Source organism: Paracoccus sp. BR5-17 (genome assembly GCF_055693925.1).
On the sequence record NZ_JBVFUV010000003.1, the window covers coordinates 1004520 to 1113832 of the forward strand.

General features: G+C 69.2%; 116 protein-coding genes, 1 tRNA gene, 1 pseudogene and 1 riboswitch (2 of these 119 cut by a window edge). Of the genes and pseudogenes, 45 read left to right on the plus strand and 73 right to left on the minus strand.

Features of this window, described 5'->3' with window-relative positions:
* Window positions 1-275, plus strand: partial view of a 2-polyprenylphenol 6-hydroxylase gene (gene ubiB / locus ACZ1HC_RS06330; RefSeq protein ID WP_472699224.1) — the 3' portion only. It extends 1264 nt beyond the left edge of the window; only the last 275 of its 1539 coding nucleotides appear in the window; its start codon lies off the left edge, out of view; it ends in the stop codon at window positions 273-275.
* On the opposite strand, the gene ACZ1HC_RS06335 is transcribed toward ubiB, so the two are convergent.
* The 15 genes from ACZ1HC_RS06335 to pqqA all read right to left on the minus strand — a co-directional run bounded on the left by ACZ1HC_RS06335 (window position 272) and on the right by pqqA (window position 9250).
* Entirely contained in the window at window positions 272-610 is a 339-nt protein-coding gene (locus tag ACZ1HC_RS06335; protein ID WP_472699225.1) for a hypothetical protein, read from the minus strand. The two genes, ubiB and ACZ1HC_RS06335, sit on opposite strands and share 4 nt — an antisense overlap.
* Window positions 607-732 (minus strand): hypothetical protein, encoded by a 126-nt coding sequence (locus tag ACZ1HC_RS06340; RefSeq protein ID WP_472699226.1) that lies wholly within the window; start codon window positions 730-732, stop codon window positions 607-609. The genes ACZ1HC_RS06335 and ACZ1HC_RS06340 overlap by 4 nt, the downstream gene beginning before the upstream one ends.
* Window positions 711-1223 carry a hypothetical protein gene (locus tag ACZ1HC_RS06345; RefSeq protein ID WP_472699227.1) on the minus strand — a complete coding sequence of 171 codons (513 nt, stop codon included), beginning with the start codon at window positions 1221-1223 and terminating at the stop codon, window positions 711-713. The genes ACZ1HC_RS06340 and ACZ1HC_RS06345 overlap by 22 nt, the downstream gene beginning before the upstream one ends.
* Before the next feature lie 97 nt (window positions 1224-1320).
* A complete protein-coding gene (locus ACZ1HC_RS06350; protein ID WP_472699228.1) occupies window positions 1321-1668 on the minus strand; it encodes a response regulator in 348 nt (115 codons plus the stop codon).
* The gene (locus ACZ1HC_RS06355; RefSeq protein ID WP_472699229.1) at window positions 1626-2642 is read right to left on the minus strand and encodes a sensor histidine kinase; all 1017 of its coding nucleotides are present in this window, start codon (window positions 2640-2642) and stop codon (window positions 1626-1628) included. Before ACZ1HC_RS06355 ends, ACZ1HC_RS06350 begins: the two co-directional genes overlap by 43 nt.
* Window positions 2643-2646: 4 nt before the next feature.
* Complete coding sequence (locus tag ACZ1HC_RS06360) at window positions 2647-3018, minus strand: FIST C-terminal domain-containing protein (RefSeq protein ID WP_472699230.1); 372 nt, start codon at window positions 3016-3018, stop codon at window positions 2647-2649.
* A gap of 38 nt (window positions 3019-3056) precedes the next feature.
* Window positions 3057-3812, minus strand: coding sequence for an FIST signal transduction protein (locus ACZ1HC_RS06365; RefSeq protein ID WP_472699231.1), 756 nt, complete (start codon window positions 3810-3812; stop codon window positions 3057-3059).
* The gene (locus ACZ1HC_RS06370; RefSeq protein ID WP_472699232.1) at window positions 3812-4519 is read right to left on the minus strand and encodes a response regulator transcription factor; all 708 of its coding nucleotides are present in this window, start codon (window positions 4517-4519) and stop codon (window positions 3812-3814) included. The genes ACZ1HC_RS06365 and ACZ1HC_RS06370 overlap by 1 nt, the downstream gene beginning before the upstream one ends.
* Before the next feature lie 110 nt (window positions 4520-4629).
* Window positions 4630-5190: a cysteine hydrolase family protein gene (locus ACZ1HC_RS06375; protein ID WP_472699233.1), complete on the minus strand. Its 561-nt coding sequence runs from the start codon at window positions 5188-5190 to the stop codon at window positions 4630-4632.
* A gap of 13 nt (window positions 5191-5203) precedes the next feature.
* Window positions 5204-5986 carry a quinoprotein dehydrogenase-associated SoxYZ-like carrier gene (locus tag ACZ1HC_RS06380; protein WP_472699234.1) on the minus strand — a complete coding sequence of 261 codons (783 nt, stop codon included), beginning with the start codon at window positions 5984-5986 and terminating at the stop codon, window positions 5204-5206.
* Between the two features lies 1 nt (window position 5987).
* Window positions 5988-7130: a pyrroloquinoline quinone biosynthesis protein PqqE gene (pqqE, locus tag ACZ1HC_RS06385; protein WP_472699235.1), complete on the minus strand. Its 1143-nt coding sequence runs from the start codon at window positions 7128-7130 to the stop codon at window positions 5988-5990.
* Window positions 7127-7444 (minus strand): pyrroloquinoline quinone biosynthesis peptide chaperone PqqD, encoded by a 318-nt coding sequence (gene pqqD, locus ACZ1HC_RS06390; protein WP_472699236.1) that lies wholly within the window; start codon window positions 7442-7444, stop codon window positions 7127-7129. Before pqqD ends, pqqE begins: the two co-directional genes overlap by 4 nt.
* A complete protein-coding gene (pqqC, locus tag ACZ1HC_RS06395; RefSeq protein WP_472699237.1) occupies window positions 7441-8208 on the minus strand; it encodes a pyrroloquinoline-quinone synthase PqqC in 768 nt (255 codons plus the stop codon). Before pqqC ends, pqqD begins: the two co-directional genes overlap by 4 nt.
* Window positions 8205-9086 carry a pyrroloquinoline quinone biosynthesis protein PqqB gene (gene pqqB, locus ACZ1HC_RS06400; RefSeq protein WP_472699238.1) on the minus strand — a complete coding sequence of 294 codons (882 nt, stop codon included), beginning with the start codon at window positions 9084-9086 and terminating at the stop codon, window positions 8205-8207. Before pqqB ends, pqqC begins: the two co-directional genes overlap by 4 nt.
* A gap of 71 nt (window positions 9087-9157) precedes the next feature.
* On the minus strand, window positions 9158-9250 hold the full coding sequence (gene pqqA / locus ACZ1HC_RS06405) for a pyrroloquinoline quinone precursor peptide PqqA (RefSeq protein ID WP_076522366.1): 93 nt from the start codon (window positions 9248-9250) through the stop codon (window positions 9158-9160).
* A gap of 139 nt (window positions 9251-9389) precedes the next feature.
* Here pqqA and ACZ1HC_RS06410 point away from each other — a divergent pair, with 139 nt between their 5' ends.
* The 10 genes from ACZ1HC_RS06410 (at window position 9390) to argC (ending at window position 20554) form a co-directional block, all read left to right on the plus strand.
* Window positions 9390-10442: a quinoprotein relay system zinc metallohydrolase 2 gene (locus ACZ1HC_RS06410; RefSeq protein WP_472699239.1), complete on the plus strand. Its 1053-nt coding sequence runs from the start codon at window positions 9390-9392 to the stop codon at window positions 10440-10442.
* 81 nt (window positions 10443-10523) lie between these two features.
* A complete protein-coding gene (locus ACZ1HC_RS06415) occupies window positions 10524-11879 on the plus strand; it encodes an ABC transporter substrate-binding protein (protein WP_472699240.1) in 1356 nt (451 codons plus the stop codon).
* Between the two features lie 65 nt (window positions 11880-11944).
* Window positions 11945-12940, plus strand: coding sequence for a carbohydrate ABC transporter permease (locus ACZ1HC_RS06420; protein WP_472699241.1), 996 nt, complete (start codon window positions 11945-11947; stop codon window positions 12938-12940).
* Window positions 12940-14073: a carbohydrate ABC transporter permease gene (locus ACZ1HC_RS06425; RefSeq protein WP_472699242.1), complete on the plus strand. Its 1134-nt coding sequence runs from the start codon at window positions 12940-12942 to the stop codon at window positions 14071-14073. The genes ACZ1HC_RS06420 and ACZ1HC_RS06425 overlap by 1 nt, the downstream gene beginning before the upstream one ends.
* A 92-nt stretch (window positions 14074-14165) precedes the next feature.
* A complete protein-coding gene (locus ACZ1HC_RS06430; protein WP_472699243.1) occupies window positions 14166-15389 on the plus strand; it encodes an ABC transporter ATP-binding protein in 1224 nt (407 codons plus the stop codon).
* Between the two features lie 80 nt (window positions 15390-15469).
* A complete protein-coding gene (locus ACZ1HC_RS06435; protein WP_472699244.1) occupies window positions 15470-16495 on the plus strand; it encodes a GAF domain-containing protein in 1026 nt (341 codons plus the stop codon).
* A 59-nt stretch (window positions 16496-16554) separates the two neighbouring features.
* Window positions 16555-18081: an aldehyde dehydrogenase gene (adh, locus tag ACZ1HC_RS06440; RefSeq protein WP_472699245.1), complete on the plus strand. Its 1527-nt coding sequence runs from the start codon at window positions 16555-16557 to the stop codon at window positions 18079-18081.
* Between the two features lie 109 nt (window positions 18082-18190).
* Entirely contained in the window at window positions 18191-19249 is a 1059-nt protein-coding gene (locus ACZ1HC_RS06445) for a DNA topoisomerase IB (protein WP_472699246.1), read from the plus strand.
* Window positions 19246-19575, plus strand: a complete 330-nt coding sequence (locus ACZ1HC_RS06450) for a DUF779 domain-containing protein (RefSeq protein WP_472699247.1) — start codon at window positions 19246-19248, stop codon at window positions 19573-19575. The genes ACZ1HC_RS06445 and ACZ1HC_RS06450 overlap by 4 nt, the downstream gene beginning before the upstream one ends.
* A 67-nt stretch (window positions 19576-19642) precedes the next feature.
* Window positions 19643-20554: an N-acetyl-gamma-glutamyl-phosphate reductase gene (gene argC / locus ACZ1HC_RS06455; RefSeq protein WP_472699248.1), complete on the plus strand. Its 912-nt coding sequence runs from the start codon at window positions 19643-19645 to the stop codon at window positions 20552-20554.
* Window positions 20555-20563: 9 nt separating this feature from the next.
* Here the strand turns inward: argC and gcvP are convergent, their stop codons facing one another.
* The 7 genes from gcvP to ACZ1HC_RS06490 form a co-directional block, all read right to left on the minus strand.
* Window positions 20564-23401: an aminomethyl-transferring glycine dehydrogenase gene (gene gcvP, locus ACZ1HC_RS06460; RefSeq protein ID WP_472699249.1), complete on the minus strand. Its 2838-nt coding sequence runs from the start codon at window positions 23399-23401 to the stop codon at window positions 20564-20566.
* A 65-nt stretch (window positions 23402-23466) separates the two neighbouring features.
* Window positions 23467-23823, minus strand: coding sequence for a glycine cleavage system protein GcvH (gcvH, locus tag ACZ1HC_RS06465; protein ID WP_472700797.1), 357 nt, complete (start codon window positions 23821-23823; stop codon window positions 23467-23469).
* Window positions 23824-23833: 10 nt separating this feature from the next.
* On the minus strand, window positions 23834-24958 hold the full coding sequence (gcvT, locus tag ACZ1HC_RS06470) for a glycine cleavage system aminomethyltransferase GcvT (RefSeq protein WP_472699250.1): 1125 nt from the start codon (window positions 24956-24958) through the stop codon (window positions 23834-23836).
* Between the two features lie 153 nt (window positions 24959-25111).
* Window positions 25112-25200: riboswitch (glycine riboswitch) on the minus strand.
* A gap of 127 nt (window positions 25201-25327) precedes the next feature.
* Entirely contained in the window at window positions 25328-26107 is a 780-nt protein-coding gene (locus ACZ1HC_RS06475; RefSeq protein ID WP_472699251.1) for an SDR family oxidoreductase, read from the minus strand.
* Between the two features lie 53 nt (window positions 26108-26160).
* Window positions 26161-26859, minus strand: a complete 699-nt coding sequence (rpe, locus tag ACZ1HC_RS06480; protein WP_472699252.1) for a ribulose-phosphate 3-epimerase — start codon at window positions 26857-26859, stop codon at window positions 26161-26163.
* Window positions 26860-27209: 350 nt separating this feature from the next.
* The gene (locus ACZ1HC_RS06485) at window positions 27210-27881 is read right to left on the minus strand and encodes a flagellar hook capping FlgD N-terminal domain-containing protein (protein WP_472699253.1); all 672 of its coding nucleotides are present in this window, start codon (window positions 27879-27881) and stop codon (window positions 27210-27212) included.
* A 12-nt stretch (window positions 27882-27893) separates the two neighbouring features.
* Window positions 27894-29240, minus strand: a complete 1347-nt coding sequence (locus ACZ1HC_RS06490) for a flagellar hook-length control protein FliK (RefSeq protein ID WP_472699254.1) — start codon at window positions 29238-29240, stop codon at window positions 27894-27896.
* Between the two features lie 104 nt (window positions 29241-29344).
* Here ACZ1HC_RS06490 and ACZ1HC_RS06495 point away from each other — a divergent pair, with 104 nt between their 5' ends.
* The 6 genes from ACZ1HC_RS06495 to ACZ1HC_RS06520 all read left to right on the plus strand — a co-directional run bounded on the left by ACZ1HC_RS06495 (window position 29345) and on the right by ACZ1HC_RS06520 (window position 32535).
* A complete protein-coding gene (locus tag ACZ1HC_RS06495; protein WP_472699255.1) occupies window positions 29345-29584 on the plus strand; it encodes a rod-binding protein in 240 nt (79 codons plus the stop codon).
* A complete protein-coding gene (locus ACZ1HC_RS06500; RefSeq protein WP_472699256.1) occupies window positions 29581-29898 on the plus strand; it encodes a hypothetical protein in 318 nt (105 codons plus the stop codon). Before ACZ1HC_RS06495 ends, ACZ1HC_RS06500 begins: the two co-directional genes overlap by 4 nt.
* A 173-nt stretch (window positions 29899-30071) precedes the next feature.
* Window positions 30072-30914 carry a flagellin N-terminal helical domain-containing protein gene (locus ACZ1HC_RS06505; protein WP_472699257.1) on the plus strand — a complete coding sequence of 281 codons (843 nt, stop codon included), beginning with the start codon at window positions 30072-30074 and terminating at the stop codon, window positions 30912-30914.
* Window positions 30915-31032: 118 nt separating this feature from the next.
* Window positions 31033-31350, plus strand: a complete 318-nt coding sequence (gene flaF / locus ACZ1HC_RS06510; protein WP_472699258.1) for a flagellar biosynthesis regulator FlaF — start codon at window positions 31033-31035, stop codon at window positions 31348-31350.
* The gene (gene flbT / locus ACZ1HC_RS06515; RefSeq protein WP_472699259.1) at window positions 31347-31751 is read left to right on the plus strand and encodes a flagellar biosynthesis repressor FlbT; all 405 of its coding nucleotides are present in this window, start codon (window positions 31347-31349) and stop codon (window positions 31749-31751) included. Before flaF ends, flbT begins: the two co-directional genes overlap by 4 nt.
* Window positions 31752-31758: 7 nt before the next feature.
* Window positions 31759-32535 (plus strand): DUF1217 domain-containing protein, encoded by a 777-nt coding sequence (locus tag ACZ1HC_RS06520; RefSeq protein WP_472699260.1) that lies wholly within the window; start codon window positions 31759-31761, stop codon window positions 32533-32535.
* 330 nt (window positions 32536-32865) lie between these two features.
* Here ACZ1HC_RS06520 and carB read toward each other — a convergent pair whose 3' ends face one another.
* From carB to dapD, 3 genes are all read right to left on the minus strand, one after another.
* Complete coding sequence (carB, locus tag ACZ1HC_RS06525; protein ID WP_472699261.1) at window positions 32866-36204, minus strand: carbamoyl-phosphate synthase large subunit; 3339 nt, start codon at window positions 36202-36204, stop codon at window positions 32866-32868.
* Between the two features lie 145 nt (window positions 36205-36349).
* Window positions 36350-36802 carry a YaiI/YqxD family protein gene (locus ACZ1HC_RS06530; RefSeq protein WP_472699262.1) on the minus strand — a complete coding sequence of 151 codons (453 nt, stop codon included), beginning with the start codon at window positions 36800-36802 and terminating at the stop codon, window positions 36350-36352.
* A gap of 9 nt (window positions 36803-36811) precedes the next feature.
* On the minus strand, window positions 36812-37633 hold the full coding sequence (gene dapD / locus ACZ1HC_RS06535; protein WP_472699263.1) for a 2,3,4,5-tetrahydropyridine-2,6-dicarboxylate N-succinyltransferase: 822 nt from the start codon (window positions 37631-37633) through the stop codon (window positions 36812-36814).
* A gap of 85 nt (window positions 37634-37718) precedes the next feature.
* On the opposite strand from dapD, the gene ACZ1HC_RS06540 reads away from it, so the two are divergent.
* Both ACZ1HC_RS06540 and ACZ1HC_RS06545 read left to right on the plus strand, forming a co-directional pair.
* Entirely contained in the window at window positions 37719-38552 is an 834-nt protein-coding gene (locus ACZ1HC_RS06540) for an LOG family protein (RefSeq protein WP_472699264.1), read from the plus strand.
* Window positions 38552-38974 carry a GFA family protein gene (locus tag ACZ1HC_RS06545; protein WP_472699265.1) on the plus strand — a complete coding sequence of 141 codons (423 nt, stop codon included), beginning with the start codon at window positions 38552-38554 and terminating at the stop codon, window positions 38972-38974. The genes ACZ1HC_RS06540 and ACZ1HC_RS06545 overlap by 1 nt, the downstream gene beginning before the upstream one ends.
* A gap of 11 nt (window positions 38975-38985) precedes the next feature.
* On the opposite strand, the gene rlmN is transcribed toward ACZ1HC_RS06545, so the two are convergent.
* Complete coding sequence (rlmN, locus tag ACZ1HC_RS06550; RefSeq protein WP_472699266.1) at window positions 38986-40158, minus strand: dual-specificity RNA methyltransferase RlmN; 1173 nt, start codon at window positions 40156-40158, stop codon at window positions 38986-38988.
* Window positions 40159-40286: 128 nt separating this feature from the next.
* The gene (locus tag ACZ1HC_RS06555; protein WP_472699267.1) at window positions 40287-40811 is read right to left on the minus strand and encodes an invasion associated locus B family protein; all 525 of its coding nucleotides are present in this window, start codon (window positions 40809-40811) and stop codon (window positions 40287-40289) included.
* Between the two features lie 170 nt (window positions 40812-40981).
* On the opposite strand from ACZ1HC_RS06555, the gene ACZ1HC_RS06560 reads away from it, so the two are divergent.
* Entirely contained in the window at window positions 40982-41953 is a 972-nt protein-coding gene (locus ACZ1HC_RS06560) for an asparaginase (RefSeq protein WP_472700798.1), read from the plus strand.
* Here ACZ1HC_RS06560 and ACZ1HC_RS06565 read toward each other — a convergent pair.
* Window positions 41950-42708 (minus strand): TSUP family transporter, encoded by a 759-nt coding sequence (locus ACZ1HC_RS06565; protein WP_472699268.1) that lies wholly within the window; start codon window positions 42706-42708, stop codon window positions 41950-41952. The genes ACZ1HC_RS06560 and ACZ1HC_RS06565 overlap by 4 nt on opposite strands.
* A gap of 157 nt (window positions 42709-42865) precedes the next feature.
* Between ACZ1HC_RS06565 and ACZ1HC_RS06570 the strand changes: the two genes are divergently transcribed.
* Entirely contained in the window at window positions 42866-43867 is a 1002-nt protein-coding gene (locus ACZ1HC_RS06570) for an NAD(P)H-dependent flavin oxidoreductase (protein ID WP_472699269.1), read from the plus strand.
* Here ACZ1HC_RS06570 and serB read toward each other — a convergent pair.
* From serB to ACZ1HC_RS06590, 4 genes are all read right to left on the minus strand, one after another.
* On the minus strand, window positions 43857-44735 hold the full coding sequence (gene serB, locus ACZ1HC_RS06575; protein ID WP_472699270.1) for a phosphoserine phosphatase SerB: 879 nt from the start codon (window positions 44733-44735) through the stop codon (window positions 43857-43859). The genes ACZ1HC_RS06570 and serB overlap by 11 nt on opposite strands.
* Window positions 44736-44759: 24 nt before the next feature.
* Entirely contained in the window at window positions 44760-45602 is an 843-nt protein-coding gene (locus ACZ1HC_RS06580) for a C40 family peptidase (RefSeq protein ID WP_472699271.1), read from the minus strand.
* On the minus strand, window positions 45599-46969 hold the full coding sequence (locus ACZ1HC_RS06585) for a leucyl aminopeptidase family protein (RefSeq protein WP_472699272.1): 1371 nt from the start codon (window positions 46967-46969) through the stop codon (window positions 45599-45601). Before ACZ1HC_RS06585 ends, ACZ1HC_RS06580 begins: the two co-directional genes overlap by 4 nt.
* Window positions 46970-47031: 62 nt before the next feature.
* Window positions 47032-47409: a hypothetical protein gene (locus ACZ1HC_RS06590; RefSeq protein ID WP_472699273.1), complete on the minus strand. Its 378-nt coding sequence runs from the start codon at window positions 47407-47409 to the stop codon at window positions 47032-47034.
* A gap of 140 nt (window positions 47410-47549) precedes the next feature.
* Here ACZ1HC_RS06590 and ACZ1HC_RS06595 point away from each other — a divergent pair, with 140 nt between their 5' ends.
* Entirely contained in the window at window positions 47550-48197 is a 648-nt protein-coding gene (locus ACZ1HC_RS06595) for a carbonic anhydrase (protein ID WP_472699274.1), read from the plus strand.
* A gap of 31 nt (window positions 48198-48228) precedes the next feature.
* Here ACZ1HC_RS06595 and ACZ1HC_RS06600 read toward each other — a convergent pair whose 3' ends face one another.
* The 7 genes from ACZ1HC_RS06600 to ACZ1HC_RS06630 all read right to left on the minus strand — a co-directional run bounded on the left by ACZ1HC_RS06600 (window position 48229) and on the right by ACZ1HC_RS06630 (window position 54389).
* Window positions 48229-48828 carry a DedA family protein gene (locus ACZ1HC_RS06600; protein ID WP_472699275.1) on the minus strand — a complete coding sequence of 200 codons (600 nt, stop codon included), beginning with the start codon at window positions 48826-48828 and terminating at the stop codon, window positions 48229-48231.
* Window positions 48829-48831: 3 nt separating this feature from the next.
* Window positions 48832-49854 (minus strand): aspartate-semialdehyde dehydrogenase, encoded by a 1023-nt coding sequence (locus tag ACZ1HC_RS06605; protein WP_472699276.1) that lies wholly within the window; start codon window positions 49852-49854, stop codon window positions 48832-48834.
* Window positions 49855-49924: 70 nt separating this feature from the next.
* Window positions 49925-50293, minus strand: a complete 369-nt coding sequence (locus tag ACZ1HC_RS06610) for a hypothetical protein (RefSeq protein ID WP_472699277.1) — start codon at window positions 50291-50293, stop codon at window positions 49925-49927.
* A gap of 342 nt (window positions 50294-50635) precedes the next feature.
* Window positions 50636-51417 (minus strand): IS5 family transposase gene (locus ACZ1HC_RS06615; RefSeq protein WP_472698269.1). Its coding sequence is split into 2 segments (ribosomal slippage): window positions 50636-51075 and window positions 51075-51417, totalling 783 coding nucleotides; the frame shifts between segments, so codons are not numbered across the junction.
* Between the two features lie 123 nt (window positions 51418-51540).
* A complete protein-coding gene (locus ACZ1HC_RS06620; RefSeq protein ID WP_472699278.1) occupies window positions 51541-52173 on the minus strand; it encodes a glycosyltransferase family 29 protein in 633 nt (210 codons plus the stop codon).
* On the minus strand, window positions 52170-53207 hold the full coding sequence (locus tag ACZ1HC_RS06625; RefSeq protein ID WP_472699279.1) for a glycosyltransferase family 4 protein: 1038 nt from the start codon (window positions 53205-53207) through the stop codon (window positions 52170-52172). Before ACZ1HC_RS06625 ends, ACZ1HC_RS06620 begins: the two co-directional genes overlap by 4 nt.
* Window positions 53208-53249: 42 nt before the next feature.
* Window positions 53250-54389: an MFS transporter gene (locus ACZ1HC_RS06630; RefSeq protein WP_472699280.1), complete on the minus strand. Its 1140-nt coding sequence runs from the start codon at window positions 54387-54389 to the stop codon at window positions 53250-53252.
* A 159-nt stretch (window positions 54390-54548) separates the two neighbouring features.
* Here ACZ1HC_RS06630 and leuB point away from each other — a divergent pair, with 159 nt between their 5' ends.
* The 3 genes from leuB to ACZ1HC_RS06645 all read left to right on the plus strand — a co-directional run bounded on the left by leuB (window position 54549) and on the right by ACZ1HC_RS06645 (window position 56758).
* Entirely contained in the window at window positions 54549-55673 is a 1125-nt protein-coding gene (gene leuB / locus ACZ1HC_RS06635) for a 3-isopropylmalate dehydrogenase (protein WP_472699281.1), read from the plus strand.
* Between the two features lies 1 nt (window position 55674).
* Window positions 55675-56634: a DMT family transporter gene (locus ACZ1HC_RS06640; RefSeq protein ID WP_472699282.1), complete on the plus strand. Its 960-nt coding sequence runs from the start codon at window positions 55675-55677 to the stop codon at window positions 56632-56634.
* A gap of 47 nt (window positions 56635-56681) precedes the next feature.
* Window positions 56682-56758: transfer RNA gene (locus tag ACZ1HC_RS06645), tRNA-Pro, on the plus strand.
* A 102-nt stretch (window positions 56759-56860) separates the two neighbouring features.
* On the opposite strand, the gene ACZ1HC_RS06650 is transcribed toward ACZ1HC_RS06645, so the two are convergent.
* The 5 genes and pseudogenes from ACZ1HC_RS06650 to ACZ1HC_RS06670 form a co-directional block, all read right to left on the minus strand.
* A complete protein-coding gene (locus ACZ1HC_RS06650; RefSeq protein ID WP_472699283.1) occupies window positions 56861-57787 on the minus strand; it encodes an AEC family transporter in 927 nt (308 codons plus the stop codon).
* A gap of 82 nt (window positions 57788-57869) precedes the next feature.
* Window positions 57870-58079 (minus strand): annotated as a pseudogene (locus ACZ1HC_RS06655) (sulfurtransferase TusA family protein); the annotation flags it as partial.
* Window positions 58076-58597 (minus strand): DUF2478 domain-containing protein, encoded by a 522-nt coding sequence (locus tag ACZ1HC_RS06660; RefSeq protein WP_472699284.1) that lies wholly within the window; start codon window positions 58595-58597, stop codon window positions 58076-58078. The gene ACZ1HC_RS06660 and the pseudogene ACZ1HC_RS06655, both read right to left, overlap by 4 nt.
* Entirely contained in the window at window positions 58594-59217 is a 624-nt protein-coding gene (locus tag ACZ1HC_RS06665) for a response regulator (protein ID WP_472699285.1), read from the minus strand. The genes ACZ1HC_RS06660 and ACZ1HC_RS06665 overlap by 4 nt, the downstream gene beginning before the upstream one ends.
* 14 nt (window positions 59218-59231) lie before the next feature.
* Window positions 59232-60557, minus strand: coding sequence for an ATP-binding protein (locus ACZ1HC_RS06670; RefSeq protein ID WP_472699286.1), 1326 nt, complete (start codon window positions 60555-60557; stop codon window positions 59232-59234).
* An 86-nt stretch (window positions 60558-60643) separates the two neighbouring features.
* On the opposite strand from ACZ1HC_RS06670, the gene ACZ1HC_RS06675 reads away from it, so the two are divergent.
* The 4 genes from ACZ1HC_RS06675 to ACZ1HC_RS06690 are packed head-to-tail and all read left to right on the plus strand — an operon-like array spanning window position 60644 to window position 62772.
* Window positions 60644-61096, plus strand: a complete 453-nt coding sequence (locus ACZ1HC_RS06675) for a GAF domain-containing protein (protein WP_472699287.1) — start codon at window positions 60644-60646, stop codon at window positions 61094-61096.
* Complete coding sequence (locus ACZ1HC_RS06680; RefSeq protein WP_472699288.1) at window positions 61089-61502, plus strand: GFA family protein; 414 nt, start codon at window positions 61089-61091, stop codon at window positions 61500-61502. The genes ACZ1HC_RS06675 and ACZ1HC_RS06680 overlap by 8 nt, the downstream gene beginning before the upstream one ends.
* Complete coding sequence (locus ACZ1HC_RS06685; protein ID WP_472699289.1) at window positions 61499-62125, plus strand: LysE family translocator; 627 nt, start codon at window positions 61499-61501, stop codon at window positions 62123-62125. Before ACZ1HC_RS06680 ends, ACZ1HC_RS06685 begins: the two co-directional genes overlap by 4 nt.
* Window positions 62122-62772: a pseudouridine synthase gene (locus tag ACZ1HC_RS06690; RefSeq protein ID WP_472699290.1), complete on the plus strand. Its 651-nt coding sequence runs from the start codon at window positions 62122-62124 to the stop codon at window positions 62770-62772. The genes ACZ1HC_RS06685 and ACZ1HC_RS06690 overlap by 4 nt, the downstream gene beginning before the upstream one ends.
* Before the next feature lie 48 nt (window positions 62773-62820).
* On the opposite strand, the gene ACZ1HC_RS06695 is transcribed toward ACZ1HC_RS06690, so the two are convergent.
* Window positions 62821-63414, minus strand: coding sequence for a TetR/AcrR family transcriptional regulator (locus ACZ1HC_RS06695; RefSeq protein ID WP_472699291.1), 594 nt, complete (start codon window positions 63412-63414; stop codon window positions 62821-62823).
* 108 nt (window positions 63415-63522) lie between these two features.
* Between ACZ1HC_RS06695 and ACZ1HC_RS06700 the strand changes: the two genes are divergently transcribed.
* Window positions 63523-64734 (plus strand): efflux RND transporter periplasmic adaptor subunit, encoded by a 1212-nt coding sequence (locus ACZ1HC_RS06700; protein WP_472699292.1) that lies wholly within the window; start codon window positions 63523-63525, stop codon window positions 64732-64734.
* A gap of 6 nt (window positions 64735-64740) precedes the next feature.
* Window positions 64741-67851: an efflux RND transporter permease subunit gene (locus ACZ1HC_RS06705; protein WP_472699293.1), complete on the plus strand. Its 3111-nt coding sequence runs from the start codon at window positions 64741-64743 to the stop codon at window positions 67849-67851.
* Window positions 67852-67891: 40 nt separating this feature from the next.
* On the opposite strand, the gene ACZ1HC_RS06710 is transcribed toward ACZ1HC_RS06705, so the two are convergent.
* Both ACZ1HC_RS06710 and ACZ1HC_RS06715 read right to left on the minus strand, forming a co-directional pair.
* Window positions 67892-68581 (minus strand): fumarylacetoacetate hydrolase family protein, encoded by a 690-nt coding sequence (locus ACZ1HC_RS06710; protein WP_472699294.1) that lies wholly within the window; start codon window positions 68579-68581, stop codon window positions 67892-67894.
* 54 nt (window positions 68582-68635) lie between these two features.
* Window positions 68636-69463: an MBL fold metallo-hydrolase gene (locus ACZ1HC_RS06715; RefSeq protein WP_472699295.1), complete on the minus strand. Its 828-nt coding sequence runs from the start codon at window positions 69461-69463 to the stop codon at window positions 68636-68638.
* Window positions 69464-69607: 144 nt separating this feature from the next.
* Here ACZ1HC_RS06715 and hmuQ point away from each other — a divergent pair, with 144 nt between their 5' ends.
* Together hmuQ and ACZ1HC_RS06725 are read left to right on the plus strand one after the other, a co-directional pair.
* Complete coding sequence (gene hmuQ / locus ACZ1HC_RS06720; protein WP_472699296.1) at window positions 69608-69928, plus strand: heme-degrading protein HmuQ; 321 nt, start codon at window positions 69608-69610, stop codon at window positions 69926-69928.
* Between the two features lie 19 nt (window positions 69929-69947).
* Window positions 69948-71570, plus strand: a complete 1623-nt coding sequence (locus ACZ1HC_RS06725) for an acyl-CoA synthetase (protein WP_472699297.1) — start codon at window positions 69948-69950, stop codon at window positions 71568-71570.
* Here the strand turns inward: ACZ1HC_RS06725 and ACZ1HC_RS06730 are convergent.
* From ACZ1HC_RS06730 to ACZ1HC_RS06750, 5 genes are all read right to left on the minus strand, one after another.
* The gene (locus ACZ1HC_RS06730) at window positions 71546-71992 is read right to left on the minus strand and encodes a DUF1284 domain-containing protein (RefSeq protein WP_472699298.1); all 447 of its coding nucleotides are present in this window, start codon (window positions 71990-71992) and stop codon (window positions 71546-71548) included. The genes ACZ1HC_RS06725 and ACZ1HC_RS06730 overlap by 25 nt on opposite strands.
* Window positions 71989-72552, minus strand: coding sequence for a biotin transporter BioY (locus ACZ1HC_RS06735; protein ID WP_472699299.1), 564 nt, complete (start codon window positions 72550-72552; stop codon window positions 71989-71991). Before ACZ1HC_RS06735 ends, ACZ1HC_RS06730 begins: the two co-directional genes overlap by 4 nt.
* 87 nt (window positions 72553-72639) lie before the next feature.
* A complete protein-coding gene (locus ACZ1HC_RS06740; protein WP_472699300.1) occupies window positions 72640-73263 on the minus strand; it encodes a GntR family transcriptional regulator in 624 nt (207 codons plus the stop codon).
* Between the two features lie 39 nt (window positions 73264-73302).
* Entirely contained in the window at window positions 73303-73848 is a 546-nt protein-coding gene (locus ACZ1HC_RS06745; protein WP_472699301.1) for a DUF924 family protein, read from the minus strand.
* Window positions 73849-73907: 59 nt separating this feature from the next.
* Window positions 73908-74849, minus strand: a complete 942-nt coding sequence (locus ACZ1HC_RS06750; RefSeq protein ID WP_472699302.1) for a ring-cleaving dioxygenase — start codon at window positions 74847-74849, stop codon at window positions 73908-73910.
* A gap of 127 nt (window positions 74850-74976) precedes the next feature.
* On the opposite strand from ACZ1HC_RS06750, the gene ACZ1HC_RS06755 reads away from it, so the two are divergent.
* On the plus strand, window positions 74977-75876 hold the full coding sequence (locus tag ACZ1HC_RS06755) for a LysR family transcriptional regulator (RefSeq protein WP_472699303.1): 900 nt from the start codon (window positions 74977-74979) through the stop codon (window positions 75874-75876).
* A gap of 54 nt (window positions 75877-75930) precedes the next feature.
* Window positions 75931-76113, plus strand: a complete 183-nt coding sequence (locus ACZ1HC_RS06760; protein WP_472699304.1) for a hypothetical protein — start codon at window positions 75931-75933, stop codon at window positions 76111-76113.
* Between the two features lie 2 nt (window positions 76114-76115).
* On the opposite strand, the gene ACZ1HC_RS06765 is transcribed toward ACZ1HC_RS06760, so the two are convergent.
* A complete protein-coding gene (locus tag ACZ1HC_RS06765) occupies window positions 76116-77717 on the minus strand; it encodes an alpha-glucosidase (RefSeq protein WP_472699305.1) in 1602 nt (533 codons plus the stop codon).
* Between the two features lie 224 nt (window positions 77718-77941).
* On the opposite strand from ACZ1HC_RS06765, the gene glgC reads away from it, so the two are divergent.
* From glgC to ACZ1HC_RS06785, 4 genes are all read left to right on the plus strand, one after another.
* Entirely contained in the window at window positions 77942-79198 is a 1257-nt protein-coding gene (gene glgC / locus ACZ1HC_RS06770) for a glucose-1-phosphate adenylyltransferase (RefSeq protein WP_472699306.1), read from the plus strand.
* Entirely contained in the window at window positions 79195-80622 is a 1428-nt protein-coding gene (gene glgA / locus ACZ1HC_RS06775; RefSeq protein ID WP_472699307.1) for a glycogen synthase GlgA, read from the plus strand. The genes glgC and glgA overlap by 4 nt, the downstream gene beginning before the upstream one ends.
* The gene (glgX, locus tag ACZ1HC_RS06780) at window positions 80619-82694 is read left to right on the plus strand and encodes a glycogen debranching protein GlgX (RefSeq protein ID WP_472699308.1); all 2076 of its coding nucleotides are present in this window, start codon (window positions 80619-80621) and stop codon (window positions 82692-82694) included. Before glgA ends, glgX begins: the two co-directional genes overlap by 4 nt.
* A 135-nt stretch (window positions 82695-82829) precedes the next feature.
* The gene (locus ACZ1HC_RS06785) at window positions 82830-85214 is read left to right on the plus strand and encodes a glycogen/starch/alpha-glucan phosphorylase (RefSeq protein ID WP_472699309.1); all 2385 of its coding nucleotides are present in this window, start codon (window positions 82830-82832) and stop codon (window positions 85212-85214) included.
* Between the two features lie 88 nt (window positions 85215-85302).
* Here the strand turns inward: ACZ1HC_RS06785 and ACZ1HC_RS06790 are convergent, their stop codons facing one another.
* From ACZ1HC_RS06790 to ACZ1HC_RS06830, 9 genes are all read right to left on the minus strand, one after another.
* Window positions 85303-86037 (minus strand): ABC transporter permease, encoded by a 735-nt coding sequence (locus ACZ1HC_RS06790; protein ID WP_472699310.1) that lies wholly within the window; start codon window positions 86035-86037, stop codon window positions 85303-85305.
* A complete protein-coding gene (locus tag ACZ1HC_RS06795; RefSeq protein ID WP_472699311.1) occupies window positions 86034-86954 on the minus strand; it encodes an ABC transporter ATP-binding protein in 921 nt (306 codons plus the stop codon). Before ACZ1HC_RS06795 ends, ACZ1HC_RS06790 begins: the two co-directional genes overlap by 4 nt.
* Window positions 86951-88093: an ABC transporter permease gene (locus tag ACZ1HC_RS06800; RefSeq protein ID WP_472699312.1), complete on the minus strand. Its 1143-nt coding sequence runs from the start codon at window positions 88091-88093 to the stop codon at window positions 86951-86953. The genes ACZ1HC_RS06795 and ACZ1HC_RS06800 overlap by 4 nt, the downstream gene beginning before the upstream one ends.
* Before the next feature lie 7 nt (window positions 88094-88100).
* The gene (gene osmF / locus ACZ1HC_RS06805; RefSeq protein WP_472699313.1) at window positions 88101-89006 is read right to left on the minus strand and encodes a glycine betaine ABC transporter substrate-binding protein OsmF; all 906 of its coding nucleotides are present in this window, start codon (window positions 89004-89006) and stop codon (window positions 88101-88103) included.
* A 69-nt stretch (window positions 89007-89075) separates the two neighbouring features.
* Entirely contained in the window at window positions 89076-89654 is a 579-nt protein-coding gene (locus ACZ1HC_RS06810; protein WP_472699314.1) for a DUF1190 domain-containing protein, read from the minus strand.
* Window positions 89655-89666: 12 nt separating this feature from the next.
* On the minus strand, window positions 89667-90893 hold the full coding sequence (locus ACZ1HC_RS06815; protein WP_472699315.1) for a glutathionylspermidine synthase family protein: 1227 nt from the start codon (window positions 90891-90893) through the stop codon (window positions 89667-89669).
* A gap of 47 nt (window positions 90894-90940) precedes the next feature.
* Window positions 90941-91417: a DUF305 domain-containing protein gene (locus ACZ1HC_RS06820; RefSeq protein WP_472699316.1), complete on the minus strand. Its 477-nt coding sequence runs from the start codon at window positions 91415-91417 to the stop codon at window positions 90941-90943.
* Window positions 91418-91468: 51 nt separating this feature from the next.
* Window positions 91469-91942 (minus strand): Lrp/AsnC family transcriptional regulator, encoded by a 474-nt coding sequence (locus ACZ1HC_RS06825; RefSeq protein ID WP_472699317.1) that lies wholly within the window; start codon window positions 91940-91942, stop codon window positions 91469-91471.
* Window positions 91939-92394, minus strand: coding sequence for an Lrp/AsnC family transcriptional regulator (locus tag ACZ1HC_RS06830; RefSeq protein ID WP_472699318.1), 456 nt, complete (start codon window positions 92392-92394; stop codon window positions 91939-91941). Before ACZ1HC_RS06830 ends, ACZ1HC_RS06825 begins: the two co-directional genes overlap by 4 nt.
* Before the next feature lie 129 nt (window positions 92395-92523).
* On the opposite strand from ACZ1HC_RS06830, the gene ilvC reads away from it, so the two are divergent.
* Window positions 92524-93546 (plus strand): ketol-acid reductoisomerase, encoded by a 1023-nt coding sequence (gene ilvC / locus ACZ1HC_RS06835; RefSeq protein WP_472699319.1) that lies wholly within the window; start codon window positions 92524-92526, stop codon window positions 93544-93546.
* A gap of 135 nt (window positions 93547-93681) precedes the next feature.
* Here the strand turns inward: ilvC and yghU are convergent, their stop codons facing one another.
* Window positions 93682-94548: a glutathione-dependent disulfide-bond oxidoreductase gene (gene yghU, locus ACZ1HC_RS06840; protein WP_472699320.1), complete on the minus strand. Its 867-nt coding sequence runs from the start codon at window positions 94546-94548 to the stop codon at window positions 93682-93684.
* 101 nt (window positions 94549-94649) lie between these two features.
* On the opposite strand from yghU, the gene ACZ1HC_RS06845 reads away from it, so the two are divergent.
* On the plus strand, window positions 94650-95729 hold the full coding sequence (locus ACZ1HC_RS06845; RefSeq protein WP_472699321.1) for a PA0069 family radical SAM protein: 1080 nt from the start codon (window positions 94650-94652) through the stop codon (window positions 95727-95729).
* Here the strand turns inward: ACZ1HC_RS06845 and ACZ1HC_RS06850 are convergent.
* The 5 genes from ACZ1HC_RS06850 to rpsF all read right to left on the minus strand — a co-directional run bounded on the left by ACZ1HC_RS06850 (window position 95726) and on the right by rpsF (window position 98776).
* The gene (locus tag ACZ1HC_RS06850) at window positions 95726-96091 is read right to left on the minus strand and encodes a DUF983 domain-containing protein (protein WP_472700799.1); all 366 of its coding nucleotides are present in this window, start codon (window positions 96089-96091) and stop codon (window positions 95726-95728) included. The two genes, ACZ1HC_RS06845 and ACZ1HC_RS06850, sit on opposite strands and share 4 nt — an antisense overlap.
* Before the next feature lie 276 nt (window positions 96092-96367).
* The gene (gene bmt / locus ACZ1HC_RS06855) at window positions 96368-97330 is read right to left on the minus strand and encodes a betaine--homocysteine S-methyltransferase (protein WP_472699322.1); all 963 of its coding nucleotides are present in this window, start codon (window positions 97328-97330) and stop codon (window positions 96368-96370) included.
* 160 nt (window positions 97331-97490) lie between these two features.
* Window positions 97491-98075, minus strand: a complete 585-nt coding sequence (rplI, locus tag ACZ1HC_RS06860) for a 50S ribosomal protein L9 (protein ID WP_472699323.1) — start codon at window positions 98073-98075, stop codon at window positions 97491-97493.
* 12 nt (window positions 98076-98087) lie between these two features.
* Window positions 98088-98315 (minus strand): 30S ribosomal protein S18, encoded by a 228-nt coding sequence (gene rpsR / locus ACZ1HC_RS06865; protein ID WP_103173059.1) that lies wholly within the window; start codon window positions 98313-98315, stop codon window positions 98088-98090.
* Between the two features lie 2 nt (window positions 98316-98317).
* Window positions 98318-98776: a 30S ribosomal protein S6 gene (gene rpsF, locus ACZ1HC_RS06870; protein ID WP_472699324.1), complete on the minus strand. Its 459-nt coding sequence runs from the start codon at window positions 98774-98776 to the stop codon at window positions 98318-98320.
* Window positions 98777-99006: 230 nt separating this feature from the next.
* Here rpsF and speB point away from each other — a divergent pair, with 230 nt between their 5' ends.
* The 4 genes from speB (at window position 99007) to ACZ1HC_RS06890 (ending at window position 103041) form a co-directional block, all read left to right on the plus strand.
* On the plus strand, window positions 99007-99966 hold the full coding sequence (speB, locus tag ACZ1HC_RS06875) for an agmatinase (protein WP_472699325.1): 960 nt from the start codon (window positions 99007-99009) through the stop codon (window positions 99964-99966).
* Between the two features lie 105 nt (window positions 99967-100071).
* Window positions 100072-101124, plus strand: a complete 1053-nt coding sequence (gene prfA, locus ACZ1HC_RS06880; protein WP_472699326.1) for a peptide chain release factor 1 — start codon at window positions 100072-100074, stop codon at window positions 101122-101124.
* Complete coding sequence (gene prmC / locus ACZ1HC_RS06885; protein WP_472699327.1) at window positions 101121-101945, plus strand: peptide chain release factor N(5)-glutamine methyltransferase; 825 nt, start codon at window positions 101121-101123, stop codon at window positions 101943-101945. Before prfA ends, prmC begins: the two co-directional genes overlap by 4 nt.
* A gap of 259 nt (window positions 101946-102204) precedes the next feature.
* Complete coding sequence (locus ACZ1HC_RS06890; protein WP_472699328.1) at window positions 102205-103041, plus strand: DUF4167 domain-containing protein; 837 nt, start codon at window positions 102205-102207, stop codon at window positions 103039-103041.
* A 30-nt stretch (window positions 103042-103071) separates the two neighbouring features.
* Here the strand turns inward: ACZ1HC_RS06890 and rsmA are convergent, their stop codons facing one another.
* The 5 genes from rsmA to lptG all read right to left on the minus strand — a co-directional run.
* Window positions 103072-103926, minus strand: a complete 855-nt coding sequence (rsmA, locus tag ACZ1HC_RS06895) for a 16S rRNA (adenine(1518)-N(6)/adenine(1519)-N(6))-dimethyltransferase RsmA (RefSeq protein ID WP_472699329.1) — start codon at window positions 103924-103926, stop codon at window positions 103072-103074.
* A gap of 40 nt (window positions 103927-103966) precedes the next feature.
* Window positions 103967-104935 (minus strand): 4-hydroxythreonine-4-phosphate dehydrogenase PdxA, encoded by a 969-nt coding sequence (gene pdxA / locus ACZ1HC_RS06900; RefSeq protein WP_472699330.1) that lies wholly within the window; start codon window positions 104933-104935, stop codon window positions 103967-103969.
* Window positions 104932-106197 carry a peptidylprolyl isomerase gene (locus ACZ1HC_RS06905; RefSeq protein ID WP_472699331.1) on the minus strand — a complete coding sequence of 422 codons (1266 nt, stop codon included), beginning with the start codon at window positions 106195-106197 and terminating at the stop codon, window positions 104932-104934. The genes pdxA and ACZ1HC_RS06905 overlap by 4 nt, the downstream gene beginning before the upstream one ends.
* Window positions 106198-106258: 61 nt before the next feature.
* A complete protein-coding gene (locus ACZ1HC_RS06910) occupies window positions 106259-108619 on the minus strand; it encodes an LPS-assembly protein LptD (protein ID WP_472699332.1) in 2361 nt (786 codons plus the stop codon).
* A protein-coding gene (gene lptG, locus ACZ1HC_RS06915; RefSeq protein ID WP_472699333.1) for an LPS export ABC transporter permease LptG crosses the window boundary here: on the minus strand, window positions 108616-109313 show its 3' portion. 478 nt of this gene lie beyond the right edge of the window; 698 of the gene's 1176 nt are visible here — the last part of the coding sequence; its start codon lies off the right edge, out of view — the gene reads right to left on this strand; the stop codon is at window positions 108616-108618. The genes ACZ1HC_RS06910 and lptG overlap by 4 nt, the downstream gene beginning before the upstream one ends.

Consider the following 109313-nt stretch of genomic DNA (forward strand, 5'->3'; position numbering starts at 1 on the left):
ACATCTGGGACGCGGCCAAGCCCGTGGTGTCGGACTATATCCGTTCGAACATCGGGCCCAAGGCGCTTGCAGGCGACATGGCGCGCGTGGCCCAGACCGTCGGCCGCTACGGCCCCCTGCTGCCGCGCATCGTCGAACAGGCGCTGTGGGAACGCGCCCATCCCGAGGATGCCCGCCCGGTCCAGCCGGTGCTGGTGCGCCGCGGCGCGCCGGTCTGGCTGGCGGTGGTGCTGGCGCTTGGGGCGGGGGCGGCGGTGGGCATGGCGCTGGTCTAGAAGCAGAGGATCTCGGCCTCGGCCTCGGCGCGCTTGAGGTCGGCCACCATCGCGGTCATCTGCGCCATGCTCTTGAACATGCCCGACCGCTCGCCGGTGGTCTGCTGCATCCGCAAGACGGTCTCGGCCTGGACGTAGCGCTCGTAGGGCAGCACCTCGGCGATCCGGTCGATGGCGCAGGAACAGCGGTCCAGCATGTCGCGGGTCTGGCCGTTGGTGGCCATGCAGGCAAAGACATACTCGGCCCGCGCATTGGTGGGATAGTCGTTGACCGCCTGGGCATGGGCGGACGCCGCCGCCAGCAGGGCCGCGGCCGCGATCAGCGGGCCCTTCATTGCAGGGTCATCCGGTTCACATAGCCGGGGCTGGCGCCCTGGGTTTCGGCGCGGAATTCGCGGATGGGCTGGCTGGGATCGCCCAGCACGAAGGTCAGCGTCAGCGTCTCGAACCCGGCCATGCGCGCGGCGTTCGGATCCTCGGCGAAGGGCTGGAAGCTGGCCACCGACCGGCCGTCCGATTCCGAGATCCGGCCCCCCGGAACAGCGCGTCCTTGATGCGGTTGCGGATGTAGAAGGGGCTGCCGCCGGTCAGCCGCGCCATGTCGCGGGTCGTCTGTTCCAGAAAGAAGGTCAGAACCGGATCGCCGCCGGAAACCGGGAAGGGGCCGATCTGCCGGGTCCGGGTGTCGGTCTTCTGGATCAGCTGCAGGACCGGCTGCCGGTCCGAAGGGTCGATGGCCTGGGTCAGCGTCACGCTTCCGTCGCGGATCTTCAGGAAGCCGGGCGCCTCGGGCCCCTCGACATGAAGCGCCCAGCGAAGCTGGCGGTTCCCCAGCGACCAGGGGCCGCGCTCGGCGAAGACGGCGTCCCCGGCCTCTCCCGCGCAGGTCGGACCCGCCGTCACGGCCGACAAGCCCAGCCACAAGGCCGCGGCGATGGCTTTCTTCATGCTGTTCCTCCCCTATGCGGGCCCAGAGTTGCGCCGCACGAGGCAGCGGACAAGCCCGCCCGCCGCCGCCTCGGCCTTTGGTCGCAGATCACGGGGATCATGCCAGGATCTCGCCCAGCATCTCGGCCAGTTCGGCGGGGCGCACGGGCTTTTCCATCAGATGCACCTGCATCGCCTCGCAGCTTCGCGCGATCTGCGGATCACGATGGGCGGTGATCATCACCGCCGGGATGGGATGGCCCGCAGACCGGCGCAGCGCCGCGATGGCATGAACCCCGGTATCTCCGTTCTCCAGGTTGTAGTCGGCCAGGATCACGTCCGGGGGATCGTCCCCCATCGTCGCCAGGGCCTCGGCGGTGCCGCCGGTCACGCGGGCGACCATCCCCAGCCTGTCGCGCAGGATCATCTCGTAGCCGCGCCGCATCGCATGGTCGTTCTCGACCACCAGGGCGACCCGGCCGCGCAGGGGCAGGGGCAGGCTGTCGGGCCGACCCGGCCCCCGGCCTGATCGCGGCTCACCGGCGGCAGGCCCACGCGGAAGACGGTGCCGCGCATGGCCTCGGATTCCAGCCGGATCGGGTGTCCCAGCTTGGCGCAGGCGCGGCGCACGATGGACAGGCCCAGCCCCATGCCGGGGGTGGCCGCGTCGTTCGACAGCCGCTGGAATTCGTCGAAGATGCGGTTGCGGTCCACCGCCGCGATGCCCACGCCGGTGTCATAGACGCAGAGCCAGCACAATCCGCCGCTTTGGCGGGCGCCCACCGCCACGCCGCCCCTGTGGGTATACTTGATCGCGTTCGACACCAGGTTCTGCGCGATCCGCCGCAGGAACACCGGGTCGCTCTCGACCACCGCGTCGGTCGGCACGAAGGACAGCCGCAGTCCCTTGGCCTCGGCCAGGGGGGCGAATTCGATGGCCAGCCTGCGGAACAGGTCCCCCAGCGGCACGGGCTGGCGGTGGAACTCGATCCGCTGGCTGTCCAGCCGCGAGATGTCCAGAACTGCGTGCATCAACTGTTCGACCGATTCGAAGGCCCCCGAGAGGCGTCCGGTCAGTTCGGTCTGAAGCTCGTTCATCGGCGTGTCGGTCAGCATCGACAGGAACAGCCGCGCCGCCGACAGGGGTTGCAGAAGGTCATGGCTGGCCGCGCGCAGGAAGCGGGTCTTGGACCGGTTCGCCTCCTCGGCGCTGGCGCGGGCCACGGCCAGTTCGCGGTTGCGCTGCGACAGGTCGGCCAGCACCCGCTCCAGTTCCCGGGTGCGGGCCATCACCTCCTGCTCCAGGGCGACGGCGGCCTGGAACATGGACCAGGCCGAGCCGCGCGATTCCTCCAGCCGGTCGATGCGGTCGATCAGGACCCGGTTGATGCGGGTCAGCTTCTCGATGCGCCGGTCGGGGGTGTCGTCGTCGCGCAGCATGGGATCACGCGGCGCCGGGGGCCGCGGCCTCGGCGTTGTCCATGAAGGCCAGCCCCACGAAGGTCTGGTTCACGTGCATCCCGCTGTGCTGTTCGCCATAGGTGTTGAAGCCGGCGACGCGGTAGCGGGTCAGCAGGTCCGACATCTGGTCGTGCAGCCCCTCGCGTTCCAGGGCCAGCCGGCGCAGGATGCAGTCGAAGCCCAGCACCATCAGCGGCGGGCGGGGCAGGGCGGCCAGGGCCTCGGCGAAACCCTGGGTCATGTCCTCGGCCCGGCCCAGCGTCAGGACGGTGCCGGTGTCGATCGAGGACATCAGCGACAGCCCGCCGTCCGCGGTCTGGGCGCTGATGGCGCGGACGTGGTGATGGCGCCCCATCCGCAGCAGCAGGGGATGGCGCGCGAATTCGCCGGGCGTCAGGGCCTGGGGGGCACGCCGGTCAGGCGGGCGTATTCCTCGGCCGCGGGTTCGGCGTTCAGTTCCAGGATGCGGCGCTTTTCGGGAATGGCGGCGGTCACCACCATGCGCGTCTCGGTGGGGCTGAAATGGGCGAAGGTCACCTCGCGGACCGCCAGATCGGTTTCCACCAGCACGAAGACGGCCGCGTTGGTCAGGATCTGGCCGTTGGCCAGCAGCCAGGTCTGCTTGAAGGACAGCCCGTCGCCCGCCGACCCGCCCAGCGTCGGGACCGAGGGCAGGGCCGCGTCGATGGTCGCCACAAGCGCGTCCTCCTGCCCGGCCAGACCGTCCACCAGCAGCAGGCCGAACAGCGATCGCTGCGGGTCGGGGCCGAAGCCGGCCTGCAACCGGCGCAGCGCGGCCATCCAGTCCGACACCGGCAGGGCGTCCAGCCGCGGCAGCACCAGCGAGGCGGCGCGGAACTGCGCGGCCGGAAAGCCGATCGCCACCACGCTGCCGGTGGCATAGCCCCGCGGGCCGATCTCGCCGGCCGAGGAGCAGCCGGCGATCACGCAGCCGTCGGGCAACCCGGCCCGCAGGACGGCGTCAAGCGCGGCCAGTTCCGAGCCGTCCGCGCCGAAGACCAGGACCAGGCCCGGATCGGCTCCGCGCAGGCCGTCCAGCAGGATGCGGCCGCGATCGGCCTCACCGCGGTCGGCCTGCACGGCCACCGGCCCGACGGCGCCCTCCTTCGCGACCGGGCCGGTATCCATCAGCCGGCCTCGAACAGCCGGACCGTGTTGGCAAGCAGCACCGCCTGGGTGCGGCGGCGCGCGTTGATCTTGGACATGATGGCGGTGATGTGGGTCTTCACCGTCGCCTCGGCGATGGAGAGATCATAGCTGATCTCCTTGTTCGCCTTGCCCTGGCAGATCAGACGCAGGATCTTCATCTGCTGCGGGGTCAGGGTGGCGAAGCGCCGCGCCAGTTCGGCCCGGGCCTCGTCCTCGGCATCGGCCGCATCCGGGGCATAGCCCTCGGGCGTGACGCGCTCGCCCTCCCACATGCGGCGCAGGCTGTCCACCAGGGCCTCGCGGCCCAGGGACTTGCTGATATAGCCCTGCGCCCCGGCGGCCATCGCGGCGCTGATCATGGCGCTGTCCATGTCGGCAGAGATCATGGTGATCGGCACATCCGGCAACAGCCGGCGCAGGGTGACCAGCCCTTCGGCCCCGCGCGCGTCGGGCAGGTTCAGATCCAGGATCACCGCATCAGGGGCGCCCTGCGCCCTGATCCCGTCAAGCGCCGCGCCCAGGCTGCGGGCGGTTCGCACGTTCTTCAGGCCGAAGCTGATCTTCAGCGTCAGCGCAAGCGCGTCGCACATCAGCGGATGGTCGTCCACGATCAGGATTTCGCGCACCTGATCGGCGCTTTGCCGTGGCGTCTGCGGCGTTTTCGCCTGCAAGGCTGCGGCTGTCATCGGTCTCCTCCCCGGACGGTGCCGCGCCCCATTCCCCCGCGCGGCATGTTCCCCGACTTTAGGCCACTGTCCCGGCAAAGCAAGCCGCATCTGCGACCAAGGTCGTGCGCTCAGGCGGAACCCGGCCCGGCGATCCAGTCGCGCGCGTCGGTCACGGTGGCATAGGCGAAGGCCAGACCGCTCATCATCGCGGCGTGGACCTGGGCCGCGGGGACGACCGTGCCCTGGAACTCGAGGTCGCGGGTCGCGCAGGCGTCGGCGATGACCGTGGTGCTGTAACCCAGATCCGAGGCCGCCCGGGCGGCGGCGTCGATGCACATGTGGCTCATGGCGCCGACGATCACCACCTCGGTGATGCCGTTGTCCTCCAGGATGCGCCCCAGGTCGGTGTCCTTGAAGGCGTTGACCTGGTTCTTGGTGACGACGATCTCGCCGTCGCGGGGGGCGGCGACGTGATTGATGCGCGCCCCTTCGCTGCCGGGCTGGAAGAAGGGGGCCGAGGCGTCGGCGAATTCGTGACGCACATGCACCACCAGATCGCCGCGCCTGCGGGCGGCGTCCAGAACGGCGCGGGCCTTTTCGGCGGCGTCCTCCATTCCCTCCAGGGGGAACCTGCCGCCGGGGAAATAGTCGTTCTGGATGTCCACGGCGACGGTGGCGCGTTTCGTCATGATGATCGGATCCTTATCCCGTGATGGCGTCGAAAGTCCGTTCCCAGACGTTGCCCTCGGTGTCCTCGGCGCGGACATGGATGGGCTGGCCGTTGGGGGCGTAGGCAAAGCGGAACACCGGATCCTCGCTGATCGAGATCCCGGCCTGCAAGGTGAACAGCACCTCGTCGCCCTGCCGCACCTCGAGCCGGTCGATGAAATGCGCGGGGATGTTCAGCAGCGTCACCTGGTCGCGCTGCAGCCCCGAGAAGTTGGGATGGCGGATCATCAGCGTGCCGATGCTGCGGCCGTCCTGCCGGTCGCTTTTCCACCGCATCTGGCCCATGGTCGCCTCGACCTCGGCCATGTCCTTGCCGGCCGGCGCCGAACATCCGCCCGAGGCCTTGACGAAGCGTCCCGCCATGACCCGGTTGCCGTTGCCGTTGCCGGTGTCGGCGATGGCGCGCACGTCCGAATAGCTGTCGACGCGGACGCGGAATTCGAAATCCAGGGGCATCATCGCCGGGCCGAAGCTGTATTCGGCCGCCACCGGCGCGGGGTTTTCGTCGATGACCAGCGTCACCGCCCGCACCGGCGGGGCGCCCGCGGGCTGGGTCAGGCGGACCGGGACCACCGCCGCCTCGTGGGCCCGGGTGGGCGCGTCCAGATCCAGCACCGCCAGATCCAGCGGCACGTCGCCCTCGATCCCCAGGACCGAGGCGCGCAGATCCTCCCATGTCGGAGAGTTCTGCAGGGGGTTGTCCTGTGCCGCGACCGGAGTGGCCAGAAGCAGCGCGGCGAGGATGTATTCCTTCATGCTAGTCTCCCTTCCTCATGCGGCGATAGATGAACGCGGCGGTGTCCGCCGCTGCGGCGGCATCGGCTTCGGCACGGGCGACGACCTGCCCGTGCAGCGGCGACAGCGAGCAGACCGGATCGGTGGCCCGCGCATCCCCGGCAAGGGCCATCGCCTGGCAGCGGCAGCCGCCGAAATCGACGGTCTTGCGGTCGCAACTGCGGCAGGGTTCGCGCATCCAGCCGGTGCCGCGGAAGGCGTTGAAGCTGTCGGAGCCGTGCCAGATCTCGGCCAGGGGGCGGTCGCGCACGTTCTCGAAGCGCATCCAGGGGATCGACTGCGCGGCGTGGCAGGGCAGCACGGTGCCGTCCGGGGCGACGTTCAGGCCGGTGGATCCCCATCCGCCCATGCAGGCCTTGGGGAAGACCGCGTGGTGGTCTGCGGGGACATAGTCGATGACCATGCGCCCCCGCAGCCGCACCCGCGCGTCGTTGACCACCTGGCGGGCGACGGCCGCCTGGTCGCGGGTGGGCATCAGCGCGCCGCGGTTCAGGTCCGCCCAGCCGTGGAACTGCACGGTCGCCACCTCGATCCGGCGCGCTCCCAGGGCTTCGGCCAGCTCGATCATCTCGGGCAGGCGTTCCAGGTTCTGGCGATGCACGACGGCGTTGATGGTCAGGGGGAAGCCGATCTCCTTCACCCAGTCGGCGAAGGCCATCTTCTTGTCCCAGGATCCGGGATGGCCGCTGATGCGGTCCGCCATGTCGGGGCGGATCCCCTGCAGGGACAGCTGCACGTGATCGACGCCGGCGCGGTCCAGTTCCTCGAGCCGGTCGCGGGTGATGCCGATCCCCGAGGTGATGAGGTTCACATACAGTCCCGCGTCGCGCGCATGGGCCACGATCTGCGCCAGATCGCGCCGCGCGCCGGGTTCCCCGCCCGAGACATGGACCTGCAGGACGCCCAGATCCGCGGCCTGGCGGAAGACCCGGCCCCAGTCGTCGGCCGGCAGTTCCTGCGCCGCCCGGGTCAGTTCGACGGGGTTCGAGCAATAGGGGCAGGCCAGGGGACAGCGATGCGTCACCTCGGCCAGCATGGCCATGGGCGGGCCAGGGGTGACGGGGTTGCCGTCCAGGTCGCGGGGCTGGTGCTGCTGGTCCTTCATGGCTGCCTCACAAAGACCATGCGGCGTTCGATCAGCCCGGTCAGGAAATCGCGCACGTCTCCGGCGATCTGATCGGGCGGCGCGTCGTAGCGCGCGGCAAGGATCCCGACGATCGCCGCCATGCTGCGGCTGCCGTCCAGTTCGCCCAGGATCGCATCGCCGATGGCGTCCAGCTGCATCGCCCGTTCGGGGGCCTGCAGCACGCGGATGCCGCGCACCCGGTCGTCCTGCAGGCGCACCCCGCGCGGCAGATAGGGCACGTCGTCGGCGCCGATCAGCGGGGCCGGTCGGATGGCGGCGGGCTGGGCGGTCATGGCGCCATCCCCTCGCCCGGCCGCCAGGCGCCCGGGGGGATGTTGCCCTCGACATAGCCGTGCCACAGCGCGTCCAGCTGCGCCCACAGCACGTCGGTCTTGAAGGTCAGCGCCGCCGCCGCCGCGTCCTGCTTTTCCAGCGTGTCGGCATGGGTCAGCACGTAGTCCAGGCCGAAGGCCACGTCCTGCGGCGCCTCGGTCAGGCGCTTCCTGAAATAGGCCAGGCTGGTGTCGTCGGCGAAATCGTAATGCGCCAGAAGCCCCTCGATCCGCTGGGCGTGGATCTTCGGCGCGAACAGTTCGGTCAGGCTGGCCGCCACCGCATCCAGCAGCGGCATGTCGCGCACGAAGCGGACATAGGCCTCGACCGCGAAGCGCGTCGCGGGCATCACCCCGACCCCCGAGGCGACATAGTCGGGATCCAGCCCCACCGCCCGCGCCAGGGCCAGCCAGCGGCGGATGCCGCCGCCTTCGTCGATGCCGCCGTCGTGATCCTCGATCCGCTTGCGCCAGTGGCGGCGCAGGTCGGGATCCTCGACGCGCGACATGAAGGCCGCGTCCTTCATCGGGATGCGCGACTGATACATCCAGCGGTTGATGACCCAGGCACGAACCTCGTCCGGGGTGCAGTGGCCGCCATGCAGCCGTTCGTGGAAGGGGTGGCGGTCGTGATACCGCCTGGCGCCGATGGCGCGCAGCCGGGCCTCGAAGTCCTCGCGCGATTGCGGCTGGTTCCGGCCGGGTTCCGACAAGGCGTCCTTCACAGCGTGATCTCCATTCCGTCGCGGCCGATCTGCCAGCCCGCGGCCTGCGCCTGGGCGGCCTGCGGGCTGCCGGGATCGGCCAGCGGGTTCGAGTTGTTCATGTGCACGAAGACCCGCCGGCCCACGGCCGCATCCTTCAGCGCGGCAATCGTCTGCACGACGGGCATGTGGCCCATGCGGCGGCCGGTCTTCTGGCCCAGGCCCATTCGGATCATCTCGTCATCCTCCCACAGGGTGCCGTCGAACATCAGCAGGTCGGCGCCCGCGATGCGGTCCCGCAGCCAGCCGGGCAGATCGGCGCAGCCGGGGATGTACAGCGCCCGCCGCCCCCCGGCCGTCAGTTCGACCCCGACCGTCGTCTCGCCCACCAGGCCCGTCTCGATCACCTCGCCCTCCTGATAGAGCGGCACCTTGCCCGGAACCGCGAACAGCCTGGCGTCCAGGCCCGGCGCGATCCGGACCGCTTCCTCCAGGGCGAGGGGCCTGCGTTCGACCAGATCCCCCCGCAGCGCCGCCAGCATCGGGTTGTCCGACAGCGCCGCCTGGATGGCGGGCGTGGCGAACAGCGCGAAGGGCTGGCTTTCGCGCAGCGTCAGCAGCCCCGCCACATGGTCGATGTCGCCGTTCGTCACCAGCACCGAACGCAGCGGCACCGCGCGCAGCCCCGTCGGATGCAGCGCCGGCGTCGCGGCCAGTTGCACCCGGATGTCGGGCGAGGCGTTCAGGATTGCCCAGTCCACGCCGTCCGCGCTGACCGCGACAGAGCTTTGCGTCATGGCCGGGATCCGTCCGGCGCGCGCGGCGTTGCAGTTGGCGCAGCCGCAGTTCCACTGCGGCAGGCCTCCGCCCGCTGCCGCGCCCAAGACGATGATCCGCATGATCCCCCTGACGAAAAGGCCCCGCCCGATGGTGCCGGACGGGGCCGTTCATGATGCCTGAAGCGGATGCCTCAGAACAGGACCGGTTCGTCCTCGGCCGGGGCGTACATGTTGATTTCCATGCCGCAGGCGATTTCTTTCAGGGTGGGTTTCGTCCAAGCCATGCATTTCCTCCAAATCCACGGCCGCCATCACGGCGACTGCGCTCTATGTTAGAGGAGAGACAACGTCTTTCAACACGACTAAGGTCGCAAGGTAACGGAAAGTTGGCGATCTGGCGCCTGCCTTTGGGAACCTTCGGCAATGTTTCATGCCATTTTATCCGTCTGTCTTGCGGGCGATCCGCAGTCCTGCGGGCCGGTGACGCTGGTCGGCCAGCCCTTCGACGCCGCGGCCGAGTGTCAGGCCGCCGCGCCGCGAATCGGCGCCGATTGGCTGGCCGGCCAGCCGGGCTGGACCTTGGGTGACGTCCGCTGCGCGCCGGCCGCCGAGATGCCCGCGCTGCCCGTCGAGCAGGTCGCCGAAGGGGTCCATGTCCATATGGGCCGGATCGCCCAGTTCGAGGGCAGCCCCGACGGCTGGATCGCCAACCTGGCCTTCGTCATCGGCCGCGACAGCATCGCGGTCATCGATGCGGGCACCTCGCGCCGACAGGGCGAGGCGCTGCTGGCGGCGATCAGGGCCGTCAGCGACAAGCCGATCAGCCACCTGATCCTGACCCACATGCATCCCGACCACAGCCTGGGCGCCGAAGTCTTCGCCGAGGCCGGCGCCCGAATTATCGGGCATCCGCGCCTGGCCGAGTCGCTGCGGGCGCGGGGGCCGGTCTATCTGGACAACCTCACGCGGCTTTACGGGGCGGGGGAAATGGCGGGCACCCGGATCGTCCTGCCCGACACCGTCGTCGCCGACCGCCGCGAGATCGACCTGGGCGGGCGGGTCCTGACGCTGACGGCCGTGCCCGCCGCCCACAGCGACAGTGACCTGACCGTTCTCGACAGCGCGACGGGCACCTTCTTCGCGGGCGATCTGGTGTTTCGCGGCCTGACCCCGATCGTCGATGGATCGCTGCCGGGCTGGCTGGCCTGGCTGGACAGGCCGCGGGCCGAGGGCCCTGTGGTTCCCGGCCACGGCCCGGTCGCCGCCACCTGGGCCGAGGCCGTCGGGCCGCAGCAGGATTTCCTGTCCATGCTGGTCGATCAGACCCGGATGGCGATCCGCGACGGCCTGCCCATGTCCCAGGCCGTGCCGGTCATCGTCGAGGGACTGCGCCCCCTTGCGGGGCTGTGGGCCGCGTTCCCCGAATCGGCCGCCCGCGACGCCACCGCCGCCTACAAGGAACTGGAATGGGAGTAAGCATTTGACAGGATGGACCTTCCTGGGCGACCATCGGCGCAACGGCTCGCACGGAGGTTGCGGGTAGTCGAGGAGGTAAACGTGAAAGCACTGTTCTGCACGACGGCGGCCCTGGCCGCGCTGCTTGCCGGAGGCGCGCAGGCGCAGCTGGTGATCGAGAAGGGAAGCGACGAGCGCATCAACTGGCAGAGCCTCGAGGATTTCGCCGCCGCCCATGCCGACCTCGAGGGCCAGAGCGTCACCATCCTGGGGCCGTGGCTGGGGCCTGACCAGGATCTGTTCACCTCGATCGCCGCCTATTTCGAGGATGCGACGGGCGCGACGGTGAACTATTCCGGCTCGACCAGCTTCGAGCAGCAGATCGTCATCGACAGCGAGGCAGGCTCGCCCCCCGACATCGCGGTGCTGCCCCAGCCGGGCCTGGCCGCGGATCTGGCCGCCAGGGGCCATCTGCGCGACCTGGGCGAGGAGACCGCGCAATGGGTGCGCGAGAACTACGCCGCGGGGGAAAGCTGGGTGGAACTCAGCAGCTATCCGGGCCCGGACGGGACCGAAAGGTTCTTCGCCTTCCCCTACAAGGCCGACGTGAAGTCGCTGGTCTGGTATGTCCCCGAGAACTTCGAGGACGCCGGATACGAGGTCCCCGAAACCTACGAGGATCTGAAGGCGCTGACCGAACAGATCGCCGCCGACGGGGAAACCCCCTGGTGCATCGGCCTGGCGTCGGGCGGCGCGACGGGCTGGCCCGCGACCGACTGGGTCGAGGATCTGATGCTGCGCCTGAACACCCCCGAGGATTACGACGCCTGGACCACCAACGCGCTGCCCTTCAACGATCCCAAGGTCGTCGCGGCCATCGAGGAATTCGGCTGGTATGCCCGGAACGACGATTTCGTGGCGGGCGGCGCGGCCTCGGTCGCCTCGAACGACTTCCGCGAAAGCCCCGCCGGGCTGTTCGAAAGCCCGCCCGCCTGCTACATGCACCGGCAGGCCAGCTTCATCCCGTCCTTCTTCCCCGAAGGCACCGTCGAGGGCGAGGACTACGACTTCTTCTATTTCCCCGCCCCCGCCGACGGCAGCTTGGGCCAGCCGGTCCTGGGCGGCGGCACGCTGTTCGGGGTCTTCACCGACAACCCGGTGGCGATGGCCTTCATCGAGTTCCTCAAGACGCCCGCCGCGCACGAACTGTGGATGGCGCAGTCGGGCTTCGTCACGCCCTATAGCGGCGTCAACATGGACGCCTATGCCAGCGAAACGCAGCGCAACATGGGCCAGATCCTGCTGGACGCCACCACCTTCCGCTTCGACGGCTCGGATCTGATGCCCGGCGCGGTCGGGGCAGGGGCCTTCTGGACGGCGATGGTCGATTTCGTCGGCGGCGCCTCGGCGCAGGAGGTCGCGGACCGCATCCAGCAGACTTGGGCCACGCTGAACTAGGCCGTCGAACTAGGCCATCGGCGCGGCGGGCGATCCGCCGCGCCCCACCGCGGGAGGGTACCTGAATGGAACTGTTCTGGCTGGCCGTCAGCACCATCGCCGTCGGCGTGTTCGGCTGCGTGGCCTGGTTCTGGGGATCGAACTGGGTCCTGGACCGGATCTATCCGGCGCGCGGGCCGAACGCCGGCGACAACATCCGCAAGGCCGGCCAGATCCGGCCCTGGCTGTTTCTGGGACCGGCGATCCTGTTTCTGGGCGTCTATCTGGTCTATCCCATCTTCGACAGCCTGTGGCGGTCGCTGCACGATGCGGGCGGCAGCGACTTCGTCGGCCTGTCGAACTATGCCTGGCACCTCGAGGACGCGAAGTTCCGCGAATCCATGCGCAACAACCTGCTGTGGCTGCTGGTGGTGCCGGCGCTGTCCACGCTGTTCGGTCTGATCGCCGCGCAACTGACCGACCGGCTGAAATGGGGCAACATCGGCAAGTCGCTGATCTTCATGCCCATGGCCATCAGCTTCGTGGGCGCGGGCGTGATCTGGAAGTTCATCTACGAATACCGCGCCCCGGGCGAGCCGCAGATCGGGCTGCTGAACGCCATCGTGCAGGCGCTTGGCGGGGATCCGCAGCTGTGGCTGACGCTGATCCCCTGGAACAACTTCTTCCTGATGATCGTGCTGGTCTGGATCCAGACGGGCTTCGCCATGGTGATCCTGTCGGCCGCGCTGCGCGGCATCCCCGAAGAAACCATCGAGGCGGCAATCCTGGACGGCGCCTCGGCCTGGCAGGTGTTCTTCAAGATCAAGGTGCCGCAGATCATGGGCACCATCGCCGTCGTCTGGACCACCATCACCATCGTCGTGCTGAAGGTCTTCGACATCGTCTTCGTGATGACCAACGGGCAATGGGGCACGCAGGTGCTGGCGAACCTGATGTATGACTGGATGTTCCGCGGCACCCCGGACTATGGCCGGGGATCGGCCATCGCCATCATCCTGATGATCCTGGTCACCCCCATCATGATCTGGAACATCATCAACGCGCGGCGGGAGGTGCGCTGATGGACGGCATGGCCGGACAGAAATCCTCGCTGGCCTGGGCGGTCAACATCGCCGCCCTCCTGCTGGTGCTGCTGTGGACGATCCCGACGCTGGGCCTGCTGGTGTCGTCCTTCCGCGACCGCGACCAGATCCTGACCTCGGGCTGGTGGCAGTCCTTTTCCCCGCAAGAGGCGACCGGCTTCGTCAGGACCGGCACCGGCGAGGACGCGGTCGAGCAGGACGGCCGGTACGTGATCGAGGGCAGCGTGCTGGAGGAAGGCCAGACCCTGATCGCCTGGGGCACCGGCGCCCGCGAGCCGGGCGCCTACCAGCCCGGCGAGACCGCCGAGATCGGCGAGGGCTGGCAGGTGACGGTGGCCGAGGACGGCACCTACCGCATGACCTCGGACAGCCCCTTCGAGATGCGGCGGGGCGAGCGCATCTTCGTCACCACCGGCGCGCCCGCCCGTCTGACCACCGAGAACTACGGCCGCGTCCTGGCCGCCGAAGGGCTGGGCCGGGCCTTCATGAACACCCTGACGGTCACCATCCCCGCCACCGTCATCCCGATCCTGATCGCGGCCTTCGCCGCCTATGCCCTGGCCTGGATGGAGTTCCCGGGCCGGGCGCTGCTGACCGCCGCCGTGGTGGGGCTGCTGGTGGTGCCGTTGCAGGTGGCGCTGATCCCGCTGTTGCGGCTGCACAACGAACTGGGCATCGGCAAGGGGTATCTGGGGATCTGGCTGGCCCATACCGGCTTCGGCCTGCCGCTTGCCGTCTATCTTCTGCGCAACTACATGGTCGGCCTGCCGCGCGAGGTGATCGAAAGCGCCCGGGTGGACGGCGCCACCGAATTCCAGATCTTCCGCAAGATCATCCTGCCGCTGTCCTTTCCGGCCCTGGCCAGCTTCGCGATCTTCCAGTTCCTGTGGGTCTGGAACGACCTGCTGGTGGCGACGGTCTTTCTGGGCAACACGCGCGAACAGCTGGTCATGACCGGCGTGCTGCGCGAGCTGATGGGCTCGAGGGGCGGGGAATGGGAAATCCTCGCCACCTCGGCCTTCATCTCGATCGCGGTGCCGCTGATCGTGTTCTTCGCGATGCAGAAATATCTGGTCCGCGGCCTTCTGGCCGGCTCCGTGAAGGGTGGCTGAGCCTTGGCGGAAGCGTCCTGGGCAGAACGGGACCGCCGGCCGGTGCGGCGGGTCCGGATCATCGAGGGATAGGGTTCAAGAGGGGGACGCCAATGGCGGATCTGAAACTGACCGATGTCGCCAAGTCCTATGGCGAGGTGAATGTGCTGCGCAACATCAACCTCGACATCCGGTCGGGCGAGTTCGTGGTCTTCGTCGGCCCCTCGGGTTGCGGCAAGTCCACGCTGCTGCGGATGATCGCGGGGCTGGAGCGCATCAGCGGCGGCACGCTCGAGATCGACGGGCAGCGGATGAACGACATCCCGCCCAGCCAGCGGGGCATCGCCATGGTGTTCCAGTCCTACGCGCTCTATCCGCACATGACGGTGCGCGACAACATGGCCTTCGCCCTGAAGATCGCCGGCAAGTCCAGGGCCGAGGTGCAGGAGGCCACCGAGCGCGCCGGGCGGATGCTACAGCTGACGCCCTATCTGGACCGGCTGCCCAAGGCGCTGTCGGGCGGGCAGCGCCAGCGGGTCGCCATCGGCCGGGCGATCGTGCGCGACCCGAAGGTGTATCTGTTCGACGAGCCGCTGTCGAACCTGGACGCCGCCCTGCGCGTCGCCACCCGCATCGAGATCGCGCAGCTGAAGGCCTCGATGCCCGACCGCACGATGATCTACGTCACCCACGATCAGACCGAGGCGATGACGCTGGCCGACCGCATCGTGGTTCTGGCCGGCGGCGGCATTGCCCAGGTGGGCGCCCCGCTGGAGCTTTACGAGCGCCCGGTCAACGAATTCGTGGCCCAGTTCATCGGCAGCCCGGCCATGAACCTTCTACCCGGCCGCGTCACCGCCACCGGCCCCATGACCACCGTGCAGCTTGACGGCGGCGGCACGGCCCGCGTGGCCATTCCGACGCGGGCGGGCGATCGGGACATGCCCGTGAACATCGGCGTGCGCCCCGAGGACATGCGCGAGACCGAAGGAACGCCGGTCTTCGAGGGGACGGTGGACCTGACCGAGGCCCTGGGCGAGGTGACGCTGCTGTATTTCGGCACCCAGGCCGACACCGTGCCGGTCATCGCCAAGCTTCCGGGCATCCATCCCGGCCTCAAGGGCCGCCGGGTGCGGCTGACCGCGGATCCCCAGGCGCTGCACCTGTTCCACAAGGGGCAGTCGCTGCTGTATCGCGACGGCGCCGACAGCCTGCCGCCCTATCAGCCGCGCATGGCCGCGCCATCGGGCAGTCCGGGCGGCACCCCCGCCGGCCGGGACGACGGCGGCGGCCGGATCGAAGACGGGCTCATCAAGCCCGAAGGTCCGGTGCGCTGATCGGCCCCGGCCCGCCTGCGACCAAAGTCTTGAATTGCGCGGTGCCGGATCCGCGCTAGTCTTCCTTTGGGAGAGGACCGATGACACAGCGCAGCCATGCCGACCTTGTTGCCCAGCAGTCGCAGTCGCCATCCGCGACCTCTGCCCTGGCCGCGTCCTGGCGGCGCTCGCTTCTCAAGCACGGGCTGGACCCGTCTGACCGCCGCCGCCCCGACCACCTGACGGCGGACGAACTGGCCCGGCGGCGCCAGGTCATGGAACAGTTCCTGCGGGTCGCCGCGCCGCAGCTGGACCAGTTGTTCGGGCTGGTCGGGCTGTCGGGCTGCAACGTGCTGCTGACCGATGCCGAGGGCGTGGTGCTGGACCAGCGGGTGAACGAGGCCGAGGCCGAGCAGTTCCGCGACTGGGGGCTGTGGCAGGGCACCGTCTGGTCCGAGGCGGCGCAGGGCACGAACGGCATCGGCACCTGCCTGGCCGAGGGGCGGCAGGTCACCATCCACCGCGACGAACATTTCCACACCCGCAACACCGCCATGTCCTGTATGGATGCGCCGATCTGGGGCCCGGACGGGCGGCTGCTGGCCGCGCTCGATGTCAGTTCGGCCCGCGCCGACCAGACCGAACGCTATAACCGCCTGATCGGCGCGCAGGTGGCCCAGACCGCCCGCGCCATCGAGGCGGTGTTCTTCCGCGCCAGCTTTCCGCAGGCGCGCATCATCGTCGCCTCGGACGACAGCGCCGAAGCGGCGGTCCTGCTGGCGGTGGACAAGGACGACCTGGCGATCGGCGCCACCCGCGCGGCCCGCCGGGCCCTGGGGCTGGAGCGCGAGGGGGCGATCCGGCCCCGCCCGGCCGCCGACCTGCTGGGGCGCGAGGACGACCTGACCGGCTTCGACCGGGCCGAGCGCGCGGCCGTGGCGCGGGCCCTGGCGCGGGCGGGCGGCAACGTTTCGGCCGCGGCGCGCGCCTTGGGGGTTGGGCGGGCCACGCTCTATCGCCGGATGGGGCGGCTGGGGCTGGCGGAAAAAATCCCTGACTGTCTCAATCGTGAGACAGCTTCACCGCCCGTCCGGGCGCGAAGCTGTTGCAACGAATCGCGCGACTGACGACCTTGTGGCCATGCCCGGAGGAGGGAGACTCCGGGGGTTTTCCAGAGGAGGAAGCTATGCCGAACGACCAGACGCATGAATTCCGCGGCGTGGGCGTGATGCCCTTCGCCAAACGCTACGACAACTTCATCGGCGGGCAGTGGACCGCACCGAAATCCGGCAAATACTTCACCAATACCACCCCCATCACCGGCGCCGAGATCGGCGAGATCGCCCGGTCGAACGCCGACGACATCGAGGCGGCGCTTGATGCCGCCCATGCCGCCAAGGACAAGTGGGGCCGCACCTCGGCGGCCGAGCGGGCGCTGATCCTGAACCGCATCGCCGACCGCATGGAACAGAACCTGGAACTGCTGGCCACGGCGGAAACCTGGGACAACGGCAAGCCGATCCGCGAGACGATGGCCGCGGACCTGCCGCTGGGGATCGACCACTTCCGCTATTTCGCCGGCGTGCTGCGCGCCCAGGAAGGCGGTATCTCGGAAATCGACCACGACACCGTCGCCTATCACTTCCACGAGCCCTTGGGCGTGGTGGGCCAGATCATCCCCTGGAACTTCCCGCTGCTGATGGCGGTGTGGAAGCTGGCCCCCGCGCTGGCCGCCGGCAACTGCGTGGTGCTGAAGCCGGCCGAACAGACGCCCGCCAGCATCATGGTCTTCGTGGGGCTGATCGCCGATCTGCTGCCCCCGGGGGTGCTGAACGTCGTCAACGGCTTCGGTCTGGAAGCGGGCAAGCCGCTGGCCTCGAACCCGCGCATCGCCAAGATCGCCTTCACCGGGGAAACCACCACCGGGCGGCTGATCATGCAGTACGCGTCCGAGAACCTGATCCCCGTGACGCTGGAACTGGGCGGCAAGTCGCCCAACATCTTCTTCGAGGATGTCGCGCGCGAGGATGACGATTTCTTCGACAAGGCGATCGAGGGCTTCGTGATGTTCGCGCTGAACCAGGGCGAGGTCTGCACCTGCCCGTCGCGCGCGCTGATCCACGAATCGATCTATGACCGCTTCATGGACCGCGCCCTGAAGCGGGTCGAGGCGATCGTGCAGGGCGATCCGCGCGAGGCCGCGACCATGGTGGGGGCGCAGGCCAGCAGCGAGCAGAAGGAAAAGATCCTCTCCTACTTCGACATCGGCCGCAAGGAAGGTGCCGAGGTGCTGATCGGCGGCGAGGCCGCGGATCTGGGGGGCGAGCTGTCGAACGGCTATTACATCAAGCCGACCGTGTTCCGCGGCAACAACAAGATGCGCATCTTCCAGGAGGAAATCTTCGGCCCGGTGGTGTCGGTGACGACCTTCAAGGACCAGGACGAGGCGCTGTCGATCGCCAACGACACGCTTTACGGCCTAGGCGCGGGCGTCTGGTCGCGCGAGGCCAACACCTGCTACCGCTTCGGCCGGGCGATCAAGGCCGGCCGGGTCTGGACCAACTGCTATCACGCCTATCCGGCCCATGCGGCCTTCGGCGGCTACAAGCAGTCGGGCATCGGACGCGAGAACCACAAGATGATGCTGGACCACTATCAGCAGACCAAGAACATGCTGGTCAGCTACAGCCCGAAGAAGCTGGGCTTCTTCTGATCCGGCAGGGCAGGGGGCGGGGCCTGCGCGGGCCCGCCCCCTGCGCGCAACCAACGACCGCCCGTGGCGTTGATCCCCGAAGCCATCCCGCTTTCGGAAAACAGTCATCATGCCCAAGGATGCCGTCATCTCGGACCCGCGCGACGCCGCAAGGGAGGCAGGGCTGGTCTATGTCAACGACGACATGCCCGGCATCACCCGCGTCAGGTCCGGCAAGGGGTTCCGCTATCGCGGCCCGGATGGAAAGACCATCACCGACAAGGCCGAACGTCAGCGGCTGGCCTCGCTGGCGATACCGCCCGCCTATACCGATGTCTGGATCTGCCCCGATCCGCGCGGCCATATCCAGGCCACCGGGCGCGACGACAAGGGGCGCAAGCAATACCGCTACCACCCCGATTTCCGTGCCGTGCGCGACAGCGCCAAATACGACCACATGCTGGAATTCGCCCATGCGCTGCCGCAGATCCGCGCGCGCGTGGACGCCGACATGTCGCGCCGCGGAATGCCTGCCGAAAAGGTCCTGGCGACGGTCGTGCATCTGCTGGAAAACACCATGATCCGGGTGGGCAATGCCGATTACGTCAAGCAGAACAAGTCGCACGGCCTGACCACGCTGCGCGACCGGCACGTGACCTTCGACGGCAACGAGATCCGCTTCCGCTTCAAGGGCAAGTCCGGCAAGGAATGGAACCTGGGCCTGCGCGACCGCCGCGTGGCCCGCATCGTGCGCGCCGCGCAGGAAATTCCCGGCCAGCACCTGTTCCAATATCTGGACGAGGACGGCCAGCGCCAGAAGGTGACCTCGACCGAGGTGAACGCCTATCTGCGCGAGATCTCGGGCCAGAACATCACCGCCAAGGACTTCCGCACCTGGACCGGCACGGTGCTGGCCGCCCTGGCGCTTGCGGAATACGAACGCTGCGACAGCCAGGCCGCCGCCAAGCGCAACATCCGCGAGGCCATCGAGCGCGTCGCCAGCCGCCTGGGCAACACGCCCGCGATCTGCCGCAAATGCTATGTCCATCCGCAGGTCATCGACGCCTATCTGGCGGACGAGTTGAAGCTGGAACTGCGCGAGGAAATCGAGGACGATCTGCAGCAGTCCGGCCTGCGTCCCGAGGAGCGGCGGGTTCTGGAGTTCCTGAAGAAGAGGCTGAAGGCATGAGCACCGTCACCGCCACCCCTGCCGCCCTTGAACTGATCGCCGAAATCGTCGCCGAGCACGGCCCCGTCCTGTTCCACCAGTCGGGCGGCTGCTGCGACGGATCCTCGCCCATGTGCTATCCGCAGGGCGATTTCCGGGTGGGCGAGCGCGACGTGAAGCTGGGCGAGATCGGCGGCGCGCCCTTCTATATCAGCGCCAGCCAGGCCGAGGCCTGGGCGCATACCGACCTGATCATCGACGTGGTGCCGGGGCGCGGCGGCATGTTCAGCCTGGACAACGGGCGCGAGAAGCGGTTCCTGACCCGTTCGGAAATCTGCCGGATCTGACGGGCCGCCATTGGCAGCAGGGCCTCGGCCCCCTATAAGCCGCTGCACATCGGGCAGGGGACGGGACATGTCATACAGCGTTTTCATCGACGGCGAGGCGGGCACCACGGGCCTGCAGATCCGCGAGCGGCTGGATGCGCGCGACGACATCCGCCTGATCGCGGTCGATCCCGCGCGGCGCAAGGATGCCGATGCCCGGCGCGAGGCCTTCGATCAGGCCGATGTGGCGATCCTGTGCCTGCCAGACGACGCCGCGCGCGAGGCGGTGGTGCTGGCGCGCGATCTGGACACGCGGATCATCGACGCCTCTACCGCGCATCGGGTGGATCCGGACTGGACCTTCGGCTTTCCCGAACTGGATGCCGGCGCCCGCGCCCGGATCGCCGGGGCGAGGCTGGTCAGCAATCCCGGCTGCTATTCCACGGGCGCCATCGCCATCATCGCGCCGCTGGTCGCCGCGGGCCTGATCGCGCCCGACGAACCCCTGACCATCAACGCCGTCAGCGGCTATACCGGCGGCGGCAAGGCGCTGATCGCCGAATACGACAGCGGCAAGGCCCCGGCGCATTTCGTCTATGGCCTGACCCAGCGGCACAAGCACATCCCCGAGATCATGGCCCGCGCCGGCCTGTCGCGCCAGCCGATCTTCGCGCCGGCGGTGGGCAACTTCGGGCAGGGCATGGCCGTGCAGGTGCCGCTGTTCCTGGACGACCGGCGCAGCCTCGACAGCCTGCTGGCGGCCTTGTCCGACCACTATGCCGGGCAGCGCTTCATCGAGGTTGCCCGGGAAACCGGCGCGCGCATCGTGCCGACGGACCTGAACGGCACCAACCGGCTGCGCATCACCGTCCAGGGCGACGCCGAGAACGGCTGCGCGACGGTGGTGGCGGTGCTGGACAACCTTGGCAAGGGCGCCTCGGGGGCGGCGGTGCAGAACCTCAACATCATGCTGGGCGTGGATGAGGGGTCGGGCCTCTAGGCCCGGCCGCTATTCGGCCGCCTCGGCATAGCTTTCCAGCGGCGGGCAGGTGCAGACCAGGTTGCGGTCGCCATAGGCGTTGTCCACCCGCCCGACCGGCGGCCAGTACTTGTCCACCCGGAAGGCGCCCGGCGGGAAGCAGCCCTGTTCGCGCGAATAGGCGCGGTCCCAGTCGGCCACCAGATCCTCGACCGTGTGCGGCGCATGGCGCAGCGGGCTGTCGGCCGCGGCCATCCGCCCCTCGGCCACCTCGGTGATCTCGTCCCGGATCGCCAGCAGGGCGGTGATGAAGCGGTCAATCTCGGCCTTGGTTTCGCTCTCGGTCGGCTCGACCATCAGCGTGCCGGGGACCGGCCAGCTCATGGTGGGGGCGTGGAAGCCGTTGTCGATCAGGCGCTTGGCGATGTCGTCCACGGTGATGCCGTGTTCGGCGAAGGGGCGCGTGTCGATGATGCATTCATGCGCCACCCGCCCCCGGTTGCCCATGAACAGGATCGGATAGGCGCCCGCCAGCCGGCTGGCGATGTAGTTCGCGTTCAGGATCGCCACGCGCGTGGCCTGCGTCAGCCCCGCGCCCCCCATCAGCAGGCAATAGGCCCAGGAGATCAGCAGGATCGAGGCGCTGCCATAGGGCGCCGCGCTGACCGCGCCGCTGTCTTCCTCGCGCGGGTCGCCCGGCAGGAAGGGCGCCAGATGCGCCTTGACCCCGATCGGCCCCATGCCCGGACCGCCGCCGCCATGCGGAATCGCGAAGGTCTTGTGCAGGTTCAGGTGGCTGACATCGCCGCCGATCTCGCCGGGGCGAACCAGCCCGACAAGCGCGTTCATGTTGGCCCCGTCGATATAGACCTGCCCGCCATGGCTGTGGGTGATGTCGCAGACCTGGCGCACGGTGTCCTCGAAGACGCCATGCGTGCTGGGATAGGTGATCATCACCGCCGCCAGACGCGCGCCCGCCCTGGCCGCCTTGTCGGCAAAATCCTCCAGGTCGATGTCGCCGTTGGGCGCCGATTTCACCACCACCACCTTCATGCCGCACATCTGCGCCGATGCCGGGTTGGTGCCATGCGCGCTGACCGGGATCAGGCAGATGTCGCGGTCCTCGCCGCGCGCCCGGTGATAGGCGGCAATGGTCAGAAGCCCCGCATATTCCCCCTGCGCGCCGCTGTTGGGCTGCATCGAGAACGCGTCGTATCCGGTGATCCGGCACAGCTTCTCGGTCAGGTCGCCGATCGCCTCGGCATAGCCCGCCGCCTGGTCCGCCGGGGCGAAGGGATGCAGCGCGCCGAACTGCGGCCAGGTGATCGGCATCATCTCGGCCGCGGCATTCAGCTTCATGGTGCAGGACCCCAGCGGGATCATCGCCCGGTCCAGCGCCAGGTCGCGATCCGACAACCGGCGCATGTAGCGCATCATCTCGGATTCGGCGCGGTTCATGTGAAAGACCGGGTGGGTCAGGTAATCGCTTTCGCGCAGCAGTTCCTCGGGGATGGCCGGACCTTCGGCCGGGGTGGCCGCATCGGTGATGCCGAAGGCGTCCAGCAGCCGCGCGATCACGCCGGCATCGGTCGTCTCGTCCACGCTGATGCCCACGCGGTCGCGGCCCACCTTGCGCAGGTTGATGCCGCGGTGGCGGGCGGCGGCCATGATCCCCGCCTGACCGACGCCCACCTTGACGGTGATCGTGTCGAAGAAGGCCTCGGGCGCGACCTCGGCGCCGGCGGCGCGCAGCGCATCGGCGATGGTGGCGGCGTGCAGATGCACCCGCTGTGCGATGGCGCGCAGGCCCACCGGCCCGTGGAACACCGCATAGAAGGACGCCATCACCGCCAGCAGCGCCTGCGCCGTGCAGACGTTGCTGGTCGCCTTCTCGCGGCGGATATGCTGTTCGCGGGTCTGCAGCGCCAGGCGATAGGCCTTGTTGCCCTTGGCGTCGATGGAAACGCCGACGATGCGGCCGGGCATCGCGCGCTTCAGATCGTCGCGGCAGGACATGAACCCGGCATGGGGCCCGCCATAGCCCATCGGCACCCCGAAGCGCTGCGCCGACCCCACGGCGATGTCGGCGCCCATCGCCCCCGGTTCCTTCAGCAGGCACAGCGCCAGCAGGTCGGTCGCCACCACGGCCAGCGCACCGGCGGCGTGCAGGGCCGAGATCTCGGGCGTCAGGTCGCGGACATGGCCATAGGTGCCGGGATACTGGAAGATCGCCCCGAAGACCTCGTCCGCCTTCAGGTCGTCAAGCGATGCCTTGACGATGCGGATGCCCAAGGGCGCGGCGCGGGTTTCGATCACGGCGATGGTCTGGGGATGCAGGTCGTGGGCCACGAAGAAGGCGTCGGTTTTCGCCTTCGACTGCCGGCGCGCCATGGCCATCGCCTCGGCCGCCGCCGTCGCCTCGTCCAGCAGCGAGGCATTGGCCACCGGCAGCCCGGTCAGATCGGCCACCATCGTCTGGAAGTTCAGCAGCGCCTCCAGCCGCCCCTGCGCGATTTCGGGCTGATAGGGGGTATAGGCGGTGTACCAGGCCGGGTTTTCCAGGATGTTGCGCTGGATGGCCGGGGGCGTCACGGTGCCGTAATAGCCCTGCCCGATCAGGCTGGTCATCACGGTGTTCTTCGCCGCCACCTGCCGCATCCGGTCCAGCAGCGCCGCCTCCGACAGGGCGGGCCAATCCAGGCCGCCGTCCTGCCGGATCGCGGCGGGCACCGTCTGGTCGATCAGCGCCTCCAGGCTCTCGGCCCCCACGACCTTCAGCATCTCGGCCATCTCGGCGGGCGAGGGGCCGATGTGACGGCGGTTGGCGAAATCGTCGGGGTTGTAACGGGTCGGGGTCCAGCGGGTCATGCGCGCCACATCTTCTGTGTCAAAATATCCTCGGGGGTCCGGGGGCAGACAGCCCCCGGGCACGATCAGCCGATCAGCGCCCGATAGGCGGCTTCGTCCATGAAACCGTCGATCGCAGAGGCATCGGCCGGCTTGATGCGAAAGAACCAGGCGGCCGACGGATCCTCGTTCACGCGGCCCGGCGCATCGGCCAGGGCGGCGTTCACCGCCGTGATGACGCCCGCCACCGGGGCCGAGATATCCGAGGCCGCCTTCACCGATTCGATCACCACGACCTCCTCGCCGGCCTCGACCTCACGGCCTTCCTCGGGCAGCTCGATGAAGACCACATCGCCCAATTGTTCGCTGGCATGGGCGGTGATGCCGACGACGATCTCGTCACCCTCGGCGCGCAGCCATTCGTGGTCTTCGGTATATTTCAGCATGGGATCCTCAGCGTTTGTAAGAGGGGGTGACGAAAGGCAGGGCGACGACGGCCACCGGCAGCCGCTTGCCGCGCAGGTCGGCATGGACGATCGCGCCCCCGGGCAGATCGGCAGGCAGGCGCGCCATCGCGACGGGACCGCCGACCGAGGGGCCGAAGCCGCCGGACGAGACATGGCCGATCGGCTCGCCTCCGGCGGCTTCGCGATAGATCGCCACGCCCTCTCGGATCGGGGCGCGGCCTTCGGGGCGCAGCCCGCGCCGCATCACCACCGGGCCATCCGCCAGTTCCGCCAGGATCGCCTCGGCGCCGGGGAAGCCGCCGGCACGCGCGCCGCCCCGCCGCCGGACCTTGGGGATCGACCAGCCCAGAGCCGCCTGGGCGGGGGTCACGCCGTCGTCCATGTCATGCCCGTAAAGCGGCATCCCGGCCTCCAGCCGCAGGCTGTCGCGTGCGCCCAGACCGATCGGCGCGACCTCGGGCTGGTCCAGCAGCGCCTGCGCGAAATCACGCAGCCGCGCCTCGGGGACCGAGATCTCGAACCCGTCCTCGCCGGTATAGCCGGACCGCGACATCCACAGGTCCTCGCCGTCCCAAGACTGGATCCGGCTGTCCATGAAGCGCATGTCGGCCACCGCGGGCACCAGCCGGGCCAGCACCTCGGCGGCAAGCGGACCTTGCAGCGCCAGCAGCCCGCGATCCGTGACGGGCGTCACCGTCACCCCGTCCAGCTTTTGCAGATGCGCGATATCCTGTTGCGCACAGGCGGCGTTCACCACCAGCAGGAAATAATCGCCTCGGTTGGCGAACATCAGGTCGTCCAGAATCCCGCCTGTCTCGCCTGTCAGAAGCCCGTAACGCTGCCGGCCCGGCGCCAGACCCAGGACATCCGCGGGGATCAGGCTTTCCAGGGCAAGCGCGGCGGTTTCGGGGCGGCCGTCGCGCGGCGTCACCAGAATCTGGCCCATGTGGCTGACGTCGAACAGGCCTGCCTTGGCGCGCGTGTGCAGATGCTCGGCCAGGACGCCCGTGGGGTATTGCACCGGCATAGACCATCCTGCAAAGGGCACCATGCGGGCACCAAGCGCGACATGCAGATCGTAAAGCCCCGTCCGGCGCGGATCGTCGGTCATGTGACCTCCTTCGAACAGCCGGACAGCCGGCATCGGGTTGCGGGCGATGGCCCGGTCGATGCCCCCTCTGTCCCTGCCCGCCGGCCGTAACCGTCCGGGCGCCTGAGATCGTTATCCCTTCGGCGGGCCTGATCGGCCACTCTCCAGAGCTTCTGACGGAAAACGGTCCTTCTGCCTGAGAGTTCGCCGGGGCGGCTGCTCCTTCGGCACTGGCGCGGGCCAGCTTCTCCCGAGTTCCGATGCCCGAGAGCTATCCGCGCCGCAGGAACAAGGCAAGCCTTTTGTCACCGCCCCGCCCCCCGACCGCTTTCGCCCCGTTCCGCGGCGGGCTGGCGCGGTGCGGCAACCCTTGGTTGCGGGGCGCAGCGGCTAGATGGTCAGGTTCGCGGCCCCGCCGTCCAGGACGATGTTCTGGCCGACGATGAACCTGGCCTGCTGGCTGCACAGGAAGGCGCAGGCCGCGCCGAAATCCTCGGCGGTGCCATAGGTGCCGACCGGAATGGCGGCCTGCCGCCGGCGGCGCGCGTCCTCGATGCTGATGCCTTCCCTGTCCGACACGCTCTTGTCCAGGCTGTCGGCGCGGGCGGTTGCGTGGATGCCGGGCAGGAGGTTGTTCACGCAGACGCCGTGCCCCGCAACCTGCCGCGACATGCCCGCGACAAAGGCCGTAAGACCCGCACGGGCCGAATTCGACAGCCCCAGCACCGCGATGGGCGAACGGACGGATTGCGAGGTGATGTTGACCACGCGGCCCCAGCCGCGATCCATCATCCCGGGGACCAAGGCCTGCATCAGGGCCACGGCCGACAGCATGTTGGCGTCGATGGCGCGGATGAAGTCGTCGCGGGTCCAGTGGCGCCAGTCGCCCGGGGGCGGGCCGCCGGCGTTGTTCACCAGGATATCGGCCTGACCCACGGCCTCCAGCACCCGGGCCCGGCCCTCCTCGGTGGCGATGTCCGCCGCGACGGGGGTGACGCTGACGCCGTACCGGGTCGCGATGTCCTCGGCGACGCGGGTGATGTCGGCCTCGGTCCGGCTGTTGATGACCAGATCCACGCCCGCTTCCGCCAAGGCCTCGGCGCAGCCGCGCCCCAGCCCCTTCGATGCGGCGCAGACCAGCCCGCGCTTTCCCCTGATGCCCAGATCCATCCGTCGTCCCCCGCCTGTTTCCGCACGAAAGAAACGCGGCTGCGGGCGGATTGTCAAACGGCTTCGGCGGCCCGTCGCGCGGCGTCGCGGAGCGCGCGGATGTTGCTGCCATAGACCTGCGGCTGGCCGACCGAGCCGCCCTTGAAGACCGCCGATCCCGCCACCAGCACATCCGCCCCCGCCCGGACCACGGCGGGCGCGGTCTGGGGATCGACGCCGCCATCCACCTGGAGATGGATCGGCCGGTCGCCGATCGTGCCGCGCAGCCGGGCGATCTTGTCGATCTGGGCGTGGATGAACCTCTGCCCGCCGAAACCCGGGTTCACCGTCATCACCAGCACCATGTCGGCCAGATCCAGCAGGTATTCGACCGCCTCGACCGGCGTGCCGGGATTCAGGGCGATGCCGGCCTTCCGGCCGGTGGCGCGGATCGCCTGAAGGGTCCGGTGCGGATGCGGCCCGGCCTCGACATGGGCGGTGATCATGTCGGCGCCCGCCTCGGCATAGGCCTCGATGAAGGGATCCACGGGCGCGATCATTAGATGCACGTCCATGACCGTCTTCACATGCGGGCGGAAGGCCTTCACGGCCGGGGGGCCGAAGGTCAGGTTCGGGACGAAATGCCCGTCCATCACGTCCACATGAACCCAGTCTGCGCCCTGATCCTCGATGGCGCGGATCTCTCGGGCGAAATCGGCGAAATCTGCGGACAGGATCGAGGGTGCGATCTTGATGCTGCGGTCAAAGCTCATGGCGGATCCCCGGTTCGGCGGCCTGCCACATCGCCTGCCCGGTCTGGCGGGTCCCGTCAAGCCCGCCGGGCTTGAAGGATCCCGCCGGCGGTGGCCACGCCGCAAGGCGCCCGCCGAGGCTGGCTGGGTCCACCGCACACTGCCGCGCTCCTGGTCCAGAAGCGTTGGAGTTTAGTCTGGCGCCCGGCGACGCGCCAACCTGTCGCGGGACATCCCGGAGGCAAAGCGGCAACGGGGCCCGCCGCGCGGCCCAAGGTCATCAGCGGGCGCCGTCTGGCAACTCGGGTTCCGGTCGTCGCCCAGGGACGCGCCGGGGTTCCGGCCCGCTGCCGCAGCCCTCAGGTGAAGGGTCAGTCAGGCTCGCGCAGGGCCTCGATCTCGCTGGCGGGGGCCGATCCGCCGCCCTGGAAGATCAGCTCGATCCCCTGGGGGCCGACCTCGGCCTCGGCGACGCGCACATAGGCGCCTGCGGGCGCCTGGGCAATGACTTCGCCCGCGCGGCTGCTTTCGATGACGAACGAATAGCGCCCATCGGCCACCTTCTGACCCAGGTCGTCGCGCCCCAGCCAGTCGATCTGCCCCTCGCCGGGGCCGATTTCCTCTCTCAGCACCTCTCGGCCTGATTCGTTCAGGGTGACCAGCGTGACGCTGTCGGCGCGGCTGTCGGGCGCGATGTCCAGCGTCAGCGGCTCGTCGCCGAACCAGACCGGGCGGGTGGTGCGGACCTCCTTGCCGATCCAGTCCGCGATCTGGCCCAGGCTGCCGCCGGCCTGCATGACCATCGTCTCCAGGAGCTTGTTGGTCTGGGCCTGCTGCTCGACGCCCGAGAAGGTGGCAAGCTGGACGGCAAAATCGCTGCTTTCCATGGGGTTGAGGGGATCCTGGCTTTTCAGCTGCGTCGTCAGCATCTTCAGGAAGGTGTCGAAGTTGGCCGAGGCCGCAGTGGCGGCCGCCGAAGCCCCCGAGGTCGAGCCAGGTGCCGCCCCAGGCGAGGCGACCGGATTGGCGATTGCAGAAACCATGCGGTTCTCCTTTCAGATGCGGATGTCGAGCCGGGCCGGTATCGCCAGGGGCGTCCAGACCACGGGCCGGTGAACGGTGTCGGGCAGTTCGGCGCCCGGCGGGGGCGCATCGGGCAGGGCCCGCCGGTCGCCGGCGCCGTCACGGCTTCCACCATCGCCCTGGAAATCGACCGAGGCCTCGGCCATGCCGGCATCGCCCAGACATTCCTGCAGGAAGGCGGTGTTGCGGCGCAACTGGTCCAGCACCTCGGGCCGCTCGGCCCAGATCAGGACGTGCGGGCTGTGTTCGGGACCCGACATGATCATGCGGATCCGGCCCAGTTCCTCGGGCGCCAGGGTGATCTCGATGCGGTCCTCTCGCGCCGTCACGACCGCGTCGGCGATCTGGCGCGCCACCGCGGCCATCGGCACGCGGTGAAGGGGCGGGTGCGGCACGGCCGACGCCACATCGCGCGGCGCCCCCGTCAGGGGCGCGGCAAGGTCCGATGTCACGGCCCCGGCCAGTTCCCGCGCCGGATCCCCGGCCAGGGGCTGGTCGGTGCCCGCCACTTCCACCCTCAGCCGGCCGGGATCCTCGGCTTCCAGGGCGACTTCGACGCCCTCGTCCCGCCGCCCCGCCTTGGTGGTCTGGGACGTCGCTGCCAGGGGCAGGCCATGAGTCGGCGCCTCGGGCCAGGGCAACGGGAGCTCGCCCGCGGCCGAAGCGGAGGCTCTGGTTGGTTCCGCAGATGCGGCCCGGGAGGGATCTGCCTTCAATGTCCGCAGCAGGGGCTGCACCGGGGCCGGCAGCGTCGCCTGCGGCTGCCCCGGCCCATCCGATTCGGTCGTCACGGCGACCGCGGGCTGGTCTGGCCGCGGCGCCACGCCCCCCGCCTCCGTCGCCTCGGCGGCCGGTGGCGCCTCCTCCGCCAAGGGTAGCCGTGCGGGCATTGCCGGGGAAGCCTCGGGCGGGGTCGGTGCCAAGGCCGAATCGGGGGCTGCGGGCGCCTCCGCGCCAGGATCCCCAGCGAGAGTTGGCGCAGGGGCAGTCTCGACCATCGGGGCGATCGCCCTGTCGGGCAGGGCGACCCCGGCCCGCGGCGACAAGGCCGACGCCGCCTGCGCCCCATCCGCCTGCGGGGGCTGGCGCAACGCGGCGGTGATCCCCGACAACCCCTCGATCAGCATCTGCAAGGGGTCCGGTGGCATGGGCGCGTTCGCGGCAAGCCCTGGGGACGGATCCTCCTCGGGAAGGCGGGCAAGCTCCACCTCCTCGATCGTGAAGTCGCTGGGCGGGACCTCCACGCCCTCGACCACGGGATCCGCCAAGGGCGGGATCTGGGCAATAGATGCGATCGGTAACGAAAAACGCTCTGACATGGTCCGATTCCCCGAACTGACAGGACAGGAAATAGAGGAAAGACCTTACGATTTATTTACCGCAAGCGGCTAATCCTGAAAATCACCGCAATCAGGATGCTCTCATGCAGGTTAATCCCGCCTCACCAGGACTCGTATCCGTTTTCCCCCGTCCCAATCCCGCAGAACAGCTTGAACAGGCTTTTCTTGAAGAAATGCTGAAATACTGCGGACCCAAATCCCTGTCCGGCGCCTTCGGCGGCGGGATCGGCGAGGACCAGTTTTCGTCTTTCCTGATCCAGGAACAGGCCGCCGCCCTGGCGCGCCAGATGGACCTGGGGCTTGGGAAAGGGCTGGCCTCATGAATCCCAGACATCGAGAGCTTCTCGACAGCATCGGCCAGGCCGTGATCGCCGGCGACGCGGTGCTTGCGCTTGCCCGGATCGAGGCCTTGGCCCGTCGGTTCGAACGCGACGGCCTCGAGGCCGAGGCCAGGGCGCAGGTCGACCAGTCGCTGCAGCACCTGCTTCGGCTGGCGCAGGATTCGGCGCGGGGCACGCAGCGGGCCATCGACCAGATCCGCGAGATCGTGCAGAACGCCCGCAGCCTGCAAACCTACGATCAGGCAGGCCAGCGCCGCAACACCCCGACCAATGCCAGCCTGGCGCAACGGTTTTAAGTAAAATCCTCGGTGTTCGGGATTTGAGGGCGGGGCGGGAATTCACTATCCATCAATCACCGGCTGCTAGGACTGCGGTCATGCCAAAAGCGGCACAGGGATAAACGCCCAGGGTCAGAAGGCCAGATCGTCAAAACCGTGGATGCAAAGCATCCCCTATATCTGAGGATAAGATGTCCAGTATTCTGACCAACAACGGCGCCATCGTCGCGCTGCAGACCCTGAAGAACGTGAACGCCGGCCTGAACAAGGCGCAGTCCGAGATCTCGACCGGCAAATCCATCAACACGGCCAAGGATAACGCCGCCGTCTGGGCCATCTCCAAGGTCATGGAAACCGACCAGTCGGCCGCAAAGGCGATCCAGGCGAACCTGAACGTCGCCGATGCCGTTGTTGGCACTGCTCGTGCAGGCGCCGAGCAGGTTACCCAGCTCCTTAACGAAATGAAGGATCTGGCGATCGGTGGCGCCAACGACGCGGCTGATTTCGGCAAGATCCAGACTGATATTGCCAAGAAGAAAGAGCAGATCACGAGCATCATCGCAGGAACGCAGTTGAATGGCGTGAACCTGCTGAAAACCAACCCCACTGGATCGAACACTTCATTCACCGTTCTCGGGTCGCTTAATCGCACGAACGGCGTCGCGGCCACGGGTGCAGGCAATATTCAAGTGGCGTCGGTTAACTTCGAAGCCGGTTTGGACCTGACAACTGTAAATACCATCACTGATCGTGCAACTGCTGCGTCCGCGATTGGTCAGATTGAAGCTTTGATCGACGTTGCCGTTAAGGGGGCTGCCGATCTCGGTTCGGCAGGCAAGCGGATCGCTGATCAATCGAATTTCGTGGGCAAGCTGGCGGACTCGCTGAAGGCGGGGATCGGATCGCTGGTCGATGCCGACATGGAGGAAGCCTCGGCGCGCCTGCAGGCGCTGCAGACGCAGCAGCAGCTTGGCATCCAGGCGCTGTCGATCGCCAACCAGGCGCCGTCCGCGATCCTGTCGCTGTTCCGCTGATTGAAAATACCGCCGGGGCGCCCGAAAGGCGCCCCTACGTCACAGACCCTTCAGATCAGGATGATCAACCTTGAACGCGGTCCCGTCTTTTTCCAACAATGGCTACGGCAGCAGCGTTGTGCGTACCGCGCGCGATGCCGAATACGACGTCTTTTCCCGTGTCACCCGGATGCTGCGGCAGGCCGCCGCGGATGAAGCGGGCGCCGACAGGATCGCGGCGCTTCACAAGAACAACGAATTGTGGACGATCCTCGCCTCGGATCTGGCCGACGACGGGAACCGCCTGCCGGATCAGGTCCGGGCGGGGCTGCTGTCGCTGGCAGGTTTCGCCCTTCGCTATGGCCACAAGGCGCTGTCGGACAAGAGAAGCCTTGCACCCCTTATCGACATCAACATGGCGATGATGCGGGGCCTGCGGCAGGAACCCACGACATGAGCGGCCTCGTCCTGAAGCTTGCGCCCAATGAGCGCGTGCTGATCAACGGCGCGGTCATCGAAAACGGCGATCGCAGATCGAAGATCGCGATCCGCACGCCCAACGCGAATGTCCTTCGGCTCAAGGATGCGATCCATCCCGATCGCGCCAACACCCCCGTGCGCCGGGCCTGCTATATCGCCCAGCTCGTGCTCTCGGGGGATGCCGAACCGGCCGAGGGCAAGCGGCAGCTGCTTCTGGCAATCGCCCAGCTGATGCCGGTCTTCGAGGACGGCGCGAGCCAGGCGACCCTGCGGGAGGCCGCGACCAGCGTCGAGGAGGGCGGCTTCTATCCCGCGCTGCGGAGGCTGCGCGAACTGATCCCGCGCGAGGATCTCCTGCTCCAGGCGCGCCGCCAATGAGGACGCCATGAGCGGAACCATTTCGGTCGGACTGGGCGGCTTGGCAGGCTGGCGCGTCCTGCAACGAATGGAGGCGCGCCATGTCGAGGTGACGAGGTCCGATCCGGCCGTGCAGCGTGCCACCGGCTATTTCCGCGAGAATCTGACTGCCTCGACATCTGCCGAGGACCTGGTAGGCGACTACAAGATGCTTCAGGTGGCCTTGGGGGCCTTCGGGTTGGACCAGGATGCGCCCAACCGGGCCTTCATCCGCAAGGTTCTGGAATCCGATCTGGGCGATAACGCCTCGCTGGCCAACCGCTTGGGGGACAAGCGCTATCTGAAGCTGGCCAAGGCCTTCCAGACGCGCGGCACCGACGCCAAGGCGGCAGAGACGATTGCAACATCCTATGTCCAGCGCGAGTTCGAGAAGCGGGTCGGCGAAGGCAACGAGACCTATCGTCTGGCGCTGAACGCCCGAAACGAGATCAAGGAATTCGGCGCCCGCAGTTCGAGCGACCGGACGATGTGGTACGAGGTTTTGGGCAACGAGCCGCTGCGGACAGTCTTTGCGGGCGCCTTCGGGCTGAACAAGTCGGTGACAAGCCTGCCCGTTGATCGTCAACTGGAATTGTTCATGTCGGCTTCCGAACGGGTGCTGGGCAGCAGCAGCTTCTCGAAGATTGCCGCCGATGCGTCCATTGACAAGCTGGTTACCCGCTACCTGGCGCTTTCGCAGGTTCAGACCACCACCACCAGCAATCGCTATACCGCTGCCCTGACGCTGCTCTCCCGCCAGGCGTGACCAAAGGCCTGCCGGAGGGCCTGTGCAGACCCCTGGCTGCGGCGCTTCGGATGATGGATACAGGCAGTCCTGCGGGCGCGGCTCTGCCGAGCATCCAGCAGGAAGACAGGGGATCCCTGTCTCGGCCGGTGACAGGGCTCGGCTGCCGCGCTCTGGCTCAAGCGCCCTTGCCCAGAGGGCGCGCACACCGTGACCGAACGGGTTCGGCAGCCTTGGCGACATCTGGCGAATGTTTGCATCCCCAGAGCGCCGGGAACCGCCTTCGGGCCGCGGTCCGTGTCGCAGGTTGATGCCGAAGAACCCCGGCATCCCGCTGCGATCCTGACCTTCTCAGGCCTGAAGGCTGCGGACGCCGACTTCCCCTTCCTCGCGCGACTTGATGGCGGCGACGGCCGCGATGCTGCCGGCGGCCGTAGTGAAGTAGGGGATCTTGTCGTACAGCGCGACGGCACGGATTTCCCGGGAATCGGCGATGGCCTGGACGCCCTCGGTGGTGTTCAGGACCATGGCGATCTCGCCGTTCTTCAGGCGGTCTACGATGTTCGGACGACCCTCGTAGACCTTGTTCACCGGCGCGGTTTCGACCCCGGCGGCCCCCAGGAACTCTGCAGTGCCGGAGGTGGCGACCAGTTGGAAGCCCATCGCGGCCAGATCGCGGGCGGCATTGGCCAGCGCCTCGGTCTTGTCGGCGTCCTTGACGGAAATGAACACCCGCCCTTCCGCGGGCAGGTGGGTTCCTGCGCCCATCTGCGCCTTGAGAAACGCGCGCGCGAAGTTGCGGTCCCAGCCCATCACCTCGCCGGTGGAGCGCATCTCGGGCCCCAGCAGCGTGTCGACACCGGGGAAACGGGCAAAGGGCAGAACCGCCTCCTTGACCGAAAACCAGGGCGTGATCGGATCGGCCAGCGTCAGCGGATCGGCAAAGGGCAGGTCGGTCTCGGGGCCGACACCCGCCGGATAGGGGTCGCGCAGGGGAAAGTTCGACAGCGGTTCGCCCGCCATCAGCCGCGCGGCGATGCTGGCGATGGCGCTGTCGGTGGCCTTGGCCACGAAGGGCACCGTGCGCGAGGCCCGCGGGTTCACCTCGAGCACGTAGATCGCCCCGTCCTTCAGCGCGAACTGGACGTTCATCAGGCCCCTGACCTTCAGCGCCCGGGCCAGCGCGACCGTCTGGCGCTTCAACTCGCCGACGGTGTCGGCATCCAGCGTGTGGGGTGGCAGGCAGCAGGCGCTGTCGCCCGAATGGACGCCCGCTTCCTCGATATGTTCCATGATGCCCGCGACATGGACATGCTGGCCATCCGACAGCGCGTCCACATCGACCTCGATCGCGCCGGACAGATAGCTGTCCAGCAGCACCGGGTTCCTGCCCGAGACGCTGACCGCCTCGGTGATGTAGCGGCGCAGGTGGTCCATGTCGCGCACGATCTCCATCGCGCGCCCGCCCAGGACATAGGAGGGGCGGATCACCAGCGGAAAGCCGATGCGTTCGGCGATCCTGATCGCCTGGTCGTCGGACCGGGCGATGCCGTTGACCGGCTGCTTCAGCCCCAGATCGTCGAGCAGCTTCTGGAACCGCTCGCGATCCTCGGCCAGGTCGATGGCGTCGGGCGTCGTTCCCAGGATCGGGATGCCCTCGGCCTCGAGCGCCTTGGCGAGCTTCAGCGGCGTCTGCCCGCCGAACTGCACGATGACGCCGTGCAGCGTGCCCTTTTCCTGTTCGACGCGCAGGATCTCCAGCACGTGCTCCAGCGTCAGGGGCTCGAAATACAGGCGGTCCGAGGTGTCGTAGTCCGTGGACACGGTTTCGGGGTTGCAGTTGACCATGATGGTCTCGTAGCCCGCCGCGGTCAGGGCGAAGCAGGCGTGACAGCAGCAATAGTCGAACTCGATCCCCTGGCCGATCCGGTTCGGGCCGCCGCCCAGGATCACGACCTTGCGGGCCTCGCTCGGGCGGGCTTCGCATTCCACGTCGCCCATCGCCGGGGCTTCATAGGTGGAATACATGTAGGGGGTCTGCGCCTCGAATTCGGCGGCGCAGGTGTCGATGCGCTTGAAGACGGGCAGCACCCCCGCGTCGCGGCGGATCCGGCGGATCTCGGCCTCGGTCCGGCCGGTCAGATGGGCTAGCCGCGCATCGGTGAAACCCATCATCTTGACGGCGCGCAGGCCGTCGGCATCGGTCGGCAGACCCTCATGGCGCAGCCTGTGTTCGGCATCGACGATCTCGCGGATGCGGGCCAGGAACCAGGGGTCGAAGCTGGTCACGCGCTGGATTTCGTCATTGGTCAAGCCGAACCGCATGGCTTCGGCGATGACGCGGATGCGGTCGGGGGTGGCGCGGGACAGCGCGGCGATGACGGCGGGCTTGCCCTGGTCGGCCGCGCCCTCGATGGCGATCTCGTCCAGGCCGGTCAGGCCGTTCTCCATCGAACTCAGCGCCTTTTGCAGCGACTCGTGGAAGCTGCGGCCGATCGCCATGACCTCGCCCACCGATTTCATGGCGGTGGTCAGTTCGGGCTTGGCTCCGGGAAACTTCTCGAAGGCGAAACGCGGAATCTTGGTCACGACATAGTCGATGGACGGCTCGAACGAGGCGGGCGTGACCTTGGTGATGTCGTTGTCCAGTTCGTCCAGCGTATAGCCCACGGCCAGCTTCGCGGCGATCTTGGCGATGGGAAAGCCGGTCGCCTTCGAGGCAAGCGCCGAGGACCGCGACACGCGCGGGTTCATCTCGATCACGACCATGCGGCCGTCGGCCGGGTTGACGGCCCATTGCACGTTGGATCCGCCGGTCTCGACGCCGATCTCGCGCAGCACGGCGATCGAGCCGTTGCGCATGATCTGGTATTCGCGGTCGGTCAGCGTCAGGGCCGGCGCCACGGTGATGGAATCGCCGGTATGGACGCCCATCGGATCGACGTTCTCGATCGAGCAGACGATGATGGCGTTGTCGTTGCGATCGCGCACCACCTCCATCTCGTATTCCTTCCAGCCCAGCAGCGACTCGTCCACCAGCACCTGCGCCACCGGCGAGGCATCCAGGCCCGAGCGCACGATCCGTTCATAGTCGTCGCGGTTGTAGGCCACGCCGCCGCCGGTGCCGCCCAGGGTGAAGGCGGGGCGGATGATCGCCGGCAGGCCGATCTCCTCCAGCGCCTCCATCGCCTGCTGGACGCCGGCGGTGATGTCGTATTTGCCGTTCGCCAGCCGGGGCGCGGCCACGATGGTCGCCTTGGGGTTTTCCAGGCCGATCCGGTCCATCGCCTCGCGGAACAGCTTGCGGTCCTCGGCCATCTCGATGGCGGCGCGCTGTGCGCCGATCAGTTCCACGCCATAGCGGTTCAGCACGCCCATGTCCGCCAGGGCCAGGGCCGTGTTCAGCCCGGTCTGCCCGCCCATCGTCGGCAGCAGCGCATCGGGGCGTTCCTTGGCGATGATCTTCTCGACGATCTCGGGGGTGATCGGCTCGATATAGGTCGCGTCGGCCATTTCCGGGTCGGTCATGATCGTCGCGGGGTTCGAGTTGACCAGGATCACCCGATAGCCTTCCTCGCGCAGCGCCTTGCAGGCCTGGGCCCCGGAATAGTCGAACTCGCAGGCCTGGCCGATCACGATGGGGCCCGCGCCGATGATCAGGATCGACTTGATATCGGTTCTTTTCGGCATGGCTGTGATCCTTCGGGCGGCGGCGTGCCGGGGCTTGGACAAATCGTCCGGGGTTATAGCCATGCGCGGTCGGACCGCAAGGTCGGACCGCAGGACTGCGGCGTTTTCGCCGGGCGATGCCCGTTCAGGCTGCGCCGCGTCCCGGTCAGCCGCGCAGGGCCGCGCCCAGTTCCCGGTCCAGCACCTGCAGGAAGCGCGAGCGGTCGGCCTTCGAAAATGCCGGGCCGCCGCCCTGCAGGAACGGATCGGCGCCCCGCAGATCCGCCATCAGGTCGCGCGTGGCCAGGCGGGGGCCGATATTGGCGATGCTCAGCACCTCTCCCGCATGGGTCAGGACCCGCGCCTTGGCCTTGAGGCAGCGGTCCGCCAGCGGCAGGTCGCCCGTCACCACCACGTCGCCCGGCCCGCATTGATCGGCGATCCACTTGTCGGCCTCGTCCGGGCCTTCGGCGACGATCTTCAGGCTGACCAGCGGATTGGCCGGGGGCCGCAGCCCGCCATTGCAGACCAGCACCATCGGCACGCGCAGCCGCGTGGCCACGCGCTCCGCCTCGGCCTTGACCGGGCAGGCGTCGGCGTCGATGTAAAGCGTCGTCACCCCCGGCCTTCAGTCGCGCAGCAGTTCGTTGATCGAGGTCTTGGACCGGGTTCCCGCATCCACCCGCTTGACGATCACCGCGCAATAGAGGCTGACCCCGTTGCGGGACGGCATCGAGCCCGCCACCACGACGGATCCCGCGGGAACCTCGCCATACATCACCGCACCGGTCTCGCGATCGACGATCTTGGTGGACTGGCCGATGAAGACGCCCATGCCCAGTACGGACCCTTCGCGGATGATGCAGCCCTCGACCACCTCGGACCGGGCGCCGATGAAGCAGTCGTCCTCGATGATGGTCGGGCCGGCCTGCAGCGGCTCCAGGACGCCGCCGATGCCGACGCCGCCGGACAGATGCACGTTGCGGCCGATCTGCGCACAGGATCCGACGGTGGCCCAGGTATCGACCATCGTGCCCTCGCCGACATGGGCGCCCAGGTTCACGAAGGACGGCATCAGCACCGCGCCCTTGCCGATGAAGGCGCTGCGCCGCACGATGGCGCCGGGCACCGCGCGAAAGCCCGACGCGCGCCACTGCTTGTCGTCCCAGCCCGCGAATTTCGACGGCACCTTGTCCCACCAGCTGCCGCCCTGCGGACCGCCGGCCATCTGCTCCATGTCGTTCAGGCGGAAGGACAGCAGCACCGCCTTCTTCGCCCACTGGTTCACGTGCCAGTCGCCGCCGCGCTTCTCGGCCACGCGGATCTCGCCGCTGTCCAGCCGCGCCAGGGTTTCCTCGACCGCCTCGCGGACCGGGCCGGTGGTGCCGGCGTCGATCGCGGCGCGGTTCTCCCACGCGGCCTCGATGGCGGTCTCAAGTGCTTGGGTCATGGCTCTCTCTCGGGTCTGCGGCGGGTGGAAACTGCTTCACCGGGGCTATAAGCCTGACACAAGGCCCGTGCAATCCGAGGATCCGATGAACGACGCGACCGACCGCCCCGAGGACCGGGCCCACCCCTTGCCGCACAGCGACGAGGATGCGGCCCGCGTCCGGCATATCCCGGATACCCCGCAGACGCGTTCCCCCGCCTACCGGCTGGCCTTCACCGACCGCGACTTCCTGCTGCGCGAGGAACTGCGCCCCGTCCGGCTGCAACTGGAACTGCTCAAGCCGCAGATGCTGCTGGACGAGGCCGGGGTGGAATCGACCGTGGTGATGTTCGGCGGCGCGCGCATCCCGTCGCCCGAAAACGCGGGCCTTGCCCGTACGCCCATGCTGGCGAAGCTGTCGGCCTATTACGAACAGGCGCGGCTTTTCGCGCAGGAAATGACCCGCCGCAGCCTGCAGACCGGGGGACGCGACTTCGTCATCGCCACCGGCGGCGGCCCCGGCGTGATGGAGGCGGGCAACCTGGGCGCGCATCAGGTCGGCGGCAAGTCTATCGGCCTGGGCATCGTTCTGCCGCACGAACAGGCGCCGAACCGCTACGTGACGCCGGAGCTGTGCTTCAACTTCCACTATTTCGCGATCCGCAAGATGCATTTCCTGATGCGCGCGCGGGCGATCACCATCTTCCCCGGCGGCTTCGGCACCCTGGACGAGATGTTCGAGGCCCTGACCCTGATCCAGACCGGCCGCATGGCCCGGGTGCCGTTCCTGCTGTTCGGCCGCGACTTCTGGGAGGGGATCGTCAACTGGAAGGGGTTGGCCGAGGCCGGAACGATCAGCGAGGAAGATCTGGGGCTGATGCGCTACGTCGAAACCGCCGAGGAGGCGGTGGCGGTGATTGATGGGTGGGAGAAGGCTTGATGCCGGAGGATCGGACTTCATACGATGTCGCCTGCCACTGCGGCGCGGTTCACCTCCGGGTCAGGCTGAGCGACGGCTTCGCGACCGCCCGCCGCTGCACCTGTTCCTATTGCCGAATGCGCGGTGCGATCGCGGTGTCTGCCCGGGTAGCCGACATGGTAGTGGTCTCAGGCGAAGATCACCTGACGCTTTACCAGTTCAACACCGGAACGGCGAAACATTATTTCTGCAAGGCCTGCGGTATCTATACCCACCATCAGCGCCGGTCTAACCCGCAAGAGTTCGGAGTCAACGTGGCCTGCATCGAAGGCGTCAGCCCCTTTGATTTCTCCGAGGTGCCGGTCATGGACGGGGTTTCGCACCCGTCGGATACCAGCTTGGGTCCGCGCCGCGCAGGCGTGCTACGTTTCGAACGCGACTAGAAGCAGCGGCCTTATCCCGCCGCCTCGGCCGCGATCTCGGCGCGCGACTTCCGCCCCCGCTCGGTCGCCGACTTCAACTGCCCGCAGGCCGCCATGATGTCCTCGCCCCTCGGGGTGCGGATCGGGCTGGCATAGCCCGCCTTGTAGATGATGTCGGCAAAGGCGTGGATGCGGTTGTTGCTGGACCGCTTGTAGGGCGCGCCAGGCCATTCGTTGAAGGGGATCAGGTTGATCTTGGCGGGGATGCCCCGGATCAGATCGACCAGCCGGTGCGCATCCTCGTCGCTGTCGTTCACGCCGGCCAGCATCACGTATTCGAAGGTGATCCGCTCGCTGTTCGACAGCCGCGGATACTCGCGCAGGGCGTCAAGCAGGGTTGCGATGTTCCACCGCCTGTTGATCGGCACCAGGACGTTGCGGACCTCGTCGGTGGTGGCGTGGAAGCTGACGGCAAGCTGGCAGCCGATCTCCTCGGCGGTGCGGGCGATCTCGGGGACCACGCCGCTGGTGGACAGGGTGATGCGGCGGCGCGACAGCGACAGCCCCTCGTTGTCCATGCACACCTCCATCGCGTCGCGCACGGCCTCGAAGTTATACAGCGGCTCGCCCATGCCCATCAGGACGATGTTGCTGACCAGCCGCGTCTCGTCCTTGGGGGCGCCGGGCTCGGGCCATTCGCCCAGGTCGTCGCGCGCCAGCATCAGCTGGCCGACGATTTCCCCCGCGGTCAGGTTGCGCACCAGCTTCTGCGTGCCGGTGTGGCAGAAGGAACAGGTCAGCGTGCAGCCGACCTGGCTGCTGACGCACAGCGTGCCACGCCCTTCCTCGGGAATGTAGACGGTCTCGACCTCGTGGCCGCCGGCGATGCGGACCAGATACTTGCGGGTGCCGTCGGCGCTGATCTGGCGGGTGACGATCCGGGGCAGGGCGATCTCGAACCGCTCGGCCAGCAGGGCGCGATAGTCCTTGGCAAGGTTGGTCATCTGCGCGAAGTCGCGCACGCCCCAGTGATAGACCCACTGCCAGATCTGGCCCACCCGCATCCTGGCCTGCTTCTCGGGCGTGCCCGCCGCGATCAGGGCGTCGCTCAGCTGGTCGCGCGTCAGGCCGACGATGTTCACCCGCCCGCTGTCGGGCAGCTTGCGGGGAAGGGTCAGGACATCCTGCGTGATGGGCGCGGTCATGGCGGTCACCGGTCTGGGGCGAAAGACCCGCAGATAAGCCGGACGAGGCCGGAAATCAACCCGGCCCCGCGGCATCTTCTGTGTCCAAATATCCCGGGGAGTCCCGCAGGGACGGGGGCAGCGCCCCCTTACTGGCAGCGCGCCCGCGCCGTGTTGGTGGCGGCGGTGATGCCCGCCAGGCTGAAGGTGTCCTTGGTCACGGTGCCGCGCGACGACCGCCCGGTGATGACGGCGTTCGTGCCGCCGCGCAGCGCGGCGATCAGCCGCTCGTCATCGGCGGCGCTGCCGGTCCAGGCGCTTTCGCCTTCGGTGAACAGGTTGAACTTGGTGCCGCCGACATCCACCTCGACCGTGCTGTCGGGGGCGAAGGGATAGCCGCCGCTGAAGCTGACCTCGCCGTTCTGGCCGGGGCGGTAGGCCACATACAGGCGGATGTCGCCGCGGGTCACCTCGCGCGGGGCGCCGTTGGCGTCGGTGTTCTGGGTCGCCTTCGGCGGCGAGACCGCCCAGCATTCCTTGGGGTTCTCGGCGGCGAACACCGTCCAGTCGCCCTCGGTCGCGACGACATTGGTGGATTCCTGCGCCGCGGCGGTCCCCAGTCCAGCCATCAGGACAAGGGCGGCGGTCATGCCGCGCAGCGTGGTGTTGGTCATGCTCTGGCCTCCTGCCATGGGTTTCGCCACATCTGGGGGCGTTGTTCCCGATTGCTGTGGTCTTTTCAACCTTATGCGGTCAGGATAGCCAAAATCACCGCGCGAGAAAGAGCGCAAGGCAGGAAATCGCGCATTTGTCAGGGAGGCGGCAGCCGGTGCGTTCAGCCGAGATGATCGAACTGTGGCGCGGCGGGCAGCGGGAAAGCCTGCATTGCGGCGACGCGGTGATCTGCGACGCCAAGGGCGTGGTCGAGGCCTGGGGCGAGCCCGGCCGGATCGTTTTCCCCCGGTCCTCGTGCAAGATGATCCAGGCGCTGCCTTTGGTCGAGAGCGGCGCGGCCGACGCGGCGGGCCTGACCGACCGGCAGCTTGCGCTGGCCTGCGCCAGCCACAGCGGGGCGCGGATGCATGTGGAAGCCGTGGACCAGTGGTTGCGGGCGCTCGGGCTGGGGGATTTGGATCTGCGCTGCGGCTGCCACATGCCCCGCGACCCCGACGAGAACCGCCGCCTGACCTGCGGCGGCCAGACCCCCTGCCAGATGCACAACAACTGCTCGGGCAAGCACGCGGGCTTCCTGACGCTGAACCGGCATCTGGGCGGCGGACCGGACTACGTCGAGCCGGATCACCCCGTGCAGGCCGCCGTCAAGGCCGCCTTCGAGGAGGTGACGGCCGAGGTGAGCCCCGGCTACGGCATCGACGGCTGTTCGGCCCCGAACTGGTCCTGTTCGCTGGCCGGTCTGGGGCGGGCGATGGCGAATTTTGCCGATCCCGGCCCGGATCGGCGCGGGCAGGCGATGCGCCGGCTGGTCGATGCCATGCGCGCCCATCCCGAGATGGTCGCCGGCGAAGGGCGGGCCTGCACGATCCTGATGCGCGCGACGGCCGGCCGGGTGGCCGCCAAGACCGGGGCCGAGGCGGTCTTCGTGGCGATCCTGCCCGATCAGGGGCTGGGCGTCGCGCTGAAGGTGCAGGATGGCGGCACCCGCGCGGCCGAAGCCGCGATCACCGCGCTGCTGGTGCATCTGGGCGTGCTGGCCGGCAACGACCCGGCCGTGGGGCGCTTCCTGACCGGCCCGATCCGCAACTGGCGCGGGATCGTCACCGGAGAGATGCGGACCTCGCCCGGCTTTCCCGCCTAGATCATCTGCCAGACCAGCCGCAGGGCCAGCGCGGTCGAGGTGACGACCAGCAAGGGCTTGATCAGCCGCGCCCCGATCTGCGAGGCCAGCCGTGACCCCAGGCCGGCGCCGGCGATCTGCGCCGCGCCCATCACGATCCCCAGCAGCCACAGGGGCTGGCCGACAAGCGCGAAGGCCAGCAGGCCGCCCAGGTTCGATGCGAAGTTCAGCAGCTTCGTATGGGCGGTGGCCTTCAGCACGCCATGCCCGGCCAGGGTCACGAAGGCGATCATGTAGAAGGATCCCGCGCCCGGCCCCAGCACCCCGTCATAGAAACCGACGAGCGGCACGGCGGTGGCGGCGAAGACCGCCGGCGCCACCCTCTGGACCCGGTCAAGGTCGTTCAGGCCGGGCTTCAGCGCGAAGAAGGCGGCGATGCCGATCAGGATCACCGGCAGGACCAGCCGCAACTGGTCGGTCGGCAGATGGCTGACAAGCGAAGCACCGGCCGCTCCGGCAGCCCCGGCGATGACCGCCGCCCGTCCCTGGCTGCGCAGATCCACCAGCCCGCGGGACGCATAGCTGATCGCCGCGGTGGCGGCGCCGAAAACCCCCTGGACCTTGTTCGTGGCCAGGGCCTGCGCGGGCGGGATTCCGGCCAGAAGCAGCGCGGGCAGGGTGATCAGCCCGCCGCCCCCGGCGATCGAATCGATGAAGCCCGCCGCAAAGCCTGCGGCGGCCAGAAGAACCACGAGTTCCAGGGAAAGATCCAGCATGATCCGCGCCATGCGCCTTTGCCGGGTCTTTGTAAAGCCGGGGCCGCCGCCCCGCCACCCGCCCCCGGGCCGGCAGGGCCGGCGGGGAAACTCCGCTGGACTTTTGCCGGCCGCGCGCTTCAATCGGGGCATCGGGCGGCAGCGACGGGGGCAGGGGATGTTCGAGGGGCTGGCCCGCCGGGTCGTTCAGGCGCCGATGGCGGGCAGCTCGACGCCGGATCTGGCGGCGGCGGTCTGCGAGGCGGGCGGGCTGGGCTTTCTGGCCCTGGGCGCCCTGGACCCGGCGGGCGCGTCCAGGGCGATCGGCGCCCTGCGGCAGCGCGCCCGGGGGATTTTCGGCGTGAACCTGTTCTGCCATGCCCCGGCCCGCCGCGACCCGGCGCAAGAGGCCGCCTGGATCCAGGCCCTGCGCCCGCGCTTCGCCCAGTTCGGCGCAAGCCCGCCGCAGCACCTGACCGAGATCTATCCCACCTTCCGGGACAACGACGCCATGCTGGCCGTGCTGCTGGCTGAACGGCCCGCCATCGTCGGCTGCCATTTCGGACTGCCGACGCCCGCCCAGATCGCCGCCCTCAAGCAGGCGGGCTGCGCGCTCTGGGCCACGGCGACCTCGGTCGCGGAAGGGCGGGCGATCGCCGAGGCGGGCTTCGACGCGATCGTGGCCCAGGGGTATGAGGCGGGCGGGCATCGCGGCATCTTCGACCCCGGGGGTCCGGACGAACGGCTGGATCATCTGGCCCTTGTCCGCGCGCTGATCCCCCTGGGCCTGCCGGTCGTAGCGGCCGGGGCGATCATGGACCGGGCCGGCGCGCGGGCGGCGATGGCGGCGGGGGCGGCCGCCGTGCAGTGCGGCACCGCCTTCCTGCGCGCCCCCGAGGCCGCGACGCCCCCGGTGCATCGCGACGCGCTGGCGATCGGGCGGACGGCGATGACGCGGGCGATCTCGGGGCGTCCGGCGCGCTGCCTGGTCAACGACTTCACCCGGATCGACGACGCGGCGGCGGCGGATTATCCGCTGGCCTATGACCTGGGCAAGGCGCTTCACGCCGCCGCCTCGGCCCGGGGGCATCACGGCTATGGCGCCTTCTGGGCGGGAACGGGCGCCGCCGCCAGCGTGGCGCGCCCCGCCGCCGAGACGGTGCTGGCCATCAGCCCGTGACGATATCCGCGGCGCGGTAGCCCTGCAGATACAGCAGCGCGGTCAGGTCGCCATGGTTGATGCGGATGGGCGCCTGCGCGGCCACCGCGGGCTTGGCGTGCAGCGCCACCCCGGTTCCGGCAAGCTGGATCATCCCCAGGTCATTGGCCCCGTCGCCCACGGCGATCACGTCGGACGGGGTCAGGCCGCGCGCGCCGGCGATCTGGATCAGCGCCTCGACCTTGGCCTCGCGGCCCAGGATCGGCAGCGCCACCTGCCCGGTCAGCAAGCCGTCGCGGGCCAGCAGCGTGTTGGCCCGGTGTTCGTCAAAGCCCAGCCGGGCGGCGACGGCCTGGGTGAAGGCGGTGAAGCCGCCCGAGACAAGCGCGGCATAACCGCCATGCGCCCGCATGGTGGCCACCAGTGCCGCGCCGCCGGGCGCCAGGGTGATGCGCGAATCCAGCACCTCGGCGATCACGCTGTCCCTCAGGCCCGCCAGCAGCGCCACGCGTTCAGTCAGCGCGCCGTTGAAATCCAGTTCCCCGTTCATGGCGCGGGCGGTGATGTCAGCCACGCGGGGGCCGACGCCCGCCACCTCGGCCAGTTCGTCGATGCATTCCTGGCCGATCATGGTCGAATCCATGTCGGCCAGCAGGATCGACTTGCGCCGGCCCTGGCGGGGCTGGACCGCCATATCCACACCGTCTTGTTGCAGCGCGTCCCAGGCGGTCTCGGCATCGGCAGGCCGGGACCCCAGGTCGAATTCCACCGCGACGCCCGGGTTCAGCCACCGCAGCGGCCCGCCGCCCCAGCGGTCGGCCAGGGCCCGGGCCGCGTCCTCGGTCAGGTTGGCGCGCCGCGGGGATGCGATCAGCGAAACTGTGAACATGGGCCGGCCTCCTCTGCCGGCGCTCTAGGCCAAAGCGGCGGGCTGCGCCAGAGGCGGGCGGCGGATGCCCAGGAAGGGGCCGTCTCCGGCCGACTCGATCCGGGTCATGGCGTCGGGGATGGCCTCGACGATCACCGACATGGTGAAGGCCGTCGCGTGGATCATCCGGCCGGGCGACAGGGCGATCGCGACATGGCCGGGCCAGAACAGCAGGTCGCCGCGCCGGATGTCCTGCGCGGCGGGAAAGGCCGCGCGCTGCAGGTCGCTGTCGCCGGGGCAGGCAAGGCCGCAGGCGCTGAGCGCGGCCTGCGCCAGGCCCGAACAGTCGATCCCCCAGCGGCTGTTGCCGCCCCACAGGTAGGGCGTGCCGATCAGGCCTTCGGCGACCGCGACGGGGTCCGCGGCCGGCCGGTCCCCGACATGCTGCAGGGGAACGAAGCCGCCGGTGGCCAGGCGGGCGAAGCGGCCCTGGCTGCCCGTGACCGACAGGCGCGCGCCGACCGACAGGCTGGCCAGTTCCCGCTGCTTCATGTCGGGGGCGGGATAGACATGGGTGGCGGGCGCGGTGACGCGGTGGGTGATGGGCGGCAGGTCGGCGCCCAGGGCGGCGGCCGGCAGCCAGCCGCAATAGTCGTCAAGCGCCGCCTGCACGAAGCACCACTCGCCCCGCCTCTCGATCACGGTCACGTCGGCGCCGAAATTCACCTGCCGGTCGCGCCGCCCGTCAGGCGCGGCCAGCAGGTCGGCCAGCGGCACGACCAGCCGCGCGGCATCGCCCGGCGTATAGACGGGCCGTTCGATCACGCCCGCCAGGCATTCCAGGGCCACGCGGTCGGTAGCCGGCGTCAGGCGCCGGTCCAGCGTCATGCCAGGATCTCGGGCAGGGCGGCCAGGATGGCGCGCGCGCCCTGGCCCAGGCCGCCCTTGGGCCGGCCCGGCGCCGCGGCGGGCTGCCAGCCGTAGATGTCCATGTGGACATAGCGCCCCGCCCCCTGCGCGAAGCGGCGCAGGAACAGCGCGGCGGTGATCGACCCGGCCATCCCCCCGGACGGCGCGTTGTCCAGATCCGCGATCTGCGGCTCGATCTGCGGCTCGTAGCCGTCCCAGAAGGGCATCCGCCACAACGGGTCGCGCACGGCCATCGCGGCGCGCGACAGGCCCTCGGCCGTGGCATCGTCGTCGCAATAGAAGGGCGGCAGGTCCGGCCCAAGCGCCACCCGCGCCGCCCCCGTCAGGGTCGCCAGCGAGATCATCAGGTCGGGTCTTTCCTCGGCCCCCAGGGTCAGGGCGTCGGCCAGGATCAGGCGGCCTTCGGCATCGGTGTTGTTCACCTCGACCGTCAGGCCCTTGCGGCTGGTCAGCACGTCGCCCGGGCGGAAGGCATTGCCGGCGATGCTGTTTTCGACCACCGGCAGCAGCAGGCGGATCTGCATCCGGTCGGCCGCACCTGTCAGCGCCAGCATCTTCAGCAGGCCAAGCGCGGAGGCCGCCCCGCCCATGTCCTTCTTCATCAGCAGCATCGAGGCCGAGGGCTTGATGTCCAGACCGCCGGTGTCGAAGCAGACCCCCTTGCCGACCACCGTCAGGCGTGGCCCGCGCCCGCCCAGCCGCAGGTCGATCAGGCGCGGCGCCTGTTCGGCGGCGCGGCCGACGGCGTGGATCATCGGCAGGTTCGCCGCGATCAGGTCCGCCCCCGTGGTGACGGCGATCCCGGCGCCCAGATCCCCGGCCAGGGCGCGGGCTGCGGCCTCGAGCGCCTCGGGACCCATGTCGCTGGCGGGCGTGTTGATGAGGTCGCGGGTCAGGAACTCGCCGGCGGCCTGGGCGGCGATCCGGCGGGCATCGACGCCTTCGGGGCAGACGAAGCGCGCCCCTGCCGAACCCGTTCCATGCCCCCTGTAGCGGGTGAAGCGGTACTGGCCCAGCAGCAGGGCAAGCGCGGCCTCGTCGCGGTCGAAGCCGGGGGGCAGGATGGGCCGCCACAATCCCGCGGGCAGGGCCGCCGCATGGGCCGGGGCGAAGCGGTGGCGGCCCGCCTGCGCCCGGTCGCCAAGGCCCAGCATCGCCCCCGCCAATCCGCCCGAGGGTCCGGGCAGCAGGCAGATCTCGGCCAGCTTGCCGGAAAAGCCGCTGGCCGCCGGCCAGGAGCCGGCCTGTTCGGGCAGCGGATCGTCCTTCCACACCACCCAGAGCGGCAGGGCATCGGCGGAATCGGCGGCGAAATCGGGGGTCATGGGCCTGTCCTTGTCTCTCGGGCGCGAGATTACAGGCTGGGCAGGCCCCTGCAACCCCGGCCTCAGACGGGCTGGCCGTCGTCCCAGATCGCGGTGAGGGACCGGTTGCCGACGCGCATCAGCCGGGCATGGACAGCCCCGATCGCCACCTTTTCGCGCCTTTCGGTGCAGGCGCCCAGATCCATCGCCACCCCGGCCAGCGAAAGAAGCCCGATCTGCCAAGCCAGGCGCGCCAGCAGGTCGCACTGGCGCGCGGCCTCGGTCAGGCTGTCGGACCGGATGGCCGCGTCCGTGGCCGCCAGCACCGTGGCCAGCTGTTCCAGGGCCAGGCCGATGACATTCTGCGCGGCGGTTTCGCCCAGTTCGGTCACGATGTCGCCCAGGCGGCGGGAATCGACCCGAACCGGTTCCGAAACAGCCAACGCCATGATCTGTGCCATCTTTCCTACCATTACCTGCCTACTTGTCGGTTTGGGCAAGATGACCTTTCGCCGTGAAGAAAACCTTGATCCCGGGGACAGAAACCTCTCGAATTTGTTTCAATCCCGGCCTATCACACGCGGGTCCAGTGGGGTGATCCATGCATAACATCCGTCCTTTGCCGCAATACCTGGTGACCCGCTTCCACGGCTGGTACGCCACCTCCTACACGGAAAACAGCGCCTGGTACCGGCGCCTGGCCACCGACGGCCAGAGACCGCGGGCCATGGTGATCTCGTGCTGCGACTCGCGCGTGCATGTCACCAGCATCTTCGGCGCCGATTCGGGCGAGTTCTTCATCCACCGCAACATCGCCAACCTGGTGCCGCCCTACGCGCCCGACGGGCTGCAGCACGGCACCTCGGCGGCGGTGGAATACGCGGTGCAGGCGCTGAAGGTCTCGCATCTGATCGTGGTCGGCCATACCCGCTGCGGCGGCGTCGCGGGCTGTCATGCGATGTGTTCGGGAACCGCGCCCGAACTGGAGGAAAAGACCAGCTTCGTCGGCCGCTGGATGGACGTGCTGCGCCCCGGCTATGACCGGGTGAAGGATCTGCCCGAGGATCAGCAGATCCCGGCCCTGGAACGCGAGGCGGTGCTGGTCTCGATCGAGAACCTGATGACCTTCCCCTTCGTGAAGGAGGCCGTCGCCTCGGGGCAGATGTCCCTGCACGGGCTGGTCCACGACATCAGCGAGGGCACGCTGGTCCAGGCCGTGGACGGCGGGCGCAACTGGGTCGAGGTCTGAGGGCCGGGGATAAGGCCCAGGCCGGCGCCGTTCAGGCGTCCGGCCTCCAGCGGATCACGCGCCAGACATACAGCGCGACGATGCCCGCCACGACGGCGGTGGACACCGGGTTGATCCAGAGTTCGACGCGTTCATACTGGTCTTCAAGCAGATAGCCGGCAAGCGCCAGCCCGCCCGACCAGATGAAGCTGCCAAGCCCGGTGAGCAGCAGGAACTGCCCCTGCGGCATCCGCTCGATGCCGGCGGGGATCGAGATCAGCGTGCGCACCGTGGGCACGAAGCGGCCGAAGAACACCACGGTGCGGCCGTGGCGATGGAACCACTCCTCGGCGCGCTCGAACTCCGATGGGGTGGTGGTCAGCCAGCGGCCGTGCCGGGCGATCAGCCGGCGCATCCGGTGCGCGCCGACGGCCCGGCCCGCCAGATACCACAGCCAGGCCCCGGCCAGCGATCCCAGGGTGCCGGCCAGGACCGCCAGCCACAGGGGCGTGCCGCCGCGCGCGGCGTTGAAGCCCGCCAGCGGCATGATCAGTTCCGACGGGATCGGCGGAAAGACGTTTTCCAGCAGCATCAGCACAGCGATGGCCAGCGCCCCGCCGCTGTCGAGAAAGCCCGTGATCCAGTCGAACACCGCCTAACCCTTCTTCAGGACGCGATTGCCAAGCAGTTCGGCGATCTGCACCGCGTTTAGCGCCGCGCCCTTGCGCAGGTTGTCGCTGACGCACCACAGGTTCAGGCCGTTTTCCACCGTCACGTCCTGGCGGATGCGGCTGACGAAGGTGGCGAAATCGCCCACGCATTCGACCGGCGTCGTGTAGCCGCCGGGTTCGCGCTTGTCCACGACCAGGATGCCCGGCGCCTCGCGCAGGATGTCGCGGGCCTCGTCCTCGTCCAGGAAATCCTCGAACTCGATGTTGATGGATTCCGAATGGCCGACGAAGACCGGGACGCGCACGCAGGTGGCGGTGACCTTGATGGACGGGTCGAGGATCTTCTTCGTCTCGACCACCATCTTCCATTCCTCCTTGGTGTCGCCGCTGTCCAGGAAGACGTCGATCTGCGGGATCACGTTGAAGGCGATCTGCTTCTGGAACTTCTTGGCCGCGACCTCCTGGCCCGGGACGTACATGCCCTTGGTCTGGTCCCACAGTTCGTCCATGCCTTCCTTGCCGGCGCCGGACACGGACTGGTAGGTGGACACCACAACCCGCTTGATGCGCGCGCGGTCGTGCAGCGGCTTCAGCGCCACCACCATCTGCGCGGTGGAACAGTTGGGATTGGCGATGATGTTCTTGTTCTTGTAATCGTGGATCGCCTGGGGGTTCACCTCGGGCACGATCAGCGGGATCTGCGGGTCGTAGCGATACAGCGACGAGTTGTCGATCACCACGCAGCCCGCCGCGGCGGCGCGCGGCGCATGGGTCTTCGTGGCTTCCGAGCCGATGGCGAACAGGGCGATGTCCCAGCCGGCAAAGTCGAACTGCTCGATGTCCTTGACCTTGAGCGTCTTGTCGCCGAAGCTGACCTCGGTGCCCTGCGACCGGCGCGAGGCCAGCGCGGCAATCTCGTCCACGGGGAACTGGCGTTCCTCGAGGATGCTCAGCATTTCGCGGCCCACATTCCCGGTGGCGCCGGCGACGACGACTTTGTAGCCCATCTCCTTGGGACTCCTTTTCTGGCGGTCGGACGCCTTTAGCGCATGGGGGTGTGCAAGGGAAGAGGAGATCCTATCCAGAGGTGATCTGGCGAATAGCAGGTGCGGCTAACTGGAGTGTCTCATTGGCCATGAGGGTAAGTCCTATGACTCGTTCGCCTTTGCCGAATAGGCTTTTTGCCCAGTTTGCTAATGCCTCTAATTGACGCTGATGCTTTTTGTCCATCTTGTTAAACTCAACCGAAAAATCAGCAATAACTGACTTGACTGCATTCCGAACCTCAAGAGGAGAAGGATTAGAGGATGCCTGCACTATTCTTTGAACGGCGTTGATCTTCAAGATCAACGCATTTCGACAGTAGTAATCTATGTCCCAATTATGAATGTCGGATAGCAACTGTTCCGTCCGCTCAATCAGAATTTGGCGATCAACAAGCTCCACTGCAATAACATTTTTTTCTGATAACAGAACTGCAATTGCTTTAATTGTTTTGAGTGATCGCTCACTTATTATGGGGCCAATAGACCGCGCCCCACCACGCGAGAAGATCGTGTTGAAAACTTCGTTTTGGACCTCAAGAAGCTCGTCGATTTGCTCTTGGCGATGCTCTTCCGATCTAAAATCAGCCCGGATCAGTTCACCATAAGTCTCGTTAAAAAGTTCTTGTATATGCCTTATTTCTGTAAATATACTTCCCCCACCTTTCTCTGAAAGAACTTTTTCTACAGGATTGCGTTGGCATGCTGCATTAAGCGCCAGTAAGGAATTATACAGCTGATTAGGTCATGTTGACAAATGGCGGAGCCAGAGCTTGATGCATGCGATGTCGATGAAGCCGCGGAAGCTTTCTGCGGTTTTGTCGTAGCGGGTTGCCAGCCGACGGCTGTTTTTCAGCTTGTTGAAGCAGCGCTCGACCATGTTGCGCAGGGTGTAGATGGTCATGTCGACAGCCTTGCGCACCCTTCGGTTCTTTCGCATCGGTATCATGGGGAGGGCGTTGCGGCTCTCGATGTCTTCCCGAATTTTATCAGAGTCATAGCCCCTGTCTGCGACCAGGACGGCTGGCTGCGGCAGGTTGTCGGCCATCACCAGATCATAGCCGGTGTAGTCGGAATCCTGCCCCGGCGTGATCTCGGTCCTCATCGGGAGGCCAGCGCCGTTGACGCGGAGATGGATCTTGGTCGAGAAGCCACCTCTCGAACGGCCAAGAGCCTCTTTCGGAGTCCCCCTTTTGCGCCCGCCGCATGATGATGGGCGCGGATCACGGTGCTGTCGATCATCTGCAGCTTGTCCGGCGCGATCCCAGCGTGGTTCAGCGCGTCCAGGATATCCTCCCACAGCCCGGCAAGGGTCCAACGGCGGAACTGCCGGTAGACCGAGGACCACTTGCCGAACTCTTCGGGCAGGTCGCGCCACGGCGCACCAGTCCTTGCGATCCAGAAAATGCCATCCAGAACAAGACGATGGTCCGCAGGCTTGCGCCCGTTCGGATGCCGGACGGCTCGGATGAAGCCCTCAAAGAATCCCCATTCGTCGTCGGACATCAGGTTGCGTGCCAAGCTCATCTCCTACGTAGAGAGCAGCTTGAATCACAGCGCGAACGCCGGTGGAACCCCTTTTGTCAACATCACCTAGAAAAAAGGGTTTCCATAATCCATCCTTTCCTGAGGACAAGATATCGGGCCTTATTATCGAACCGTCAACGGTAGGTTAATGCACAACCGCTCATTGGTTCGCATCAGATCCGCGACCCAGGCGGCCTCGGCGGCGAAGTCATGGGGCACCTGGGCGGCGGTGCGGCTGCCCGACAGGCTCTGGCTGGCGAAGAAATCGAAGCCGTGAAGCGTCAGCCGCGACAGGCCCGACCGCAGCAGCAGGTCGATCATCATCGCCCCGGTGGTCGGGGGCGCGGCCAGGCGGTCCTTCAGGGCGTGGTAGTCGGACAGCGGGTGCAGGTAGAAGCCGGGGCTGGTCGCCGTCCGCCAGTCCAGCCGCTTGCGCTTGGGAGACATCCACAGGATGCGGCCCGGGTTCAGGCGCGCGCGGTCCTGATCGGACAGGCGCACCGCCAGGGCCAGCCAGTCGGTCCGCGTCCCGTGGCTTTCGGGCGCGGGCATAGGCGCGCGGTTGATGCGGATCACCAGGTCGGCGGCGTCGATGGCCGCGCCCTGCCGGGCCTGCGCCAGCGACCGGGCGTTGCCGACCAGCGCGACCGACCTGCCCCGAAGCTCGGCCAGCAGCGCCGCCTGCGGGACCGACAGGGCCTGCAGCGCGGCCTCGTTGCGCAGCAGGCGGGCAGTGTGGAAGGCCAGCCTGTTCATGGCCGCGCCAGCAGGTCGTTGTAGATCGCCACCAGGGCGCGGGCCTCGCCCTCGATGGCGTGGTGGGCGGCGACATGGTCAAGGGCGGCGCGGCCCGCGGCGATGCGGGCGGCGTCGTCGTCCAGCCAGCGGCGCAGGGCGCGGGTCAGCGCATCAAGGTCATCGGGCGGCACCAGGCTGCCGGTGACGCCGTCGCGGATCAGCGTCTCGTAGGCGCCGACGCGGGTGGCGACGGCGGGCACGCCGCAGGCCATCGCCTCGAGCGGGGTCAGGCCGAAGCCCTCCCACCGGGCGGGGGCCGCGAACAGGTCGAGCGCCTGGTAGTGGCGCACCACCTGGTCCCAGGGCAGTTCGCCCAGAAGGCGGATGCGGCTCTCCAGCCCCGCCGCGGCGATCTCGGCCCGAAGCCCGTCGGCGAAGGCGCGGTTCTCGGGCGTGATGCGGCCGGTCAGAAGGACCCCCGCGCGCGGCCGGTCCGGCAGCAGCCGCAGCCCGGCGCGCACCAGCAGATCCACCCCCTTCTGCGCGCGCACCCGGCCGAAGCAGCCGATCAGCACCGCGTCGGGATCAAGCCCCAGTTCGCGCCGCAGCGCAGCCCGGTCGGCGGTGGGGCGGAAGATGTCGGTATCCACCCCGTGCATGACCACCGGCGCCGGCCGCTCGAGATAGCGGGCGGCCTTGTCGGATGTCGCCACGACGGCGTCCTGCCGGCGGATCAGCCAGCGGGTGAAGCCGGTGTGATGGCGCTGCGCGGCCGAGGTGAACATCAGCCGGTATCTGCGCCGCAGCAGGTGCCGCAGGATCAGGCCAAGCGCCATCTCGGTGTTGCGCCGGGCGTGCCAGACCCGCCAGCGGTCGCGCGGCATCAGCGCGGCGCGCGCCAGCGGGATCTGCGGAACCTCGGGGGGCAGGCCGGGGCCGGTGGCGCGGATCGCGATCATGCGGGCCTGCACCGGGATCAGGCGCACCACGGTCGCGGTGACGCCCGACAGGCGGCGTTTCAGGTTGGGGGCGATGACCAGCGGATCAGACATGGCGGGCCTCGGGCGTCAGGAAGTACAGCAGGAAGCCTGCGATCAGCGGGACCAGGAAGAACAGGAACAGCATGGCGAAAGCCTGCGCGGGGGAAAGGCCGCGCTTGCCGCCTCGTGGATCGGGCGGGAGGCGAACTGCATCACGCCCACCCCGCCGATCGAGACCATGTTCAGGAAGGTCACCCCGCGTCCCAGAAGATGCTGCGGCAGGAAGGACCGCCCATGCGCCATCAAGAGCGCATAGCCCGCGCCCGACAGGCCCACCATGGCCAGGGCGGCCGTCGCCAGCCCCAGGCTGGCGCCGGGCAGCAGGACCAGCCCGGCCAGGACCAGGATCGCCACGAAGGTGAAGGCCAGGATGGTCCGACGCAGGCCGCCGATCAGGCGCACCATCGGCCCGACCATGAAGTTGCCCGCGATCATGGCGATCCCCATGACCAGCGTCGCCCGCCCGATGGTCGCGGCATCGGCGCCGAAGACCGCCTCGAGATAGGGCGCCGCCCACAGCCCCCGGATCGCCGCCGAAGCGGCGTAGTTGGCGAAGAACAGCGGCAGGATGAACCACAGGGCGCGGATGCGCAGCACCTCGGCCAGCGATCCCTGCGGGTGATCGTCGCCAAGCCGGGCCGGGTCGCGGACCGTCGCCGCGATCAGCAGCGCCACGCCCAGGGTGGCGATGCCCAGCCCGCCGATGGTCGCGCGCCAGCCGAAGGCCTCGACCGCCCAGACCAGCGGCGAGGCGCCCAGGATGTTGCCCAGCGAGCCGAAGCCCACGATCATCCCCGCCAGCCCGCCGAAGGCCGCAGCCGGATATTCCCGCGCGATGATGTAATAGGACCCCATCAGCGCCGGCGCGCAGGCGACGCCCAGGGCCGTCATCGCCAGATGCAGGTGCCAGGGCGCCTGCGCCAGGGCAAAGACTGCCGCCCCCGCGCCCCCGGCGCCCCCCAGCAGCAGGGCCACCGTCAGGCGCGGCCCGATCCGGTCCAGCATCCGCCCCACCGGGATCTGCATCGCCGCGAAGGCCGCGAACCACAGCCCGGACGACAGCGCCAGATCGCCGGGCGTGGCGCCCAGCTCGGTCCCCAGCACCGGCGTCAGCACTGCCAGGAAGGCGCGGTAGAACTGGCTGAGGACATAGGCCAGCACCAGGCTGACGATCCCGGCGGACAGGGCGGGCATGGCGGCACTCCTTGTTGGGACCCGGCCTGCAAGCTGGGCCATCGCGGCAAAAGGTGCAAGACGTGCAACCCGCCCCGCCGGGTCGCCTTGACCAGCCCCGGCCGTGGCACTAGCACCGGACCCGACGGCGCGGCGGCGCGACCCAGGACCGGAGGAACCATGTCCGACAGCTATTCGCTTCTCATCCTGCCCGGCGACGGGATCGGCCCCGAGGTCATGGCCGAGGTGGTCAAGGTCATCGACTGGTTCGGGGCCAATCGCGGCATGTCCTTCGACATCCGCCACGGCCTGGTGGGCGGCGCGTCCTATGACGCGCACGGCACGCCGCTGACGGACGCGACGATGGCCCAGGCGCAGGCCGTGGACGCGGTGCTGCTGGGCGCGGTGGGCGGGCCGAAATACGACGTGCTGGATTTCGCCGTCAAACCCGAACGCGGCCTGCTGCGCCTGCGCAAGGAGATGGATCTTTACGCCAACCTGCGCCCCGCCCAGTGCTTCGACGCGCTGGCCGATTTCAGCTCGCTCAAGCGCGAGGTGGTGGCGGGCCTCGACATCCTGATCGTGCGGGAACTGACCTCGGGCGTCTATTTCGGCGAACCGCGCGGCATCCACCCGGATGGCAACAACGCGGACAACGAGGGCGGCCGCGTCGGCATCAACACCCAGCGCTACACCAGCGGGGAAATCCGCCGCGTGGCCCGTTCCGCCTTCGAACTGGCGCGGCGCAGGCACAACAAGGTCTGCTCGATGGAGAAGGCCAACGTGATGGAATCGGGCGTGCTGTGGCGCGAGGAGGTGCAGTGGGTCCATGACAACGAATATCCCGATGTGGACCTGACGCACATGTATGCCGACAACGGCGCGATGCAGCTGGTGCGCAACCCCCGCCAGTTCGACGTGATCGTGACCGACAACCTGTTCGGCGACCTTCTGTCGGACGCCGCCGCGATGCTGACCGGCAGCCTGGGGATGCTGCCCTCGGCCAGCCTCGGCGCGCCGATGGCCAACGGCCGGCCCAAGGCGATGTACGAACCCGTCCACGGCAGCGCCCCCGACATCGCGGGCCAGGGCAAGGCCAATCCCATCGCCTGCATCCTGTCCTTCGCCATGGCGCTGCGCTATTCCTTCGACGAAGGCCAAGCCGCCGCCGATCTGGAACGGGCGGTGGAAACGGTGCTGGCCCAGGGCGTGCGCACGGCGGATCTGATGGGCCCCCAGGGCGGCACGCCGGTGTCTACCGCCGAGATGGGCGATCGGATCGTCGCGGCCCTGGCCCAGGGCTGAGATGGAGACCGCGTCGAACGTGCGCGGCGCGGCCCTGGCCCTGCTGGCCATGGGCATCTACGCTACGCATGATGCGGTCATCAAGGTGCTGGGCGGGCAGTATCCGGCGCTGCAGGTGCTGTTCTTCTCCTCGCTTCTGTCCTTTCCGCTGGTGATGGTCACCATCATGCGCGACCCCACGCCGGGCACGCTGCGCCCGGCCAATCCCGGCTGGGTGGCGCTGCGCACGGTGGCGGGGATCGTTTCGGGGATGGGCAGCTATCTGGCCTTCTCGCACCTGCCGCTGGCCCAGGTCTATGCGATCCTGTTCTCGGCCCCGCTGCTGGTGACGATCCTCTCGATCCCGGTTTTGGGAGAGCGCGTCGGCCCGCATCGCTGGGCGGCCGTGGTGATCGGCCTTCTGGGGGTGCTGATCGTGCTGCGGCCCGGGGGGCAGGCGCTGGGCTGGGGGCATCTGGCGGCCCTGGCCTCGGCCGTCGCCTCGGCCACCACGGCGGTCGTGCTGCGCAGGCTGGGCCGGTCCGAACGGCCGCTGGTGCTGCTGATGTGGCCGATGCTGGGCAATTTCCTGGCCACCGGCGCGTCGCTGGCCTTCCAGTACCGGCCGATGGAACTGCCGCATCTGGCGCTTGCCGGCGTGATCGCCTGCCTGGGGCTGATGGCGGGCTTCCTGATCATCCTGGCCTACCGCGCCGGCGAGGCCGCGATCGTGGCCCCGATGCAGTATTCGCAGATCCTCTGGGCCACCGCCTATGGCTGGATCTTCTTCGGCGAGGTTCTGGACCTGCCGACCTTCCTGGGCGCCACGGTCATCATCGCCTCGGGCATCTACATCGTCTGGCGCGAGGGCCGGGGCGGCAATTCGGCTCACCGCCCGGTCATCGCCTCGCGCATCCGGACGGAAACGGTGACGGCGCCGCGCGCCTCGCTTCTGCAAAGAATATGGCCGCCGCGCCCCTGACGGGGCTTGCATTCGGCCCCGCCCCGCGCTACCTGCCCCACCACGGTCGGAGCGTAGCGCAGCCTGGTAGCGCACCTGCTTCGGGAGCAGGGGGTCGGAGGTTCGAATCCTCTCGCTCCGACCAGTCTTCCCGCATTCTTCCGGTTTTCCCAGGACGACGATCCGGCCCGGTACGGCACAGGGCGCCTCGCAGGACAGCGCGATGCCGGGATGGGCGCGGCGGGCTTCACGCCTGCCCGATCAGCAGCATCACCAGCGGGATCGTCACGATGCTGGCGGCGGTGGACATCAGGATCGCGGCCGAGACGCGCTGCTGGGCCACGCCGAAATGCTGCGCCAGGATATAGACGTTGCCCGCCACCGGCAGGGCGGCGGCCGCAACCATGACGCCGGCCGCATAGGGGTCGACCCGCAGCGCCCAGGCCGCCAGCCCCGCCGCCAGCGGATGCAGCACCAGCTTGGCCATCGTCAGCCAACCCGAGGCCGCAAGCCGCCCGATCCGGCGCCCCGCGAGGCTGGCGCCGATGGCGAACAGCGCCCCGGGGGTGGCCGCCGCGCCCAGCATCACCAGGAACTCGTCCAGGGGACCGGGCAGGGGCAGGCGCAGCTGCGCCCAGGCCAGCCCCGCCACCATGGACAGGATCATCGGGTTGGCGACGATGCCCCGGCCGATGGGCGCCAGGCTGGCCGGGCGCAGCCCGCCGCTGCGGCCCGCATGGATGATCAGGGTGATCAGCGTGGAAAACACCAGCATGTCGATGGTCAGCACCATCAGCACCGGGCCGATGGCGCGTTCGCCCAGAAGCACCACCAGCATCGGCACGCCCAGAAAGCCGGTGTTGCCGATCATGCAGCACTGCGCCTCCATCGCCGCCTCGGGCAGGGGCAGGCCGCGCGTCCGGGCGGCGGCCATCCCGATCACCCAGACCGCCAGCGACCCTCCCAGATAGGCCAGCACGAAGCGGCCGTCGAACAGCGCCGCCAGATCCAGGCCTGCCGCAAAGCGGAACAGCATCGCCGACAGCGCGAAATAGAACACGAACCGCGTCAGCCAGACCGCGCCGTCCTGCGGGAAGAACCGCGTCCGCGCGGCCAGCCAGCCCAGCCCGATCAGCCCGAAGAAGGGCAGGGTTTTCAGAAAGACCGCCAGCATTCCATCTTCTGTGTCTAAATATCCTCGGGGGTGAGGCCGCGGCTGCGGCCGAGGGGGCGGAAGGCCCCCTTTCGACGGTGAACTCGTGAACGCCCCCGCCCATTTCGCGCCGTCCGACCAGGCGGTGCCCGCCGGTCTCGCAGAAATGCGGCACATCGACCAGCGCCATCGCATCCGAGGTCCACAGCCGCATCCGCGCCCCGGGCGGCCGCTGCAGCAACAGCTTGCGCAGCCGCAGCACCGGCAGCGGGCACAACAGCCCGCGGGCGTCGATCACCGGATCATCGGTCACTGCACGCCCGCGGCCTGCTCAAGGCACCATTCGGCCAGGGCCTCGGGCGGAAGGCGCTGTCCCAAGCCGCCGCAGAACCGCTCGAACTCGGGCTGCTGCTGGGTCGGGACATGCAGCAGCACCGGCACGCCCTGCGCCACGGCCTCGGCGATCACGCTGCGAAAGCCGCGCCCGACGGCCTCCTGGCGGCCGAACTTCGGTACCACCAGCAGCTCGGCCCCCGCCAGGCGGGCCGAAACCCGCGCCGCCGCCAGTTCTAGGGCGCCGGGATCCAGACGGCAGCCCGACGATCCGCCCCCCAGCGACTGCGAGATGCGGATCGGCCTGTCCTCCTCGCCGATGACCAGAACATCCATGTCGCAGGCGCAGTCGGCGCCCAGGTCGGTATTGACCTGGACGGCGCCCGCCAGCCGCAAGCCGGCATCCGCCAGGGTCGCCGTCAGCCGCGCCAGCACCCGGTCGGCCTCTCCGGGCGGGGCGGTGTCGTCCAGGCTGAACCATCCCAGCATCGCCGTCATACCCCGCTGTCCAGGGCGAATTTCATCAGCCCGTTGATGCCGTCCACCCCCAGCTTCTTCTTCAGCGCCGACGAGGTGTTGGCCGCCGTCTTGTAGCTGACTTCCAGCTCGTCCGCGATGGCCTGCAGGCTCAATCCCCGGCCGATCAGCGCCAGAACCTGACGTTCGCGGTCCGACAGCGCCCCCAGCGGATCGGCCGAGGCCCCGGCGCGCAGCGTCGCAAGCGCCATCGCGTGCCTGGCCGACAGGTAGAACTCGCCGGCCTCGACCACCCGCACCGCCTCGCGGAAATCGGCGGGCGGGGCGTTCTTGGACAGGAAGCCCTGGGCGCCGGCCTGCAGGGCGCGGGCGGCGAATCCCGTCTGGTCGTTCATCGAAAAGACCAGGACGCGGGCCCGGGGCGCGGCATCGCGCAGCGGCGCCACCAGATCCAGCCCGCCCTGTCCCGGCAGGCTGATGTCCAAGACGATCAGATCGGGCGCGCCGTCCCGGGCCAGTTGCGCCAGGGCTTCCTCGCCGGACATGGCCTGGCCGATCCGCTCGTATCCCAGTTCGCGCAGCAGGCGGTTCGCCCCCAGATGGGTGATCGGGTGGTCGTCGATGACAAGGGCGGATTTCATCTGCAATCCCGTTCTCACTCTGCCTGCGCCAGGGGCAGGCTGGCGCTGATGGTGGTTCCCCCGGGCCCCGAGGACAAGGACAAATCGCCGCCCAGCAGGGTGATGCGTTCGCGCATCCCGGTCAAGCCGGTGCCTTCGCGGCTGCCCGGCGCCATCCCCCGGCCGTCGTCGGACAGCACCATCCGCCAATGCGCGGGGTCGGTCCACAGCCGCACGGCGATGCGCCGGGCGTCGGCATGGCGCAGGGCGTTGGTGGTGCCTTCCTGCAGGATGCGGAACAGGGTCAGGGCGGTGGCCTCGTCGGGTTCGGGCAGGCCGGGGGCCAGATCCAGGTCGATGTCCAGATCGGGAAAGCGCCGCCCCAGATCGGCGGCGTAGTCCGCCAGCACCGCCGCCAGCGGCAGTTGGCCGATGGCCACCGGGCGCAGGTCGCCCAGCAGGGCGCGGTTCACGCGGGCGATCTCGTCGGCGATCGCGGCGATGGACCGGGCGTGGGACTCGATCGCGGGGTTGGCGGCGGCGGCGGCGCGCAGGGCGTCGGTCTCGACCCGCAGGCCGAACAGGCAGGGGCCCATCTCGTCATGCAGGTCGCGGGCGATGGCCTTGCGCTCCTCGTCGCCGCGGCTGACGACGCGGCGCTGCAGCCGGGCGCGGTCGGCCTGCGCCTGCTGCAGCGCCCGCGCCAGGTCGTCCACCCCCGCCGCGATGGGCGCCAGGTCGCGCTGCGCCACCCGTCCCACGCGCGCCGTCAGATCGCCCCGGCGCAGGTCGGCCAGGCGGCTGGCGATGGCCGCCACCGGCCGCAGCGCCTGCCGCGTCGCCAGCAGGATCAGCAGCCCCTGCACCACCGAGGCCAGGGCCGCCAGGCCGAGGAAGGCCGACAGGTTCCGCCAGGCCAGGGCGATCTCGGCCGCCGGGTCGTTGGCGATGAAGACATAGCCGCGCGGCCGCCCCTGGATCACCACGGGCAGGCGGGTCTCCAGCAGATCCGGCGCCACCAGCGACGCGAACCACCGCGGCGCCCGGCCTTGCGCGGATGCGGGGGCCGGCGCCTGGCGCACCACGCCGTCCAGGATGTCCACCGTCCCCAGCGTCACGTGGCGCGGCACCACCAGCCGTTCAGGCAGAAGCCGCATGATCCGGTCGGGCGGCACCGCGCCCTGCATGGTTCCCACCGTCGCCAGCACCAGGGCGCGGGCGGTCTCGACCGCCAGACGGGTCTCCATGGCGATGTCGCGGCGCGCGCCCTCGAGGCTGGCGGCGGCCAGGGCCGCGAACAGCGCCGCCTGCACGGCCAGGATCACCAGAAGGATGCGCTGCGTCAGCGAAAGCCGGTTCATGGCCGGCAGAGTGGCCGACCGGCCCGGCCGCGTAAATGGCGCATTCGCGGCTTTTCGCGCCCGCGCGCCCGGCGTAGTAAGGGGCCATGACCGATTACGACGCCCTTGCCGCGCGAATCCGCGCCCTGACCGAAGGCGAGACCGACGAGGTCGCGCTGATGGCCACCCTGGCCTGCGAGATCCACCATGCCGACGACCGCTTCGACTGGACCGGCTTCTATCGCGTGGTGGCGCCGGACCTGCTGAAGATCGGCCCCTATCAGGGCGGGCATGGCTGCCTAGTGATCCCGTTCTCGCGCGGGGTCTGCGGGGCTGCCGCGCGGACGGGGCAGGTGCAGCTTGTTCCCGACGTGGACGCTTTTCCCGGCCACATCGCCTGCGCCAGTTCCACCCGGTCGGAAATCGTGCTGCCGGTCCGGGGCAGCGAGGGGCGGCTGATCGGCGTCCTGGACATCGACAGCGACCAGCCCGACGCCTTCACGCAGGACGACGCTGACCGGCTGGCCGCCATCCTGAACGAGGTGTTCGCCCATGTCTGAGCCCGTGTCTGAACCCGTCTCCGCACCCGTCTCCGGCTTCACCGGGCGCTGCCTCTGCGGCGCCACAGGCTTTGCGGGCACCTGGAGCGGCGATCCGCTGCGCGCCTGCCATTGCAGCCAGTGCCGCCGCTGGTCGGGCCATCTCTGGGCCGCCGCCCGGGCCGCCGACCTGACGATCCGGGGCGAGGTGCGGTGGTTCCGCTCCTCGGACCGGGCCGAGCGCGGCTTCTGCCCGCAATGCGGCAGCAGCCTGTTCTGGCGCGACCGGGATTCCGGCGCCATCGAGGTCGCGCCGGGCGCCGTGGACAGCCCCACCGGCCTGCGGATCCGCGGCCACATCTTCGTGGCCGACAAGGGCGACTATTACGACATCGTGGACGGGCTGCCCCAGGAACCGCAGGAATGATTTGGGAAACCCTGGCCAACATTCCCCTGGCGCAGCTGGCGACCTTCGTGGCGGGCGGGCTGATGCTGAACGTCGCGCCCGGGCAGGACGTGTTCTTCGCCAGCGCCTGCGGCATCCAGGGCGGGCCGCGGGCCGGCGCGCTGGCCGGCTTTGGCGTGGGCCTGGGCGTGCTGATGCATGTGACGCTGGCCACCGTGGGCCTGGGCGCGGTGGTCGCCGCCCATCCCGAGGCGCTGCGGGCGATCAAGTATGCGGGCGCGGCCTATCTGCTGTGGCTGGCCTGGAAAAGCTGGCGGGCCGGTCCCGCCGATCCGTGGGCCCGGGGCAGCGTGCGGGCCTGGAACATCATCCGGCGGGGCTTCCTGTCCAACGCCCTGAACCCCAAGCCGGTGCTGTTCCTGCTGGCGTTCCTGCCGCAGTTCACCAATGCCGCCTGGGGTCCCATCTGGCAGCAGATCCTGGGGCTGGGGCTGATCTTCACCCTGACTGGTACGCTGGTCACCATGGGCTACGGCGTCGTCGCGGGCTATGCGGGCCATGTGATCGGCCGGCGGCTGGGGCTGATCAACAAGATCGCCGCGCTGATGTTCGCGGGCCTGGCGATCCGGCTGGTCGCGAAGTGAGCGACTTTCCCTACGCGCCGCCGCCCGACGCGCCCGATGTCCTGCACGCCGATCACGAGATCCTGGTGGTGTCGAAGCCCGCCGGCCTGCTGTCGGTTCCCGGCCGGGGCGAGGGCAAGGAGGACTGCCTGATCGCCCGCCTGCGCGGTGCCTTTCCGACGGTCCTGCTGGTCCACCGGCTGGATCAGGATACCTCGGGGGTGATGGTCTTCGCGCTGACGCCCCATGCGCAGCGGACCCTGTCCCGCCAGTTCGAGGAGCGGCGCGTCAAGAAGGCCTATGTCGCCCGGCTGGCCGGCCGGCTGGAGCCCCGGACCGGCACGGTCGATCTGCCGCTGATCGTGGACTGGCCGAACCGGCCGCGCCAGAAGGTCGATCACGACCGGGGCCGCCCGGCCCGCACCGACTGGCGGGTGATCCGCGCGACCGATGCGGAAACCCGCGTCCGGCTGTTTCCGCTGACCGGGCGCAGCCACCAGTTGCGCGTCCACATGGCGCAGTTGGGGCACCCGATCCTGGGGGATCCGCTGTATGCGGCAGGCGCAGCGCTGGATCATCCCCGGCTGATGCTGCACGCCGAAAGCCTGCGCCTGCGCCACCCCGACAGCGGCGTGCAGGTCACCTTCAGCCAGCCCGCGCCGTTCTAGCCGCCCGGCCGTCCGATTTCCTGTGCAGGGCGTCGGCCCGGCAGCCGGCTAGATCTGGCCCAGAAATCCGCGCAGCACCATCAGGCGCGCGGCGGTGGCATCGACGATGCTTTCCAGCGACATGGCCTCGTCATTGGCCCAGACGCGGAAGGTGTCGGCCAAGGCATGAGAGATCGCCTGGGCCAGCAGCTCGGCGTCCGGGCGCGCCTCCTCGCCCAGGCGGGTCACGGCCAGGTCCGAAAGCTGGTCGGTCAGCCGCTTCAGCGACCCGTAGAAGATCGGCAGCAGTTCCGGCGACTGGCCCATCAGGCGATCGACCAGCTGCGACAAGCCGCGGTCCAGGTCGCTGCTGCGCAAGAGCCGGCGCAGGGCCTCCAGAAGGTCGGCCAGCAGCGGGCCCGACGACTGGCGGAACCAGGCGACGGTCTCGGCGTCGAACCAGACCGCCTCGCCGACGATCGCGGCCTGCTTGTTCAGGAAATAGTTGAAGAAGGTCCGCTGGCTGATGCCGGCCTCGGCCGCGATCATCTCGGTGGTGAGATGGTCATAGCCGTGGGTCAGCGCCAGCGACAGCGCGGCGCGCTGGATCTCGCGCGAGGTCTGAAGGCGCCTGCGGTCACGCAGCGTTGATCTTGAATGCATGGCATCCACCTCTGGATTCCTATAAGGCAAACATTGCATAAAGTGCATGATCCGGCAAGAAGCCTGTCGCGCCTCGCCGTCCGGCGCCATCTGAATGGGAAACATCCGATGCCTCGTATCTTGCCGGTGGCCACCGCCGCGCTTCTGGGACTGTGGTTCCTGTCCTTGCCCGCCTCGGCGCAGCAGGAAGGCATGCCTCCGCCCTCGGTGGGCGTCGTCACGCTGCAGCCTCAGCCGGTGCCGCGGATCCTGACCCTGCCGGGGCGGGCCGTGGCCGGATCCGAGGCGGGGATCCGGCCGCGCGTCTCGGGGCTGATCACCGAAATCCTCTATGAACCCGGCACGGCGCTGGAAGCCGGCGATCCGATGTTCCGCATCGATCCCACCACCTACGAGGCCAATGTCAGAAGCGCCCAGGCGCAGGTGACCTCGGCGCAGGCGGGGCTGACGCAGGCGCGCACCTCGTTCGGGCGGACCGAGCAATTGCTGGGTTCGGGCACCTCGCAGGCCCAGGTGGACGAAGCGCGGGCGATCCTGCAGCAGGCCGAAGCCGCGCTGCAGTCGGCCGAAGCCGCCCTGGCCCTGGCCCAGGCGGAACTGGACTGGACGACCGTGACCAGCCCCATCGCGGGGCTTGCCAGCGTGGCCCTGGTGTCGGTGGGCGATCTGGTCAACGCAGGCCAGGCCGAGCCGCTGGCGACGGTCACGCAGCTTGATCCCATCGACGTGGACATGTACGAGCCGTCGTCCCGGATTCTGGCCCTGCGCGACGACATCCGCGAGGGGCGCTTGCAGCTGAACGAGACGCTGCAGGCCACGCTGACGCTGGAAACCGGCGAAAGCTATGCCTTCACGGGGGAACTGGTCGCGCCGGGCTATACCGTCTCGACCTCGACGGGCTCGGTGGACACGCGCTTCCGCTTCGACAATCCGCGGCGGCTGATCCTGCCCGGCATGTTCCTGCGCGGCCAGGTGGACCTCGGCACGACCGAGGCCTTCCTGGTGACCCAGAACGCCGCGAGCCGCGACCAGACCGGCCAGCTGACGGCCTGGGTGATCCGCGACGGCAAGGCCACAGAGGTTGATCTGGCCGACGACGGCACCTATCAGAACCACTGGATCGTCACCGAGGGGCTGGAACCGGGCGACCTGCTGGCGGTGGACAACCTGGCCGCGCTGACCGAAGGCGCGGCGGTGACGACGGTGCCGGTGACGCTGGACGAGAACGGCGTGCCGCGCGAAACATCCGCGGAAGCCCCCGCCGAAACGCCTGCCGAAACGCCTGCGGAAGCCCCCGCCGAAGCGGCCGCGGCGGAGTAGGCGCGCATGGCCCGTTTCTTCATCCACCGCCCCGTCTTCGCCTGGGTCCTGGCCTTCGTGACCATGCTGGTCGGGGCGCTTGGCCTGCAATCCCTGGCGATCGAGCAGTATCCCCAGATCGCCCCCACCACCGTGCGCATCAGCGCGACCTATACCGGCGCCTCGGCCGAAATCGTCGAGAACTCGGTCACGACGATCATCGAGGACGGCATGACCGGCCTCGACGGCCTGATGTACATGACCTCGAACTCGACGCCCGGATCGGCGTCGGTGTCGCTGACCTTCGACGACACGATCGACCCCGATATCGCCCAGGTCCAGGTCCAGAACAGGCTGCAACTGGTGACAAGCCAGTTGCCCAACCTGGTGCAGCAGCGGGGCGTGAACGTGTCGCGATCGACCAGCTCGATCCTGCTGGTGGGGGCGCTGACCAGCACCGACGGCAGCTATTCGTCGGTGGAGCTGGGCGATCTGGTGTCCCAGATGATCGAGGATCCGGTCCAGCGGACGCCGGGGGTCGGGTCGATCAACACCTTCGGGTCGGGCTATGCCATGCGCATCTGGCTGGACCCGATGAAGATGGCGCAATATCAGGTCACCCCCAATGATGTGACCGCCGCTGTCGCCGAACAGAACACCAACGTCACCGTGGGCGACCTGGGCGCGGAACCCAGCCCCGAAGGCCAGCGCCTGACGCTGACGCTGTCGGCGCAGTCGCAGCTGTCCTCGGTCGAGGAGTTCGAGCGCATCCTTCTGCGCGTCGACCCGGACGGATCGACGGTGTTTCTGGGCGATGTGGCGCGCATCGAACTGGGGCAGGAACGATACGGCGGCAACGCCCGCTACAACGGCAACCCGGCCGCGGGCTTCGGCGTGAACCTGGCCACCGGCGCCAATGCCGTCGATACCGCCCATGCCGTGCGCGCGCTGATCGACGACATCGCCCCGGCGCTGCCCGAGGGCGTCGAGGTGGTCTATCCCTATGACACCGCGCCCTTCGTCGAGGAATCGATCAGTCAGGTTTACCACACCCTGGCCGAGGCCGTGGTGCTGGTCTTCCTGGTGATCCTGGCCTTCCTGCAAAGCTGGCGCGCCACCATCATCCCGGTCGTCGCCATCCCGGTGGTGCTGCTGGGCACCTTCGGGGTGCTGGCGGCGGCGGGCTTTTCCATCAACACGCTGACCATGTTCGCCCTGGTGCTGGCGATCGGCCTGCTGGTCGATGATGCCATCGTCGTGGTGGAAAACGTCGAGCGCGTCATGGAGGAGGAGGGGCTGGGCCCCGTCGAGGCCACCCAGAAAAGCATGGAGGAGATCACCTCGGCGCTGGTGGGCATCGTCATGGTGCTGTCGGCGGTGTTCTTGCCGATGGCCTTCATGGGGGGTGCCACGGGGGTGATCTACCGGCAGTTCTCGCTGACGATCATCACCGCGATGGTGCTGTCGCTGGGCGTCGCGGTGATCCTGACGCCGGCCATGTGCGCCAGCCTGCTGCGGCCGCGCAAGCATGGCGGCGGCATCGCCCCGGCGCGGTGGTTCAACCGCAACCTGGACCGCGCCACCAACGGCTATGGCTCGACCGTGTCGCGGCTGGTGCGCCGGCCGTTCCGGATGCTGATCGTTCTGGTGGTCATCGGCTTCGGGGTCTTCGCGATGTTCGAAAGGCTGCCCGGATCCTTCCTGCCCGACGAGGATCAGGGCGTGATGATGGTGATGATCGAGACGCCCGAGGGATCGACCACCGCCCAGACCCTGGCCCTGGTCGAGCGGGTCGAGGACTATCTGCGCGTGGACGAGGCCGCGACGGTCGAATCGACCTTCTCGGTGCTGGGCTTCAGCTTCGGCGGCTCGGGGCAGAACCAGGCGATGCTGTTTGCCAAGCTGCGCGACTACGAAGAGCGCCCCGGCCTGGACGTGGCCTCGCTGGTGGCGCGGGCCAACCGGCACTTCCTAGTCAACAACCGCGCCGGCCAGGTGTTCTTCCTGCAACCCCCGGCCATTCCCGGCATGGGCGCGTCTTCGGGCTTTACCATGTATCTGGTGGATCAGGCCGGGCGCGGCCAGGAGGCGCTGTCCTCGGCCGCCGATGAACTGGTCGCCACCGCCCAGGCCGACGGCCGCGTGACCAACCTGCGCGGCAACGAGGCGCCGTTCGAGACCTCGCTGCAGCTGGACATCGACCAGCAGAAGGCCGCGGCCTTCGGGCTGTCGATCCTGGACGTGAACGCGATGCTGTCGGTGATCTTCTCGGGCCGCGACGTGAACGACTTCGCGCTGGGCACCGAACTGCGCCCGGTGATCGTCCAGGGCGATGCCTATGCCCGGTCCCAGCCCGAGGACATCGACCGCTGGTTCGCCCGCAACGACCAGGGCGACATGGTCAACTTCGGCGCCTTCACCACCCGCGTCTGGGACCAGGAGCCGCAGGCCCTGGCCCGCTATGGCGGCACGCGCGCGCTTGAACTGTCGGGCGCGGCGGCGCAGGGCCTGTCCTCGGGCGCGGCCATGACCGCGATGGAGGAGATGGTGGCCGAGATGCCGGGCGGCTACGGCACGGCCTGGACCGGGCTTTCCTATCAGGAGCGCCTTTCGGGCAACCAGGCGCCGCTGCTGTTCACGCTGTCGGCCCTGGTGGTGTTCCTGGCGCTTGCGGCGCTTTACGAAAGCTGGACGGTGCCCCTGGCGGTGATGCTGACCGTGCCCATCGGCGTTTTGGGGGCCCTGGCCGCGGCCTTGCTGTTCGACCAGACCAACGACGTCTATTTCAAGGTGGGCCTGCTGACGACCATCGGCCTGGCCGCGCGCAACGCCATCCTGATCGTCGAGTTCGCGCAGTCGCTGGTGGCCCAGGGACGCCCGCTGATCGAGGCCTCGATCGAGGCCTCGAAGATGCGCCTGCGGCCGATCCTGATGACCACCTTCGCCTTCATGCTGGGCGTGCTGCCCCTGGCGATCGCCAGCGGCGCGGGGGCGGGGGCGCAGAACTCGATCGGGATCGGGGTTCTGGGCGGCATGGCGTCCTCGGCGGTGATCGGGATCTTCCTGGTGCCGGTGTTCTACGTGGCCGTGCTGAGGGGCGTCGAACTGGTCACGAGAAGACGGGCGAAACCGGCCTGAGCTTCGGGCGGCGGCGGGCCGGGCGCGCCCGCCGCCGCCGTCAGACGACGCGCGTGACCAGCGGCGTCAGCCCCTCGATCTCGACGGTGGCGACCTGGCCGCGGCCGATCGCGCCCACGCCGGCGGGCGTTCCGGTGAAGATCAGGTCGCCCGGCGCCAGCCGCACGAACCGCGACAGGTGTGAAATGATGTCCGCCACCGGCCAGATCATCTGCGACAGGTCCAATTGCTGGCGCAGGCTGCCGTCGACCGTCAGCGCGATCCGGCCCCGGTCCAGCGCGCCGGTCCCCGAGGCCGGATGCAGAAGCCCGCAGGCCGCCGACAGATCAAAGCCCTTGGCCAGATCCCAGGGCCGCCCCGCCTTCTTCGCGGCGGCCTGCAGGTCGCGGCGGGTGAAGTCGTTGCCGGCGGCATAGCCCCAGATCAGGCTTGCCGCGTCGGCGGGCGCAATCCCCGCGCCGCCGCCGCCCAGGGCCACGACCAGTTCGGCCTCGAAATGCAGATCCTCGGTCGCCGGCGGATAGGGCAGGTCGGCGTTTGCCGTCAGCAGCGTGTCGGCGGGCTTGGAAAAGAAGAAGGGCGGCTCGCGGTCGGGGTCATGGCCCATCTCGCGCGCGTGGTCGGCATAGTTGCGGCCCACGCAATAGATCCGGCGGACCGGAAAGCGGCGGCTGTCGCCCGCCACGGGCAGCGCGGGGGTGGCGGCGGGCGGGATCACGAAGTCGGGCATGGGCAGGGCTTTCGCTGGTTCGGCGGGCCACAGTGTTGCCCCGCCCGCCCCCCGTCAAGGCCAGCTTCGCCCCGACGACAGCGGATCCAGCACCACCACGGTGGGCCGGTCGGGCAATCCGCGCAGCGAGGCCAGATATTCGCTGCCCCCCGTCCGCTGGATGGCGAACTGTCCCGCCATCCCCGACAGGAAGCTTTCCAGCCGCGCCGGGCCGAACCAGTGCATCGGGATCACCACCGAACTGTTCAGCCGGCTGACGACGCGCATCATCGCCGCCTGTTCCATCGTGTAGCTGCCGTCCACCGGCACCAGCAGCACATCGACGCGGCCCAGGCGGGCGTAATCCTCGTCGGTGGGTTCGTGATGCAGATGGCCCAGATGCGCGATGCACAGCCCGCCCGCCTCGAAGACGAAGATCGAATTGCCGCCTTCCTCGACCGCGCCCCAGGACCGGATGTCGGTGGGGACGTTGCGGATCAGCGCGTCGCCCAGGGTCAGGTAATGGTCGGCGGGAACCCCGAACTGTTCGGACCAGCCGCGCAGGACGTGTTCGATGCCGTCCAGCCGGTCGGTCCAGTGGCTGGTATGGGCGCGGTTCATCGTCACCACGTCGGGCACCGGCGCGTCGGGATGCAGGTTGCCGTTGAAGTCGGTGACGATGTCCAGGCCCCCCGGCGTCTGGATCAGGAACATCGCGTGGCCCAGATAGGACAGCCTGACCGACCGTTCCGGCACCGGGTCCGACCACGCGGCCTGCTGGACCCGCTCGGGGCCGGCGGCGACGGCGATGCAGTGGCTGGGCCTGCGGTCCTGCGCCTGCGCGGCCAGCGGCAGCGCGGCGCCGAGGGCGGCGATCAGGGCGGTGGCAAGGGCAAGGCGCATGGTCGTCCCCCGGCTGGTTTGGTCCAGACTAATCCGGTTTGCCCCCTGCCTGCCTCACAACCGCGTGACAGCGCGCGCGGCGGGGCTTATCCCTGACGGCGAAATCTGCAGGATCGGCGCCGCAAGCCCGAGAAGGAGCCCCGCATGTTCATCGCCATGAACCGTTTCACCGTCCCGATCGAGAACGCCGAGGAGTTCGAGGCCATGTGGCTGTCGCGCGACAGCAAGCTGGACACGCTGCCGGGCTTCGTCGCCTTCCACATGCTGAAGGGCCTCGAGGAGGACGGGCGGCGGCTTTACGCCTCGCACACGATGTGGGAATCCGAGGATCACTTCGTCGGCTGGACGCGCAGCCAGCAGTTCCGCGACGCCCATGCACGGGCGGGCGGAACCAGGAAGCTGTACGAGGGCGGCCCCCGCTTCGAGGGGTTCACCGCGATCCAGCAGATCGGCCGGGCCGGCTGACCGGAAGGCAAGGGGGGACATGACCAACACCATCTACGACCAGGGCCTTGACGCCTGCGCGGCCAACTTCGTGCAGCTGACGCCCCTGGATTTCCTGGCCCGCACCGCGGCCATCCATCCCGACCGGCTGGCCCTGGTCCACGGCCCCGTCCGCCGGACCTGGGCCGAGACTTACGACCGCTGCCGCCGGCTGGCCAGCGCCCTGTCGGCGCGCGGCATCGGGCGCGGCGACACGGTGGCGGTGATCGCCCCCAACATCCCCGAGCTTTACGAGGCGCATTTCGGCGTGCCGATGCTGGGCGCGGTGCTGAACGCCATCAACACCCGCCTGGACGCCGAGACGGTGCGCTTCATCCTGCAGCACGGCGAGGCCAAGGCCCTGCTGGTGGACAGCGAATTCGCCCCCCTCGCGCGCGAGGCGCTGCAGGGCTGCGACGTCGGGCTGGTCGTGGACATCCTGGACCCGACCATCGCCCACGGCGACCCGGTCGGCACCCTGGATTACGAGGCGCTGCTGGCCCAGGGCGATCCCGCCCATGACTGGCAGCCGCCTGCCGACGAATGGGACGCCATCGCGCTGAACTATACCTCGGGGACGACCGGCAACCCCAAGGGCGTGGTCTATCACCACCGGGGCGCGGCGCTGAACGCGCTGGCGCAGCTGCAGGACTGGGGGATGCCCGCCCATTCGGTCTATCTGTGGACGCTGCCGATGTTTCACTGCAACGGCTGGTGCTTCCCCTGGGCGATGGCCGCCAATGCCGGGACCTCGGTCTGCCTGCGCGCGGTGCGGGCCGAGCCGGTCTTCGACCTGATCGCGGCCGAACGCGTGACGCATTTCTGCGGCGCGCCGATCGTGCTGAACATGCTGGCGCAGAACGCGCATCTGAAGCGGTTCGATCACCCGGTGAAGGTGATGACCGCCGGCGCCTCGCCCCCCGCCGCCGTCATTCAGGCGATGGAGGACATCGGCGTCGAGGTGACCCATGTCTATGGCCTGACCGAGGTCTATGGCCCCACCGTCGTCTGCGTCTGGAAGCAGGAATGGGACGACCTGCCGCCCGATCAGAAGGCGCGGCTGAAGGCCCGCCAGGGGGTGCGCAACACCGCCCTTGCCGGGCTGATGGTGGCCGATCCCGAAACCCTGGTCCCCGTCCCCCACGACGGCGAGACCCTGGGCGAGATCTTCATGCGCGGCAACAACGTGATGCGCGGCTACCTCAAGAACCCCGAGGCCACCGCCAGGGCCTTCCGCGGCGGCTGGTTCGCCACCGGCGATCTGGGCGTGATGCATCCCGACGGTTATGTGGAAATCAAGGACCGCAGCAAGGACATCATCATCTCGGGTGGCGAAAACATCTCGTCCGTCGAGGTCGAGGACGTGCTGTATCGCCACCCGGCGATCAACGAGGCGGCGGTGGTGGCCCGCACGGACGCGACCTGGGGCGAAACCCCCTGCGCCTTCGTGGACCTGCGCCCCGGCAAGGAGGCTACGGAGGCCGAGATCATCGCCTTCTGCCGCGAACACATGGCCCGCTACAAGGTGCCCAAGACCGTGGTGTTCGGGCCGCTGCCCAAGACCTCGACCGGCAAGATCCAGAAGTTCGTGCTGCGCGATCAGGCCCGCAGCCTGCCTGGCTGAGGGGCGGGCAGCACCGCCCCCGCAAAGCCGTCATCCGCGATGTCGCGGCACAGGCCCGACCAGTCGCAGCCTGCGCAGGCGCCGCGGATGCTGCCGCTTGCGAAGGCGCGGCGCATCCGGACCAGCGTGCCGGGTTCCAGCACCAGGCGCTGTCCCGCCGCCAGCGGACGGCCCAGCAGCAGGGCCACGTCCCGCAGGGCCCGCGCGTCGCGGCCCGCCGCGCTGTCGTTCCGGCAATGGCAGGCGGGACTGTCCAGCATCGGCGCGCAGACATCGTCGAGCCCCTCGACCAGCACCACCGCCTCGCCCGCGGCGATGCGCGTGGCGATGGCGGTGAAGCCCGCCGTGAAGGCCGGGCTGTAGCCCTTGCCCGACCAGGTCAGCAGGCACAGCAGGTGATGGCCGCGCAGCCGGACCGTCATGCGCGGCGCGGACGGCCCAGCTGGCGCAGCGCAAGCGCGCCGACGGCGGATTTCAGCACCGCGCCGACCAGGAAGGGCGTGACGCCGTGGACGATCGCCGCATCCCAGCCGATGCCGCGCGACAGCCAGGCCGCGCCCAGGGCCAGGCAGATCAGGTTGCCCGCCAGCATCGACAGGAAGGCCAGCCCGGGGCGGTCGCCGTTCCAGCCGCGCTCGGCCAGCCAGCCGATCTGCGCGGCCATCACCGGAAAGGCCACCAGATAGCCGCCCGTCGGTCCGGCGAAATGGGCCAGCCCGCCCGCGCCGCCCGCCAGCACCGGCAGGCCCAAGGCCGCCTGGCCCAGCCAGGCCAGCACCGTCAGCGTGCCCAGCCGCCAGCCATAGAGCGCGCCGATCATCGCCACGGTGAAGGTCTGCATGGTGACGGGCACCGGGACCATCGGCACCTCGATGCGCGAGGAGATGGCCAGAAGGATCGTGCCGAAGGCGACGGCCAGAAGCTTGACGGGCAGCGACCGGCTGGGAAGATCGACGGCGCTGAAGGACTGCGAGGCGGACATGGGAGGCTCCGTTTAGATTTATAGATAATTCCAGGGTCTTCGTGCCACGATAGTTCACGAATTATCTATCCGATCAAGGGGCGATCGTCAGCGGCGCGACAGCGCCCGCTGTCCGCTGAACTGGACATGCCGCGCCAGCACCGCCAGGGCGCGGTCCGGGTCGCCCGACCGCAGCGCGTGCAGGATCGCCCGGTGGTCGCGGTCGGTGGGGGCGTCCCATTCCGCCCGCCAGCCGGAAAACAGGAAGCGGGCGCTTGCGGTGTGCAGGTCGGCGATGGACTTCAGCAGGCGCGGCATCCCGCAGGGGTCCAGGATCAGCCGGTGGAAGCGGCGGTTGGCGTCCTCCCAGGCCTCGACATCGCCGGCGCGGTCGCCGGCCCGGATCGCCTCCTCGGCCCGGTCCAGGATGGCGGGGGTCAGATGCGGCGCGGCGTGGCGCAGGGCCAGCACCTCGAGCGCGGCGCGCATCTCGGCCACCTCGCGCACCTCGGCCTGGGAAAAGCCCGCGACGCGAAAGCCGCGCCGGGGTTCGCTGACGGCAAGGCCGCGGCTTTCCAGGTGGCGGAAGGCCTCGCGCACGGGGACGTGGCTGGCGCCGAACTCGGCGGCGACATGATCCTGGCGCAGGCGTTCGCCGGGCGCGATCTGGCCCGAGACGATGCGCGCGGCAAGTTCGCGGCTGATGCGGTGGGCAAGCGGTTCGGGCGGCATGGACCGTCGATAATCCAGCCGCCCGCCCCCGTCCAGAGATCAGAAGCCCGGATGCGTCCTGAGGAACTCTTGCTCGGCCGGCGTGTCGGCGCGGCCCAGGGCGGCGTTGCGGTGCGGAAAGCGGCCGAACCGCTCGATGATGTCGCGGTGCCGGATGGCAAAGTCGAGGCTGCCCGCATCGCCCAGATCGCGGTAAAGCGCGACCGAGCGGGCCTGGTCGGCCGGATCCTCGCTGTGCATGAAGGGCAGATAGAAGAACTGCCGCCGCTGCGGATCGACCTGCCGGTCGAAGCCCGCGTCCAGGGCGGCGCGGGCCCGATGCAGGGCGATGTCGTTCGATTCGAAGGCCCGGCCGCTGCCGCGGAAGATGTTGCGGGGAAACTGGTCCAGCACGATCACCAGGGCCAGCGCGCCCTCGGGCGTGGCGGCCCAGCCGTCCAGATCGCCGCGGCGCGCGGCCTCGTAGGTGGGGGCGAAGGTGTCGCGGATGCGGCTGTCGATCTCCTCGGACTTGGCGAACCACATCGGCTGCATCTGCGCCGAGAACCAGAAGTCCAGCACGTCTTGGGCGGTCCTGATGGCCATGGGCGCTTCCTTTCGGGTCAAGGGCCTTGACGGGGGCTGCGGGGCGCCCCCGGCGGGGGCTAGTCCAGCGGTTTCAGCCGCGCCTCGATGGCGGCGCGCCGGGGTTCGAGGAAGGGCGGCAGCGACAGGCCGCGGCCCATGCTGTCGCGCGGCTCGTCCACGTCGAAGCCGGGGCCGTCGGTCGCCAGTTCGAACAGGGTGCCGCCCGGCTCGCGGAAATAGAGCGAACGGAAGTAATACCGTTCCACCTCGCCCGAGTTCGGGACGCGAAGCCCCCGGAGACGCTCGGTCCACCAGGTCAGCGCCGCCGTGTCGGGCACGCGGAAGGCCACGTGGTGAACGCCGCCCGCGCCCTGCCGGGCAGGGGGCAGGTCCGGCTGGACCGCCACGTGCAGTTCGGCGGCCGCGCCGCCCTCGCCCATCGCGAAGACGTGGACCTGGCCCTGCCCGTCCGGGCTGGCATAGTCGCGGACCTGCGCCATGTTCATGACCTGGGTCAGCAGGGCGGCGGTCGGGTCCAGGTCGGGAACCGACAGGATGATCGGGCCAAGGCCCCGGATCCGGTGTTCCGGGGGCACCGGGCTCTGGTCCCAGGGCTGGCCCGCGGGTTCGGGGGCGGCGACGAGGCGCAGGCGCTGGCCTTCGGGGTCTTCCAGGTTCAGGCTGGCGCGGCCGTCCAGGATCTGGATCCGGCCGACGGTGGCCCCGCTGGCGGCCAGGCGCGCGGCCCACCAGTCGAGGCTGGCTTCGGCCACCCGCAGCCCGGTGCGGATCACCGACCGGCCGCCGCGCCGTTCCGGCGCCGCGGGCCAGTCGAAGAAGGTGATGTCGGTGCCGGGCGTCCCGGCGCCGTCGGCGTAGAACAGGTGATAGGCCGAGGTGTCGTCCTGGTTCACCGTCTTCTTGACCCGGCGCAGCCCGAGCGTCGCGGTATAGAAGCGGTTGTTGCCCGCCGCATCGGCGGTGATGGCGGTCAGGTGATGGATACCGGTCAGGTGCATCGGCGGGGCTCCTTCGGGGTCGGGACCGCGGCCACTATGGCCCGATCGCCGCGTTCGCGGCAACCGCTGTGGCGGCAAACCTGCGTTCGCGTCTTGCGAACGGGCAGCGGCCGGCTATGGTCGGCGCATGGACTGGTCGATCCGCGATATCCGCACCTTCCTGGCCGTGCTGGATGCCGGCAGCATCTCGGGCGCGGCGGCGCGGGCGGATCTGGCGAAGTCGGTGGTCAGCAAGCGCATCAGCGGGTTCGAGGCCGCGCTGGGCGTGGCGCTGTTCACCCGCCATGCCGGGCGGATCGCGCCCACCGACGCGGCCCTGGCCCTGGCCGAGCGCCTGCGCCCCGCGCTGGCCGAACTGGTCGCCGCGACCGAAAGCGTGGGCGCGGGGCAGGCCGATCTGCGCGGCCGGCTGGTCGTCGCCGCGCCGATGAGCTTCGGCATCCGGCACCTTGGCCCGGTGATCGCCCGCTTCGCGCGCGCCCATCCCGGGCTCGAGATCGTGCTGGATTACGACGACCAGCTGACCGACCTGGGCCGGGCGGGCTTCGATCTGGGGCTGCGGATCGGCCGGATGCGCGACAGCCGGCTGATGGCCCGCCGGATCTGCGCCGATCCCCGGGCGCTGGTGGCAAGCCCGGATTATCTGGCCGCGCAGGGGCCGGTCGGCGACCCCGCCGATCTGGCGCGCCACAGCGCCATCGGCTATCTGAACGCCCGGATCGGCGACATCTGGCCCTTCGCGGGCGTCGCGCCGCCGCCCCTGGGCCGCATCACCGCCAACAACGGCGAGGCGATGCGCGACATGGCGATCGGCGGGCTGGGTCTGGCGCTGCTGCCGATGTTCATCGTCCACGACGCGCTGCGCGACGGGCGGCTGGTGCGCCTGCTGCCGGATCTGCCGCAGGATCCGCTGCCCATCAGCCTGGTCTGGCCGCCGATCCGGCCGATGCCGCGCAAGACCCGCGCCTTCATCGACCATCTGGCCCAGGCCTTTGCCGGGGCGCCGCCGTGGCTGGCGGGGTTGTAGCCGGCGCCTCTTGCCCCGAGGATGGTTTGCCCGGGGGCAGAGATTCGAGGCAAGATGCTGGTTGATCCGAATGCGCCGTTCTTCCGCCCCCTGTGGGTGCGGATCCTGTGCGTCGTCGTCCCGCTGCTGTGGGCGGGGGTCGAGTTGTGGACCGGCAGCCCCTTCTGGGCGTTCCTGTCGGGGGCTGCCGGGCTTTATCTGGCCTATGAGCTGTTCTTCAACCGCAGGCCCGGTTGACCTCAGGCCGACAGGCCGACCGTCCCGTCCAGCCAGGCGAAGCCGTTGGCCGGCAGGTCCAGAACCCTGTCCGACAGCGCCGCGCGCGACGGCCCCACCAGGGCCGCGGCATCCGACAGCGTCAGGCGCGCCGGCGTCTTCGCCAGGTTGAAGACGCAGGTCAGCGCCCGGTCCCCGCTGTCGCGGCGGAAGGCCAGGATCGGCTCGGGCAGGTCGAGAAACGAGGTTTTTCCTCGGCGCAGCGGCATCTGCGCCTTGCGGAAGGCCAGCGTGGCGCGGTAGGCCGCCAGCACGCTGTCGTTGTCGGCCTGCTGACCCTTGACGTGGCGCGCGGCCTGCGGGGCCTTGACGGGCAGCCAGGGCTTGGCGGTGGAAAAGCCGCCATGCGGGCTGTCGTCCCAGACCATCGGCGTGCGGCAGCCGTCGCGGCCCTTGATCTCGGGCCAGAAGCGCAGCGCCGGGGGATCGGTCAGTTCCTCATAGACCAGTTCGGTCTCGGTCTGGCCCAGTTCCTCGCCCTGGTAGAGGCAGATGGTGCCGGGGAAGGACAGCAGCATCGCCGCCGCCTGCCGGGCAAGCGCATCGGGCGATTCGGCATGGGGCAGCCAGCGGGTGACGTGGCGGAACACGTCGTGGTTCGAGAACGACCAGCAGGCATGGGCGTCGGGCGCGCCGTTCTGGACGCCCTCGATGGTGTGGCGGAAATGGTCGGCGGTGAACTTCTGGCTCAGCATCTCGAAGCTGTAGCACATGTGCAGCCGGTCGCTGCCGGCGGTGTATTCCGCCATCAGGCGGATCGAGGTGTCGCCGCCTTCGCCCACCTCGCCCACCATCATGCGGGCGTCGTATTCGTCGGTCAGCTTGCGCATCCGCTTCAGGAAGGCGATGTTTTCGGGGCGGTTCTTGGAATAGACATGGCGCTGCATGTTGTAGGTGTCGGGCGCCGTGCTGTCGGGGTTGGGCGGGTTGTTGCGCAGCCGCGCGTCGTGGAAATAGAAGTTCACCGTGTCCAGCCGGAAGCCGTCCACACCCCGGTCGAGCCAGAAGCGCATGGTCCCCAGCAGGGCATCCTGCACCTCGCGGTTCCACAGGTTCAGGTCCGGCTGCTCGATCAGGAAGTTGTGCAGGTAATACTGGCGCCGCTGCGGCTCCCACTCCCATGCGGGGCCGCCGAAGACGGACGGCCAGTTGTTGGGCGGGGTGCCGTCGGGATTGGGGTCGGCCCAGACGTACCAGTCGGCCTTGTCGTTGTCGCGCGACCGGCGGCTTTCCGCGAACCAGGGGTGGCGGTCGCTGGAATGGCTGATGACCTGGTCGATGATGACCTTCAGCCCCAGGTCGTGGGCGCGCGCGACCAGGGCATCGAAGTCGTCCAGCGTGCCGAACAGCGGGTCGATGTCGCAATAGTCGCTGACATCGTATCCCATGTCCTTCATGGGCGACGTGAAGATCGGCGACAGCCAGATCGCGTCCACCCCCAGCTGCGCCACGTGGTCCAGCCGCCGGGTGATGCCGGGCAGGTCGCCGATGCCGTCGCCGTCGCTGTCCTGAAAGCTGCGGGGATAGATCTGGTAGATCACCGCGTCACGCCACCATTCGGTCATGAGATTCTCCTGTCTGGCCGAGTCGCGCCGATAGAACACATCCGGCCGGTGGACATAAAGGTGGTCTCGCCGCGAAGTGATGGATTGCCCTCCCCAAGGGGCGGGCTAGACTGGACCGGCAGGCCCGATCGCCGGCAGACCGAAGCGGCGGCGGAAAGCGGCGGTGGGCGGGCAGGCCGGCAGTCGGCGGGTTGCATTCGGGGGGTTGAAGGGGAGGATGGTCCATGAGTGAGCCGAGACTGACGCGCCGCGCGATGGCCTTCGTGCTGGCCGGGGGACGCGGAAGCCGTCTGAGGGAATTGACCGACCGCCGGGTGAAGCCGGCGGTCTATTTCGGCGGCAAGACCCGCATCATCGACTTCGCGCTGTCGAACGCGATGAACTCCGGCATCCGCAAGATCGCCGTGGCCACGCAGTACAAGGCCCACAGCCTGATCCGCCACGTCCAGCGGGGGTGGAACTTCTTTCGCGCCGAACGCAACGAATTCATGGACATCCTGCCCGCCAGCCAGCGGATGTCCGAGGAACACTGGTATCGCGGCACCGCCGATGCGGTGACCCAGAACATCGACATCGTGGACAGCTATGACGTGGATTACATCGTCATCCTGGCGGGCGACCACATCTACAAGATGGATTACGAGATCATGCTGCGCGAGCATTGCGAGAGCCGCGCAGACGTGACCATCGGCTGCCTGACGGTGCCGCGGATGGAGGCCACCGCCTTCGGCGTGATGGCCGTGGACGACGCCGGGCGCATCACCTCGTTTCTGGAAAAGCCCGCCGATCCGCCGGGGATGCCCGACGACCCGAACAGCGCGCTGGCCTCGATGGGGATCTATGTCTTCAGCTGGCCCTTCCTGCGCGACCTGCTGCTGCGCGATGCGCAGGATCCCGAATCCAGCCACGACTTCGGCCATGACCTGATCCCCGCCATCGTCAGGAACGGCAAGGCGATGGCGCACCGCTTCGACGTGTCCTGCGTGCGCGACCCCGGGGCGCCGCCCTACTGGAAGGACGTGGGCACCATCGACGCCTTCTGGCAGGCCAACATCGACCTGACGGATTTCACCCCGGAACTGAACCTGTGGGACCGCGAATGGCCGATCTGGACCTATGCCGAAAGCGTGCCGCCCGCCAAGTTCATCCATGACGAGAAGGACCGGCGCGGGATCGCCGTCTCGTCGATGGTGTCGGGGGGCTGCATCATCTCGGGGACCGAGATCCGCAACTCGCTGCTGTTCACGCAGGTCCATACCAACAGCTATGCCCAGCTGGATCATGTGGTGGTCCTGCCCTATGTCACGGTGAACCGCAGGGCGCGGCTGACCCGCGCGGTCATCGACGCGGGCGTGGTCATTCCCGATGGGCTGGTCGTGGGCGAGGATCCGCAGGAAGACGCCCGGTGGTTCCGCGTCAGCGAGGGCGGCATCACCCTGATCACCCAGGACATGCTGGACCGGCGGGCGGCGGGCCTTTGACGCGCGTCCTGTCGATCGCGTCGGAATGCGCGCCGCTGGTCAAGACGGGCGGGCTGGCGGATGTCGCGGGCGCCCTGCCGGCGGCGCTGCGGGCCGAGGGGGTGCAGATGCGGACCCTGCTGCCCGGCTATCCGGCCGTCATGGGCGCGCTGCGGGACGTGTCCGAAGTCTTCTACTACCACGACCTGTTCGGGGCGCCCGCGCGGCTTCTGGCGGGCCGCGCGGCGGGGCTGGACCTGCTGGCGATCGACGCGCCCCACCTGTTCGCGCGGGCCGGCAGCCCCTATCTGGACGCCGACGGGCGCGACTGGCCCGACAACCCGGAACGCTTCGCTGCGCTGTCCTGGGTCGGTGCGCATGTCGGCGTCCACGGCGCGCTGGGCTGGCATCCGCAGGTGCTGCACGGCCATGACTGGCAGGCGGGCTTCTTCACCGAATACCTGCGCCAGATGGGCGGCGGCCCGGCGACGGTGCTGACCATCCACAACATCGCCTTCACCGGATCCACCGATCCGGGCCGGATCGGGTCGCTGCGCCTTGACCCCTGGCGCTTCCACATCGAGGGCTATGAATTCTATGGCGGCGTCTCGGCGCTGAAGGCGGGGCTGATGGGGGCGGATGCGCTGACCACCGTCTCGCCCACCTATGCGGCCGAACTGATGACCCCGGAATACGGCATGGGCCTGGACGGGGTGATCCGCCACCGGCGCGAGGCGCTGACCGGCATCCTGAACGGCATCGACCTGGACATCTGGAACCCCGCCGCCGATCCGGCGATCCGGCCCTATCACGACCCTGCGGGCAAGGCCCCCAACAAGGCCGCCCTGCGCGCCGAGATGGGCCTGCCGGACGCCGAGGGGCCGCTTTGCGTCATCGTGTCCCGGATGAGCCACCAGAAGGGCCTCGACCTGGTGCCGGACGCGCTGCCCGCGCTGCTGGATCACGGCGGGCAACTGGCGGTCCTGGGATCGGGGGAAGGCTGGCTGGAGAACGCCTTCCGCGACCTGGCCGGCCGCAGCCCCCATGTCGCCGTCCGCATCGGCTATGACGAGGGGCTGTCGCACCGGATGATCGCCGGGGGCGACGCCATCCTGGTGCCCTCGCGGTTCGAGCCCTGCGGCCTGACGCAGATGTACGGGCTGCGCTACGGCACGGTGCCGGTCGTGGCGCTGACCGGGGGGCTTGCGGACACGGTCATCAACGCCTCGCCCGCGGCGCTGGCGCGCGGGGTGGCGACGGGGCTGCAGTTCACTCCGGTGACGGCCGATGCGCTGCGCGGCGCGCTGACGCGGCTCTGCGGGCTTTATCGGGACCACGATACCTGGTCGCGGATGGCGGCGAACGGCATGGCCCATCCGGTCGGCTGGGACCAGTCCGCCCGCGCCTATGCGGCGCTCTACGCCAGGCTGGCGGGGGGACGATGAGCTATTCCCTGTCGGCCGGGCATCCCTTTCCGCTGGGCGCCACCGTGGACGGGGACGGGGTCAACTTCGCCCTCTTTTCGCGCCACGCCGACCAGGTGCTGCTATGCCTGTTCGACGAAGCGGGCCGCGAGACGCGGATTCCCCTGCCGGAACGCGAGGGCTATGTCTGGCACGGCCATGTCGCCGGCCTGGCGCCGGGGCAACGATACGGATACCGCGTCCAGGGCCCCTACCGGCCCCGCGACGGGCACCGCTTCAACACCAACAAGCTGCTGATCGACCCCTATGCCCGCCGCCTGACCGGCAATCCGCGCATCCACGACGCGCTGCTGGGATACAGCGCCGGACATGCCGATGCCGACCTGTCCTTCGACCGCCGCGACAGCGCGCCGTTCATGCCGCGATCCGTGGTGGCGGATCCGGCCTTCGACTGGGGCGACGACCGCCCGCCCCGCCGCCCGCTGACCGAGACGGTCATCTACGAGGCGCATGTGAAGGGCCTGACCATGCTGCATCCGGGGGTGGACCGGCCCGGAAGCTTTCTGGCCCTGGCCTCGGACCCGATCCTGGACCACCTGAGCCGGCTGGGCGTCACCGCCGTCGAACTGCTGCCAGTCCAGGCCTTCGCCGACGACCGCTTCCTGGCGCGGCGGGGCCTGTCGAACTACTGGGGCTACATGTCCTACGGCTTCTTCGCGCCCGACCCGCGCTATCTGGAGACGGGCGACATCGCCGAGTTCCAGCGGATGGTCGCGCGCTTCCATCAGGCGGGGATCGAGGTGATCCTGGACGTGGTCCACAACCACACCGCCGAGGGCGACGAGCTGGGCCCGACCCTGTCCCTGCGCGGCATCGACAACGCCGCCTATTACCGGCTCAGGGACGACCGGCGCTTCTACGTGAACGACGCGGGCACCGGCAACGTCCTGGATCTGGACAGCCCCTTTGCCCTGCGGCTGGTGATGGACAGCCTGCGCTACTGGGTCGAGGCGATGCACGTGGACGGCTTCCGCTTCGACCTGTGTTCGGTGCTGGGCCGCACGCGCGGGGTCTTCGACCGCGACGGGCCGTTCTTCCGGGCGGTCCAGCAGGACCCGGTGCTGAACCGCGTCAAGCTGATCGCCGAGCCCTGGGATCTGGGCGAGGGCGGCTATCGGCTGGGCGCCTATCCCGCCCCCTTCTGCGAATGGAACGACCGCTTCCGCGACGGGGTGCGCGGCTTCTGGCGGGGCGATGCGGCCCATGTCGGCCGGCTGGCCAAGCGCGTCGCCGGATCGGCCGCGCGCTTCGACCACGACGGCCGCGCGGCCACCTCCAGCGTCAATTTCGTGGCCGCCCATGACGGCTTCACGCTGATGGACACCGTCAGCTACGGCAAGAAGCACAACGAGGCCAACGGCGAAGGCAACCGCGACGGCCACGACGACAACATCTCGGACAACATGGGCGTCGAGGGACCGACCGGCGATCCCGCCATCCTGGCTCGCCGCGACCGCCGCCGCCGCAACATGATCGCCACCCTGATGCTGAGCCAGGGCACGCCGATGCTGCTGGCGGGCGACGAGCTGAGCAATTCGCAAGGCGGCAACAACAACGCCTATTGCCAGGATAACTCGATCGGCTGGATCCAGTGGGACGGCACCGATCCGGCCTTCCTGGCGTTCTGCCGCCAAGCCATCGCCTTCCGCCAATCCTGCCCGATCCTGCGGCAACGCCGCTTCCTGCACAGCCAGCCGCGCGAAGGCGACGGGTTGCCCGACCTGTTCTGGCGCCGCGCCGACGGGGCGGCGATGACGCTGGACGACTGGTCCGACCCCGACCGGCGCCTGCTGGCGGCCGAGATGCGCATGGCATCGGGCACCCCGGCCTATGCGGCGCTGCCGGGCGCGGCGTTCCTGGTCTTCAACAACGGCCCCGACACGCTGGTGCGGATGCCCGATCCGGGACGTGGGGGCCAGTGGCGCAGGCGGCTGGACACCGCGCAGGACCGGGTGGCGGACCGTCCCGCGGGACCCGAGGAACCGATCGTGGGCGAAAGCGTCGTTGCCTTCCTGCTGGGCAGTTCCCGCTGACCGGCCGGCCGCCTGGCGGGGCGCCGCGGCATCCGGGCTTTTCAAGTCCCGCGAAAACTGGCAACAGGACTCAACCCCCGGCATTTGCCGCGGCGATCGGGGTCAGAACCAGTTTCCAGCCGGCAAGAGGCTCTATTGCAGAACATCCCTTCGGCTCAGGCCCTTCACGACCAGATCCTTCACCACCTGACCCACAGCCAGGGGCGCGGCGCCGAATTCGCCACGCCCTTCGACTGGCGGATGGCGGTCAGCTATACCGTGCGCGACATGATCGCGGGCACCTGGGTCGATGCCTTCCGCGCCGCCCGTGACCAGGGCGCCAAGCGCGTCTGCTATCTGTCGATGGAGTTCCTGATCGGGCGGATGCTGGGCGACGCGATCATCAACCTGGGCCTGGAACAGCCCATGGACGAGGCGCTGCGGATGCTGCGCCTCGACAAGCAGGAGATCCTGGACAACGAGCCTGACGCCGCGCTGGGCAATGGCGGGCTGGGGCGGCTGGCGGCCTGCTTCATGGAATCGCTGTCCTCGCTGCACTGCCCGGCCTTCGGTTATGGCATCCGCTACGAACACGGGCTGTTCCGCCAGCGGTTCGAGGGCGGCCAGCAGGTCGAGACGCCCGAGGACTGGCTGAACCAGCCCCATCCCTGGGAATTCGTCAAGATCGACTACAGCTATACGGTCGGCTTCAAGGGCCATGTCGAGACCGTGGACGGCCGCACCGTCTGGCGCCCGGGCGAAAGCGTGATCGCGCGCGCCTACGATACGCCGGTGGTGGGATGGGGCGGCGGCTGGGCCAACACGCTGCGGCTGTGGGGGGCACATCCGACCACGCTGCTGGATCTGCACCGCTTCAACGCGGGCGACCATACGGCGGCGGCCGAACCCGAGGCCTTGGCCCGGACCCTGTCGCGCGTCCTCTATCCCGACGATCGGACCGACGCCGGCAAGGAGCTGCGCCTGAAGCAGGAATACTTCCTGACCTCGGCATCGCTGCAGGACATCCTGCGCCGCTTCCTGGCCGAACACGGCGACCTGCGGCTGCTGCCCGACAAGGTGGCGATGCAGCTGAACGACACCCACCCCGCCATCGCCGGGCCGGAACTGATCCGGCTGCTGATGGACGATCACGGCCTGCCCTTCGATCAGGCCCGCGACCTGGCGCGGGGCACGCTGAACTATACCAACCACACGCTGATGCCCGAGGCCCTGGAGCGCTGGTCCACCTGGCTGATGGGGGGCGTGCTGCCGCGGCACATGCAGATCATCCAGATGATCGACGACGACCACCGCCAGGCCACGAACCGCCCGCCCCATGTCGGCATCGTCCAGAACGACCAGGTGCGGATGGGCGAACTGGCCTTCATCATGGCCAGCAGGGTGAACGGGGTGTCGGCCCTGCACACCGATCTGGTCAAGGACACGGTCTTTGCCGACCTGCACCGGCTGCACCCGGACCGCATCGTGAACCAGACGAACGGCGTCACGCCGCGCCGCTGGCTGCGCATGTCGAACCCCGGGCTGGCCCGGCTGCTGGACGACACCATCGGCGACGGCTGGACCACCGATCTGGACCGGCTGCGCGATCTGGAACCCCATGCCGAGGATCCGGCCTTCCGCGAGGCGCTGGGCCAGGTCAAGCGCGCCAACAAGGTCTGGCTGTCGGACGGGCTTCTGGCCGATCTGGGCATCCGGGCCGACCCGGACGCGATCTTCGACATCCAGGTGAAGCGGGTCCACGAATACAAGCGCCAGCTTCTGAACATCCTGGAAGCCATCGCCCTGTGGAAGCGCATCCACGACGACCCCAACGGCGACTGGACGCCGCGCGTCAAGATCTTCGGCGGCAAGGCGGCGCCCGGTTACTGGCTGGCGAAATCGGTGATCCACCTCATCAACGACGTGGCGGCGACGATCAACGCCGACCCGGTGACCAGCCGCTATCTGCAGATCGCCTATCCGCCGAACTACAACGTCTCGATGGCCGAGGATCTGATCCCGGCCGCCGACCTGTCCGAACAGATCAGCACCGCGGGAAAAGAGGCCTCGGGCACCGGCAACATGAAGTTCACCATGAACGGCGCGCTGACCATCGGCACGCTGGACGGCGCCAATGTCGAGATCCGCGATCTGGTCGGGCCCGAGAACTTCTTCCTGTTCGGCCTGACCGCCGGCCAGGCCGCGACCGAGGCGGTGACGCCGGGCCATGCCCGCCAGGCCATCGACAAGAGCCAGGACCTGCGCAACGCGCTGCAGCTGATCTCGGAGGGGCGGTTCGGGCGGGCGGAAAGCTATTACACGCTTCTGGACCGGACCTGGAACGACGATCCCTTCCTGGTCGCCAGCGACTTCGACGATTACTTCGCCACGCAGCGCCGGATCGATTCCGCCTATCGCGACAGCGCCACCTGGGACCGGATGGCCGCCCTGAACATCGCCCGGTCGGGGTTCTTCTCCTCGGACCGGACGATCCGGGGCTACATGAACGACATCTGGCAGGTGCGGCCCATCGCCATCTGAACCCCAGGGACCCCTTCAGGGCGCGGCGCCGGACCCGCGCGCCGCACCGAAGCGCGGCGCGCAAGAGGACGGGCGGGCCGCGTCCCGGTCAGGCCAGCCCCCGACGCGCCCGCAGCCGCCTTTCGATCCCCTGAAAGCCGTGGTGGATCAGCACCGCCAGCAGGCCCACGACCAGCCCGCCCTGAAGAACGAAGGCGGTGTTGGACGACAGCAGCCCGGCGATGATGACCTCGCCCAGGGTGCGCGCGGCCACGGTCGAGCCGATGGTCGCCGTCCCCAGCGAGATCACCGCCGTCAGCCGCATTCCCGCCAGCAGCAGCGGCAGGGCCAGCGGCAGGTCGATCTGCCACAGCCGCTGCCGGGGCGTCAGGCCCATGCCGCGGGCGGCCTCGGTCACCTGCGGGGGCTGGCCGGTCAGGCCGGCCAGGGCGTTCTCGAACACCGGCAGCAGCCCGTAGAGGAACAGCGCGACCAGCGTCGGGCCGGTGCCGAAGCCCATCACCGGCACCGCAAGCGCCAGCACCGCGACCGGCGGGAAGGTCTGGCCCACCGCGGTGACCGTGCGCGCCAGGGGCAGGAACTCGCGCCCGGCGCCGCGCGTGACCAGGATCGCCAGCACCAGCCCCACCACGGTCGAGGCCGCGACCGCCACCGCCACGATCCCCAGATGCGACAGGGTCAGCGACAGCAGGCTGGTCTGGCTGTAGATCGCCGGGGCGCCGTTGCGGGTGAAGGGCTGGAACAGCGGCGCGAAGGCCGCGGGGGCGGCCAGGAAGGCCAGCAGGAACAGCCCCGCCAGCCCCAGAAGGATCCGTCCGGTCATCGCGCCCGGGCCCGGGCGCGCAGCGCGTCCAGGGTGACGACCCCGCCGCCCTGGACGGGCAGGGCGTCGCGTCCGCTCCACAGGCATTCGGCCAAGGCGTCGCGCAGCGAGGCCTCGGGCGGGATGGCCGCGCCGGGGGCGTCGCCCGGGGCGGCGATGTCGCCGACGCGGCTCAGCGACAGCAGCCGCAGCGCCCGGTCCGTCGTGCCGATCAGGTCGCGCACGAAGGGCGTCGCCGGGTCGGTGAGGATGCGCGCCGGGCTGTCGTATTGCAGCAGCCGGCCCCGGTCCATGACGGCGATGCGGTCGCCCAGATCCACCGCCTCGGTCATGTCGTGGGTGACCAGGATCAGCGTCGTGCCCAGCTGCCGCTGGATCTGGCGCAGGTCGTCCTGCGCCTTGGCCCGGATCAGCGGATCCAGCGCCCCGAAGGGCTCGTCCATCAGCAGCAGGTCGGGCCGCGCCGCCAGGGCGCGGGCCACGCCCACGCGCTGCGCCTGCCCGCCCGACAGCTGGTGGGGCATCCGGTCACGGAAGGCGGCGGGGTCCAGCTGAAACAGCGCCAGCAGTTCGTCCACCCGCGCGTCGATCTGCCGGCGGGGCCAGCGCAGCAGGCGCGGCACGGTGGCGATGTTCTGCGCCACGGTCCGGTGCGGGAACAGCCCGTGGCCCTGGATCGCATAGCCGATCCGCCGGCGCAGCAGGGGCGCGGGCAGGGTCGCGGTATCCACGCCGTCGATCAGCACCTGCCCGGCCGAGGGCCGGACCAGCCGGTTGATCATCCGCAGCAACGTCGTCTTGCCCGACCCCGAGGTTCCGACCAGCACCGCAAGCTGGCCGCTCTCGACCGTCAGGCTGACATCGTCCACCACGGCAACGCCGTCATAGAGGCGGGACAGGTTGCGGATCTCGATCATGGGGCGGTGGCCCCCCTGCGGCTGGCCTGGATCAGCAGGTCCAGGGCGATGCCCGCGACCAGGGCCAGGGCGATGGTCGGCAGCGCGCCCAGCAGCACCAGATCCATCGCCGTCTGGTTCAGCCCCTGAAAGACGAAGGTGCCGAAGCCGCCGCCGCCGATCAGGCCGGCGATCACCGCCAGGCCGATGTTCTGGACCAGCGCGATCCGCACCGCCGCCAGCAGCACCGGCAGCGCCAGCGGCACCAGCACCTGCGCCAGCACCTGCGGCCGGGTCATGCCCAGGCCCACCGCCGCGTCGCGGATGGCGGCGGGAACCCCGGACAGCCCCGCCAGGGTGTTCGACACCACCGGCAGCAGTGAATACAGAAACAGCGCCACGAGCGCCGGAAAGACGCCGATCCCCGACACGCCCAGCCTGGCCGCGCCGGGCAGGCTGGCGGCGACCCAGCCCAGGACCGGGATCATGACCCCGAACAGCGCCAGCGAGGGGATGGTCTGCAGGATGTTCAGCACCCCCAGCACCGGCCCCCGCCAGCGCGGCGCCTGGAAGATCGCGATGCCGGCCGGGATGCCCAGCAGCAATGCCGCGCCCAGCGACCCGAAGGCCAGCATCAGATGCGCCCCGGCCTCGCGCGCGAAAAGGTCGCGGCGGCTGGCGTATTCGCGCATCACCGACACCCCGTCCAGAAGCCCCGATCCCAGGATCGCGGCACCAAGTCCCAGCGCCGAGGCCAGCAGCAGCCAGCGCAGCGCCAGCGACGGGCGCAGACGGCCCACCGCATCGGCCAGCATCAGCCCGAAGGCCAGCGCCAGCAGCCAGAATCCCGCGGCGGGGGACACCCGCGCCAGGCTGTTGCCCTCGGGCGTCAGCTGCGACGCGGCATGGCCCAGCGACAGTATTGCCGCCAGCAGCCCCAGCGCCGCGGCCCCCAGCCGCACCGGGGCGGGCCAAGCGGCCAGGCAGGCCGCCAGCAGCACCGATCCCAGGGCCAGCGTCAGGGGCAGGCCGTAGGGCAGGGCGGTCAGCCAAACCCCTTCGCCCGGGACGATCCGGTTCGGCTTGAACTGCACCAGCGGCAGCGCCAGCCCGGCCGCGCCGATCAGCGCGAACAGGACCGGCGGGGGCGACAGCCGCACCGCCGGATCAGTCCAGAAAGCCCGCCTGCGTCAGATGGTCCCGCGCCACGGCCGAGGCCGGCTCGCCGCCGATCTGGATGCGGCCGTTCAGCGTCTGCAGGGTCTCCAGCGTCAGCGAGGCGAAGATCGGCTCCAGCACCTCGGCGATCCGGGGATGGGCTTCCAGCACCTCGGCCCGGACGATGGGGGCGGGCTGATAGACCGGCTGCACGGCCTTGTCGTCCTCCATCACCACCAGCCCGGCCTCGGCGATGGCGCCGTCGGTGCCATAGACCATCGCCGCGTTCACCCCCGAGGTCTGCTGGGCGGCCGCCGCGATGGTGGCGGCGGTGTCGCCGCCCGCAAGCTGGACAAGCTGATCGGGCGTCAGGGTGAAGCCGTAGGTTTCCTGGAAGGCCGGCAACGCCGCCGGCGAGGTCACGAATTCGGACGAGGCGGCCAGCTTGATCGGCCCGCCGCCCGCGATCCATTCGCCCATCTGCGTCATCGTGGTCAGGCCGTTTTCCTGCGCCACGTCCTGGCGCAGCGCGATGGCCCAGGTGTTGTTGGCGGGCGCGGGGGTCAGCCAGACGATGTCGTTCTGTTCGCGGTCCAGTTCCGCCACCCGGGCATAGCCCTGGGCCGCGTCCTTCCAGACCGGGCTGTCGGCCTCGTTGAAGAAGAAGGCGCCATTGGCGGTGTATTCGGGATAGATGTCGATCTGGCCCGCGGTGATCGCGTCGCGCATGATCGGCGTCCCGCCCAGTTGCAGACGATCCTGCACCGGCAGGCCGGCGTCCTGCAGCGCCAGCAGGATCATGTTGCCCAGAAGCCCGCCTTCGGTATCGATCTTCGAGGACACGACGATGTCCTGTGCGGCAAGGGGCGTCGCCGCCATCAGCAGGGCGGCGGCAAGCGGGGCAAGGCGGGACATGGCAAAACTCCTGACGGGACGGGACAAGACGCTGTGGCCGGGTCAGGGTTCCCTCAAAATCCTGCCGGGTCAACCGCCAAAACTGCGCCCGGCCGCGCTTGACCCGAACCCCCCGCGCGAGGCGGCGGTGGCGCGCGACATCGGCGCCTGGCCCGCCGTGGCGGCGGGACGGGCGAACTGGCTGGGGTTCAGCGCCGCCCGGCCGGTGTTGCTGGAGAAGGTGCTGGTCCGCGCCGCGTTGGTATAGCCGCCTTGGGCGGTGCGGTACATCGGCTGGGACCGCGCCATCCCGCGGCCGCCCAGCATCGAGCCGATCAGGTATCCCGCCAGCAGCGGCATGAAGATGCTGCCCGAGCCGCCGTTGGCCACCTGCTGGTCTTCCGACCCGCAGTTGCCGACGCCGTGCTGTTCCTCGCAGACCTGCAGGCTGTCATAGCGGGGCGCCGATTCGACATGCAGCTGTTCGGCCTCGGCAAAGGACTGGCGGCAGTCGTCGGGCGTGAACAGGCCGCCCTGATCGGCCGCGGCCAGGCAGGCGTTCAGGTCGGGGAAGGCCTGCGCCTCGACCTGCTCCTCGCGGCAGCCGGCGATGGCGAAGCTGGCGGCGCCAAGGATGGTCAGGGCGACGGTTCTGGAACGTTTCCTCATGGCCTTGCCTCCTCAGTCGGCGATGAAATGCGGCTTGAAGCGCGACAGATCCTGGGTGATGCGCGTCCGGTCCTCGCGCAGGCCCATGCCCACGCAGCGGTCGCCCACGATCCAGGCGCCGACGACAGGCCGGAAGCCGTCGAAGTCGGGCAGCGGCGCATAGGCCTGGACGATGCGGGGGTGATGGTCATAGTCCCTATTTGGTGAGACCTCGGTGACATTGCCAGCCTCGACGATGCTGACGCCGGCGCCCTCGCGCGAAAAGATCGGCTTGACCACATGGCCGCGCCTGAACCCTTCGGCCACCTTGTCGAAGGCCGCGGCGACCGCCGGCACCGGACGGCCACCCGCCACAAGCGCATCGGCCACGTCATCGGCGAAGAAGGCGGGCAGCAGGTTCGGATGACCCTCGAACATCTGCCACAGGACCGCCAGGATGCCCTTGTTCGATACAAGCGCCTTCCAGGCCGGCTCCAGGAACAGGCAGCCCGAGCCCTTGATGTGGCGGGCGTAGTCGTCGCGCAGCAGATCCTCCCAGGGGTACAGCTTGAATAGCGTGCCGATGACCCGGTCCTGGTCGTCGACGAACTGGCCCTGCCTGCTGACGCCCAGCTTGTCCAGATCGCTGTAATGCGCGCCCATGCCCGCCTCGCGCGCCGCCCAGGCCATCGCCTCGACGGTGGCGTAATCCTCGGGGTTGTTGGCGACCGCGGTGAAGTGGATGTCGGTGCCGGGGTCGAACAGCGCGCGGAAGCGCTCCACAAGCGCCTCGTGGATGCCGTTGAACTGGTCAGCCCCGCGCGGCAGCACCCCCGCCGCAAGCTGGTCTTCCAGCCATTGCCACTGGAAGGCCGCGCTTTCGTAAAGCGAGGTGGGCGTGTCGGCGTTGTATTCCAGCAGCTTCGCCGGCCCCTTGCCGTCATAGGCCAGGTCCAGCCGGCCATAGATCTCGGGCTCGTTGCGGTGCCAGCTGTAGGCCACCAGGTCGCGGTGCTGCGGCGGGATGCCCAGCCGCTCCATCATCTGTTGGCTGGTGACGATCTCGGCCACGGCGTCGCGGCACATGGCGTGCAGGTCGGTCGAGGGATCCTCGATATCGTCCTCGATCTGGCGCAACGTGAACCGGTAGGCTGACGTTTCGTCCCAATAGGGCTCGCCATGCATGTCGGCGAAGGTGAATCCCACCTCGCGCGCGGTGTCGCGCCAGTGGGGCCGTTCGGGAAGCGTGATCTTTTGCATGGGACAGGCTTAGCCTGTCGCCGCGGGCCGGGCCAGCCAAATCCCCGTCATTGCCCATCCACCGCCGGCGTCGCGGCAGGGCCGCCCTGCAGATCGGCGATCAGGGCCTCCATCTCGGCGATCTCGCGCCGCTGCGTCTCGATGATCCCGTCGGCCAACGCGCGGACGCGGGGGTCCTGGATGTCGGCGCGGGTGCTGGTCAGGATGGCGATGGAATGATGCGGGATCATCGCCTTCATCCAGGACACCTGGTCCACCGTGGCCTGGCTGCGCACCATGAACAGGCCCAGCGCGAAGGCCAGGGCCGAAACCCCAAGCGCAGCCAGGTTCCGCTTCCGGTCGGGAAACATCGACCACATCGCCACCAGCATCACGATCGCCATGCCGCCGCCCATGTACAGCGCCATCCAGGCGCGGGTCTGGCTGAACCGGACATGGCTGATGTCCCAGGTGTTCAGATACATCATCGCGAACATGACGGCGGTAGAGACGGCAATGGTGCCGAAAAAGCGGGAATAGCTCATGGGACGCTCCTGCGGGATCTGCGGACCCAACAAGCCGGGCGGCGAAAGGTTTCAGGCGCCGTCCGCCCCGCCCAGGGGCCCGGGCCGGCGTTCTTCGGACAGCATCACGTTCGCCTCGACCTGGCCCACGCCGGGCAGCGTCATGATGCGGCGGCGCAGGATGCGTTCGAAATCGCTGATGTCGCGGGCGGTGACGCGCAGGCGATAGTCGAACTGGCCCAGGACGTGCTGGACCAGCTGCACCTCGGCGATGGCGGTGACGGCGCGTTCGAAATCCTCCAGCCCGGTGCGGCCCTTGGCGGCCAGCCTGATGCCCAGAAAGACCGTCACCCCGAAGCCAAGGGCGGCCTGGTCCAGCACCACGCGCTGTCCCGCGATCACGCCCTGATCGGTCAGCCGCCGGATGCGCCGCCAGGCCGCCGGCTGGCCGATGCCGACCGCCCGGCCCACCTCGGCGGCGCTGCGGGTGGCGTCGGCTGCCAGGACGCGCAGGATTGCCAGGTCGGTCGCATCGACGTCGGTCACAGCGCCAGATCCTCGCTGTCCTTGATGGTGGCGACCAGCATCAGCGCGTCCAGTTCGGCGATATGGGGCAGGGTCAGGATGCGGTCGCGATAGACCTGCTGCCAATGGGCCATGTCCCGGGCGATGACCGAGGCCCGCCAGTCCACGCTGCCCAGGAAGGACTGGATCTCGATCACCTCGGGAACCTGGCGCAGGGCGTGCAGGAATTCGTCGAAGGCGCGGGGGTTGGTCTTGTCCAGCGTGAAGCGCAGGCTGACCTCGACTGCCCAGCCCATCGCCCGCCAGTCGATGCGCGCCTGCACGCCCTTCAGCACGCCCGCCTCGCGCATCCGCTCCAGCCTCCGCCACAGCGCGCCGGGCGCCACGCCCGCGCGTTCGGCCAGGACGGCGTTGGCGGCCCCGGGATCGGCCAGAAGCTGGCGCAGGATGCGGCGATCGGTGCTGTCGGGCATGAAATCCATGCCAAATGCATTATCACGGCATGATCTTTTCGCAAACCACCGCAAGAAGCGCCTTTGCTGCACGCGCATTATCGCTGGCGCGGCGCTAGAACGGCGCTGGCAGAAGGAAAGGACGAACAGATGCGCGTCTACTACGACCGCGATTGCGACGTGAACCTCATCAAGGACAGGAAGGTAGCGATCCTGGGCTATGGCAGCCAGGGCCACGCCCACGCGCTGAACCTGCGCGATTCGGGAGCCCGGAACCTGGTCGTCGCCCTGCGCGAGGGCAGCCCCTCGGCCCGGAAGGCCGAAGCCGAGGGCCTGAAGGTCATGGGCATCGCCGAGGCCGCCGCCTGGGCCGACCTGATCATGTTCACCATGCCGGACGAACTGCAGGCCGAAACCTACCGGAAATACGTCCACGACAACCTGCGCGAGGGCGCGGCGATCGCCTTCGCCCACGGCCTGAACGTGCATTTCGGCCTGATCGAGCCGAAGCCCGGCGTTGATGTCATCATGATGGCGCCCAAGGGTCCAGGCCACACGGTGCGCGGGGAATACACCAAGGGCGGCGGCGTGCCCTGCCTGGTGGCCGTCCACAACGACGCGACCGGCAAGGCGCTTGACGTGGCGCTGTCCTATTGCTCGGCCATCGGCGGCGGGCGGTCGGGCATCATCGAGACCAACTTCCGCGAGGAATGCGAGACCGACCTGTTCGGCGAACAGGCGGTGCTGTGCGGCGGCCTGGTCGAACTGATCCGGATGGGGTTCGAGACGCTGGTCGAGGCGGGATACGAACCCGAGATGGCCTATTTCGAATGCCTGCACGAGGTGAAGCTGATCGTCGATCTGATCTATGAGGGCGGCATCGCCAACATGAACTACTCGATCAGCAATACGGCCGAATATGGCGAATATGTCAGCGGCCCGCGGATCCTGCCCTATGACGAGACCAAGGCCCGCATGAAGGCGGTTCTTCGCGACATCCAGACCGGCAAGTTCGTGCGCGACTTCATGCAGGAAAACGCCGTCGGCCAGCCGTCCTTCAAGGCGACGCGCCGGATCAACGACGAACACCAGATCGAACAGGTGGGCGCCCGCCTGCGCGAGATGATGCCCTGGATTTCCAAGGGCAAGATGGTCGATCGCACGCGGAACTGAGGCGTTTCGCCAAAGCCGGGGGTTTTCAACCCCCGGACCCCCGAGGATATTGGGGCACAGAAGATGACCATGCCGTCTCTTCTGTGGAAAAATATCCTGGGGGAGTCCGAAGGACGGGGGGCAACGCCCCCTTCTTCATGCCGTGCCGATCCTGTCCTGCGTCCGGGTCTGGAAGTCGGATGCGTCGTGGCGTTCCCACAGCTGCTGTGACGGATCCCCGTTGATCTTGTTGACCATGATCCCGCGCTTGACGGCGGGGCGCGCGGCGATCTCGTCCTGCCAGCGGCGGACATTGCCATAGATGCCCGCGTCCAGGAAGGTCGCCGCCTCGCCATAAAGCTTGCCCGCGACCAGTTGCCCGTACCAGGGCCAGATCGCCATGTCCGCGATCGAATAGTCGTCGCCGGCCATGAAGCGGTTCTCGGCCAGGTGCCGGTTCAGCACGTCAAGCTGGCGCTTGGCCTCCATGGTGAAGCGGTCGATGGCGTACTGGATCTTCGTCGGCGCATAGGCGTAGAAATGCCCGAAGCCGCCGCCCAGGAAGGGCCCGGCCCCCATCTGCCAGAACAGCCAGTTGATCGCCTCGGTCCGCGCGGCGGGATCGCCGGGCAGGAAGGCGCCGAACTTCTCGGCCAGATAAAGCAGGATCGAGCCCGATTCGAACACCCGGCGCGGCGGCGTCACCGAATGGTCCATCATCGCGGGGATCTTCGAGTTGGGATTGACGGCCACGAAGCCGCTGCCGAACTGGTCGCCATCGCCGATGCGGATCAGCCAGGCGTCGTATTCGGCGTCATGGCCCGCCTCCAGCAGCTCCTCGAGCATGATCGTGACCTTCTGGCCGTTCGGCGTGGCCAAGGAATAAAGCTGCAGGGGGTGCTTGCCCACCGGCAGGTCCTTGTCGTGGGTGGCGCCGGCGACCGGGCGGTTGATGCTGGCGAACTGGCCTCCGTTCTCGCCGCTCTGCCTCCACACCTTGGGCGGGGTGTAATCCTCTGTCATGACGGCCTCCTGTCTGTGAGGGGTGCAGGATAGGGCGGCAGGGGGGAACATCAACCGTCAAAACACTGGCCAAGGTTCCCGCAATGTTCTAGCCTGGGACCATGTTGCCCCCTCGCGATCCAGACGAGCGCCTGAAGGCCCGCGGCACCGCCAGCCGCCCCGACAGCCGGTTCGAGCCCCATCAGCGGCTGCGCGAATCCGACGGCTGGGACATCCCCGAGGAAAGCCGGTTGCTGCGCACCCAAGTCACGATGGAACGGCCGCGCAGCATCATCACGCGCAACACCTCGCCCGATATCGCGTTCGACCGGTCGATCAATCCCTATCGCGGCTGCGAGCATGGCTGCATCTACTGCTATGCCCGGCCCACCCATGCCTGGCTGGGACTGTCGCCCGGGCTGGATTTCGAGACCCGCATCACCGCCAAGCCCGATTCCGCCGAACTGCTGGCGCGGGAACTGGCGCGGCCCGGCTATCGCCCCGCGCCCATCGCGCTTGGCACCAACACCGACCCCTACCAGCCGATCGAATCCAAGCTGGCGATCATGCCGGGGATCCTGCGGGTGCTGTCGGACTGGAACCACCCGGCGACCCTGGTGACGCGGGGCGGGGTCGTGCTGCGCGACCTGGACCTGTGGGCGGAACTGGCCGCCAAGGGCATGGCGGCGGTGGGCATCAGCATCACCAGCCTGGACGCCGCCCTGGCGCGCGCGATGGAGCCTCGGGCGCCCAGCCCGCAGACCCGGCTGCGGGTCATCCGCGAACTGGCCGGTGCCGGCGTTCCGGTGCGGGTGATGGTGGCGCCGGTCATCCCCGTGCTGACCGAGCCCGAGATCGAGGCGATCCTGGCGGCCGCGCGCGAGGCGGGCGCCACCACCGCCAGCATGATCCCGCTGCGCCTGCCGCTGGAGGTGGCGCCCCTGTTCCGCGACTGGCTGGACCGCAACCGCCCCGGCATGGCCGCCCATGTCATGAACCGCGTCCAGGCGATGCGCGGCGGGCGCGACAACGACGCGCGCTTTGGCCATCGCTTCCGCGGCGCGGGACCCGAGGCCGATCTGGCGCTTCAGCGCTTCCGGCTGGCGCGGCGGCGGCTGGGTTATCGGACCGAAGCGGCGCCGCTGGACTGCAGCCGCTTCGCCCCGCCGCCCCGGGCAGGCGATCAACTGTCGCTGTTCTAGGCGCCTCGATCCTGTTCGTTCTTGGCCCAGAGATAGCCGATGAAGGCTCCCTTCACCAGGCGCAGCACGATCAGCGTCAGGATCGTGGTGATGGCCCCGGTGATGACCAGCAGCATGACCGGGCTGGGCCGGAACAGCACCCAGGTGAAGCCGATCAGCGGGATCAGCAGCAGAAGCATGATCGTCATGGCGAAGAAGGCGGGGCCGTCCGCCGCAGGATAACGCCCCAGCGGGGCGTGGCAGGTTTCGCATTCGGCGGGAACCCGCAGATAGCCCCGCAGCAGCCGGCCTTGGCCGCAATTGGGGCACTGGTTCAGCAGGCCCCGGACAACGGCGGTCCGGGTGTCGCGTTCCTCGGTCATGGTCACGGTCACGGTCCTTCTGCCTGGCCTGCCGGTGCCGCGCGATGACCTTTCGCCCGAAGGCCGAAATGCCGGCGTCTGCGGGGAAATGGGGAACCGGCGGGCAACCTCAAGGCCAAACGACAGTGCCTAGCCCGTGGGTTCCCATGGGGTGCCGACGAACCGGGTCGAATCCTGCGCTTGCGCCGCGCCCGCCGGATCGGCCCGCTGCCGGACGATCCGGCGGCGTCATCCCGAAACCGTCGCCGGCCGCCCGGTCAGCGGGCGGCGGGGCGCCTAGACATCGCCCATCGAGGAGAACCCTCCCAGCCGCGCCGCGATCTCCTCGAGCGAGGGGCGCGGGCCGCAGGGGCGGGTCTCCAGGGCCTCGCGCATGGCGCGCAGATGGGCCGGCGTGGTGCCGCAGCAGCCGCCGATGACGCGCACGCCCAGGTCCCGGGCCAGGCAGGCGTAATCGGCCATGATCGCCGGGGTGCCGTCGTAGTGCAGGCGCCCCGCCTCCAGATGCGGGATGCCGGCGTTGCCCTTGGCGATGATGGGGCGTTCGTTGCCCGAGGCCACGAAGTCGCGCACCGTGCGCAGCAGATCCGCCGCGCCGACGCCGCAATTGGCGCCGTAGGCGACGGGCGGGTTGGGCAGCCGCTCGACCAGGGCCGCAAGCTGGGCCGAGGTGACGCCCATGATCGTGCGGCCCGCGGTGTCGAAGCTCATCATCCCGCACCAGGGCATGTCGGCCAGGCGCGCGGCCTCGGCGGCGGCCAGGAACTCGCGCTCGCAGCCGATGGTTTCGACCCACAGGATGTCCGCGCCCCCTTCCTTCAGCGCCTCGGCCTGTTCATGGAACATCTCGACGGCGGCGGTCCTGGAAAGCGTGCCGATGGGGGCCATGATCTCGCCCGTGGGGCCGATATTGCCCGCCACCACCACCTTGCGCCCCGAGGCGTCGGCGATGTCGCGCGCCAGGGCGGCGCCGGTCCGGTTCAGTTCGCGCACGCGGTGGGCCGTGCCCTGCAGCCGCAGGCGGCTGGCGTTGCCGCCGAAGGTGTTGGTCAGGAACAGGTCCGCGCCGGCATCGACGGCATCCTGATACAGGCGGCGGACCCTGTCGGGCTGGTCGGTGTTCCACAGTTCCGGCGCGACGTCGGATCGCAGGCCCATGTTGAACAGATTGGTTCCGGTCGCACCGTCGGCCATCAGCCAGTCGCGGCTTTCGAGAAGCTGGCTGAGGGGGTCGGGCATCACATGTCCTGCGGCAAAATGCGAAAACTCCGTCCAGGGACGGCTACCGATCATCAAGTCCATGATACGTCTGGTTCCGGTGGGCAGCGATTTTCACCGGAACGGCGAAAGGCCGCGATGGTTTCCCCCGCGGCCCTGACGTTTGCGTGTGCGGCCCGGATCAGGTCCGGTCGTCGTCCTGATCGTCCGACGCGCCGCCGATGTCGTCGAACAGCTCGGCGATCTCGAACTCGGCTTCGGCATCGGCCTCGGCGGCCAGATCCTGGATCGACCTGCCCTGCGCCTGAAGTTCGGCTTCCTCGGGCGACCGGGCGACGTTCAGCACGATGGTCGCCTCGACCTCGGGGTGCAGCACGACGCTGACCTTGTGCAGGCCCAGTTCCTTGATCGGGCTGTTCAGGACGACCTGCTTGCGGTCCAGCGTGAAGCCGGCCTCGGTCGCCGCCTCGGCGGCGTCGCGGGTGGTCACGGAGCCGTAGAGCGCGCCGGCATCCGAGGCCGAGCGGATGACCACGAAGGTCTGGCCGTCCAGCTTGTCGGCGATCTTCTGCGCCTCGGCCTTGGTCTCGGCGTTCTGCGCCTCGAGTTGGACCTTGCGGTTCTCGAAGGACTTGATGTTGGCTTCGGACGCGCGCAGCGCCTTGCCCTGCGGCAAGAGGAAGTTGCGGGCGTAGCCTTCCTTGACCCGGACGACTTCGCCCATCTGGCCCAGTTTCGCCACGCGTTCCAGCAGGATGACTTGCATGTTCAGGTCCCCTTACTTCACGACATAGGGCAGCAGCGCCAGGAAGCGGGCGCGCTTGATGGCGCGGGCCAGCTCACGCTGCTTCTTGGCCGAGACGGCGGTGATGCGCGAGGGCACGATCTTGCCGCGTTCGGAGATGTAGCGCTGCAGCAGGCGCGTGTCCTTGTAGTCGATCGCCGGCGCGTTCTCGCCCGAGAAGGGGCAGACCTTGCGGCGGCGGAAGAACGGTTTGTTCGCCATGATCAGTTCCTTTCAGTCCGCTCGCGGCGGTCGCCGCGGTCGCCACGATCCCCACGGTCACCCCGATCGCGATCGCGATCCCCACGGTCGCGGTCGCCGCGCGGGCGGTCGCCCCGGTCACCCCGATCGCCGCGCTCCTCGCGCTTCTGCATCTGCACCGAGGGGCCTTCCTCGTGCTTGTCCACGCGCACGGTCATGACGCGCATCACGTCGTCATGCAGCCGGGCCAGACGCTCCATTTCCTGCACGGCGGCCGAGGGCGCGTCCGAACGCAGGAAGGCGTAGTGGCCCTTGCGGTTCTTGTTGATCTTGTAGGCGAGGGTGCGCACACCCCAGTATTCGTTCTCGACCACCTTGCCGCCGTTGTCGGCCAGCACGGTCGAGAAATGTTCGATCAGCCCTTCGGCCTGCGTGTTCGACAGGTCCTGGCGAGCGATCAGCACATGCTCGTACAGAGGCATGGCATCCCTTTCAGAATCGGGCGCATTTCATCGACGGGCCGATCCTTCCGCGCCCGTCACGAGAGGCTGCGCCGGTTGCAAGATCTCGGCGGAAGGATGGGGTCTTATAGCGGCGAACGCCGCATATGCAAGGCGATTCGCCGGATCGGCGGGCGGTGCTGGCCGGCGGCGCTTGCGGGTCAGCGCGCGCTGCGCCACCATCGTCGCCGGACAGGGAACGGGAAGACGTCATGGCGCTTGAGGATGCAGGGAACCAGGTCGATCAGGCCTTCACGCGGAAAGATCCGCGCGGCCTGTCCTTCGAGAACGCCTTCGGCGGCGCGACCAGCTTCCTGCGGCGGCGCTATAGCAAGGATCTGTCGGGGGTCGATGTGGCGGTGACCGGAATCGCCTTCGACCAGGCCGTGACGCACCGGCCGGGAACCCGCTTCGGGCCGCGCGCGATCCGCGAGGCCTCGGCGCTGCAGCCCTTCGATGCCCCTTATGGCTGGGGCTACGATCCGCTGTCGCTGCTGTCGGTGGTGGACTACGGGGACATGGCCTTCGACTACGCCAATCCGCGCGAGGTTCCCGCCCGGATCGAGGCGCATCTGGGCGCCATCCTGGACGCCGGCGCCGCGCCGGTCACGCTGGGGGGCGATCATTCGATCACGCTGCCGGTCCTGCGGGCCGTGGCGGCCCGGCGCGGGCCGGTCGCGCTGATCCAGTTCGACGCCCATTCCGACACCTGGGTGGACGACGACCCGGACCGGATCGACCACGGGACATTCCTCTACAAGGCGATCCGGGAAGGCGCCGTGGACCCTGCCGCCAGCGTCAGCATCGGCATCCGCACCGACAACCCCGACACGCTGGGCGTGACGATCCTGGATGCGCCCTCGGTCCATCGCGACGGGGTGGAGGCCACGCTGGCCCGCATCCGGCAGGTGATCGGCAACCGGCCGGTCTATCTGACCTTCGACATCGACGCCCTGGATCCCGGCTGTGCCCCCGGCACAGGGACGCCCGTCTGGGGCGGGCTGGGTTCCTGGCAGGCGGCGGCGCTGCTGCGCGGGCTGGCGGGGGTGGATCTGATAGGCGGCGATGTGGTCGAGGTGTCTCCGCCCTATGACCCGACCGGGGCCACGGCCATCGCGGCGGCCCATGTGGCGGTGGAGCTGATCGCGCTTTACGGCTGGACGCGGCGCTGATGGCGTCCCGCGGTGGCCGGGGGCGCTTCGCCCCCGGACCCCCCGAGGATATTTGCGGTCCAAAGCAGGCTTGCCGGTCTTGCGGCGCAGGGGTAATCCCCCGCCATGTTGCCAGAAGATCGCCTGTCCCAGATCGTCCAGCGGTTCGAGTTTCTCGAGGCGCAGCTGAATGCCGGCGCGGCGCCCGACCAGATCGCCCGCATCAGCCGCGAATATGCCGACCTGAAGCCCGTGGTCGAGCAGATCGGCCGCTGGCGCGATGCCCGCGCCGCGCTGGCCGAGGCCGAGGCGATGCTGGCCGATCCCGAGATGCGGGAACTGGCCCAAGACGAGCTGGCGCGGCTGCGCGAGGAGATGCCGGCCCTCGAGCAGGCCCTGCGCATCGCGCTGCTGCCCAGGGACGCCGCCGATGCCCGCCCCGCCATCATCGAGATCCGCCCCGGCACGGGCGGCGACGAGGCCGCGCTGTTCGCGGGCGATCTGCTGTCGATGTACCGCCGCCATGCCGAGGCGCAGGGCTGGAGCTTCCAGGTGCTGGATCTGACCGAAACCGAACTGGGCGGGGTCAAGGAAGCCGTGGTGCGGATCGAAGGCGAGGGTGTCTTCGCCCGGTTGAAGTACGAATCCGGCGTCCACCGCGTCCAGCGGGTGCCGGAAACGGAATCGGGCGGCCGCATCCATACCAGCGCCGCCACCGTTGCCGTGTTGCCCGAGGCCGAGGAGGTCGATGTGGACATCCCCGCCAGCGACATCCGAATCGACACCATGCGCGCCAGCGGGGCCGGCGGGCAGCACGTGAACACCACCGATTCGGCGGTCCGCATCACGCACCTGCCGACCGGCATCGTCGTCACCAGCAGCGAGAAGTCCCAGCACCAGAACCGCGCCAACGCCATGGCGGTGCTGCGTGCGCGGCTTTACGACATGGAGCGCTCGCGCGCCGATGCCGAACGGGCGGCGGACCGCCGGTCGCAGGTGGGATCGGGCGACCGCAGCGAACGGATCCGCACCTACAACTTTCCCCAGGGGCGGATGACCGATCACCGCATCAACCTGACGCTCTATGCCCTGGACCGGATCATGGCCGGCGACCTGTCCGAGATCATCGACGCGCTGACCGCCCACGACCAGGCGGCCCGCCTGGCGGCCGAGGGATGAGGCTTTCGGACGCCCGCGCGGCTGCCGCCCGCCGCTTGGCGGCCGCCGGGATCGAGGGCGCCGCGCGCGACGCCGACCGCATCCTGGCGGCCCTTCTGGGGGTCGAGCCGGGGCGGTTGCGGATGATCGGGGACCGCGACCTGACGCCGCAGGATCTGGCGCGGCTGGAGCGCGGCCTTGCCGCACGCGCGGCCCGCCAGCCGGTCGCGCAGATCGTGGGCTTCCGGGACTTCTACGCGCATCGCTTCCGCGTCACCCGCGATACGCTGGATCCGCGTCCCGAAACCGAGGTTCTGGTCGAGGAGGCGCTGCGCCTGCCGTGGCAGAGCGTGCTGGACCTGGGGACGGGGACGGGAGCGATCCTGATCTCGGTCCTGGCGGCCCGGCCGGGCGCGCGGGGCCTGGGGACCGACATCTCGGCCGCGGCGCTGGAGGTGGCGCGGGCGAATGCGGCGGATGTCGGGGTGGCGGCGGATTTCGCCCTGGCAGACTGGTTCGAGGGGGTGCCGGGGCGCTTCGACCTGATCCTGTCCAACCCGCCCTACATCCCGGCGGGAGACATGGCGGGTCTGGCGCCCGAGGTCCGCGACTGGGAGCCGAGGGGGGCGCTGACCGACGGGGCGGACGGGCTGACCGCCTATCGCGCCATCGCGGCGGGGGCGGCGGGCCACCTGAACCCGGGCGGGCATGTTCTGGTCGAGATCGGGCCATCCCAGGCCGAAGCCGTGGCCGCGATGTTCGCCCAGGCGGGCGCCGCCACGGCGGTGATCCGCGATCTGGACGGCCGGGACCGTGTCATCAAGGCCCGTTTTTCCGCCTGAGCGGCCGGAAATGCCGCCGGAACGCAAGTTTCTGCTTGTCAGCCTGTCCCGGGCGTGATTAGTCGCCCTTGCGCAGGGGCAGCGATGCCACCGCATGGGTCAGCCTGGAAAAGCCGATTCCCTGATGGACGCTGGGTCGTCCATTCGGGCCAAGGTCCGGGCTGAAGGGCAAGATCGTTCCTTGGCGATTCCCGTGCCGCCCGCAATGCCGTCCAGGTCACTGGATCCCGGATTTACTGGAATCACGACAGACAAACTGATGAGATCATCGAAATCCCGTTCGCGCAACAAGTCGAACCGCCAGCGTTCGCTGGGCAATGTCGTCAACCGCGTCTTCGACAGCTCTGGCCCCGAGGGCAAGGTGCGCGGCACGCCCCAGCAGATCATCGAGAAATACCTGACGCTGGCGCGCGACGCGCAGCTTTCGGGCGATCGGGTGGCCGAGCAGTCCTTCCTGCAACATGCCGAGCATTACACGCGGATGCTGGGCGAGGCGCAGAAGGAAATGGCCGAGCGCCAGCAGTTCCACCAGCCCCGCCCCGACGGCGATGAGAGCCGCGAGTTTCCGCTGAACGGCAACGGCGGCCATCACCACCGTGAGCAGGCCGGGCGCGACCCGGCCCGCGAGGACGGCAGCCGCGACCAGGGCAATGGCCGCGATCAGGGCCGGCGCGAGCAGGGCGGCCGAGACGGCGGCCATCAGGGCCAGCGCGATCAGGGTTTCCGCGATCAGGGCCAGCGCGAACAGGGCCAGCGTGACCAAGGCCAGCGCGAACAGGGCCAGCGCGAACAGCCGCGTCCCGATCCGGTGGCCGATGAGCAGCGGCGCGAGCCCCGGCCCCAGGCTGCCCCGCAAGAGCCGCCCCACCCCGGTTCGGCCGTCGATTCCGAGCCCGCCGGGCTGCCGGACGCGGTGGCCATCGCGGAAGATGAGGTCACTGGCCCGGTCGAGACGCCAGAGGCTACCGCCAAGCCGGCCCGCAGCCGCGCGCCGCGCGCGCCGCGCGGCGAAAAGCCCGCGACGCCGCGAACCCGGACCCGCCGCAAGGCGCCCGAAGACAGCGCCGGGGACAAGCCCGAGCCGACCGGGGAATAAGGCGCCGCGGCTGGCCCGCCGTGCTTTTCCTCAGCCTCCCTGCCGGGCGGCCTGCAAGACCCGTGCGAGGGTGCAGAATCCCTCAAGCCCGATCTCCTCGGCCCGGGCGGTGGGCGGTATCCCCGCCTGGTCGAGCAGCGCCTCGATCTGCGGATGCAGCCCGCGCAGCGATGCGCGCAGCATCTTGCGCCGCTGGTTGAAGGCCGCCGCCGTGACCTGCGCCAGCACCGCCGGATCCGCCGGATGGCGCGGCCGGGGCAGCGCGGTCAGCTGGACCACCGCGGAATGAACCTTGGGCGCGGGCACGAATGCCTCGGGCGGAAGGGTCATGGCGATCCGCGCCTCGGCCCGCCACTGCGCCAGCAGCGCCAGGCGTCCATAAGCCTTGCCGCCCGGCGCCGCGACGATGCGTTCGGCGACCTCTTTCTGGAACATCAGCGTCAGCGACTGCCAGAAGGGCGGCCAGTCCGGCGGCGTCAGCCAGCGGATCAGCAGTTCGGTGCCCACATTGTAGGGCAGGTTCGCGGCCACGCGGATCGGCGGGGTCAGGTGGGCCAGCGGATCGACCTGCAGCGCGTCGCCGTGGATCACCGTCAGGCGGCCGGGATAGCGATCGGCGATTTCCTGCAGGGCGGGCAGCGCGCGGGCGTCCTTTTCGATGGCAAGGACATGGCGCGCGCCCTGGGCCAGCAGGCCGCGCGTCAGGCCGCCGGGGCCGGGGCCGATTTCCAGCACGTCGCACTGCGTCAGGTCGCCGGCCTGGCGCGCGATCTTGGCGGTCAGGTTCAGGTCCAGCAGGAAGTTCTGGCCCAGCTGTTTCTTGGCGCGCAGATCGTGGCGGGCGATCACCTCGCGCAGCGGGGGCAGGTCGTCGATGGTGCTCATTGCGGCGCGGCGGGATGGGTATTTTGACAAAGAAGAAGCATCAGCCCCGCGCCTCGGCCATTTCCCGGGCCATGCGCAAGGCGGCGATGGTCGAGGCGGCATCCGCCAGCCCCTTGCCGGCGATGTCGAAGGCCGTGCCGTGATCGGGCGAGGTGCGGATGAAGGGCAGGCCCAGCGTCACGTTGACCCCGCCGGCGAAATCCAGCGTCTTGATCGGGATCAGCGCCTGGTCGTGATAGGCGCAGATCGCCGCGTCATGGCGGGCGCGGGCAGGGCCGTGGAACAGCGTGTCGGCGGGCAGGGGCCCCGAGAGGTCGAACCCCTCGGCCCGCAGCCTCTGCAGCAGGGGGGCCATCCAGGCGGTTTCCTGGCGGCCGATCGTGCCGCCCTCGCCGGCGTGGGGGTTGAGGCCCGCCACCGCCAGCCGCGGGGCCCTGATGCCGAAGTCGCGGATCAGGGCCGCATGGGTGATGCGGATCGCGCGTTCCAGAACCGCCGGGGTCAACAGGCGAGGCACGTCCTCGAGCGGGATGTGGATGGTCGCGGGGACCACCCGGCAGGGCGGTTCCACCGTGGTCGAGGCCAGCATCATCGCGACCGGAACATCGCCCGCCAGATGGGCCAGGTATTCGGTATGGCCGGGAAAGGCGAAGCCCGCGCCCTGCTTCAGCGCCTGCTTGCTGATGGGCAGGGTGCACAGACCCGCGGCCTGTCCGGCCATGACCAGTTCCGCCGCGCGGGCGATCACCGCGACCACGCCCGCCGCATTGGCCGGGTCGGGCCTGCCGGGCACTGCGGGGGCCGCGAAATCCTGGCCGAGCACGGGAAGGCTGCCCTCCGGCGCCGGATCGCTCGGGGTCGCGATCCGGGTGAAGGGGGTTCCCGGGGGCAGGTGGCGCGGATCGCCCATCCAGGCAAAATCCACGCCCGAGGCCAGGGCCTTGACCGCCAGTTCGGGCCCGATTCCCGCCGGTTCCCCGCAGGTCAGGATGATCCGGCGGGGCTTCACGGCCGGCGGATCAGGGCTTCCGCCCGCAGTTCCGCCAGATAGGCCTCGGCGGCGGCATTGGCCTTCTGGTTGAAGATCTGGTCGCGGACGGCGTCGCGGGTGGGCAGGGCGTCGGTGTCGGGCACCGCGGCCTCGACCCCGTCATCGGGAAGGGCGGTGGTGGCGACCTGGCTTTCGGTCTGCGCCACCAGCGCGGGCTGGCGCGAGCAGAGCATCACCAGATCGGCGCCGTTGCCGTAATCGACCACGCCCGTCTCGTCGGCATCCAGCGAGGCGAGGCGCTGCGCCACCAGCGTCGGGATCGCCGCCTGCGGCAGCGTCTGGCGCTGCACGCGGCCCGCCTGCGCGCCCGCCTGGATGTAGAGATCGTCGCAACTGCGCGTCCGGGCCGCCAGCGTGGCCGCGGCGGCGGCGGTCGGCAGGCGCAGCGTCGCATAGTCGATGACCTGCTCTGTGGCGCCCGGGCGCAGCGTGCCCTGGCTGTCGCGCAGGTGGAACAGGACCACCGCGCCCTCGATCGTCAGCGGCTGGGTGGTCTGGCCCGGCTGCAGGGCGGTGATGACCTGGCGAAGCGCCGGCGGCAGGTTGTCGATGTTCACCCAGGCCAGCCGCCCGCCCGATTGCGCCGATTCGGCGGCCGAATACTGCCGTGCCGCGGCCTCGAATTCATCCGAGGAGAGGCCTGCCCCGGCGATCTGGCGCGCCAGGTTCAGAGCCTGCTGTTCCTGGCCCGGCGGCGCCGGGATGATGAGTTCGGAGATCAGCACCCGCGAGACGATGGGGGTTTCGACCACGCGGCGCAGTTCCTGATCGATCTCGGCCTCGGACACCTCGATCCGGGGCACGACGCGCTCGCGGATGACCTGCCGCCAGACCAGGCCGGCGCTGACGAAATCGCGGTAGGCCTGGGGCTCGACCCCCGCCGCTTCCAGCGCCGCGGTGAATTCGGCCGCCGACAGCCCGGCGCGGCCGGCGAATTCCTCGAGCCCCTCCTGCAGCCCCTCCTCGGTCGGGGCAATGCCAAGCTGGCGGGCGGCGTGGTTGCGCAGGCGGTCGTCGATCAGGGCCTGCTGGGCTTCCTCGGCCGTGGTGCCGGGGGCGCCCAGGATCTGCATGAACCGCTGGCGCTGCTGCACCTCATAGCGGGTGATGGCGGCGTTGTTGATGTAGATCACCGGCTCGAACAGGCCTTGCGCCAGGACCGGCGCGGGCCCTGCCGCCAGGGCCGTCGCCAAGGCGAGGCTGGAAAGGAAATGCCGCATCTGCTGCCCCCGTGTGTTTTTGGCGTGTCTTCTTGTTGGCGGATCGGTCGCTGGGGCGAGACTAGCGCATGCAGGACCGGCGCGCCACCGTGCCCGGCAAGTCCTCGGACGCGCCGAAGCCGCCCAGCCGGACCGAAAAGCCGACGCTGGTTTCGGGCCTGACGCTGTCGGAGCGGGTGAAGCGGCGCGACACCCCCATGTCCACGGTCAGGCATTCGTTGCGATAGGTCAGATCCAGCGAGGCCCGCTGCGCCTCGTCGGCGTTGAAGTCGTAGCGGGTCTCGGCGTTGCCCCACCAGCCCTCGCGGATCTGCCAGCCGACATTGGCGACCAGTTCGCTGATGTCGGCGCGCGCCGCGTTGCCCGCGTCCTCGTCCAGCCACAGATGGCCCGCCGACAGTTGCAGGTCGTCGCGCAGCCAGCCCAGCCGCAATTCGTTGCGCGAGATGTCGAAGCCGCTGTCCAGCAGGGCCCGGTTGGCGATCGCCAGGCCGTTGCCGCTGTCGTATTGCGCGGCCACCAGCCAGTCGGACGTGCTTCCGGACAGGGCCGAGCCGTCCGGGAAGGCCCGTTCAGGTTCGGCCCGCACCACCCGGCCGCCCGTCACCGCCAGCGACCAGCCGGCCGGATCCAGCCGGGTCCAGGTCACCCCCAGGTTGGCACGCAGCCCCTCCTCGCGCGCGTCCCAGCCGGGAAAGCGGTTTTCGGAGAACAGGTTGCCTTCGTCGAACTCGATCAGGCGGCTGTCCTCGTTGGGGATGTCGTCGTCGTTGCCGGCAGAGGAATACAGGATCTGGGCCACCGGCTCGACCAGGTGGGTGACGCCGCCCGCCCCGCCGATCAGCGGCCAGCGCAGTTCCACCCCCACCATCGGGATAGCGCGGGTCACCAGGTCGTCATAGGCGCTGTCCTGCGCGATGCGGTAGATGTCGGCGTCGATTCCGGCCAGCGCCGCACCCACCACGCCGCCCGCCAGGATCTCGCTGCGCCGCCAGTCGAGGCCCAGCGAGGCGCGCGCCACGTCGCGGCCCAGCATGTCCCGGTTGGAGGGGCGGCGGTGGGCGTGGACCGACCATTCCAGCAGGCCCTGCCCGCCGATGTAGTCGGGGGTGAAGCGCCGCTGCCAGAGGACGTCGGCCACCTGCGCGGGCGAGGTGCTGTTGTCCTCGTCGTCGCGCAGCGAATGGTAGTTGCCGACCCGCCCGAAGAACAGCCTGTCGCGGGTGATGCGTTCCAGGGTGACGCCGCTCCACAGCCGGTCGGCCTCGGTGATGTCGTAGTCCAGCAGATAGCCGCGGTCCGAGGCCGCCTGAAGCTGCACGCCCAGCCGATAGTCCCGCGGCAGGTCCACCAGGGAGTTGCCGAAGATGTATCCCCGCGTCTCGCCGGGGCGGATGTCGTCGCGGGTGACGGCACCGTTCCATTGCGTCACGCCGTTCGACCAGGCCTGCCGGTAGCGCAGTTCCAGCGTCCGCGTCCGGCTGGCCGAGACATAGGGCGTCACCGTCACGTCGGCATGATCGCCCAGCGTCACGAAATAGGGCAGCTTCAGCCCGAACCCCAGCCCCGAGGTGGTGCGGAATTCCGGGCGCAGGAAGCCGGTGCGCCGTTCGACGGTGGGATCGGGCGCGGTCAGGGCGAAGGGCGCGGCGGCCAGCGGGATGCCGAAGGCGCGGAACTGCGGATGGTCGAAGGTGATGAGCCGGGTTTCCGCGTCATGGGTGATGGCGCGGGCGCGGATCTCCCACAGCGGCGTGGGATCGCTGGCGCAGATCTGGCAGGACGAGGCGACGACATAGCGCAGGTTGGTCATCCGGCCGTTCCCGGTCCGGGTCAGTTCGGCGGCGGCCAGCTGCAGTTCGCGGGCCAGCACAAGGCGTGCGCCGCGGATGATGCCGTCCTGCAGCCTGCGGTCAAGCTGGCCGGAATCGGCCACCAGCACCGCTTCCCGGTCGGGATCGGCGGCCCCGGGGCGCGACAGGTGGATCGGCCCCTCGATCGTCAGGTCGCCCGTGGCCCCGTCCACCACGATGCGCGAGGCCACCAGCCGGGCGCCCTGATACCAGACCACCACACCGCCTGCCGCGATCAGCGTCCGGTCGCCCTGCAGCACCATGCTGTCGGCCAGAACCGTCGCCGCATCCTCCTGCGTCCCGCCCGGATCGCGCCCTGGCAGGGTCACGTCGGCATCGGGATCCACGGCCTCCAGCGGGGCCGCGTCGGGGGTGCGGTCGCCCAGGATCATGTCGCCCAGGGGCGTGGCCGCGGGGGCAAGGGCGGCCTCGTCGCTCCACAGGGGGGCGGTGCCGCCCATGCCGCCGCCGCCAAGGCCGGGGTCCTGGGGCAGCATGGTCTGGGCCAGCGCCATCCCCGGCAGGACGGCCAGCCCCAGGCCCAGGGCTTTGAGAAGGTGCCGTGTCATCCATCCTCCCGCGCCAGGATCAGCGCCAGGGCCAGAAGCCCCCCCACCAGCGGCGGCGTCCAGCCCGCCAGCAGGGCCGGCACCTGCCCGTTGTCGCCCAGAACCTGCGCCAGATTGCGCAAAAAGAACAGTCCGATCCCGGCGCCGAAGGCCAGCAGCACCGCGCCGCCGGCGCTGCGGCCGCGCAGGTGGCGCATGGTGAAGGCCGCCGCCACCAGCACCATCGCCCCCATCAGGAAGGGCCGGGCCAATTCCATCTGCAGCCAGACCTTGTGCCGCGCCGCCGAGAAGCCCGCCCGTTCCAGGCCGGCGATGAAGCCCGGAAGCTGCCAGACGGGCACCGCATCGGGGCGGCCGAAGCCTTCGCGGATGCGCTGCGCGGTCAGGTCCGAGGCCAGTTCCATCCGCGGGGCCGAGGTGGCGGCGGCTTCGGGATTGGGTTCGGTCAGGGGATAGTCGCGGACATCGGTCAGTTCCCACCGGCCGGGCAGCAGGCGGGCCTCGCGCGCCTCGATCCGGCGGACCGGCCCTTTCGCGCTGTCGAAGACCATGAAGGTCGCATCGTAGATCGTGGTGGCGTCCGTGCTGGCGCGGCGGGCGCGAATGACGATCTGGCCGGATTCCTCGGCCCCCTCGACGACCGCCTGGCGCAACCACACGGCGCTGTCGCCCACCGAGACCGTCTGGCGGCTGT

Excerpts from the sequence above, each read along its gene's own strand:
- ACZ1HC_RS06700 (WP_472699292.1), top strand. The coding sequence starts at position 63,523 with ATGCCTCGTATCTTGCCGGTGGCCACCGCCGCGCTTCTGGGACTGTGG.
- ACZ1HC_RS06760 (WP_472699304.1), top strand. The coding sequence starts at position 75,931 with ATGCTGGTTGATCCGAATGCGCCGTTCTTCCGCCCCCTGTGGGTGCGG.
- serB (WP_472699270.1), bottom strand. The coding sequence starts at position 44,735 with ATGTTCACAGTTTCGCTGATCGCATCCCCGCGGCGCGCCAACCTGACC.
- rsmA (WP_472699329.1), bottom strand. The coding sequence starts at position 103,926 with ATGAGCACCATCGACGACCTGCCCCCGCTGCGCGAGGTGATCGCCCGC.
- ACZ1HC_RS06605 (WP_472699276.1), bottom strand. The coding sequence starts at position 49,854 with ATGGGCTACAAAGTCGTCGTCGCCGGCGCCACCGGGAATGTGGGCCGC.
- pqqA (WP_076522366.1), bottom strand. The coding sequence starts at position 9,250 with ATGGCTTGGACGAAACCCACCCTGAAAGAAATCGCCTGCGGCATGGAA.
- ACZ1HC_RS06370 (WP_472699232.1), bottom strand. The coding sequence starts at position 4,519 with ATGACAGCCGCAGCCTTGCAGGCGAAAACGCCGCAGACGCCACGGCAA.
- ACZ1HC_RS06425 (WP_472699242.1), top strand. The coding sequence starts at position 12,940 with ATGGACGGCATGGCCGGACAGAAATCCTCGCTGGCCTGGGCGGTCAAC.
- ACZ1HC_RS06355 (WP_472699229.1), bottom strand. The coding sequence starts at position 2,642 with ATGCTGCGCGACGACGACACCCCCGACCGGCGCATCGAGAAGCTGACC.
- ACZ1HC_RS06715 (WP_472699295.1), bottom strand. The coding sequence starts at position 69,463 with ATGCGCCTTGCCCTTGCCACCGCCCTGATCGCCGCCCTCGGCGCCGCG.
- pqqB (WP_472699238.1), bottom strand. The coding sequence starts at position 9,086 with ATGCGGATCATCGTCTTGGGCGCGGCAGCGGGCGGAGGCCTGCCGCAG.
- ACZ1HC_RS06565 (WP_472699268.1), bottom strand. The coding sequence starts at position 42,708 with ATGCTGGATCTTTCCCTGGAACTCGTGGTTCTTCTGGCCGCCGCAGGC.
- ACZ1HC_RS06815 (WP_472699315.1), bottom strand. The coding sequence starts at position 90,893 with ATGCAAAAGATCACGCTTCCCGAACGGCCCCACTGGCGCGACACCGCG.
- speB (WP_472699325.1), top strand. The coding sequence starts at position 99,007 with ATGGCGCTTGAGGATGCAGGGAACCAGGTCGATCAGGCCTTCACGCGG.
- rpsF (WP_472699324.1), bottom strand. The coding sequence starts at position 98,776 with ATGCCTCTGTACGAGCATGTGCTGATCGCTCGCCAGGACCTGTCGAAC.
- ACZ1HC_RS06685 (WP_472699289.1), top strand. The coding sequence starts at position 61,499 with ATGATTTGGGAAACCCTGGCCAACATTCCCCTGGCGCAGCTGGCGACC.
- ACZ1HC_RS06570 (WP_472699269.1), top strand. The coding sequence starts at position 42,866 with ATGTTCGAGGGGCTGGCCCGCCGGGTCGTTCAGGCGCCGATGGCGGGC.
- dapD (WP_472699263.1), bottom strand. The coding sequence starts at position 37,633 with ATGACCCAAGCACTTGAGACCGCCATCGAGGCCGCGTGGGAGAACCGC.
- ACZ1HC_RS06450 (WP_472699247.1), top strand. The coding sequence starts at position 19,246 with ATGAGCACCGTCACCGCCACCCCTGCCGCCCTTGAACTGATCGCCGAA.
- yghU (WP_472699320.1), bottom strand. The coding sequence starts at position 94,548 with ATGACAGAGGATTACACCCCGCCCAAGGTGTGGAGGCAGAGCGGCGAG.
- ACZ1HC_RS06495 (WP_472699255.1), top strand. The coding sequence starts at position 29,345 with ATGCAGGTTAATCCCGCCTCACCAGGACTCGTATCCGTTTTCCCCCGT.
- ACZ1HC_RS06630 (WP_472699280.1), bottom strand. The coding sequence starts at position 54,389 with ATGCCCGCCCTGTCCGCCGGGATCGTCAGCCTGGTGCTGGCCTATGTC.
- ACZ1HC_RS06905 (WP_472699331.1), bottom strand. The coding sequence starts at position 106,197 with ATGCGGCATTTCCTTTCCAGCCTCGCCTTGGCGACGGCCCTGGCGGCA.
- ACZ1HC_RS06910 (WP_472699332.1), bottom strand. The coding sequence starts at position 108,619 with ATGACACGGCACCTTCTCAAAGCCCTGGGCCTGGGGCTGGCCGTCCTG.
- ACZ1HC_RS06435 (WP_472699244.1), top strand. The coding sequence starts at position 15,470 with ATGACACAGCGCAGCCATGCCGACCTTGTTGCCCAGCAGTCGCAGTCG.
- ACZ1HC_RS06475 (WP_472699251.1), bottom strand. The coding sequence starts at position 26,107 with ATGGATCTGGGCATCAGGGGAAAGCGCGGGCTGGTCTGCGCCGCATCG.
- ACZ1HC_RS06430 (WP_472699243.1), top strand. The coding sequence starts at position 14,166 with ATGGCGGATCTGAAACTGACCGATGTCGCCAAGTCCTATGGCGAGGTG.
- ACZ1HC_RS06670 (WP_472699286.1), bottom strand. The coding sequence starts at position 60,557 with ATGAACCGGCTTTCGCTGACGCAGCGCATCCTTCTGGTGATCCTGGCC.
- ACZ1HC_RS06540 (WP_472699264.1), top strand. The coding sequence starts at position 37,719 with ATGAACGACGCGACCGACCGCCCCGAGGACCGGGCCCACCCCTTGCCG.
- ACZ1HC_RS06850 (WP_472700799.1), bottom strand. The coding sequence starts at position 96,091 with ATGACCGAGGAACGCGACACCCGGACCGCCGTTGTCCGGGGCCTGCTG.
- ACZ1HC_RS06590 (WP_472699273.1), bottom strand. The coding sequence starts at position 47,409 with ATGGCACAGATCATGGCGTTGGCTGTTTCGGAACCGGTTCGGGTCGAT.
- ACZ1HC_RS06810 (WP_472699314.1), bottom strand. The coding sequence starts at position 89,654 with ATGAGGAAACGTTCCAGAACCGTCGCCCTGACCATCCTTGGCGCCGCC.
- ACZ1HC_RS06375 (WP_472699233.1), bottom strand. The coding sequence starts at position 5,190 with ATGACGAAACGCGCCACCGTCGCCGTGGACATCCAGAACGACTATTTC.
- ACZ1HC_RS06735 (WP_472699299.1), bottom strand. The coding sequence starts at position 72,552 with ATGTCCGCCTCGCAGTCCTTCAGCGCCGTCGATCTTCCCAGCCGGTCG.
- ACZ1HC_RS06620 (WP_472699278.1), bottom strand. The coding sequence starts at position 52,173 with ATGAACAGGCTGGCCTTCCACACTGCCCGCCTGCTGCGCAACGAGGCC.
- ilvC (WP_472699319.1), top strand. The coding sequence starts at position 92,524 with ATGCGCGTCTACTACGACCGCGATTGCGACGTGAACCTCATCAAGGAC.
- ACZ1HC_RS06520 (WP_472699260.1), top strand. The coding sequence starts at position 31,759 with ATGAGCGGAACCATTTCGGTCGGACTGGGCGGCTTGGCAGGCTGGCGC.
- ACZ1HC_RS06505 (WP_472699257.1), top strand. The coding sequence starts at position 30,072 with ATGTCCAGTATTCTGACCAACAACGGCGCCATCGTCGCGCTGCAGACC.
- ACZ1HC_RS06420 (WP_472699241.1), top strand. The coding sequence starts at position 11,945 with ATGGAACTGTTCTGGCTGGCCGTCAGCACCATCGCCGTCGGCGTGTTC.
- ACZ1HC_RS06580 (WP_472699271.1), bottom strand. The coding sequence starts at position 45,602 with ATGACGCTGGACCGGCGCCTGACGCCGGCTACCGACCGCGTGGCCCTG.
- ACZ1HC_RS06560 (WP_472700798.1), top strand. The coding sequence starts at position 40,982 with ATGATCGAACTGTGGCGCGGCGGGCAGCGGGAAAGCCTGCATTGCGGC.
- ACZ1HC_RS06730 (WP_472699298.1), bottom strand. The coding sequence starts at position 71,992 with ATGACGGTCCGGCTGCGCGGCCATCACCTGCTGTGCCTGCTGACCTGG.
- ACZ1HC_RS06555 (WP_472699267.1), bottom strand. The coding sequence starts at position 40,811 with ATGACCAACACCACGCTGCGCGGCATGACCGCCGCCCTTGTCCTGATG.
- ACZ1HC_RS06640 (WP_472699282.1), top strand. The coding sequence starts at position 55,675 with ATGGAGACCGCGTCGAACGTGCGCGGCGCGGCCCTGGCCCTGCTGGCC.
- ACZ1HC_RS06845 (WP_472699321.1), top strand. The coding sequence starts at position 94,650 with ATGTTGCCCCCTCGCGATCCAGACGAGCGCCTGAAGGCCCGCGGCACC.
- ACZ1HC_RS06360 (WP_472699230.1), bottom strand. The coding sequence starts at position 3,018 with ATGGGGCGCCATCACCACGTCCGCGCCATCAGCGCCCAGACCGCGGAC.
- ACZ1HC_RS06890 (WP_472699328.1), top strand. The coding sequence starts at position 102,205 with ATGAGATCATCGAAATCCCGTTCGCGCAACAAGTCGAACCGCCAGCGT.
- flbT (WP_472699259.1), top strand. The coding sequence starts at position 31,347 with ATGAGCGGCCTCGTCCTGAAGCTTGCGCCCAATGAGCGCGTGCTGATC.
- ACZ1HC_RS06765 (WP_472699305.1), bottom strand. The coding sequence starts at position 77,717 with ATGACCGAATGGTGGCGTGACGCGGTGATCTACCAGATCTATCCCCGC.
- rplI (WP_472699323.1), bottom strand. The coding sequence starts at position 98,075 with ATGCAAGTCATCCTGCTGGAACGCGTGGCGAAACTGGGCCAGATGGGC.
- ACZ1HC_RS06680 (WP_472699288.1), top strand. The coding sequence starts at position 61,089 with ATGTCTGAGCCCGTGTCTGAACCCGTCTCCGCACCCGTCTCCGGCTTC.
- ACZ1HC_RS06790 (WP_472699310.1), bottom strand. The coding sequence starts at position 86,037 with ATGACCGGACGGATCCTTCTGGGGCTGGCGGGGCTGTTCCTGCTGGCC.
- rlmN (WP_472699266.1), bottom strand. The coding sequence starts at position 40,158 with ATGACCGCGCCCATCACGCAGGATGTCCTGACCCTTCCCCGCAAGCTG.
- ACZ1HC_RS06380 (WP_472699234.1), bottom strand. The coding sequence starts at position 5,986 with ATGAAGGAATACATCCTCGCCGCGCTGCTTCTGGCCACTCCGGTCGCG.
- glgC (WP_472699306.1), top strand. The coding sequence starts at position 77,942 with ATGAGTGAGCCGAGACTGACGCGCCGCGCGATGGCCTTCGTGCTGGCC.
- ACZ1HC_RS06345 (WP_472699227.1), bottom strand. The coding sequence starts at position 1,223 with ATGAAGAAAGCCATCGCCGCGGCCTTGTGGCTGGGCTTGTCGGCCGTG.
- gcvT (WP_472699250.1), bottom strand. The coding sequence starts at position 24,958 with ATGACCGACGATCCGCGCCGGACGGGGCTTTACGATCTGCATGTCGCG.
- rpsR (WP_103173059.1), bottom strand. The coding sequence starts at position 98,315 with ATGGCGAACAAACCGTTCTTCCGCCGCCGCAAGGTCTGCCCCTTCTCG.
- pqqD (WP_472699236.1), bottom strand. The coding sequence starts at position 7,444 with ATGACCGCCCAGCCCGCCGCCATCCGACCGGCCCCGCTGATCGGCGCC.
- ACZ1HC_RS06545 (WP_472699265.1), top strand. The coding sequence starts at position 38,552 with ATGCCGGAGGATCGGACTTCATACGATGTCGCCTGCCACTGCGGCGCG.
- ACZ1HC_RS06490 (WP_472699254.1), bottom strand. The coding sequence starts at position 29,240 with ATGTCAGAGCGTTTTTCGTTACCGATCGCATCTATTGCCCAGATCCCG.
- osmF (WP_472699313.1), bottom strand. The coding sequence starts at position 89,006 with ATGTCCCGCCTTGCCCCGCTTGCCGCCGCCCTGCTGATGGCGGCGACG.
- ACZ1HC_RS06595 (WP_472699274.1), top strand. The coding sequence starts at position 47,550 with ATGCATAACATCCGTCCTTTGCCGCAATACCTGGTGACCCGCTTCCAC.
- ACZ1HC_RS06485 (WP_472699253.1), bottom strand. The coding sequence starts at position 27,881 with ATGGTTTCTGCAATCGCCAATCCGGTCGCCTCGCCTGGGGCGGCACCT.
- ACZ1HC_RS06500 (WP_472699256.1), top strand. The coding sequence starts at position 29,581 with ATGAATCCCAGACATCGAGAGCTTCTCGACAGCATCGGCCAGGCCGTG.
- ACZ1HC_RS06625 (WP_472699279.1), bottom strand. The coding sequence starts at position 53,207 with ATGTCTGATCCGCTGGTCATCGCCCCCAACCTGAAACGCCGCCTGTCG.
- prmC (WP_472699327.1), top strand. The coding sequence starts at position 101,121 with ATGAGGCTTTCGGACGCCCGCGCGGCTGCCGCCCGCCGCTTGGCGGCC.
- ACZ1HC_RS06340 (WP_472699226.1), bottom strand. The coding sequence starts at position 732 with ATGGCCGGGTTCGAGACGCTGACGCTGACCTTCGTGCTGGGCGATCCC.
- hmuQ (WP_472699296.1), top strand. The coding sequence starts at position 69,608 with ATGTTCATCGCCATGAACCGTTTCACCGTCCCGATCGAGAACGCCGAG.
- carB (WP_472699261.1), bottom strand. The coding sequence starts at position 36,204 with ATGCCGAAAAGAACCGATATCAAGTCGATCCTGATCATCGGCGCGGGC.
- leuB (WP_472699281.1), top strand. The coding sequence starts at position 54,549 with ATGTCCGACAGCTATTCGCTTCTCATCCTGCCCGGCGACGGGATCGGC.
- ACZ1HC_RS06750 (WP_472699302.1), bottom strand. The coding sequence starts at position 74,849 with ATGCACCTGACCGGTATCCATCACCTGACCGCCATCACCGCCGATGCG.
- ACZ1HC_RS06695 (WP_472699291.1), bottom strand. The coding sequence starts at position 63,414 with ATGCATTCAAGATCAACGCTGCGTGACCGCAGGCGCCTTCAGACCTCG.
- ACZ1HC_RS06795 (WP_472699311.1), bottom strand. The coding sequence starts at position 86,954 with ATGATCGAGATCCGCAACCTGTCCCGCCTCTATGACGGCGTTGCCGTG.
- ACZ1HC_RS06660 (WP_472699284.1), bottom strand. The coding sequence starts at position 58,597 with ATGACGGCGATGCTGGGATGGTTCAGCCTGGACGACACCGCCCCGCCC.
- ACZ1HC_RS06710 (WP_472699294.1), bottom strand. The coding sequence starts at position 68,581 with ATGCCCGACTTCGTGATCCCGCCCGCCGCCACCCCCGCGCTGCCCGTG.
- ACZ1HC_RS06740 (WP_472699300.1), bottom strand. The coding sequence starts at position 73,263 with ATGCCGCCCGAACCGCTTGCCCACCGCATCAGCCGCGAACTTGCCGCG.
- ACZ1HC_RS06665 (WP_472699285.1), bottom strand. The coding sequence starts at position 59,217 with ATGAAATCCGCCCTTGTCATCGACGACCACCCGATCACCCATCTGGGG.
- adh (WP_472699245.1), top strand. The coding sequence starts at position 16,555 with ATGCCGAACGACCAGACGCATGAATTCCGCGGCGTGGGCGTGATGCCC.
- pqqE (WP_472699235.1), bottom strand. The coding sequence starts at position 7,130 with ATGAAGGACCAGCAGCACCAGCCCCGCGACCTGGACGGCAACCCCGTC.
- argC (WP_472699248.1), top strand. The coding sequence starts at position 19,643 with ATGTCATACAGCGTTTTCATCGACGGCGAGGCGGGCACCACGGGCCTG.
- rpe (WP_472699252.1), bottom strand. The coding sequence starts at position 26,859 with ATGAGCTTTGACCGCAGCATCAAGATCGCACCCTCGATCCTGTCCGCA.
- ACZ1HC_RS06650 (WP_472699283.1), bottom strand. The coding sequence starts at position 57,787 with ATGCTGGCGGTCTTTCTGAAAACCCTGCCCTTCTTCGGGCTGATCGGG.
- ACZ1HC_RS06365 (WP_472699231.1), bottom strand. The coding sequence starts at position 3,812 with ATGGATACCGGCCCGGTCGCGAAGGAGGGCGCCGTCGGGCCGGTGGCC.
- ACZ1HC_RS06755 (WP_472699303.1), top strand. The coding sequence starts at position 74,977 with ATGGACTGGTCGATCCGCGATATCCGCACCTTCCTGGCCGTGCTGGAT.
- ACZ1HC_RS06820 (WP_472699316.1), bottom strand. The coding sequence starts at position 91,417 with ATGAGCTATTCCCGCTTTTTCGGCACCATTGCCGTCTCTACCGCCGTC.
- glgX (WP_472699308.1), top strand. The coding sequence starts at position 80,619 with ATGAGCTATTCCCTGTCGGCCGGGCATCCCTTTCCGCTGGGCGCCACC.
- ACZ1HC_RS06830 (WP_472699318.1), bottom strand. The coding sequence starts at position 92,394 with ATGCCCGACAGCACCGATCGCCGCATCCTGCGCCAGCTTCTGGCCGAT.
- bmt (WP_472699322.1), bottom strand. The coding sequence starts at position 97,330 with ATGCCCGACCCCCTCAGCCAGCTTCTCGAAAGCCGCGACTGGCTGATG.
- ACZ1HC_RS06445 (WP_472699246.1), top strand. The coding sequence starts at position 18,191 with ATGCCCAAGGATGCCGTCATCTCGGACCCGCGCGACGCCGCAAGGGAG.
- ACZ1HC_RS06410 (WP_472699239.1), top strand. The coding sequence starts at position 9,390 with ATGTTTCATGCCATTTTATCCGTCTGTCTTGCGGGCGATCCGCAGTCC.
- ACZ1HC_RS06335 (WP_472699225.1), bottom strand. The coding sequence starts at position 610 with ATGAAGGGCCCGCTGATCGCGGCCGCGGCCCTGCTGGCGGCGGCGTCC.
- prfA (WP_472699326.1), top strand. The coding sequence starts at position 100,072 with ATGTTGCCAGAAGATCGCCTGTCCCAGATCGTCCAGCGGTTCGAGTTT.
- ACZ1HC_RS06745 (WP_472699301.1), bottom strand. The coding sequence starts at position 73,848 with ATGGCCATCAGGACCGCCCAAGACGTGCTGGACTTCTGGTTCTCGGCG.
- ACZ1HC_RS06585 (WP_472699272.1), bottom strand. The coding sequence starts at position 46,969 with ATGACCCCCGATTTCGCCGCCGATTCCGCCGATGCCCTGCCGCTCTGG.
- gcvP (WP_472699249.1), bottom strand. The coding sequence starts at position 23,401 with ATGACCCGCTGGACCCCGACCCGTTACAACCCCGACGATTTCGCCAAC.
- ACZ1HC_RS06725 (WP_472699297.1), top strand. The coding sequence starts at position 69,948 with ATGACCAACACCATCTACGACCAGGGCCTTGACGCCTGCGCGGCCAAC.
- ACZ1HC_RS06675 (WP_472699287.1), top strand. The coding sequence starts at position 60,644 with ATGACCGATTACGACGCCCTTGCCGCGCGAATCCGCGCCCTGACCGAA.
- ACZ1HC_RS06705 (WP_472699293.1), top strand. The coding sequence starts at position 64,741 with ATGGCCCGTTTCTTCATCCACCGCCCCGTCTTCGCCTGGGTCCTGGCC.